General features: G+C 58.5%; 107 protein-coding genes, 2 pseudogenes and 1 riboswitch (1 of these 110 running past the window's edge). Of the genes and pseudogenes, 72 read left to right on the top strand and 37 right to left on the bottom strand.

From position 1 onward, the window contains the following. Positions 1-156 carry the end of a hypothetical protein gene (locus KHO33_RS18525; protein ID WP_200561000.1) on the top strand. The gene continues 360 nt to the left of window position 1, outside the view, so the window shows 156 of its 516 coding nt (coding positions 361-516); the start codon falls outside the window, past its left edge; the stop codon is at positions 154-156. 78 nt (positions 157-234) lie between these two features. Here the strand turns inward: KHO33_RS18525 and KHO33_RS18520 are convergent, their stop codons facing one another. Then, a complete protein-coding gene (locus KHO33_RS18520) occupies positions 235-1,983 on the bottom strand; it encodes a P-loop NTPase fold protein (protein WP_200560998.1) in 1,749 nt (582 codons plus the stop codon). Positions 1,984-2,313: 330 nt separating this feature from the next. Here KHO33_RS18520 and KHO33_RS18515 point away from each other — a divergent pair, with 330 nt between their 5' ends. Beyond that, a complete protein-coding gene (locus tag KHO33_RS18515; protein WP_200560996.1) occupies positions 2,314-2,790 on the top strand; it encodes a DUF2778 domain-containing protein in 477 nt (158 codons plus the stop codon). Further along, entirely contained in the window at positions 2,790-3,068 is a 279-nt protein-coding gene (locus KHO33_RS18510; protein WP_200560994.1) for a hypothetical protein, read from the top strand. Before KHO33_RS18515 ends, KHO33_RS18510 begins: the two co-directional genes overlap by 1 nt. Positions 3,069-3,487: 419 nt before the next feature. Here KHO33_RS18510 and KHO33_RS18505 read toward each other — a convergent pair whose 3' ends face one another. Then, positions 3,488-4,168 carry a hypothetical protein gene (locus KHO33_RS18505; protein WP_200560992.1) on the bottom strand — a complete coding sequence of 227 codons (681 nt, stop codon included), beginning with the start codon at positions 4,166-4,168 and terminating at the stop codon, positions 3,488-3,490. 563 nt (positions 4,169-4,731) lie between these two features. On the opposite strand from KHO33_RS18505, the gene KHO33_RS18500 reads away from it, so the two are divergent. From KHO33_RS18500 to KHO33_RS18465, 8 genes are all read left to right on the top strand, one after another. After that, positions 4,732-5,991 carry a PIN domain-containing protein gene (locus tag KHO33_RS18500; RefSeq protein ID WP_200560990.1) on the top strand — a complete coding sequence of 420 codons (1,260 nt, stop codon included), beginning with the start codon at positions 4,732-4,734 and terminating at the stop codon, positions 5,989-5,991. 135 nt (positions 5,992-6,126) lie between these two features. Beyond that, a complete protein-coding gene (locus KHO33_RS18495) occupies positions 6,127-6,951 on the top strand; it encodes a hypothetical protein (protein WP_200560988.1) in 825 nt (274 codons plus the stop codon). Between the two features lie 660 nt (positions 6,952-7,611). Next, complete coding sequence (locus KHO33_RS18490; RefSeq protein ID WP_200560985.1) at positions 7,612-8,079, top strand: hypothetical protein; 468 nt, start codon at positions 7,612-7,614, stop codon at positions 8,077-8,079. Between the two features lie 365 nt (positions 8,080-8,444). Then, on the top strand, positions 8,445-8,870 hold the full coding sequence (locus KHO33_RS18485) for an organic hydroperoxide resistance protein (RefSeq protein ID WP_054033960.1): 426 nt from the start codon (positions 8,445-8,447) through the stop codon (positions 8,868-8,870). 45 nt (positions 8,871-8,915) lie between these two features. Next, a complete protein-coding gene (locus KHO33_RS18480; protein WP_328822801.1) occupies positions 8,916-9,344 on the top strand; it encodes a potassium channel family protein in 429 nt (142 codons plus the stop codon). A 152-nt stretch (positions 9,345-9,496) separates the two neighbouring features. Beyond that, entirely contained in the window at positions 9,497-11,971 is a 2,475-nt protein-coding gene (locus KHO33_RS18475; RefSeq protein ID WP_200560983.1) for a glucose/quinate/shikimate family membrane-bound PQQ-dependent dehydrogenase, read from the top strand. A gap of 76 nt (positions 11,972-12,047) precedes the next feature. Continuing rightward, positions 12,048-13,082 carry a porin gene (locus KHO33_RS18470; RefSeq protein WP_200560981.1) on the top strand — a complete coding sequence of 345 codons (1,035 nt, stop codon included), beginning with the start codon at positions 12,048-12,050 and terminating at the stop codon, positions 13,080-13,082. A gap of 237 nt (positions 13,083-13,319) precedes the next feature. Then, positions 13,320-16,052: a UPF0182 family membrane protein gene (locus tag KHO33_RS18465; RefSeq protein WP_407946182.1), complete on the top strand. Its 2,733-nt coding sequence runs from the start codon at positions 13,320-13,322 to the stop codon at positions 16,050-16,052. A gap of 72 nt (positions 16,053-16,124) precedes the next feature. Here KHO33_RS18465 and KHO33_RS18460 read toward each other — a convergent pair whose 3' ends face one another. The 3 genes from KHO33_RS18460 to KHO33_RS18450 all read right to left on the bottom strand — a co-directional run bounded on the left by KHO33_RS18460 (position 16,125) and on the right by KHO33_RS18450 (position 18,577). Continuing rightward, positions 16,125-16,973, bottom strand: coding sequence for an SDR family oxidoreductase (locus tag KHO33_RS18460; RefSeq protein ID WP_200560977.1), 849 nt, complete (start codon positions 16,971-16,973; stop codon positions 16,125-16,127). Positions 16,974-17,045: 72 nt separating this feature from the next. Further along, positions 17,046-17,807 carry an SDR family NAD(P)-dependent oxidoreductase gene (locus KHO33_RS18455; RefSeq protein ID WP_200560975.1) on the bottom strand — a complete coding sequence of 254 codons (762 nt, stop codon included), beginning with the start codon at positions 17,805-17,807 and terminating at the stop codon, positions 17,046-17,048. A gap of 29 nt (positions 17,808-17,836) precedes the next feature. After that, a complete protein-coding gene (locus KHO33_RS18450; protein ID WP_200560973.1) occupies positions 17,837-18,577 on the bottom strand; it encodes an SDR family oxidoreductase in 741 nt (246 codons plus the stop codon). Between the two features lie 266 nt (positions 18,578-18,843). Between KHO33_RS18450 and KHO33_RS18445 the strand changes: the two genes are divergently transcribed. The 5 genes from KHO33_RS18445 to KHO33_RS18425 all read left to right on the top strand — a co-directional run bounded on the left by KHO33_RS18445 (position 18,844) and on the right by KHO33_RS18425 (position 23,952). Continuing rightward, positions 18,844-19,785, top strand: a complete 942-nt coding sequence (locus KHO33_RS18445) for an AraC family transcriptional regulator (RefSeq protein WP_236074686.1) — start codon at positions 18,844-18,846, stop codon at positions 19,783-19,785. Between the two features lie 247 nt (positions 19,786-20,032). Beyond that, positions 20,033-20,812: an acetoacetate decarboxylase gene (locus tag KHO33_RS18440; RefSeq protein WP_054033950.1), complete on the top strand. Its 780-nt coding sequence runs from the start codon at positions 20,033-20,035 to the stop codon at positions 20,810-20,812. A gap of 32 nt (positions 20,813-20,844) precedes the next feature. Then, a complete protein-coding gene (locus KHO33_RS18435) occupies positions 20,845-21,627 on the top strand; it encodes a 3-hydroxybutyrate dehydrogenase (RefSeq protein ID WP_200560971.1) in 783 nt (260 codons plus the stop codon). 10 nt (positions 21,628-21,637) lie between these two features. Next, positions 21,638-22,891, top strand: a complete 1,254-nt coding sequence (locus KHO33_RS18430; RefSeq protein WP_200560969.1) for a DUF3734 domain-containing protein — start codon at positions 21,638-21,640, stop codon at positions 22,889-22,891. Between the two features lie 191 nt (positions 22,892-23,082). Further along, positions 23,083-23,952 carry a hypothetical protein gene (locus tag KHO33_RS18425; RefSeq protein WP_200560967.1) on the top strand — a complete coding sequence of 290 codons (870 nt, stop codon included), beginning with the start codon at positions 23,083-23,085 and terminating at the stop codon, positions 23,950-23,952. Between the two features lie 51 nt (positions 23,953-24,003). On the opposite strand, the gene KHO33_RS18420 is transcribed toward KHO33_RS18425, so the two are convergent. The 5 genes from KHO33_RS18420 to KHO33_RS18400 form a co-directional block, all read right to left on the bottom strand. After that, entirely contained in the window at positions 24,004-25,716 is a 1,713-nt protein-coding gene (locus tag KHO33_RS18420) for an ABC transporter permease (protein WP_200560965.1), read from the bottom strand. Next, positions 25,716-26,618, bottom strand: a complete 903-nt coding sequence (locus tag KHO33_RS18415) for an ABC transporter substrate-binding protein (protein WP_236074685.1) — start codon at positions 26,616-26,618, stop codon at positions 25,716-25,718. The genes KHO33_RS18420 and KHO33_RS18415 overlap by 1 nt, the downstream gene beginning before the upstream one ends. A gap of 76 nt (positions 26,619-26,694) precedes the next feature. Further along, on the bottom strand, positions 26,695-27,381 hold the full coding sequence (locus KHO33_RS18410; protein WP_234476602.1) for an ABC transporter ATP-binding protein: 687 nt from the start codon (positions 27,379-27,381) through the stop codon (positions 26,695-26,697). Between the two features lie 2 nt (positions 27,382-27,383). Next, the gene (locus KHO33_RS18405) at positions 27,384-28,532 is read right to left on the bottom strand and encodes a porin (RefSeq protein ID WP_200560961.1); all 1,149 of its coding nucleotides are present in this window, start codon (positions 28,530-28,532) and stop codon (positions 27,384-27,386) included. A gap of 179 nt (positions 28,533-28,711) precedes the next feature. Next, positions 28,712-29,494: an IclR family transcriptional regulator gene (locus KHO33_RS18400; protein ID WP_054033942.1), complete on the bottom strand. Its 783-nt coding sequence runs from the start codon at positions 29,492-29,494 to the stop codon at positions 28,712-28,714. A 228-nt stretch (positions 29,495-29,722) separates the two neighbouring features. Here KHO33_RS18400 and KHO33_RS18395 point away from each other — a divergent pair, with 228 nt between their 5' ends. From KHO33_RS18395 to KHO33_RS18360, 8 genes are all read left to right on the top strand, one after another. Next, a complete protein-coding gene (locus KHO33_RS18395) occupies positions 29,723-31,090 on the top strand; it encodes an MFS transporter (RefSeq protein WP_054033940.1) in 1,368 nt (455 codons plus the stop codon). A gap of 16 nt (positions 31,091-31,106) precedes the next feature. Continuing rightward, entirely contained in the window at positions 31,107-31,556 is a 450-nt protein-coding gene (locus KHO33_RS18390; protein ID WP_200560960.1) for a type II 3-dehydroquinate dehydratase, read from the top strand. A 387-nt stretch (positions 31,557-31,943) separates the two neighbouring features. Further along, positions 31,944-32,131, top strand: a riboswitch (yybP-ykoY riboswitch). Between the two features lie 10 nt (positions 32,132-32,141). After that, on the top strand, positions 32,142-32,732 hold the full coding sequence (locus KHO33_RS18385) for a TMEM165/GDT1 family protein (RefSeq protein ID WP_093634427.1): 591 nt from the start codon (positions 32,142-32,144) through the stop codon (positions 32,730-32,732). Between the two features lie 278 nt (positions 32,733-33,010). Next, positions 33,011-35,470 carry a putative bifunctional diguanylate cyclase/phosphodiesterase gene (locus KHO33_RS18380; protein WP_200560958.1) on the top strand — a complete coding sequence of 820 codons (2,460 nt, stop codon included), beginning with the start codon at positions 33,011-33,013 and terminating at the stop codon, positions 35,468-35,470. Between the two features lie 351 nt (positions 35,471-35,821). Continuing rightward, positions 35,822-36,625: an anti-sigma factor family protein gene (locus KHO33_RS18375; RefSeq protein WP_054033934.1), complete on the top strand. Its 804-nt coding sequence runs from the start codon at positions 35,822-35,824 to the stop codon at positions 36,623-36,625. A 269-nt stretch (positions 36,626-36,894) separates the two neighbouring features. Then, positions 36,895-37,629 carry a DUF1571 domain-containing protein gene (locus KHO33_RS18370; RefSeq protein WP_200560956.1) on the top strand — a complete coding sequence of 245 codons (735 nt, stop codon included), beginning with the start codon at positions 36,895-36,897 and terminating at the stop codon, positions 37,627-37,629. 51 nt (positions 37,630-37,680) lie between these two features. After that, positions 37,681-38,712: an acetoacetate decarboxylase family protein gene (locus KHO33_RS18365; protein WP_234480334.1), complete on the top strand. Its 1,032-nt coding sequence runs from the start codon at positions 37,681-37,683 to the stop codon at positions 38,710-38,712. Between the two features lie 95 nt (positions 38,713-38,807). After that, positions 38,808-39,182: a tautomerase family protein gene (locus tag KHO33_RS18360; protein ID WP_200560954.1), complete on the top strand. Its 375-nt coding sequence runs from the start codon at positions 38,808-38,810 to the stop codon at positions 39,180-39,182. 48 nt (positions 39,183-39,230) lie between these two features. On the opposite strand, the gene KHO33_RS18355 is transcribed toward KHO33_RS18360, so the two are convergent. Next, positions 39,231-39,950: an ABC transporter substrate-binding protein gene (locus tag KHO33_RS18355; RefSeq protein ID WP_234475772.1), complete on the bottom strand. Its 720-nt coding sequence runs from the start codon at positions 39,948-39,950 to the stop codon at positions 39,231-39,233. Positions 39,951-40,219: 269 nt separating this feature from the next. Here KHO33_RS18355 and KHO33_RS18350 point away from each other — a divergent pair, with 269 nt between their 5' ends. After that, the gene (locus KHO33_RS18350; RefSeq protein WP_234475767.1) at positions 40,220-40,837 is read left to right on the top strand and encodes a thioesterase family protein; all 618 of its coding nucleotides are present in this window, start codon (positions 40,220-40,222) and stop codon (positions 40,835-40,837) included. 128 nt (positions 40,838-40,965) lie between these two features. Here the strand turns inward: KHO33_RS18350 and KHO33_RS18345 are convergent, their stop codons facing one another. Then, complete coding sequence (locus KHO33_RS18345) at positions 40,966-41,286, bottom strand: DUF4148 domain-containing protein (RefSeq protein WP_054033923.1); 321 nt, start codon at positions 41,284-41,286, stop codon at positions 40,966-40,968. Positions 41,287-41,792: 506 nt separating this feature from the next. On the opposite strand from KHO33_RS18345, the gene KHO33_RS18340 reads away from it, so the two are divergent. After that, the gene (locus KHO33_RS18340) at positions 41,793-42,977 is read left to right on the top strand and encodes a porin (RefSeq protein ID WP_200560952.1); all 1,185 of its coding nucleotides are present in this window, start codon (positions 41,793-41,795) and stop codon (positions 42,975-42,977) included. Between the two features lie 62 nt (positions 42,978-43,039). Here KHO33_RS18340 and KHO33_RS18335 read toward each other — a convergent pair whose 3' ends face one another. Further along, on the bottom strand, positions 43,040-44,083 hold the full coding sequence (locus KHO33_RS18335) for a LacI family DNA-binding transcriptional regulator (protein ID WP_054033920.1): 1,044 nt from the start codon (positions 44,081-44,083) through the stop codon (positions 43,040-43,042). 93 nt (positions 44,084-44,176) lie between these two features. On the opposite strand from KHO33_RS18335, the gene KHO33_RS18330 reads away from it, so the two are divergent. The 11 genes from KHO33_RS18330 to KHO33_RS18280 all read left to right on the top strand — a co-directional run bounded on the left by KHO33_RS18330 (position 44,177) and on the right by KHO33_RS18280 (position 56,121). Further along, entirely contained in the window at positions 44,177-45,391 is a 1,215-nt protein-coding gene (locus tag KHO33_RS18330; RefSeq protein WP_200560950.1) for a phytanoyl-CoA dioxygenase family protein, read from the top strand. A gap of 136 nt (positions 45,392-45,527) precedes the next feature. Beyond that, entirely contained in the window at positions 45,528-46,442 is a 915-nt protein-coding gene (locus tag KHO33_RS18325) for a LysR family transcriptional regulator (protein WP_054033918.1), read from the top strand. Positions 46,443-46,573: 131 nt separating this feature from the next. Next, the gene (locus KHO33_RS18320) at positions 46,574-47,494 is read left to right on the top strand and encodes an intradiol ring-cleavage dioxygenase (RefSeq protein ID WP_054033915.1); all 921 of its coding nucleotides are present in this window, start codon (positions 46,574-46,576) and stop codon (positions 47,492-47,494) included. Between the two features lie 66 nt (positions 47,495-47,560). Then, the gene (locus KHO33_RS18315) at positions 47,561-48,439 is read left to right on the top strand and encodes a sugar phosphate isomerase/epimerase family protein (protein ID WP_200560948.1); all 879 of its coding nucleotides are present in this window, start codon (positions 47,561-47,563) and stop codon (positions 48,437-48,439) included. 41 nt (positions 48,440-48,480) lie between these two features. After that, complete coding sequence (iolG, locus tag KHO33_RS18310; protein WP_054033914.1) at positions 48,481-49,473, top strand: inositol 2-dehydrogenase; 993 nt, start codon at positions 48,481-48,483, stop codon at positions 49,471-49,473. Between the two features lie 24 nt (positions 49,474-49,497). Beyond that, entirely contained in the window at positions 49,498-50,586 is a 1,089-nt protein-coding gene (locus tag KHO33_RS18305; RefSeq protein WP_093634128.1) for a Gfo/Idh/MocA family protein, read from the top strand. Between the two features lie 96 nt (positions 50,587-50,682). Continuing rightward, positions 50,683-51,753: a multiple monosaccharide ABC transporter substrate-binding protein gene (chvE, locus tag KHO33_RS18300; protein WP_054033912.1), complete on the top strand. Its 1,071-nt coding sequence runs from the start codon at positions 50,683-50,685 to the stop codon at positions 51,751-51,753. A 91-nt stretch (positions 51,754-51,844) separates the two neighbouring features. After that, on the top strand, positions 51,845-53,383 hold the full coding sequence (mmsA, locus tag KHO33_RS18295; protein ID WP_054033910.1) for a multiple monosaccharide ABC transporter ATP-binding protein: 1,539 nt from the start codon (positions 51,845-51,847) through the stop codon (positions 53,381-53,383). Continuing rightward, positions 53,361-54,584, top strand: coding sequence for a multiple monosaccharide ABC transporter permease (mmsB, locus tag KHO33_RS18290; protein WP_172737588.1), 1,224 nt, complete (start codon positions 53,361-53,363; stop codon positions 54,582-54,584). Before mmsA ends, mmsB begins: the two co-directional genes overlap by 23 nt. A 139-nt stretch (positions 54,585-54,723) precedes the next feature. Further along, positions 54,724-55,020 carry a Dabb family protein gene (locus KHO33_RS18285; RefSeq protein ID WP_054033905.1) on the top strand — a complete coding sequence of 99 codons (297 nt, stop codon included), beginning with the start codon at positions 54,724-54,726 and terminating at the stop codon, positions 55,018-55,020. A 39-nt stretch (positions 55,021-55,059) separates the two neighbouring features. After that, positions 55,060-56,121, top strand: coding sequence for a maleylacetate reductase (locus KHO33_RS18280; RefSeq protein ID WP_054033903.1), 1,062 nt, complete (start codon positions 55,060-55,062; stop codon positions 56,119-56,121). A gap of 134 nt (positions 56,122-56,255) precedes the next feature. On the opposite strand, the gene KHO33_RS18275 is transcribed toward KHO33_RS18280, so the two are convergent. Continuing rightward, on the bottom strand, positions 56,256-57,032 hold the full coding sequence (locus KHO33_RS18275; protein ID WP_200560946.1) for an SDR family NAD(P)-dependent oxidoreductase: 777 nt from the start codon (positions 57,030-57,032) through the stop codon (positions 56,256-56,258). Between the two features lie 216 nt (positions 57,033-57,248). On the opposite strand from KHO33_RS18275, the gene KHO33_RS18270 reads away from it, so the two are divergent. Then, the gene (locus KHO33_RS18270) at positions 57,249-57,833 is read left to right on the top strand and encodes a TetR/AcrR family transcriptional regulator (protein WP_054033902.1); all 585 of its coding nucleotides are present in this window, start codon (positions 57,249-57,251) and stop codon (positions 57,831-57,833) included. A 34-nt stretch (positions 57,834-57,867) separates the two neighbouring features. Here the strand turns inward: KHO33_RS18270 and KHO33_RS18265 are convergent, their stop codons facing one another. From KHO33_RS18265 to KHO33_RS18250, 4 genes are all read right to left on the bottom strand, one after another. Beyond that, positions 57,868-58,797 (bottom strand): LysR substrate-binding domain-containing protein, encoded by a 930-nt coding sequence (locus KHO33_RS18265; RefSeq protein WP_128575988.1) that lies wholly within the window; start codon positions 58,795-58,797, stop codon positions 57,868-57,870. 91 nt (positions 58,798-58,888) lie between these two features. Continuing rightward, positions 58,889-59,695, bottom strand: a complete 807-nt coding sequence (locus KHO33_RS18260) for a transporter substrate-binding domain-containing protein (protein WP_054033898.1) — start codon at positions 59,693-59,695, stop codon at positions 58,889-58,891. Positions 59,696-59,839: 144 nt separating this feature from the next. Continuing rightward, on the bottom strand, positions 59,840-61,570 hold the full coding sequence (gene hutH / locus KHO33_RS18255) for a histidine ammonia-lyase (protein WP_234475769.1): 1,731 nt from the start codon (positions 61,568-61,570) through the stop codon (positions 59,840-59,842). 117 nt (positions 61,571-61,687) lie between these two features. Further along, positions 61,688-62,179, bottom strand: coding sequence for a MarR family winged helix-turn-helix transcriptional regulator (locus KHO33_RS18250; RefSeq protein ID WP_128575987.1), 492 nt, complete (start codon positions 62,177-62,179; stop codon positions 61,688-61,690). A 235-nt stretch (positions 62,180-62,414) separates the two neighbouring features. Between KHO33_RS18250 and KHO33_RS18245 the strand changes: the two genes are divergently transcribed. The 6 genes from KHO33_RS18245 to KHO33_RS18220 all read left to right on the top strand — a co-directional run bounded on the left by KHO33_RS18245 (position 62,415) and on the right by KHO33_RS18220 (position 67,230). Beyond that, entirely contained in the window at positions 62,415-63,569 is a 1,155-nt protein-coding gene (locus tag KHO33_RS18245) for a M20 aminoacylase family protein (protein ID WP_054033893.1), read from the top strand. Positions 63,570-63,606: 37 nt separating this feature from the next. Continuing rightward, entirely contained in the window at positions 63,607-64,935 is a 1,329-nt protein-coding gene (locus tag KHO33_RS18240) for an MFS transporter (protein WP_054033892.1), read from the top strand. Between the two features lie 70 nt (positions 64,936-65,005). After that, the gene (locus KHO33_RS18235) at positions 65,006-65,308 is read left to right on the top strand and encodes a lysozyme inhibitor LprI family protein (protein ID WP_054033890.1); all 303 of its coding nucleotides are present in this window, start codon (positions 65,006-65,008) and stop codon (positions 65,306-65,308) included. A gap of 227 nt (positions 65,309-65,535) precedes the next feature. Beyond that, entirely contained in the window at positions 65,536-66,129 is a 594-nt protein-coding gene (locus tag KHO33_RS18230) for a TonB family protein (protein WP_200560944.1), read from the top strand. Positions 66,130-66,311: 182 nt separating this feature from the next. After that, positions 66,312-66,740: a DUF4431 domain-containing protein gene (locus KHO33_RS18225; RefSeq protein ID WP_200560942.1), complete on the top strand. Its 429-nt coding sequence runs from the start codon at positions 66,312-66,314 to the stop codon at positions 66,738-66,740. A 187-nt stretch (positions 66,741-66,927) separates the two neighbouring features. After that, positions 66,928-67,230: a VF_A0006 family four-cysteine protein gene (locus KHO33_RS18220; RefSeq protein WP_054033883.1), complete on the top strand. Its 303-nt coding sequence runs from the start codon at positions 66,928-66,930 to the stop codon at positions 67,228-67,230. A gap of 363 nt (positions 67,231-67,593) precedes the next feature. On the opposite strand, the gene KHO33_RS18215 is transcribed toward KHO33_RS18220, so the two are convergent. Further along, positions 67,594-68,169, bottom strand: coding sequence for a helix-turn-helix domain-containing protein (locus KHO33_RS18215; protein ID WP_200560940.1), 576 nt, complete (start codon positions 68,167-68,169; stop codon positions 67,594-67,596). Positions 68,170-68,970: 801 nt separating this feature from the next. Between KHO33_RS18215 and KHO33_RS18210 the strand changes: the two genes are divergently transcribed. Then, complete coding sequence (locus KHO33_RS18210; protein WP_234475803.1) at positions 68,971-69,858, top strand: LysR family transcriptional regulator; 888 nt, start codon at positions 68,971-68,973, stop codon at positions 69,856-69,858. A 377-nt stretch (positions 69,859-70,235) separates the two neighbouring features. After that, complete coding sequence (locus KHO33_RS18205) at positions 70,236-70,823, top strand: 5' nucleotidase, NT5C type (protein WP_200560938.1); 588 nt, start codon at positions 70,236-70,238, stop codon at positions 70,821-70,823. Between the two features lie 378 nt (positions 70,824-71,201). On the opposite strand, the gene KHO33_RS18200 is transcribed toward KHO33_RS18205, so the two are convergent. The 4 genes and pseudogenes from KHO33_RS18200 to KHO33_RS18190 all read right to left on the bottom strand — a co-directional run bounded on the left by KHO33_RS18200 (position 71,202) and on the right by KHO33_RS18190 (position 74,339). Continuing rightward, positions 71,202-71,879 (bottom strand): methyltransferase family protein, encoded by a 678-nt coding sequence (locus KHO33_RS18200; protein WP_054033875.1) that lies wholly within the window; start codon positions 71,877-71,879, stop codon positions 71,202-71,204. A 409-nt stretch (positions 71,880-72,288) separates the two neighbouring features. Further along, a pseudogene (locus KHO33_RS43110) lies at positions 72,289-72,460 on the bottom strand (phage portal protein); the annotation flags it as partial. Between the two features lie 141 nt (positions 72,461-72,601). After that, a complete protein-coding gene (locus tag KHO33_RS18195) occupies positions 72,602-72,898 on the bottom strand; it encodes a TM2 domain-containing protein (RefSeq protein WP_054033873.1) in 297 nt (98 codons plus the stop codon). A 1,033-nt stretch (positions 72,899-73,931) separates the two neighbouring features. Continuing rightward, positions 73,932-74,339: a lysozyme inhibitor LprI family protein gene (locus KHO33_RS18190; RefSeq protein ID WP_200560936.1), complete on the bottom strand. Its 408-nt coding sequence runs from the start codon at positions 74,337-74,339 to the stop codon at positions 73,932-73,934. A 1,035-nt stretch (positions 74,340-75,374) separates the two neighbouring features. Here KHO33_RS18190 and KHO33_RS18185 point away from each other — a divergent pair. The 4 genes from KHO33_RS18185 (at position 75,375) to lhpH (ending at position 79,300) form a co-directional block, all read left to right on the top strand. Continuing rightward, the gene (locus tag KHO33_RS18185) at positions 75,375-76,376 is read left to right on the top strand and encodes an alpha/beta hydrolase family protein (RefSeq protein ID WP_054033867.1); all 1,002 of its coding nucleotides are present in this window, start codon (positions 75,375-75,377) and stop codon (positions 76,374-76,376) included. Positions 76,377-76,617: 241 nt separating this feature from the next. Continuing rightward, entirely contained in the window at positions 76,618-77,829 is a 1,212-nt protein-coding gene (locus tag KHO33_RS18180; RefSeq protein WP_054033865.1) for an MFS transporter, read from the top strand. Between the two features lie 43 nt (positions 77,830-77,872). Continuing rightward, positions 77,873-78,148 (top strand): DUF2164 domain-containing protein, encoded by a 276-nt coding sequence (locus KHO33_RS18175; protein WP_054033863.1) that lies wholly within the window; start codon positions 77,873-77,875, stop codon positions 78,146-78,148. Between the two features lie 144 nt (positions 78,149-78,292). Next, positions 78,293-79,300, top strand: coding sequence for a trans-3-hydroxy-L-proline dehydratase (gene lhpH, locus KHO33_RS18170; protein ID WP_054033861.1), 1,008 nt, complete (start codon positions 78,293-78,295; stop codon positions 79,298-79,300). A 183-nt stretch (positions 79,301-79,483) separates the two neighbouring features. Here the strand turns inward: lhpH and KHO33_RS18165 are convergent, their stop codons facing one another. Next, positions 79,484-80,089, bottom strand: coding sequence for a TetR/AcrR family transcriptional regulator (locus KHO33_RS18165; RefSeq protein WP_054033859.1), 606 nt, complete (start codon positions 80,087-80,089; stop codon positions 79,484-79,486). Positions 80,090-80,222: 133 nt separating this feature from the next. Between KHO33_RS18165 and KHO33_RS18160 the strand changes: the two genes are divergently transcribed. The 5 genes from KHO33_RS18160 to KHO33_RS18140 all read left to right on the top strand — a co-directional run bounded on the left by KHO33_RS18160 (position 80,223) and on the right by KHO33_RS18140 (position 85,250). Further along, positions 80,223-81,146 carry an NAD-dependent epimerase/dehydratase family protein gene (locus KHO33_RS18160; protein WP_054034248.1) on the top strand — a complete coding sequence of 308 codons (924 nt, stop codon included), beginning with the start codon at positions 80,223-80,225 and terminating at the stop codon, positions 81,144-81,146. Positions 81,147-81,148: 2 nt separating this feature from the next. Continuing rightward, positions 81,149-81,493, top strand: coding sequence for a DoxX family protein (locus tag KHO33_RS18155; protein ID WP_054033857.1), 345 nt, complete (start codon positions 81,149-81,151; stop codon positions 81,491-81,493). A gap of 249 nt (positions 81,494-81,742) precedes the next feature. Beyond that, positions 81,743-82,348, top strand: a complete 606-nt coding sequence (locus KHO33_RS18150; protein WP_234475800.1) for an extensin — start codon at positions 81,743-81,745, stop codon at positions 82,346-82,348. A gap of 219 nt (positions 82,349-82,567) precedes the next feature. Further along, positions 82,568-82,789: a hypothetical protein gene (locus KHO33_RS18145; RefSeq protein ID WP_054033852.1), complete on the top strand. Its 222-nt coding sequence runs from the start codon at positions 82,568-82,570 to the stop codon at positions 82,787-82,789. Between the two features lie 1,981 nt (positions 82,790-84,770). Continuing rightward, positions 84,771-85,250 carry an ASCH domain-containing protein gene (locus KHO33_RS18140; RefSeq protein WP_128575985.1) on the top strand — a complete coding sequence of 160 codons (480 nt, stop codon included), beginning with the start codon at positions 84,771-84,773 and terminating at the stop codon, positions 85,248-85,250. A 269-nt stretch (positions 85,251-85,519) separates the two neighbouring features. Here KHO33_RS18140 and KHO33_RS18135 read toward each other — a convergent pair whose 3' ends face one another. Both KHO33_RS18135 and KHO33_RS18130 read right to left on the bottom strand, forming a co-directional pair. Then, a complete protein-coding gene (locus KHO33_RS18135; RefSeq protein WP_054033848.1) occupies positions 85,520-85,984 on the bottom strand; it encodes a cupin domain-containing protein in 465 nt (154 codons plus the stop codon). A gap of 175 nt (positions 85,985-86,159) precedes the next feature. Beyond that, the gene (locus KHO33_RS18130; protein WP_128575984.1) at positions 86,160-86,435 is read right to left on the bottom strand and encodes a hypothetical protein; all 276 of its coding nucleotides are present in this window, start codon (positions 86,433-86,435) and stop codon (positions 86,160-86,162) included. Between the two features lie 117 nt (positions 86,436-86,552). Here KHO33_RS18130 and KHO33_RS18125 point away from each other — a divergent pair, with 117 nt between their 5' ends. Beyond that, positions 86,553-86,933: an SDR family oxidoreductase gene (locus KHO33_RS18125; RefSeq protein ID WP_128575983.1), complete on the top strand. Its 381-nt coding sequence runs from the start codon at positions 86,553-86,555 to the stop codon at positions 86,931-86,933. Positions 86,934-86,978: 45 nt separating this feature from the next. Beyond that, positions 86,979-87,674: an NADPH-dependent F420 reductase gene (locus KHO33_RS18120; RefSeq protein ID WP_054033844.1), complete on the top strand. Its 696-nt coding sequence runs from the start codon at positions 86,979-86,981 to the stop codon at positions 87,672-87,674. Between the two features lie 128 nt (positions 87,675-87,802). Here the strand turns inward: KHO33_RS18120 and KHO33_RS18115 are convergent, their stop codons facing one another. The 3 genes and pseudogenes from KHO33_RS18115 to KHO33_RS18110 form a co-directional block, all read right to left on the bottom strand. Continuing rightward, a complete protein-coding gene (locus KHO33_RS18115; RefSeq protein ID WP_200560934.1) occupies positions 87,803-88,252 on the bottom strand; it encodes an ester cyclase in 450 nt (149 codons plus the stop codon). Positions 88,253-88,957: 705 nt separating this feature from the next. Then, a pseudogene (locus KHO33_RS42130) lies at positions 88,958-89,041 on the bottom strand (alpha/beta fold hydrolase); the annotation flags it as partial. 166 nt (positions 89,042-89,207) lie between these two features. Then, entirely contained in the window at positions 89,208-90,083 is an 876-nt protein-coding gene (locus tag KHO33_RS18110) for a LysR family transcriptional regulator (protein ID WP_054033842.1), read from the bottom strand. A gap of 650 nt (positions 90,084-90,733) precedes the next feature. On the opposite strand from KHO33_RS18110, the gene KHO33_RS18105 reads away from it, so the two are divergent. Both KHO33_RS18105 and KHO33_RS18100 read left to right on the top strand, forming a co-directional pair. After that, the gene (locus KHO33_RS18105; RefSeq protein WP_200560932.1) at positions 90,734-92,497 is read left to right on the top strand and encodes a serine hydrolase; all 1,764 of its coding nucleotides are present in this window, start codon (positions 90,734-90,736) and stop codon (positions 92,495-92,497) included. Positions 92,498-92,602: 105 nt separating this feature from the next. Further along, entirely contained in the window at positions 92,603-93,013 is a 411-nt protein-coding gene (locus KHO33_RS18100; protein WP_054033840.1) for a S26 family signal peptidase, read from the top strand. A gap of 38 nt (positions 93,014-93,051) precedes the next feature. On the opposite strand, the gene KHO33_RS18095 is transcribed toward KHO33_RS18100, so the two are convergent. Together KHO33_RS18095 and KHO33_RS18090 are read right to left on the bottom strand one after the other, a co-directional pair. Beyond that, positions 93,052-93,729 carry a hypothetical protein gene (locus KHO33_RS18095; RefSeq protein ID WP_200560930.1) on the bottom strand — a complete coding sequence of 226 codons (678 nt, stop codon included), beginning with the start codon at positions 93,727-93,729 and terminating at the stop codon, positions 93,052-93,054. A 162-nt stretch (positions 93,730-93,891) separates the two neighbouring features. Beyond that, the gene (locus KHO33_RS18090; RefSeq protein ID WP_054034245.1) at positions 93,892-94,431 is read right to left on the bottom strand and encodes a hypothetical protein; all 540 of its coding nucleotides are present in this window, start codon (positions 94,429-94,431) and stop codon (positions 93,892-93,894) included. Positions 94,432-94,698: 267 nt separating this feature from the next. On the opposite strand from KHO33_RS18090, the gene KHO33_RS18085 reads away from it, so the two are divergent. Then, positions 94,699-96,639 carry an NHL repeat-containing protein gene (locus KHO33_RS18085; protein ID WP_054033834.1) on the top strand — a complete coding sequence of 647 codons (1,941 nt, stop codon included), beginning with the start codon at positions 94,699-94,701 and terminating at the stop codon, positions 96,637-96,639. Between the two features lie 25 nt (positions 96,640-96,664). Here KHO33_RS18085 and KHO33_RS18080 read toward each other — a convergent pair whose 3' ends face one another. Then, positions 96,665-97,327: a glutathione S-transferase family protein gene (locus KHO33_RS18080; RefSeq protein ID WP_054033832.1), complete on the bottom strand. Its 663-nt coding sequence runs from the start codon at positions 97,325-97,327 to the stop codon at positions 96,665-96,667. Positions 97,328-97,435: 108 nt separating this feature from the next. Here KHO33_RS18080 and KHO33_RS18075 point away from each other — a divergent pair, with 108 nt between their 5' ends. Then, positions 97,436-98,413, top strand: a complete 978-nt coding sequence (locus KHO33_RS18075) for a helix-turn-helix transcriptional regulator (protein WP_054033830.1) — start codon at positions 97,436-97,438, stop codon at positions 98,411-98,413. A 6-nt stretch (positions 98,414-98,419) separates the two neighbouring features. Here KHO33_RS18075 and KHO33_RS18070 read toward each other — a convergent pair whose 3' ends face one another. Next, the gene (locus KHO33_RS18070) at positions 98,420-101,956 is read right to left on the bottom strand and encodes an ABC transporter ATP-binding protein (RefSeq protein WP_200560928.1); all 3,537 of its coding nucleotides are present in this window, start codon (positions 101,954-101,956) and stop codon (positions 98,420-98,422) included. 115 nt (positions 101,957-102,071) lie between these two features. Between KHO33_RS18070 and KHO33_RS18065 the strand changes: the two genes are divergently transcribed. The 4 genes from KHO33_RS18065 to KHO33_RS18050 all read left to right on the top strand — a co-directional run bounded on the left by KHO33_RS18065 (position 102,072) and on the right by KHO33_RS18050 (position 104,627). Beyond that, positions 102,072-102,962 (top strand): LysR family transcriptional regulator, encoded by an 891-nt coding sequence (locus KHO33_RS18065; RefSeq protein WP_200561615.1) that lies wholly within the window; start codon positions 102,072-102,074, stop codon positions 102,960-102,962. A 155-nt stretch (positions 102,963-103,117) separates the two neighbouring features. Continuing rightward, on the top strand, positions 103,118-103,525 hold the full coding sequence (locus tag KHO33_RS18060; protein ID WP_054033826.1) for an ACT domain-containing protein: 408 nt from the start codon (positions 103,118-103,120) through the stop codon (positions 103,523-103,525). Positions 103,526-103,671: 146 nt separating this feature from the next. Further along, entirely contained in the window at positions 103,672-103,923 is a 252-nt protein-coding gene (locus KHO33_RS18055; RefSeq protein WP_054033825.1) for a hypothetical protein, read from the top strand. 194 nt (positions 103,924-104,117) lie between these two features. Continuing rightward, on the top strand, positions 104,118-104,627 hold the full coding sequence (locus KHO33_RS18050) for a hypothetical protein (RefSeq protein ID WP_054033822.1): 510 nt from the start codon (positions 104,118-104,120) through the stop codon (positions 104,625-104,627). Positions 104,628-104,888: 261 nt separating this feature from the next. Here the strand turns inward: KHO33_RS18050 and KHO33_RS18045 are convergent, their stop codons facing one another. Both KHO33_RS18045 and KHO33_RS18040 read right to left on the bottom strand, forming a co-directional pair. Further along, positions 104,889-105,740 (bottom strand): GNAT family N-acetyltransferase, encoded by an 852-nt coding sequence (locus KHO33_RS18045; RefSeq protein WP_054033820.1) that lies wholly within the window; start codon positions 105,738-105,740, stop codon positions 104,889-104,891. Between the two features lie 372 nt (positions 105,741-106,112). Next, the gene (locus tag KHO33_RS18040) at positions 106,113-107,087 is read right to left on the bottom strand and encodes an alpha/beta hydrolase family protein (protein ID WP_054033818.1); all 975 of its coding nucleotides are present in this window, start codon (positions 107,085-107,087) and stop codon (positions 106,113-106,115) included. A gap of 72 nt (positions 107,088-107,159) precedes the next feature. Here KHO33_RS18040 and KHO33_RS42925 point away from each other — a divergent pair, with 72 nt between their 5' ends. Further along, complete coding sequence (locus KHO33_RS42925) at positions 107,160-107,411, top strand: VOC family protein (RefSeq protein ID WP_407946184.1); 252 nt, start codon at positions 107,160-107,162, stop codon at positions 107,409-107,411. A 72-nt stretch (positions 107,412-107,483) separates the two neighbouring features. On the opposite strand, the gene KHO33_RS18035 is transcribed toward KHO33_RS42925, so the two are convergent. Then, a complete protein-coding gene (locus KHO33_RS18035; protein ID WP_093636684.1) occupies positions 107,484-108,191 on the bottom strand; it encodes a hypothetical protein in 708 nt (235 codons plus the stop codon). A 310-nt stretch (positions 108,192-108,501) separates the two neighbouring features. Then, positions 108,502-109,356, bottom strand: coding sequence for a class II glutamine amidotransferase (locus KHO33_RS18030; protein WP_128575980.1), 855 nt, complete (start codon positions 109,354-109,356; stop codon positions 108,502-108,504). Positions 109,357-109,669: 313 nt separating this feature from the next. On the opposite strand from KHO33_RS18030, the gene KHO33_RS18025 reads away from it, so the two are divergent. The 6 genes from KHO33_RS18025 (at position 109,670) to KHO33_RS18000 (ending at position 115,216) form a co-directional block, all read left to right on the top strand. Continuing rightward, on the top strand, positions 109,670-110,770 hold the full coding sequence (locus tag KHO33_RS18025; protein WP_234475210.1) for a porin: 1,101 nt from the start codon (positions 109,670-109,672) through the stop codon (positions 110,768-110,770). A 79-nt stretch (positions 110,771-110,849) separates the two neighbouring features. Beyond that, on the top strand, positions 110,850-112,427 hold the full coding sequence (locus tag KHO33_RS18020) for an ABC transporter substrate-binding protein (protein ID WP_200560927.1): 1,578 nt from the start codon (positions 110,850-110,852) through the stop codon (positions 112,425-112,427). Between the two features lie 341 nt (positions 112,428-112,768). Further along, complete coding sequence (locus tag KHO33_RS18015; protein WP_200560925.1) at positions 112,769-113,518, top strand: nicotinamidase; 750 nt, start codon at positions 112,769-112,771, stop codon at positions 113,516-113,518. A gap of 96 nt (positions 113,519-113,614) precedes the next feature. Then, positions 113,615-114,010 (top strand): nuclear transport factor 2 family protein, encoded by a 396-nt coding sequence (locus KHO33_RS18010; protein WP_054033810.1) that lies wholly within the window; start codon positions 113,615-113,617, stop codon positions 114,008-114,010. A gap of 153 nt (positions 114,011-114,163) precedes the next feature. Beyond that, the gene (locus tag KHO33_RS18005; RefSeq protein ID WP_234475211.1) at positions 114,164-114,574 is read left to right on the top strand and encodes an ASCH domain-containing protein; all 411 of its coding nucleotides are present in this window, start codon (positions 114,164-114,166) and stop codon (positions 114,572-114,574) included. Positions 114,575-114,619: 45 nt separating this feature from the next. Beyond that, positions 114,620-115,216: a GNAT family N-acetyltransferase gene (locus KHO33_RS18000; protein ID WP_200560922.1), complete on the top strand. Its 597-nt coding sequence runs from the start codon at positions 114,620-114,622 to the stop codon at positions 115,214-115,216. Positions 115,217-115,343: the final 127 nt, after the last annotated feature.

The following is a 115,343-nucleotide window of genomic DNA, read 5'->3' as shown; positions in this document are numbered from 1 at the left end:
GTGATGGCGTTTGGGGGCGGAATAATGACCGGGATAATGCTGCGACAGTCGCACCGCCTGACGGTGCGTCGGAAGGCGTTGGCGGAAATACATGCGCTTCTTAGGCAGGCGGATGAAGGGAGCGCGGCGCACGGGGACACTCCGCCGCCGATTTAAACGCTTGCACGCAATTTACTGCAACGCGTAGAACCGCCAATGAAATGGCTTGTACAGGTCGCGCATAGTCGATAAGCCTCAGGCACCGTCCTGACCAGCAGTCGCAGCCGCGACGGCAGGAGGCGTAGTAACCGAGGTTAGAGGTGGTTCGACTTCAGATGCCAGTTTTGCATCTTTGAACAGGCGCTTTATCAGCGCCCCCAGTCGCCCTGAGGAGGGATTCAGCGCTATGTTGCGGCACGCTTCTACGAAGCGGTCCATAGCCGAGCCAAAGTGGCCATCGTATGCTTGCCTGTTAAGCAGCATGTCTAACATATGGCGCATGAAAAAGCGCAAGTCCTGAATGTCTAGACTTCTGATCGTCGACTCGAAATCGGCAGCGGTGGCACCCCTCATCACAAGTTCTTGACGCGTCCCCCAGCCGCTGTGCTCCACAATTGACTTGGAAGTCTCGAATAGCGTTGCTTTCGCCTGAGCCTTCGACTTGATAGCAGCGAACTCTGCATTGATGTCTGGATGAAGTGGTCTACCGAATGGGTTTTCGTCGTTGATGTCATCGCGTTGTTGCGTCCGGAACTCACCGAGCCAACCTTGCACTATCGCTTCGCTTACAACCTGACCATTCGGCAAGGACGATAGGGCCGAATGAAGGTCAGTGGCAACATAAGGATCCAGATGCTTCGAGACCGGGACTAGCTCTTTGGCTTGCTCGACCAAATCGGCCTCGCTGAGCCGGTGGTCCCAAATGAACCGTTCCAAGAACTTTTGCGCCTTTTCCCGAGCCTGCATTACATCTGTCTCAGTCGCATAGCGCTCAACGATTTTTGACACTGCATCTGTGTCGAACTGGCCCGACTCTAGAAAATCGACCACCAGCGTCTCAAACTCGTCACACTCCATGATCCCGAGTTCGCTTAGAAGGAGTCGCCATTTCGCTTTGCGCTTGTCTTCGTCAGTAGCTTCCTCATTGTTATCAGCCAAAAGCACCTCCCAATCGGCCCCCCCCGCCAAGACGAATTGAAAGTCCGGGCCGTTTTCGATGCCCTTGAAATTGATGGCTGCCAACAGCACGATCGACGGAACAACGCGAACGAGCAACGCGTCTTCGAGCTGTCGGTTGTTAAGTATGCGGTTCACTGCGCGGATTATCTTGCGGACGACGCGAATATTGTTCACTCCGCAGGTTTTTGCCGCTTTCCTGATCCAATCTGTGTAGTGGGACGGCGTCAGGCCGACGGCAATACCAAATGCCTCATCGGGAGTAGTGAGAAGGCGGACTTCTTGATCAATCACCTTCTCTCGAAGAGTGTCCCAAACCTCGCGTTTTGCAAGCTGGTCATCGTTAAGAATCAGAACGAATCGCGCACGATGCTGTTGGGTAAACTCGTCAATGAAACCCAACACCTCCTCAATGCTGAGCTTCTCGTGTTTGCGCTCGATGTCGTCGAGGACGATCACCTTGCCGCTCAACAAGCTCGGAACTGCGAGCAACGCCACTTCATCGAGCGCAGCAAAACCTTTATGCACTGCTTCCAGGACCTTCTTTGCGCCTCGGAGTGCTGTCCGAATGTTCTCCATTGCTGCTGAGTTCTCTTCGGCATTTGGAATCGCGCTTTGCACTGCCTTGAGCTTGAGCTGATTCATGTCACTCATGCCGAACAGTGAAACATAGATTGCCTTCTTCACGGCAAGATCTTGAGAATTTTCTTTGACGTCTCGCCACAGATGACTTTTACCCGTTCCCCACTTTCCCGACAACGCGATGACTTTATTGTCGGCATCGCCGAGCAACTGAATCAAATGCAGCTTCGTCTCTTGCAATGACATGGTTCGCCCCTTGGCCTATCGCTCGTCGCGCGCAGACAAAACCCTTTAGTCAATATCGCACTGAGCTTCGTGAGACTGTTACTGATCCCAAGCTTTATCAGACACGCCTCACAGGCAACATTGAAGCATAACGCTGAGCTACGCAACGAATATTGGAGGACTTCCGATACCCGCCTGTCGAGCACTGACGTGCAAAACGAAAGGCCCGCATAACGGTTGATACGGTTTCACCTGTGGCTTTACATTGATCGCGTGGTGCGTCTTTCTGCGGGCGTGGTCAACTGACTTTGGTAGCATGCGCAAATCGCTACGGATAAAACGAGTGCTTTTATGCCTGCTGCATGTACATTCAGTTTGAACTCTCAAAAAACATCGGTCCTATCCTGCCCTGGTGCCGGATTATTCAGCGCATTTTCAGGTACGTCCACCGGGCGCGATAATCCCAAGGCCGTCGCACAGCCAGATATCGGGCCGTTGCCACCAGGCAGGTATTACATCGTTGATCGACAAAGCGGTGGACGTGCTGGATGGATTCGCGATCTGGCGGCGGCGGTGTATGGCGCTGATCGCCGTCACTGGTTCATGCTGTGGCGTGAAGGCACGGGAGACACGACGCTAATCAACGGCATCAAACGCGGTGCTTTCCGTCTGCATCCCATGGGGCCGCGCGGGTTATCAGAGGGATGTATAACGATCGTTAATCCCGACCAGTTCAACGTACTAGCCGACTATCTGCATAAGCAGGGCGCTACCCTGCCGATTCCCGGCAGCACGCTTAAGGCCTATGGTTACGTGGACGTACAGTAATGAAACTCGCCCGCTATATTTCGAACGCCGCGGTCACGCTTTTGCTGGGCGTACTACTCGCCCGATACGTGGCTAACCTGCCGGTTGAATGGCCGTGGCTGACCGGTTCAATACGGTTCGTGCTGCACCTCTTCGGCATTCGCAGTTACGACAACCCTGACGATATGTTCGATCTTGCCGGAGTAGTGATTTTCTTCGCCTGCTTGATCGTCGTCGGACTGGCTGTGTGGCTGATCAACATCGGCGCACGATACTACCGGCGAGCGGCCCACCGTTGAATCACGGCACAATTGGAAGCTAGACATGTGGACTCCGGAAATTGTCGTTGGTGCACTTGCTTTAGCGGCTGCTGGCTCGGGCATACGCGCTGCATGGCTGTTGCTCAATACGGCCGACTCGACGCGGGCGCGATGCCTCACTCGATCATCGTCACGTCCGGACGTTCAGACGGCTGCTCCGCGTTGATAGATGCCCCTCGGACTATGCGAATGGCCGCGGGCTGACATCGGACCAACGTCCGTTCAAACTGGCAAAAGATCAGCGAGCGACCGTGGCCATCGTCTTTCCACTGCTTCTGCCGCAAATACCATTTTCCGGACAGGATTTGCGATAATTAAAGCTCGTAACGGGATAGAATTTTGGGGCGTGATGGTGCTTCTTGTTTTCAACCATGATCTAAATATTCGCCTCAAAAATATTAAGCCCTCAAATCAAAATCGAGCGGTGGGTCGAATGTGGAGCCAGTAATTTGACTAATCCGAATAAACTGGCCTTGACGATTGCCGCCGGTGATAAGCATCCCTACCAGTGCGAACTGAATGCCATCCTCATTTCTATACGATAAGAATACAGGCGAGCCACTAAAACCATTTAGGCCGTCCTGCCAGGTAATGTCCGCCATGGTCATGGTGTGCGGGTAGACTCCAGGTCCGAGCGATCCACATGCTACGGCCGATTGTGTAACAACTTCACCGGGTGCACTAATCTCTGTTTGCGTTCCATTCTGCGGATATCCAACCGTCACCAGCTGAATAATTCCCCCGTTAAGGAATGTCTGTTGAGATATTCTGGTCCGGGCGAATTCGTCCAGCCAATTCCCAGTAGGTGGTAATTTTGCGGCCCTCGATCTCAGGCATTTATCTTGCCACGTCCCGGGTTTAACGGCTATCGTCAGAATAACAAAATCGACAAACGTGCCCGGAATATCGATTGATTGGTGTTCAAACGAGTAAACCGAATCGAATTGTAAAAAATCGCGTTCGGATTTTTTGCCGCCATGAAGAACATAGGGTACGCGCAATCTGCTCGCGGCTTCTAATAGATCGTCGTCGTCCTGGTTATCGCGTGTAAGGCAGTGCCGCGCGGTGATGAAAATCACTGAGCTACCTTTCCTGGCGAAGAAACCCGTACCGTGTACGCCAAGAATGTCAGGATGACCGTCTGCATGAGAAACTATTGGCGAGGCACAATCCGGAAGCCCAGAATGAAGGAGATGGATGCGCCGTTTCGTTTTGCCAGCTATGAATTGACTCACAAATCTCCCCTAACGACGTGCGTTCGGTAGCTGCTCTTCGCGTCATTGATGATACTTCGCATGTGCGACGTTCCATCCTTACTGCTGTCAAGAGACAAAGCCGGTTCGGTGGTCCGTGTCTTTACTGTGGTGGTCTATTCATGGTCAGGCAGGGACCGATGGCAAGTCTCCGTCGTGGTCCGCTCCCGTCCGGGTAGCTTGGCTTTTTTGCAGTACGCGCCCCGCCTGCGACCGTTGCTTGTGTCGCGAGTTTTGACGCACTGCGTCGGCGGCTTCGAAGTGGTCACTGTGGCAGCTTTGCGCTACCTTTTCAATCGTAAAAAATTGATGCATTTTCGCGCGCGAACGCCAGGGCGGATGCTCCGAAGGCACTGGTAGACTACGGCGAGCCCGTTTGCGAGAAAAAGATGAACGTCCCGACTAAGCCAAGCCTGAACATAATGCTCGACACCAATGTGCTCTATGTGGACGGGCGCAGCGATCAGTTTCTTTCCCCCAATATCGTGAAAGTGATCGAAGATCCCTTACACGCCCAGCTAAATATTAGTTGGTCGATCCCGAGCATGGTTAGGCGAGAGCGTGAATACCAGTTGCGGCAGCAGGCAAAGCACATCGTATCTGCGGCAAGGGAAATGCCATCCCTTTTTGCGAGTACCTGGGTCGGCGACTCTGATGCTGTGAACGCCGAAATTTCGCAGCTGGCGCAGCGGGAACTGCACAGGCTAAACATACGAGTCTACGAGTGCGATCCCAACAGAGTTGCGTGGGCTACGCTAATCGAGGCGGCTGGATGGCGCCTTCCACCTTTCGATCCGAATGATAAAAACGAAAAGGGATTTAAGGACGCGATAGTTGCGGAGACGTTCATTCAACTGTGCGGCGAACTCACGGCGCATGGCGTCGACACCGCTATCTTGGTGACAAGCGACGCGATGCTTAGGGAGCATGTCGAAGGCCGCGTCGGGTCGTCTAGGGTCAAGGTACTTAGAAACATTGATGCGTTGACGAGTGAGTTGAACTTCCTTGTCTCCGATATCGATCCAGATACGGCCGCGCAGTTGCAGCCAATGGCAAACGAATTACTAGCGAACGCTGGCGAGTTTTGGGACAACGTGGGCAGAATCGCTATGCCATATTGTTACCCGCCCTACGTCCTACCCACTTTCGCTGTGACCGACATCGAGTTTCAAACACCAAGTTATTCGGTTCCGGTGTTCTTGCGTAAAGAGATGCGCCGGGTTTTCTTTTTCTCTCGATACTCGGTTCCCCGAACTGGAAAACAGTGGTTGCCAGCTGTCTCAGCTTTCCCCCCTCCGGTTGGTTTGCTTACGATGGGGGCCGCGATGGGCGGGGGCGTTTCGCTCCCGTCGGGTGCGGCGTCTGCGCCGCGAGGTCTGGGGATGCCGCCGCCCCCCAATGCTCCTTTCGCCGCTATGCCTACGCCGCCAGGACTTGTACCGTTGCCGCCTAATGATCGTTACTACGGACTGGGAATGGTCACGGACGTGCCATCGCTGGGCCACATTCAGACGATTATATTGCCGTCTATCAATTTTGCTGTCGAGTGGAGTGCGGACTATGACGTTTCAAAGCCTAGGGAGGCGGCCGGCGGGACGCCGATCATCGGCAGGCCTCGAATCGAGTCTTTAAGTCCCGAACCAATGTAGTAGAGCGTATATGCGGTTCAACGGCCTCCGTTACTCGAGGAACGCGGATAATATCCCGCGGCCCAAACGCGCTTTTGTATCTGATAATGTCCTTTATCTGATATAGCAGCGGAGGGCGAAGTGCTGTTCGGGAACATGTCGACCGACGAGATGCGCAACCTCGTTCGCCACCAGCTCGAAACACTGGAGCGCTGGCTAAGGCGTCTGATAGATGACGCGCTGAACGCGCATTACGACGCTTCCCTGTCCAAGCTACCGATCAAGAAAGAGATCCCGAAGGCTGCCACCGAGCGCCGACTCAAGGAACCGGACCGCTATCCGCGTGAGGTCGATGCGCTTCTCTTCGGTGACCTTGTCACTATCCTTTGCCACCCACAGCTCTTTGGCTCCTGCTTCCAGAATGCCTTGAAAGGGGCATTTCCTGAAGGCGTAGCCGAAGCACGCACCTTTCTCGACCGGATCGCCGAAGCACGGAACCCGCTTGCGCACGCTAACGATATTACGAGCCATCAGGCCTTGCGCGTGGCGTGCTATTCAGCTGATGTGATTGGTTCACTGAAGGCCTACTACGCGAGTATCAACATGGCACAGACGTACGACGCACCTTCCTTCATCCGGGTTGTGGATGGGTTTGGGAACAGTGGCGTGATCACTCAAACCGAAGGATGCGAATTTCACTTCCATGGGACGCCGCTACGCCCCGGGGACACGTTGGAGCTCGAAGCTATACCGGACGAAAGCTACCCGGAAGACTCTTACGATGCCGGATGGATTGTTTGCAACGTGTCTCAAGGGGAGCGATGTAAAGGCCGCAAACTCTCGCTTGTAATAAAGAACCACCATGTATCGCAGAATGGCTTGTTGATTCGCGCCGTTTTGACCTCAAAGAAAGACTGGCACAGGCACGGCAACTACGACGCCATGTTCCATGTCACTTATCCAGTGTTGCCTCCGGTGTGATAACAATGACAAACAACGTAGCATTGACCAGCGCTATTTCGGCGTCGACGCTCGTGATTGCCACTGGTGACCGCACCGGCTTGCTCCTCCTGCAGTTCTTCGCGTCGGCGAACCGCCGATTTCCTCGCAGTGGGATGCACGAGCGCGAGCTGTACTTCTTGGGCTTTATAGCAGGGGTCAAACGCGACGGTGCCTGACCTTTAGCGCCAATGGCCGATCGGTATTGCTCGCGACGCAACGTAGTCGGGCGCTGCGATTCGAGCGTAGCTGAGCTTCGGTCTCTCAACGCAGACGGGCGAATGGCGGCCTCCGCGGAAGCCTGTCTACCCTCGTCCTATCTCTCCTTATCCGTTCGGCCAAATCAAACATTTAGCCTGCAAGATTGAAGTCAACGTCGGTCGCCTCCCTTATAATTACAAAGTCGTCGGGAAACACCCGGCGATCAGGTTTGACAGCCTGTAGTCAGAAACCGCACACCCGCTCAGGCGGGTCGTGCGTCTACCTTCGCACGTCTATATTTCAATGGGCGGGCCTTGGTAGGGGAGCCGCAAGGCTCGCCGGCATGTTTCTGACCCGGTCTGTCAACCCTACTTCGTGCCCGCTCACCCACGTTTCCAGCGAGTGTCGGGCGATCCAAGAAGTAACAGGGAGATCGTCACCATGAGCAAGTCCAACAAAAACCAACCCGCATCACGTCCGCCAGTCGACGCAACCCAGTACGAAAAGCTTGCCCTGTCCGCATTCGATTTATGCGACCGGCATCTGGCTCAACTGGATACCTTGATCACACTTGCGTCCTCGATATGTAGGAATCCTTCCATCACGCTAGAGGAAAGACGACGTCGTCAGACGCTTCTTGAATTGCTGGTAGACACGGCTGAGCAATATCAGCAGGAACTCGAATGCGACCGCGAGTTGTACAAGGTGATTGCGCTCGATGCGAAGGGCGTTCCGCAAAGCCGCATCACGGCACGCCACGCAGCGAACCTGCTTGCGGAAGAGGTAGCGCAACGAGCAGGCGAACCGACAGCCACCGCAAACGCTCCACAACACCAAACCCCGGCAGAGAAAACTACCGCAACGTTAAGAGCCGACGCAGCCCAGCAACCAATCGTCGCGCAACACTAGGCGATCAAGAAAGGCCATCGGCTGGCAACGCGGTACAGCCGAAGAATCGTTCGGAAACCGCCCGCACTGAGACGGTCATCGTCCGTCTCAGTGCTGTCACATAACCCAGACCTTCGGCAACCCATGCCACACACACCGCAACCTCACCCGCAGACCAGCGCGCCTACCTGGAATATGTCATATTAATCTGCCATAAGACCGCTTAAAGTAGGCGAAAGCACCTCCGTCCCGGTTGCCGGTCTGAGTTGACCCGACTACTATGCGTGTTAGCTTTGGCATCAACTTCTCGGGACCTCATGTCGCAGAACGTGAACAGAAAGGGCGGCGTAAGGCGTCGATCATCCTGGCACACAAAGGAGTCTTGAATGTCGATTGAACAAGTCTTATATCGTGCACATGCACACGTCACCGGCGGTCGCGATGGACGCGCGACGATTCCCGACAGCCACCTCGATCTCAAGCTGACCACGCCGAAGGAGCTCGGCGGCGGAGGCGGCGACGGAACGAACCCCGAGCAACTCTTCGCGGCGGGATATAGCGCATGCTTCATCGGGGCAATGAAGTTCGTTAGCGCGCGCGACAAGATCGCGCTGCCAAAAGACGTCGCCATTGATGGCAATGTCGGCATCGGACAGATCCCCAATGGCTTCGGCATCGAAGTCGAACTGAAAATCTCGCTGCCGGGCATGGACCGCGCAGAGGCGGAAGCACTGATCGCCAAGGCGCACATCGTCTGTCCTTATTCGAACGCCACACGCAACAACATCGACGTCAAGCTGACGCTGGTCTAAGCCGCGCGTCATCACGCGCTATTTCGAGTGCAAGCAGCGGATGCCGTGTCGCGCAAAGCGGCGCGCATCTCTGAGGTTCATGACATGGACAATGCCGGCGAAAACGCTGCTCGCACCCGAATCCAGCCGCAACGGGCAATTGCCGAGTTTGCCAGGGTTCTCTGGCATCTGCGCGCCATTCTGGCGATGCTGCTGATCCTTTTCTTCATTTTGACGGTCGCCATGTATTACATTGGCGGGGCCGTCGATGTAGCCACACGCACGCCCTCATCGTTAGGCCACACCTTCTATTTTTGCGCGGTCACGGCGCTGACTATCGGCTACGGCGACGTGGTGCCGACCACCACACCGGGTCTCATCATCGCGGTTCTGCTTGGACTGCTCGGCGTGTTGATAACAGGCGTGGTAACGGGTTCGGCCGTTTATGCCATCCAGCTCGCGGCACATCTGATCGGGCGGCACGAAGCACAGTAGCCGGCTCTACAACGAATATGTCATTCCAGATGGTCGATCCGTCTCCTAATATGTGTAGTTAGCGTTCTGATATGCTTTTTACCGTGCGCCGGCATGCGAATTCGATGTCGGTACCACTGGCAGGCGGTATCCACTCAAGAGGGTAGAGATCCATGACCAGTCAATCGAATTCGCGGGGCGTGATCGGCGGCATCACCTTGCTCTTTACGGTGCTGACCGCGCTCTATCTGTTGATCGGTGGCGTATGGCTGCTGGCGGTCGGCGGCTCGGCCTACTACGTCATCACAGGCATCGTGCTGTTGGGCGTGGCCTGGCTGCTTTGGCGAGGCAGTCCCGCCGCGCTCCTGCTTTATGCGCTCGTGCTGATCGGCACGGCGATCTGGGCACTCTTCGAGTCGGGTCCCGACTTTTGGGCACTCGCGCCGCGCTCCGGTGTACTCGTCATCTTCGGCGTGTGGTTGCTGCTTCTTGTGAGCTGGCGGCTGGAGGGGGAGCGAAAGCTGGGTGTCACTTCGCTCGTCGTCGCACTCGTGGCATGGGCGGGCATACTCGTGTACGCCACCTTCAACGATCCGCAACAGGTCAACGGCACACTGAACGCTGCCGCGCCGGCGAGCGTCGCCAGCACCGGGATCGACCCCTCCGACTGGCCCGCCTATGGGCGCACTCAGGAAGGCACGCGCTACTCGCCATTGCAGCAGATCACGCCTGAGAACGTGAAGAATCTCCAGGTGGCCTGGACCTTCCGCACGGGTGACATGAAGGGGCCCAACGATCCTGTCGAGATTACCAACGAAGTCACGCCGATCAAGATCGGCGATCTGCTTTACCTATGCTCGCCGCATCAGATCCTGTTCGCGCTCGACGCGAAGACGGGCACGCTCAAGTGGAAGTTCGATCCGCGGCTGAAGAACGATCCGTCGTTCCAGCACGTGACGTGCCGCGGCGTGTCGTATGTCGATCTGTCGACTAGTGCCACGGCGGCCGCACCCGCTACGGCGCCGGCGAGCGATGCCGCTGCAGCCCCCGCGGACGCCTCGGGCGCTGCCGCCACACCTGCCTCGGGCGTCGCCGTCGCAGACGCCTCAGGGCCCGCTACGGCCGCCTGTACGCGCCGCATCTTCCTGCCGGTCAACGACGGCCACCTCTACGCCCTCGACGCGCTGACGGGCGAACGTTGCGCGGGCTTCGGCAACAACGGCGACCTCGACCTTCAGCACGCCCAACCGGTCACAACGCCGGGGATGTACGAGCCCACCTCACCGTCGATCATCACTAGCAAGGTGATCGTCGTGGCGGGCGCGGTGGAGGACAACTTCTCGAACCGCGAGCCGTCGGGTGTGATCCGCGGCTATGACGTGCGCACGGGCGAATTGCTCTGGGCGTTCGATCCGGGCGCGAAGGACCCGAATCACATTCCGGGCCCGGGCGAACACTACACGTGGAATTCGCCCAACTCGTGGGCACCCGCCGCTTACGACGCGAAGCTCGACATTGTCTATCTGCCGATGGGTGTGAAGACACCGGATATCTGGGGCGGCGACCGCACGCCGGAGCTGGAGAAATACGCCACCGGGCTGCTCGCACTCAATGCCTCGACCGGCAAGCTCGCCTGGTTCTACCAGAGCGTGCACCACGATCTGTGGGACATGGACCAGCCGTCGCAGCCCACCATCGCCGACATCACCGGCAAGGATGGTAAGACCGTGCCGGTCGTGTACGCGCCGGCCAAGACCGGCAACCTGTTCGTGCTCGACCGCCGCACCGGCGTGCCGGTCGTGCCGGCGCCCGAAACGCCCGTGCCGCAGGGCGCGGCGCCCGGCGACCACGTTGAGCCGACACAGCCGTTCTCACAGCTCACGTATCGTCCGTCGAAGAACCTCACCGACGCCGACATGTGGGGCGCAACGATGTTCGACCAGCTTATATGCCGTGTGATGTTCCACCAGCTGCGGTACGAGGGCACGTTCACGCCGCCGTCGCTACAGGGCACGCTCGTGTTCCCGGGCAACCTGGGCGTGTTCGAGTGGGGCGGTCTTGCCATCGACACCGATCGCCAGATTGCCGTCGCGAACCCGATCGGCTTGCCGTTCGTCTCGCGTCTGATTCCGCGCGGACCGGGCAACCCGCTGGAACCGGTGGAGGGCGCCAAAGGCAGCGGCACGGAATCAGGCGTCCAGCCGCAGTACGGTGTGCCGTACGGCGTGACGATCAATCCGTTCCTCTCGCCGCTGGGATTGCCGTGCAAGCAACCGGCATGGGGCTACATCTCGGCGATCGATCTCAAGACCAATGAGATTGTGTGGAAGAAGCGCATAGGCACCGTGCGCGACAGCTCGCCGATTCCTCTGCCGTTCAAGATGGGCATGCCGATGCTGGGCGGTCCGATCGTCACGGCGGGCGGTGTCGCGTTCATCGGCGCGACGGCGGACAACTACATCCGCGCGTTCAACGTGAACAACGGCGAGCAGATCTGGGAGGAACGTCTGCCCGCAGGCGGTCAGGCCACGCCGATGAGCTATTCGATCAACGGCCGTCAGTATGTCGTGATCGCGGCGGGCGGGCATGGCTCGTTCGGCACCAAGCTCGGCGACTATGTGATTGCCTACGCGTTACCGCCGCAGTAAGCGGCACGCGCCGCGCATGCGGTTTTTTCTTGTCCCTTATGCGGCGCATTGAATGCGCCGCTTTTTATATCGTCGAATGAACCATTCACGCTTTGCGTTGCGAGCCTGTGTCGTGCTGGCCTCGATCGCGGTGCACGCCACGCTTGCGCATGCGCAAAGTTCGGTCACGCTCTACGGCGCACTCGATACGAGCATTGAAATCACCAATCCGGGCGCGGGCTATGTTGCTCGTATGGATTCCGGTGCGTATCGGGGATCGCGCGTCGGCTTGCGCGGCGTCGAGGATATCGGCGATGGCATCAAGATTCTGTTCACTTTGGAGAACGGCTTTGGTTCCGCTGACGGCACGTTTGCCGTCGCGAATACGATCTTCAACCGGCAGGCGTGGATCGGATTGGATACGCTTTACGGCACCGTGCGCGTCGGCCGTCAGTACTCGCCTATCTATATCCCGTTCAAGGGCGGCCTCGATGCTTTCGACGCAGGCACGATCGCTTCGGGTCTCGACAACCTCTCCAAGATCACGCCCTACGAGAGCAACGCGATCACCTATCTCTCGCCGGAATTCCATGGATTTTCCACGACCATCATGGCGGCGCTGCGTGACGGCGATGCGAGCAATGATGGCAACGGGCTCGCCGGCCACATCGAAACCTTCGCATGGCGCGAGGGACCGTTCCGCATCTCGTACGCGCATCAACAGACGCACGGCGACGGCGCGCTGCGCGCTAACCTGGGCGGCGTCTCGTACGTTCTTGGCCCCGTCACTGGCTTTCTATCGTTCTTCAACGGCGATGGCGGTACGCCGCGATATCACAACGACGGTGTATCGGTCTCCGCGCGCTATGCCGTGAGTGCGCGCTTTCGTGCGTCACTCGGCTACACCTATCTGCGTGACCGCTCGGGTGGTGACAACAACGCCGATCAGTTCAGCGCGGCGTGCGAGTACGACCTCTCTAAGCGATCTCTGCTTTATGCGAGCGCCGGATGGTTGCGCAATCGCGGGCAGGGTGAGTTCACGTTGCGCGGGGTGAATGTGACGGGGCTCACGCCGTCGTGGCCAGGGGCTTCAGTGCGCGGCGTGCAGTTCGGCATGATTGAGCGCTTCTAGCGCTGCGCCGTAGGAGCTTATCCGTTCTCATCCATGCCCGGACCGGTGAGCGTACGCGCGTTGCCTCGCCGGACTACAATCAGTTATGTGACCCTAATCATTCATCGGCTGCGCGCCAGCTTCAAACCGGTCAACCAGGTTCGCAGCAGAGTAGCGGTTTAAGCAGACCTGATCGCAGTCAGCCACACGTGGCGTCCCGGCAAAGGAGGGGCGATGCATTGGCAACCAAGCTCCGGCATGAACGTCAGACGCATCGCAATTGTGGTTGCGGTTGTGGTAGGCGCCCTGATCGTCGCCGGGCGCCTCACTGGCGTCGTGATCGACTGGCTGTGGTTTGCTTCAATCGGTTACGTCGACGTTTTCTGGACGACGCTCTCCGCCAAGGCGCTCCTCTTTGCCGCCGTGTTCGCAGCGTCGGCGAGCGTGATAGCTGCGTCGGGGTTTCTTGCGCATCGTTACGCGCGGCGCCCCGGTAGCTGGCAAGTAGAAACCGCCCGTCTGTCAGGTACGCCGGAGTTCATCAGTGAACTGGCGGACCAGCTCGCACCGCGCATTCCCTGGCGCGCCAGCATTGCCGGCAGCGCTATTGTCCTGGCGTTGATCATCGCTGGCGGAGAAATCTCCAACTGGGATCTGGTGTTGCGCTTCCTGCATCAGGTGCCCTATGGCGACCGCGATCCTGTTTTCGGTCAGGACATCAGCTTCTATCTGTTCTCGTTGCCCGCTTATCTTGTGTTCAAGAACTGGCTGCTGCAGTTGATCTTCTGCAGTGCGCTCGTTGCAGCCGCGGTGTATGGGGTTCGCGGCGACATCGCGTTCGAGCGGGCACCGCGCGTACTCTCTGCCGCTGCCACCGCTCACGCTTCAGCGCTGCTCGGTGCGTTCTTTCTCCTGAAGGCCTGGTCCTACTCACTCGACCGCTTTCTGCTGCTCTATGGCGATAACGGCGTCGTGGTCGGTGCTGGCTATACCGACATCCACGTTGAGCTGCCGGTCTTGTGGGTGCTCGTCGGTTTTGCTGCCGTTGCAGCCGTTGCGTGCTGGGTCAATATGCGCCGGCAGGACTATCGAATTCCTGTCGCCTCGGTGTTGTTGGTGTTCGGCACCTCGTTCGTGTTCGCCTTGATCTACCCGGCGCTGTTCCAGCGCCTCTATGTCAAGCCGAGCGAACTGCAACTGGAGATGCCTTATATCAAACGCAATATCGCGCTAACGCGAATGGCTTACGGCCTCACACAGATCGCGGTAAAACCGTTTCCGGCCGAGCAGGAATTGAATCTCGCCTCGCTCGAGGCGAATCGCGCGACCATCGACAACATCCGCCTATGGGATGTTCAGCCGCTGATGGATACCTATGCGCAGTTGCAGGAGATCAGGACGTACTACAAATTTTTCTCCGTCGACATCGATCGTTACCGGCTCGACGCTGGATATCGGCAGGTGATGCTGTCGGCCCGCGAACTGGAGCCTTCGATGCTCCCCGCGAACGCCCAGACCTGGGTCAACCTGCACCTCCTGTTCACGCATGGCAACGGCGTGGTGATGTCACCCGTCACCGAAAAATCGACGGAAGGTTTGCCGTCCTTCTATCTGCAAGATATTCCGCCCGTCGCGCACGGCGGCCCTGCCATTCGTGAGCCACGTCTGTATTTCGGTGAAGGCGGTGAGGGCTATGTCATCGTAAAAGGCAGCGTTCCCGAGTTCGACTACCCAAAGGGCAAGGACAACGTCTACACGGCTTACAGCGGGAGCGATGGTATTGGCATCGGCAGCACAGCGCGGCGCAGCCTCTTCGCCTGGCAGTTCAACGATCCGAACATCCTGCTAACCGACTACATCACGAACGGTAGCCGCATTCTGCTGCACCGTAACATTCAGGATCGAGTGCGTACGATCGCCCCGTTCCTCAGGCTCGATCACGATCCCTACCTCGTCACAAGCAACGGGCGCCTTTTCTGGATGCAGGACGCGTATACGACGAGCAGTTGGTTCCCCTATGCGCAGCCGGGCTTCGACGATGGAGCCAACTACATCCGCAATGCAGTCAAGGTTGTGGTCGACGCATATAACGGTACGGTCGATTTCTATGTCAGCGATCCGAACGATCCGATCATGCGGACCTATCAGCGCATTTTCCCGGGTCTGTTCAAACCGCTTGCGACGATGCCGCAAGATTTGCAGCAGCATATCCGCTACCCGGAAGAGCTGTTCCAGATCCAGGCGCAACTTTATCGGGCGTATCACATGGATGCGCCGGAGGTTTTCTACAATCGCGAGGATCTTTGGCAGTTCCCACGGGAATTGATCGGCGTTGATGGCGGGAATAGTCCCGGCACGCCGATGGCGCCTTACTACATGATCATGCGGCTGCCCGGGGAACCGCGCGAAGAGTTCGTCCTGATGCTGCCGATGGTGCCCAGCCAGCGCGACAATATGATCGCGTGGCTCGCCGCGCGTTGCGATCCGCCTAACTACGGCAAGCTTGTCGTCTACTCGTTCCCGAAGGATAAGCTCGTCTATGGGCCGTTCCAGATCGAGGCGCGCATCCAGCAGAACACCGAGATTTCGCAGCAGATTTCGTTGTGGAATCAGATGGGTTCGCGTGTCATTCGCGGCCACCTTCTTGTTGTGCCGATTGAGAACTCGATTCTCTACGTCTCGCCGCTGTACTTGCGTGCGGAGTCGGGGCAGTTACCTGAGTTGAAGCGGGTGATCGCTGCGTATGGGGATCGGGTAGTGATGAGGGAAACGTTGGGTGAAGCGTTGGCGGCGCTGTTCAAGGAAAGTGGTCCGCTCGCGTCGCAGCCTCAGGGGACAGCGGATGCGCGTGCCCGCGAAGCGCTTGCACACTATGACCGTGCGATCGAGCGATTGAAGGCAGGGGACTGGAACGGGTTTGGTGTGGAACTGGATGCGCTGCGGCCACTGCTTGAGGCGCTGGGTGGAGGGCAGTCAGACGGGAAGAAGTGATTCAACCGATCTCCAAGATTGGAATTCTCCCGCCGGGCAGCGTCCATCGCTGGACGCTGCCCGGTCTTGATGTTACTCAACAAAGTCCGTCGCTTCGGATGAGCCCTTCCACGCATCAAGATCACGTTGAACCGCCGCGGCCTTTTGCGCCGCCAGTTCGTTGGCGATCTTGCCGGCGAACAGGTGCAATGGCGGTTCGCCGACATCAACAGTCTGCATGATCAACATGGCCAGCTTGTCCGGATCGCCGGCCTGATGACCGTGCAGCGTGCCCAGGTGCAGATCGAGCGACGCCTTGGCTTCGGTGTATTCATCGATCTGTCGTTTGGCCACCGCCAACGCGCCGCTCGACAAAAACTCCGTGCGCACCGGCCCAGGGTAGACCACGGTCGCCTTGATACCGAACTCGGCCACCTCGGCCGCGAGCGACTCGGTCAGGCCCGCAAGCGCGAACTTGCTCGCCACATAGCTGCCCCAGCCGGCGTAGCCGCCCTGATAGCCGACGATCGAAGCGATGTTGATGACATGCCCGCCGCGCTGCTCGCGCAGATGCGGGAGCGCGTGCCGCAGTACCAACAGCGGTGCGAACAGGTTGACTTCGAAATTTTGCCGAAGCTCTTCGTCCGAAAGGGCTTCGACGGTTCCCTGTTGTGCGTAGCCGGCGTTATTGACGATCACATCGACCTTGCCGAACGTCTTGACGGTTTGCGCGATGGCGGAGTGCACGCTCCGGTCGTTGGTCAGATCCACTTGCAGAGGAAGAAACTGCTCCGAAGCGGGGCCGATCGCTTCCGTCAGCGACGCCACGGTTCGCGAAGTCGCGGCGACGTAATCGCCACGCGCGAGGAGTTGCCGGACGAGCCGTTGGCCGACGCCTTTCGATGCGCCAGTGACGAACCAGATTTTCGCGGACTTGTTCATGATAATTTCCTTAAGAGATATGGAATACGAAATAAAATCTCAGCGATGTTTCAAAAGAATGTGACCAGCGCCTTACTTGAGCGCCACGCTCATTCCACCGTCGGCCATCACAACCGCGCCGACGATATAGCTCGCTTTCTCAGAAGCCAGAAAGGCGATCACTTCAGCAATTTCACGCGGATCGGCAGCCCGTTTGATCGGCGCATTCTTGCCGTGCTCGGCGAGGAAGGCCGGGCCGTCGTCGTGAAGATGGTTCGTGATGTTCGTCACGGCATCGCCGGATCCCACCGCATTGACACGAATACCGTGATCGATCGCCTCGAGCGACATGGCACGCGTCAACTGAGCGAGTGCACCTTTCGAGGCCGCATAGGCGGCGATCAGCGGAAACGCCTGATAGCACGCGTATGAACCCACGTTGACGATTGCGCCGGTCTTCGCGGGCATCATCGCGCGCATGGCTTCACGCGAGAACAGGAATGCGCCGGTGGAGTTGACCGCCTGGATACCGTTCCAGTCGTCGAGCGTCATCTCCACTACCGGCTTGTTAATGATGATCGCGGCGTTGTTGACGAGAATGTCGAGCTTGCCGAAGTGTTCCATCGCAGTGGCCACGGCGCGCACCGCGCTTTCCTCATGCGCGACGTCGGCGATGAGCGGAACGATCCCGGGCCGGGCCAACGCTTCGACGTTGCTGCCGCGTCCAACGGCGATCACGCTCGCGCCTTGAGAGTGCAATAGCTCGGTGGTGGCGAGTCCGATGCCGCTTGCCGCACCGGTGACGATGGCAACCTTGCCGGCGAACGGTTGGTGGGTGGATGCTTGTGAAGTCATGGTGAATTGCTCCAAAGAGATGAGACTCGTTAGAAAGGACTCGCCGTCGGGCGCACAACGATTTCGCTGACATCCACGTCCGCCGGCTGCTCGATTGCGTAGGCGATCGAACGCGCAATAGCGTCCGACGTCAGCGCAACGCGTCGGAAGTCACGCATCGCTGCACGCGCGGTTTCGTCGGAAATCGAATCGGCCAACTCAGACTCCACGACGCCCGGGCAGATCACGGTCACGCGAATCTTGTCGGTTTCCTGGCGCAGACCGTCCGAGATGGCGCGTACAGCGAACTTGGTGGCGCAATACACGGCGGCTGTCGGCGAGACAGAGAGGCCGCCAATCGATGAGATATTGATGACCTGGCCAAACCCCTGGCGCTCCATGGTCGGCAGGACCGCAGCGATGCCGTGCAGCACGCCGCGGATATTCACGTCGATCATGCGATTCCATTCGTCCACCTTTGTCGCGCTCAAGGGCGACAAAGGCATCACGCCGGCGTTGTTGACGATCACGTCGATGCGGCCGAAGGCGTCCAGTGCGGACTGGGCGAATGCGTTGACGTCGTCGGCGGACGTGACGTCGAGTGCCTTGTAACGAACCGAGCCGCCGCTTGCTTGAATTTCTTCGGCCAGCGCCGCAAGTCGTTCCGTGCGCCGCGCGCCGATCACGAGCTGGTGACCTTGGGCGGCGAGCAGCCGGACCGTTGCTTCACCGATACCGCTGCTTGCCCCGGTGATGAGGATGACTTTGGGTTGATGGGTTTGCGTTGTCATGTTGCGTTCTCCGTGCCAATAAGCTGTGCAGGTTTGTCAGAGGGAGAGGCTACGAAGTCTGCGCACGAGGCGGCAAAGCAATCGCGGCGCGGTCTCCCGAGCGCTTCGGCCACACCGTGCAGCCGATGACCCATCTTATGAGCCGAGCTCCTGCACGCGAATACACGTGACAATCGCGGTATTGCCTATTCCTATTGAAGTGGATGCGGGCCACCGATCGGATCAAGTAGAATTTCTTCATCCGATCTGGCGAACGAGGAGTCTTCGTGACAGTTGCCGACAACCCAGTTTCCGCAAGGATGGTGAGCCTGCTTGAGCGTCTGGCGCCGAATGAGGGGTACACCCAGTCCGCGCTGGAGGGCGTGCGGTTCATGCGCTCGAACCGGCCGTTGGGGCGCACGCCAGTGCTGTACGAGCCCAGCATCGTGATCGTGTGTCAGGGGCGCAAGCTGGGCTTTCTGGGCGAGGAGGTGTATGTCTACGACGCCCAGCACTATCTGATCCTGTCTGTGCCGCTGCCGTTCTCGACAGAAACCGAAGCGAGCGAGTCCGAGCCGATGCTGGCTGTGACGTTGCGACTCGATCTGATCGAATTGACCGATCTGATACTGGCGATCGATCGCAGTGGAAGCCATCAGGAAGGCACGCCGCTAGGGATCGTATCGACGCCGCTCGAGGGAGACCTCGCCGAAGCGGCCCTGCGCCTGCTGCAAGCCCTGACGTCACCTCTGGACGCGGAGGTGCTGGGGCCCGCAATCGTGCGGGAAATCTGCTACCGGGTATTGATCGGGGAACGCGGCGCAGCGATGAGGGCTGCACTCGCGCATCAGGGGCGCTTCGGCAGGGTCGCGAAAGCGCTGCGGCGAATTCACACTGACTACGCGCAGCCGTTGGATGTCAGTCGTCTCGCGGAAGAGGCGGGGATGAGCGTTCCCGCGTTTCATGTCAACTTCAAAACCGTCACGCTCACCTCGCCGATCCAATACATCAAGTCGACGCGTTTGCATCAGGCGCGCCTGCTGATGATTCGCGACGGTTTGACCGCAGCTTCAGCCTCGGCACGTGTCGGTTATGAAAGTCCCTCGCAATTCAGTCGCGAGTTCAAGCGTTTCTTCGGACGCTCACCGGTCGATGAGGCGCGAGATATGCGGGCATCGTTCGCGCTATCTCCGGCTGCAACGTTCGACGCGTTCTCCGCTTCTCACTGACATCAATACGAGGTGGGTGCCTGGTGCTATGCATCGGATCGCGCTCGTGCGATCTTTTTTTGGGGCCGGTGTGCTTCGCTCCTTTCAGGCGTGTTTAGACATCCACTGATTCGCATGACGCGCCCAAAGTTCCAGTGGCAGTGTTGCAGTGTGGTTAACGGTCTATTGACGAATGATGGGTCTTATCGCGTGAGGTTTGCCTCTACCATTGCACCGGTGCTGCATGTGCCAGTCATAAAGGAGTCTCATGAACCTCGCTTCGATCCGCAAAGACGCCTTTGCGATGCCCGTTCACAATCCAGCCTACCCCCGGCCGCCGTACCGCTTCATCAATCGGGAATACTTCATCATCTCGTATGAGACCGATTTCGATGCGTTGCGCGCCATCGTGCCGGAGCCGTTGCATCCGGAAAACGACCTCGTGCATTACGAATTCATTCGCATGCCGGATTCTTCGGGCTTCGGTGACTACACCGAAAGCGGCCAGGTCATCTCGGTGCGAGACCAGCAAGGTCGCCTCGGCAACTACACCCATTCGATGTACCTCGATGACGAAGGTCCGATCGCCGGCGGCCGCGAGATCTGGGGCTTTCCGAAGAAGCTGGCTAAGCCGACCTTGAGCGTAGACGGCAACGACACGTTGCTCGGCACACTCGACTACGGCACACAACGTATCGCAACCGGCACGATGGGCTTCAAGCATGTGCCGCTCGACATCGAGGTTGAACGCAAGAAGCTTGCGGACACGCCGAATTACCTGCTGAAAGTGATCCCGCACGTTGACGGTTCGGCGCGCGTGTGCGAGCTCGTGCGTTTCTATCTGCGCGACGTGAGCGTGCTGGGTGCGTGGTCCGGTCCCGCCGCGCTTGAACTGCATCCGCACGCATTGGCGCCCGTCGCCGATCTGCCGGTAAAGCGGGTGGTCGGCGCACGGCATGTGATCGCCAATCTCACACTGGATATTGGCGAGGTTGCGCTCGATTATCTCGCCACAACCGAGAGCGTGAAGCTCGCAGTCAATCAATAACGGTCCGTGAACCGATAAGGAAGGAACGCAACATGTCGTTGAACAATAAAGTCGCGCTTGTGACGGGCGCAGCAAGCGGTATCGGTGAGCAGTGCGCACGCAAACTCGCCAGCCTCGGTGCCGCAGTAGTGATTGCCGACCTGAATCTCGAGAACGCGCAGAAGGTGGCCAACAGCATCGTCGCCGCGGGCGGCAAGGCGCTGGCGGTTGCAATGGATGTGACGAATGAAGAAGCAGTCAATAGCGGCATCGAACGCGCGGTGCAGGAGCTCGGCAGCATCGACGTGCTCGTGTCGAACGCGGGTATCCAGATCGTCGCTCCAATTGAGGAGTACGCGTTTTCCGACTGGAAGAAAATGCTGGCCATCCATCTGGACGGCGCCTTCCTCACCACGAAGGCTGCCATCAAGCACATGTACGCGGGCGGCAAGGGCGGCTCGATCGTCTACATGGGTTCGGTGCATTCGCATGAGGCGTCTAAGCTGAAGTCCGCCTATGTGACAGCCAAGCACGGCTTGCTGGGACTGGCCCGAGTGGTTGCGAAGGAAGGTGGGCCGCGCGGCGTGCGGGCGAATGTGGTGTGCCCGGGCTTTGTGCGTACTCCACTCGTCGACAAGCAGATTCCCGAGCAGGCCAAGGCGCTCGGTATCTCCGAAGCCGAAGTGGTGAAGAACGTGATGCTCAAGGAAACCGTCGACGGTGAATTCACTACCGTCGAGGACGTCGCCAATACGGTTGCGTTCCTTGCAGGTTTCGAATCGTCTGCGCTCACCGGGCAGTCGGTGATCGTTAGCCACGGCTGGTCAATGCAATAAGGGGTCGCGTATGCGCAGCAGCACAAAAAAAATCAACGGGCAGCCGGATGCGTTTGTGCTGCCGCGCTACGACGAGATCGCTCTAGTGCTTCAAGGTGGCGGCGCGCTCGGGTCTTACCAGGCCGGCGTCTACGAAGGCCTGGCCGAGGCCGGTGTGCAACCGAACTGGATCGCCGGTGTGTCGATCGGCGCGCTTAACACCGCCATCATTGCCGGCAATGCGCCGGAAAACCGCGTGGAAGCGTTACGAGGCTTCTGGGATTCGATCTGTCATCCGCTTGACTGGGTTGGTGGTCTGGGTGAATGGATGCTGCCTGGGTTCGGCGCGCACGACCTGTCGCGCAAGTGGGCAAGTTTGTGGGCAGCCAGCCGCGCGTTGACAGAGGGTCAGCCGGGTTTTTTCTCGCCGCGCAGCCCGTTGCCAATGGCAGGTTTCGGAAAGCAAAGCCCCAACGCGGTCAGCTACTACGACACTGCCGCCCTGAGGGAAACGCTGTTGAAGTTCGCCGATTTCGACCGTATCAACGATGGCGACATCCGAGTCTCGGTGGGTGCGGTGAACGTGCGGACCGGCAACCTGGTGTACTTCGACAACACGAGAATGCGTCTGGAGCCGGAGCATTTCATGGCGTCAGGGGCGTTGCCGCCAGGCTTTCCGGCGGTGGAGATCGACGGCGAGTACTACTGGGATGGCGGCCTGGTTTCGAACACACCGCTGACAGAGGTGCTTCGCGATGCGGACCACAAAGATACGCTGGTTTTTCAGGTCGATCTGTGGAGCGCGAGAGGGAATGCGCCGGGAGATTTTCTCGACGTGTCCGAGCGCGCCAAAGACATCCAGTACTCCAGCCGTACGCGGGCGATTACCAGCATGCTGGCGGATCGTCAGAAGCATGCGCGGTTCGTCAAGGAGTTGCTCGCGCATGTTCCATCCGATCTGCGCAAGACCGATCCGCTATTCCGTCTCGCCGAAGAGGCGGCCGACGGCAGCGCGATCAATGTGGTGCATCTGATCTACAAGAACAAGCCGTATGAAGGGCACTACAAGGACTACGAGTTCAGCGTCGACACAATGCACGAGCATTGGGAAAGCGGTCTCGAAGACATTCGCGATTCGTTTGCGCATCGGGAGTGGTTCGATGTGCCGAGCCGCGAACAGGGTTTCGTGACGCATGACGTGCATCGCCGGCCTGGCTCCGTGCCGCAGTCCGATCGTGACATGCCCGAACTGCCTCTCGGAGCGGAACGGAAAGTCGCTGCGTGAACAATAGCTGACCGGTTCTGCGCCGCTGTTTCAAAGGGACGGCCGCCGGTTAGCGGCTTGAATAAGGCGTGATTGCGGGACGAGTCTGTGACGTCGCGCTCACTGCCGCAATTCTTCATAAACTTCACATCAACGTCACTTCGGATAACTAATGTCACGGTTGCAGTACCCCTTCAACCATGAGAACCGAAATGACAAAGATCAAATGGAATCATGCAGCAGCGCTCGCGCTTTTCGCGGCGTCCCAAGTGGCTCACGCTGGCACGCCGAGCGTAGGCAGCCGTGAATACAAAGTGTTGCTCAATCCCGTTGCGTTCGACAGTTCGCCTGTCGATACGGCCAATCGCTTTCTGACCGATCTTCAGGCCAGCCTTGCGGCAAACGGCTTCGATAGCACGGTCAAGAAGACTTTTAGCGCCGACAACGATCGCACTGTGCTGTACTACGACTCGCCGGGAACCTGCGCCGTCAAGCAGGCCGGCTACTCGATGCGTGAACGCGATGACAGCAGCGGTCGCAATATCGAGTTGAAGTTCGGCTCAGCGAACGAAACCACCTCGGCGAATACGGATGTCAGCGGCAGCTCGTCAAAGGCCAGCAGCAAGCTCGAAGACGACATCACGCCGCCCTCGAATCAAACGTACTCGCATTCGACGAACGAGCCGCTCTCCAACTCCAAGAACATCAACCACCTGAGCGACATCAACGACCTCTTCCCCACCACCCATGTATTCGACAGCATCAGCACACAGTCGCTCGTGCCGGTGAGCGGCCTGTCAATTCATGAACTGACCTTCGACGGCCCGACCAGCGATCTCGGTCAGGAAGACGCCGACTTCACGATGACCGTCTGGTACGCAAACGGTTCGGGCACGCCGGCGCTCGCAGAAATCTCCTTCGAAGTCGACGTGAACGACGACGGTGTTTTCACCGACAAGGTCACTTCGCGCTCGCAACTGATCTTCAATACGATCCAGGGCATGACGAACTGGGTGCAATCGCCGAGTTCGACGAAGACCGCGTGGGTCTACAAGTATCAGCCCACCTTTTGTAGCCAGTAACATTCGCAGTTCTGCCGCGCCGACAGACCTCATTCGTCGGCGCGGCGCGATTCAAGGCAGCACATCCAGACGCCGTGTCCAAAGCGACGCCAGCGCAAGCACGGCGCCGCTGATCACCAGCATCAACGTGCCCATCGCCATACCGTCGCCGATCGAACCCTGCTCGAACTGCTGCCAGATGAATACGGATGCGGTTTGCACACCGCTTGGCGAGAGAAGCAGCGAGGTCACGAGTTCGCGCGATGCGACCGCGAACACGATCATCATCGACGCCGCGAGCGGCGGGGCCACCAGCGGCAAGACGATGCGCCACAGCACGCGCGCTTCAGTCGCGCCATGCACGCGCGCCGCGGCCTCGAGGCTGCCGCCGATCTGCCGCAGCGCAGCACTCGCATAACGCACCGGATACGGCAGCAGCAAGCAGCTATACGACAGCAGGAGAATGGCCCACGTGTTGTACGGCGTGATGGGCCAGAACGGCAGGTTCCACGTGAGGATCAAACCGACACCGATCACGATGCCGGGCATCGCATGGGGCAATAGCGTAAGACCGTCGAGCGCCGCGCGTCCAGGCGTGCGCGTTTTGATGATGATCCACGCAGCCAGAAACCCCAATGAGCCCGTCAGGACCGCTGTCGCCGCGGCCAGACCGAGACTTGTAAGCAGGGCGCCGGCGCCTTCACCCACCGAAGCGATTGCTGCGAAATGCGCGAGTGTCAGGTTGGACACGCTCAAACCGCCCGACAGCGTGCGCACGAAAGACGTCGCCACGATCGCGCTGAGCGGCGCGATCGTCGTGCAAAACGCCGCCGCGCCGAACAGCAACAGAACCGGTACGCGCCAGAGACCGAGTTCGAACGGATCGCTAGCGACCGGCTTGCCCGTTTGCGTATCGAAGTCACGGCCGGCGAGCAGACGCCGTTGCGCAATGAAGGCCGCAAGCGCGGTGAGCGCGAGCAACGCCGAGAGCACCGCTGCGCCGGACAGATCGATCGGCCAATCGGAGAAGCGCGCTTCGATCGATGTCACGAGCAAACTGAAGCCGGCACGCGCGCCAAGTGCGGATGGAATGCCGAATTCTTCGATCGCCATCGTGAAGGCGAGCAAGGTGCTCGCGGCAATCGCCGGCGCGGCGAGCGGCAGAGTGATGCGCACGAACGCGCGCCATGGCGTGGCGCCGCATACTCGCGCAACCTGTGCGAGCCGGCCGCCGGTCGACATCAACGCGCGTGAGACCGCGAAATACACGACTGGAAACACGCTCAGCGTCATCGTGAGCGCAATGCCTGCGAACGAAAACAGATACCCGCCGAGATCGAAGCCGGCCAGTTGCTGGAGATAGCCATGCGGCTGCAGCAGCAACATCCAGCCTAGTGCCGCGAGATAGGGCGGAATCAGAAACGGCGCGAGAAACAGCAAATCCCATAGCCGCGCGGCCGGCAATCGCGTCAAGCCGCGCAGTGCGCCGAGCGGCACGCCTAAAGCGATGCTCGCCAGCGCCACGGCGACGCCGAAACGCAACGTGTTGCCGAGCAGCGGCCACGTGTCGGATTGCGTGAGCGTCGAGCGGATCGCCGCAAAGGGATGCGCAAAGGAGCCGTGATTCAACTGCGGAAAGATCGCCTGCAACGCGACGAAGGCGGTGGGCAACGCAACCAGCAGTCCCAATGTGACGAACAGCGTACCAAGCGCGGTGGTGCGCCCGACGCGACCCAACCGCCACCCGCGTCGCGTGAGGCCGCGTTGCGCGATCACGCTGGCCATCAGTGTTCGCCGAACAGCGCGTTAAAGCGTGACAGAACCTCGGCTCGCGACTTCGTATTGCTGCCATCGTCCTGCGGCAGCAGTTTCAGGTCTTTCAGGCGCGGCCGTGGCGAATCGATGTCTTCGCGCGCCGGAATCAGGTAGGCGGCGGCGACCAGTTGCTGGCCCTCGTCGGACAGCACGTAGTCGACGAATGCCCGGGCGTCCGCCTGAGCATGCGACGATTTGAGGATCATCATCGGACGCGGCGCGATTACCGTGCCGCTGCTCGGGAAGATCACCTTGACCGATTCGCCGCTGGCCGCCGCGCCGTACGCGACGTAATCGACCGCGCCGAACACGGCTGCTTTTGCCCCTTGAAGCACCGGATTGATCGCCTGCGCATTCGGCCCGAGCACGAGCATGCCGTTCTTGTGCAGGCTGTCGAATAGTGTCCATGCGGCTTCGCCGAGCCGGTCCTGCAGGCCCAATAGCAGATCGAGCGAGGCACCTGACAGCGCAGGATTCGGCGTGGTCACCTGATTGCGATATTCGGGCGCGGCGAGATCGCGCCAGTCGTGCGGCTCAGGCTTGCCGGCGCGTGTATTCCAGACGATGCCAAGCGCCGAGACACCTTGCGCGACGTAAGACGGCGCCTTGAACATGGGCGGCACGTGTGCCGCGTTCGGGCTCGTGTACGGAGCGAGCCAGCCGCGCCGCTCGAGATCCTGGGCCGTGTCCCATGATGCGGAAATCAGGACGTCTGCGTGCGGATTGCTCGATTCCGCCTCGATGCGCGCCATCACCTTGCCGGTCGTGGCCTGAAACAGGTCGACTTTGACGCCGGTTTTGCGCTCGAACCCTTGCGCGAGTTTTTTGCTGAGGTTGCCGGGACCGGCGGTGTAGACAGTAAGCGCTTGCACGGAAGTAATCGGCCCGAAGGCAAGGAAAAGGGAACAAACGATAGAAGAAAGTAGCTTATACATTGTAGCGATTCCGTTATCGATGGACAGTCTGCGCTACACGTCCTTGCGCAAGCGTGACGATCGTGTGCGCCAGCGCATCGGCTTCACTGCGATCGTGCGTCACGTACACGGCGGTCGTGCCGAGTTGCGCGAGGACGGTGCGAATGTCGTCGCAGAGGGTGGCGCGCAATTGCGTGTCGAGATTCGAGAGCGGTTCGTCGAACAGCAGCACGCGTGGACGCGCGACGATCGCGCGTGCCAGCGCGACGCGCTGCTGCTGGCCACCGGACAGCGCTGAAGGCCGGCGCGCGGCCATCTGTTCGAGACCGACGCGCGCAAGCGCTTGTGCGACCGCAGCAACCCGCTCGTCGCGCGGCACGCCGCGCATTTCCAGTGGAAACGAAACGTTGCCCGCTACCGTCATGTGTGGCCAGAGCGCGTAGTCCTGGAACACCATGCCGAGGTCGCGTGCTTCCGGCGGCACGCAGTGCGACGGATCGGCGACGGTCTCGCCGCCGAACATCACGCAGCCCTCGTCCGGACGCAGCAGCCCGGCCAGCAGCTTGAGCAGCGTGCTCTTGCCGCAGCCGGATGGGCCGAGCAGCGCGAGCGTCGTGCCCGCCGGCACGTCGAGATCGATGCCGTCGAGCACGGTTTGCTCACCGAAACGCTGACGAAGTCCGCGCAAGTGGATCGATACGCTCGCGTCGTTCATCTGCATGCCTAGAACTTGTGGCGGATGCCGGCCATCAGGCCGAACTGGTTCTTGCCGGCCACGACGTCCGTGCCGAAGCCGTTCAGACCCAGGTTCGAGCCGTTGCGGTTCAGTGCGTACGCGAGGTTCAGATACAGGTCGGTGCGCTTGGACAGGAAGTAGTCCGCATCAACCTGGAACGACCAAGGGTCGCGCGACGTGCCATAAAAGTTCTGGTACATCGCCGTGCTGGAGAGCGCGAGGTTGGGCTGCGCGAGCCAGGTCGCGCCGACCCAGTAGAGGCTGGCTGCTTCAACCGGCGATGTGCTCAGCGTGCTCAGGTGCACCGCATGCGAATCGAGGTAGCGGTAACCGGCGTAAGTCGTGACCGTGGAGATTTTGTAGCTTGCTGCGAACGACACGCGGCGGTCCGTATCGCCTTCGTAGCCGCCGACCTTCGAGGTATGCGCGGCCGTCGTGCTCGTGCTGCCGCCATTCTTCTGGTCGTAGACGAGCGTCGCGCTGAACGGGCCGTGCTTATAGCGCAGGCCGCCTTCGATCACCCGGGCAAAACGCGTGTCGCCGGCCGGCTGCGGGCCATACGTGACCGCGTCGTAGCCGAAGCTGTATTGCGCGATCGCAGTCAGTTCGCCGAAGCGTTTTTCATAGCGAGCGGTGTTGTCGAGCCGGTCCGAGAATGCCGGGTCTTGCATCTTGATGGCATAGACCGCGTTCTTCAGCGGGTTGTATTCGCTGACCCAGTCGAGGAACAGACCGCCCTGGCGGCCCAGCGAGAACGAGCCCCAGGTGTCGTTCGCGATGCCTACATAGGCGAGCCGGCCGAACTCGCGGCCGCCTTGCAGCAGGGCGCCGCTATCGACATTGATGCCGCTTTCGAGCAGGAAGAAGGTGCGCGAGCCGCCGCCGAGATCTTCGGTGCCGGTGATGCCCCAGCGCGAGCCGGACATGTCGCCGGAAGTCAGACGGGTGACGCTATGCGTCTCGCCTTTCGACGACGATGCGCTGGTGAGATATTCCAGACCGGTATCGACGATACCGTAGAGCGTGACAGACGAGCCGGAAATGGCGGGTGATTCGTCGGCATGTGCGTAGGCAGACAGGCTGGCGCAGACGGCCAGACAGCAGCCTACCGCCGTAGTGCGGTAGGAGTGGTTCACGGATTGTGTCCTCTTTGGGATTAAATGTGAGCCACGAATGTAAGCGGGCCTTAAGTCATCAGCGTGACAGGAGGGCCGTGATGAAGAATCTTGTTGGGTGCGTTGAGGGGGAGTTGCTTGCGCCAGTCGGATGTCTATTGTTGGGGGGGCTCGTGCGGGCTCAGACCGCGCGCCGGACACTAACGGACTCGACCCAAAAGCGGAGATGCCAGGCTGGCGGCAGCGAGTTCGTTTGCAGCCGCCATAAGCGCAGGCCCGAGTGTCGTCATACGCTTCTCCGTTAATCTAACGGCTGGCCCTGCGATGCTGATGACCCCTATAGCCGGGTAACCCCGTCGTTGGACCGGAGCGGCCATCGCCGTCATCCCAGGCGCGAACACCTCATAAATTGTTGCGTAGCCGCGGCCACGAGCGGCATCCACGAACCCCAGCAGCGCCTTCACGGTGGTCGGTGCGTTGGGGCCGTACTGCTTCGGCTGCCCGAACCCCTGGCGTGTCACCAATTCGAGCGCCCGCTCATCGGTCATTGTCATCATCCACGCATGGCCGGTCGCACTGCACGACAGAATGGTATCCATGCCCATGTCCGGGTCGTACCGCAGGCCCTTCAGCGCGCCCTGCGACTTGGCAACCCACGTCAGCCTGTCTCCGTCGACGATCGCGAGCCGCACGAGTTCTCCGGATGTTTCCGCCAGACGGTCGAGCATGGTTTGCGCAACATCGATGATGCCGGACGTCGCGAGATAACTGAGACCCAGGCCGACCAGCTTCGTGGTTAGCACATAGTCGCCCTGCTCGCGTAACTGACGCACATAGCCGCACTGTTTGAGATCGGCGAGCAGGCGATGGCAGGCGCTACGCGGAATCTCAAGTTGATCCGAGATTAGCGCGAGTGGCGTTCCTTCCATCTGTGTCGCCAGAAATTCGAGCACTGCCAGTGTTCTCTCAGTCACACCCGGCATAGAACCTCCCGTCAACTCAGTAGAGCATTCATGATTGCATAATGTGGAATGGAATTCCACCTTGGAATAGTGTCCCACCAGCGCTGTTAATCTGTGCAGCATGCCGTCTCGTCGAATGCTTCATCGCGCTGATACAAGAGACGCATAACAAAAGACGGGCCACTCACGGTTGACATGACAAGGTTCGCCGGGACGTGACGCCGACACAGGTTTGGAACAGGAGACAACATGGATCAGCAATCGCACCTACCCGCCCAGCAGGCGATGCGCACGCGCGCCGTGACCGCGGCGGCCGTCGGAACCGCACTCGAATGGTTCGATTTCACCTTATATGGCGCACTGGCCGCCACCGTGCTGCCCAAGCTGTTTTTCCCGTCGATGGATTCGACTTCCGCATTGCTGGCATCGCTTGCCACGTTCGGTGTCGGACTCGCGGCGCGACCGCTTGGCGCCATCATTTGCGGTTACCTTGGCGACAAGCTGGGACGGCGCAATCTGATGCTCGGCACCGTCACCGTGATGGGACTCTGTTCGATGTTGATGGGCTTTCTGCCAACCTATGCGAGCATCGGTGTATGGGCGCCGCTACTGCTAGTGGTGCTTCGCATCCTGCAGGGTTTCGCGCTGGGAGGTGAATCGACGGGGGCGCAGTTGATGGCGATCGAGCACGCAAGTCCCGATCGTCGCGGTAAATACTCCGGCCTTCTCGGATTGTGCTCACCGCTCAGCCAGATCATGGCCAACGGCGTATTGCTGGCACTTTCTTCGGCGATGTCGGCGCAGGCATTCGACGCGTATGGCTGGCGCATCCCGTTCGTCCTGAGCTTCATTCTCGTGATCGTCGGTATCTACATCCGGCTGCGAGTCAGTGAGACGCCCGCGTTTGTCGCACTCCGTAAAACCGAAGTAGCCCACGTAGGCAGTCCGCTGCGCGATGCGCTGCGCCTTCACTGGCGAACGGTGTTGCGATGGATGTTGTTCTTCTGCGGCCCTGCAGCGATCTTCTATCTGATCGTTGTGTTCTCGTTAAGTTATGTCACGAAAACGCTGGGTGTGCCGAAACAGACGGGCTTCCTGCTGTTGATGGGCGCGAACGTGTGCGCCATCGTCGGCGCGCTGGCCGGCGGCATGCTGAGTGACCGTATCGGTCGCAAGAAAGCGCTCGCGATCGGCTCCACCGCAACCTTGCTCATGCTGTTCGTGTACTTTCAGATTCTTGATACGAAGAGTTTCGTGCCCATGCTGGCAGCAATGGGTTTCTTTCTTGGCTTCACCCAATTTCAGAGCGGCATCCAGCCGGTTGCATTTGCTGAAGCATTCCCTACTAACGTGCGCTACTCGGGATCGGCGCTTGCCTATACCGGCGCCAATCTGGTCGCGGGCGGTCCGATGCCGGTTCTTGCAGTCTGGCTCTTTGCCCTTTGCAATGGCTCGCCGTGGGGCGTCATCGCAGTGTGCGTCGTGTTCAATGTCATTTCGCTCATCGCGATCCTCACCGCGCCCGAAACGCTTGGGATCGATATGAACCGGGTCGACTCTGCCGAAGAAGTCATTGGTTCACACGGGCACGCGCCCACCCAATCTCATTCTCACTGAAACGCAGGCAATGCAGATGAAACCACTTGTTTATGTCCTGAACGGTTCGAACCTCAACATGCTCGGCAAGCGCGAACCGCACCTGTACGGTACGACGACCCTTGCTCAGGTGAAAGAACGTACTGAAGCCCTCGCGGCCGAGCTCGACCTCGAATGCGATTTCCGCCAGACGAACCACGAAGGCGTGATGGTCGATTGGTTGCAGGAAGCCTTCGAAAAGGATGCGGCCGTCGTCATCAACCCAGCGGGATTTTCGTTTGCGTCGATACCCGTGCTGGATGCAGTCAAGCTGATTCGCCAACCGGTGATCGAGGTGCACATCACCAACATCCATCAGCGGGATGAACAGTATCGACATTCGCTGATCTCGCTAGTGGCACGCGGCGTGATATGCGGCCTCGGCGTCGATGGATACCTGCTTGCCGTACGAGCGGTCGCTGGAGCCATCCAGCGCGTACAAGTGTGAAGAGGGTTCGCAAACGTTGCCTCGACCGGCAATAAGCCGGGCGGATAGTGGTGAACTCTCAGGTAGCCGTTTCCTGGATAGTCGCGATCGATTTTGCGGGTTACGGGCCAGTGTCCACTGCCGGTACCGTGGCAGACGTTTGTTCTCTAGCGGCGTGTGGCCGAGTTGGATCGATTTGCAACGCTCGCCCGTGATGTTATTGCGCCGTTGGCATGTTGGCCGATGATCTTCATGCGGCCACCGTGAATCTCGGCCATCGCATCGCGGTCCAGGTCTATGGACGTGGAAAGAAAGGCATTCGTAATAATCGGCGCGCGCAGCAATGCTCGGTTGCGAAAAACGCTATTGTGGCGACTTGCCTCTGCAACACATCGCGCGATAGAATCGCGCCTGCTCATTGGGGAGTAGCCGCCTCGAACGCCATGTTCGAGGGCGCACGTCAACATACTTGGCGAGTCGAGAGACCCGCTATGGCGTGCGCAGCTAAATGCCTGGCAAGACCGATGACTCGCATTCCGACCTAACCGGGTCGCCGGAATGCGCGTCATCGCGTTTTTTCTGCGCGGCCCGGATACAACAACCCCCATGCAATCCTTCCTCATTTCGACCAGTGTGGTCGGCCTTGCTGAAATCGGCGACAAGACTCAGCTTCTGTCCCTGGTTCTGGCAGCGCGATATCGCAAGCCCATTCCCATCATCCTTGGTGTTTTTGCCGCTACGCTCATCAACCATGGTGCATCCGGCGCACTCGGCGCATGGCTTGCGAGCGTTCTGAGTCCGGGCATTCTGAATTGGGCTGTTGTCGCGTCATTCGCCGTGATGGCAGTGTGGATTCTCGTTCCCGACAAGCTGGACGATGCCGATGCGGTTTTGACGAAGAACTCGATGGGTGTGTTCGGCACAACCGCACTCACGTTCTTTCTCGCCGAGATGGGCGACAAAACCCAAATCGTCACGATTGCCTTGGCGGCGCGCTTTCACGAGTTCTTCGGTGTGGTTGCGGGTACGACACTTGGCATGATGCTGGCCAATGTGCCCGTCATCTACCTGGGACACAAATTCGCCGATCGCCTGCCGACAAAGGCGGTCCACATTCTGGCCGCCATCATCTTCGTTGTCCTCGGTGGCCTCGCGCTCAGGACCGCGTTGTATCCGCAAGCGCATCCGCTGTTCTAGTTCGCGGCTGACGCGCGCACTGCAGTCCACCCACGCGAGACCTTTAGAAAAAACCGGAGCGTGCCGTTAATAAGCGGTGGTCCGACATAACGTGGACCGGGATCGGAGTCGTCCGTCATTTGCTCGGTTCGGAGTCAACGAACGAACCGAGCGATGCTTCGGATTACGACTTCCGGATGCGCACGTCGTCTACGGGCGGACTGACACTTTCAGTTTCCTTCCGCCGACCTGCCCGAACAGGTCACCTCGTCGACGTGCTGTTCCACATCGGAGCAATCGTGACAAGACAGAAGGGCACTCAAAGGCGTCGATACCTGTGGCGGCGCAACACAAGTGCAGACCAAGTCGAGCAGACGTCGTCGAACGTGCCCCCCGCGCGGCGCACGGCAGTATTTGGTCTTGTCCTCGTTCTGTTGAGCGTGCCGCTCCTGGCCTTCTGGGGCGCGTACGAAAGCTTGAGTGCCGGTTTTGCCGCGCAAGCCGCCAACGAGGCGGATAACGCTTTCGAGGAAGCTCGCTATAGCGTTGCGTGGGAGGAATCGGCCGAACGCAAGTACTTCCTGGATCCACGCCCGGAGGTTCTACGCGAGCACCGCGAGGCCGGTGAAGCACTCGACGCAGCTTTGAAGAAGGCAATGGCACTTGAGCCTGACAGCAGCGCGATGCTGCGCGGCCTGCTGGAGAAGCACACGAAGTATCGATCGTTCGTCAAGCCGATGTTCAAGGCCGTCGACGACCACGATATCGCGAGAGCCAATGAGATCGACGAGAATTCGGCCGATCCGCTCTTCGACGATATCGAGCAGAAGGTTCTCGCTATTGCGGCACAGCACCGCGACGATGCGACGAAGCAACTCGAACGGCTCGTTGCCGTACAACGGATCGTCCTGATATCGACCCCTGTAGTGCTAGCGATCGGCGTGGGCCTTGCGCTGCTGTTTCTTCAGATGCTGCGGCGCATTCGCAAGAACGTGGATGCAGCGGCCCAGGACGCGCTGCGCACGAGCGAACAGAGGCTGCAGGCGCTTGTCGCCAACACGTCGGATGCGATACTCGTTTCCGACGTCGACGGGACTGTGATTTACGAGGCGCCGACGCGAAGACCGGACCCGTTGAAGAACATGGGCCAACTCGTCGGCACCAGTCTGCTCGATCCGATTCATCCCATCGACCGCCCCACGTTGCAGGGCCTGTTGGAGACCGTGTCGTCGACCGCTCGATCCACAAAATCCATCGAGATCCGTACTCGGGGCGAAGGCGACGCGTGGCGCTATATTCAGCTTACCTTGACGAATCTGCTCGACGAACCGGCCGTCGGCGCAATCGTCGCGACCGCGAGCGACACCACCGAAAGAAAGAACTTCGAGGAGCAGCTCGCGCGACGGGCGTTCTACGATACGCTCACATCGTTACCGAACCGCGCACTGCTGCTCGATCGTATTAGCCAGGCCGAAGCTCGCGCGCGTGAGCGTAATGCGATGATCGGCGTCGTCTTCATCGACCTGGACAACTTCAAGCGGGTGAACGACAGTCTCGGCCATCACGTAGGGGACCGGCTGCTGATCGCAGCGGCCAAGCGCCTTGAAGGATGTGTTCGCCCGACTGATACCGTCGCGCGATTGGGCGGCGACGAGTTCGTCATCCTGCTGGAACACCTGGGAAGTGAAGCGACGAGCGAAGGGACCCTGGTCGCGGACAACATTCTTGCGCAGTTCAGTCAACCGTTCGATCTCGACAACAAGCAGTACATCGTCAGCGCGAGCGTCGGGCTCGCATTCGCGCACGCGGGCCGCGGCCGCGGCGATGCGGACACGTTGTTGCGGGACGCCGACGTTGCCATGTACCGAGCCAAGAACGGCGGAAAGGGCCGTTATGTGGTTTTCGAAGAGAACATGCACGCTGAAGCAGTCAAGAAGCTGGAGATTGAAACGGACCTGCGTTACGCGATCGAGCATCGCGATCTACGCGTGTATTTCCAGGCCATCATGCAGCTTCAGGAGGCAGGGTTCCGGGAAATGGAAGCGCTCGTGCGGTGGCAGCATCCCACGCGAGGGTTGTTGCCGCCGTCCGAGTTCATTGCGATTGCGGAAGAGAGCGGTCTGATCATTCCGCTCGGACGATACGTACTTGAAGAGGCTTGCTTGCAAGTCGCCCGCTGGCAACGGGAGTTCCCAACCGAACCACCGCTGCAGATTAGCGTCAATCTCTCGCCTCGGCAGTTCGATGATCCCAACCTCGTTGCCGACGTGGCCGCGGCGCTGTCCAACGCTCAGATCGCGGCAGCTTCGCTGAAACTGGAGGTCACGGAGGGTCTGATCATGCGGGATACCGAAAGGAGTATCGAGACGCTCCAGAAGCTGAAGGACTTTGGCGTCACAATCGCAATCGATGACTTTGGTACGGGCTATTCATCGCTCAGTTATCTTCGCAGGCTGCCGCTGGATGTGCTGAAAATCGACCGATCCTTTGTTCAGGGCATTGGCACGAGCGCCGAGGACGATGCGATCGTTCGCGCTGTGATTTCCATGGCGCAATCTCTTGGACTGTCCGTCACGGCCGAGGGGATTGAAACGAGTGAGCAGGCAACGCTCCTGCGGGAATGGTCTTGCCAGACTGGACAGGGTTATCTTTTTTCACGGCCTTTGCCTGCGGAGGAGTTCACCGCGCTGTTTCGCGCGAGTTCATCCGGTTCCAGCCGCAGCCATTCTGCGGGGGACTTCACGGCGGAGCTGCTCTGACCTATGCACGGGCGGTGTCGGTTGAGCGTGTGTCGTGTCGTCTCACATCATGCCGCCCGTGCTTCCCGTGCCGCAGCCAGCGAAAAACGCAACGGATGCAATTAGCAGCCCCGCGCTGACAGAACGGATGACGTGCTGTTGTCGAGTGCTCATCGAAGTCTGCCGGTGGTTCGTATGTCGTCTAAACGATTTTGCAGGGGCATCTATTCCATCTTTCACGCAGTTCCTGATGGAATATAGCGGCCCCGCCGTACGTTTATTTGGGGCGTTGACGCTAGAAATGATGCGTGGCGCCCTGCGCGACATTCCATCATCACGCGGCATCCGCTTGGGGGAGTTTTGAAACGAGCCATGAACGACCATGGAGAGCGAACGAGGCGAGGCCTGGGCGACCCGGATTTGCGGCCGCTGTCGGCGTTTGTTGACGATGAACTGTCCGCCACGGAGTACGAGACGGCGCTCGTTCGGCTGACGACCTACCCTCGGGCTGCCGAGCGCGTGGCGAACTATCGCGCGCAAAAAGCCGCGCTGACAGCGCTGTTTGGAGGCACGCTGGACGATGCGCGTTGTATCGTCGTGCGCCACCGCACGCCATGGTGGCAGCAGGCCGGCGTGGCGGCATCGTGCGTGGCGATGGGCGTGGTGCTCGGCTCGGCACCCAGTTGGATGTCGGCGAATTTCGCGGCCGATCCACCCGTGTTCGCTGAGCGCGCCGACATCGCTTTCGCGGTGTATGCGCCTGAACAACGCCACCCCGTGGAGGTAGCGGCGCCGCAACGCGATCATCTGGTCGACTGGCTGTCACGGCGCCTCGGTCAGCGGTTGTCGGTACCTTCGCTTCGGGAATATGGCTATGCGCTGATTGGCGGCCGCCTGCTGCCCGGCGAGTCGGGCCCTGCCGCGCAGTTCATGTATCAGAACACGGCCGGCGCCCGGCTCACGATGTACGTTGCAGTGGTTCCAAAGGACGCGACGGCATTCCGCCTGTTTCGTGACGGCAATCGCAGCACGTTTTACTGGGAGAGTCAGGGGACGGGATGCGCGCTGACTGGCCTCGTCTCAGAGGCGCAATTGCGAGCCATGGCGATCGACGCATGCAGCATGCTCGGGCGGGCGTTCAGAAGCCGTGAAACCAGCGGCGGTTTGAACCCATGATGCTTTGCGGAGCACGTATTTCCGATCATCCAGCAAGCCGGAGCACGCTGCCTGCCGCAGCTTGGCAGGCAAGCGCGCGGACGTTGCTGTGTGCGCTCGCGTTGACGTGCCTGTTTGTCTCAATGGGCGCTCACGCCCAATCGACCAACCCGATTACGCGCGCTTCATCCGGTCCATCGGCGGGATGCGCCGACGTCACCACGTCGGATACCGTGAGAGTGGACGTCAACCGGTTCCGGTGTCTCACGGCTCGCGACCAGGCGGCTTCGTTGCGAACGTGGATTGAAAGCCGCTCGCTTCTGTCCCTCACCGACGCTCAGATCCTTTCGCTGATGGACGCAATGAATCCGGACGCCTTCGTCGAGTACGCGAGGTTCGACATGGTTCCCGACGACGCCTGCGAATACAGGATGTTCCGCCAGGAGCGGATATCCGGAAGATGGTCCGATCGGCCCGATCACATGGTTGTCCGCTACCAGGATACCCCTCGAAAAGTCTACGCAAAATGGCTACCCGATGGCGCCCATGCGGGACAGGAAATTCTCTACGACGAAACACGGGATCCTGACAGCATCGTCGGTCATCTGGGCGGCGCGCTGCGTATCGTGTCGGGCAAGGTCGCCATCGACGGCGCGTTCGCACACACCCAGTCCCGCCATAGTGTCCGCGATCTCGGCTTGCAGTACATTGCGCGCACCATCGAGCACGATGCCCACAGCTTTCGTGAAGAGGGTCTGACTGAAAAACCGACGCGCATCGAACTCATGAACGTGCACGGCACGCGCTTGCTTGCATGGACATGGACTGCTCCGTCAGGGCCGCCTGCGCACTATGCACAGCGTGTGAGACTGCTATTCGATCTTCAACACCCCTGGCCCAGTGGCGAAGCCGCGTGGAACGAACGCGGCGACCTGGTGGAGATGATCCGTTTCGAAGACGTCGTGCCTCACCGCTGGAGTGAATCGGTTTTCGACCGACGTAACCCTGAATACGGCTTTCACTGAGGACGTCCCCAGCGAAGCGTCCACACCGGTTCGCAAGGATGGTTTGCCGCGATGCAGGGGCGCGATCTGCTGCGTGGTCGTGCGATTTCTAAAGCGGTAGCAGACGGGACACTGCACTATTACCTCTCGCGCGGCGCGCTGGATCGAGCGCTACGGCGGATCGCATTCTGGCCGCGCGTCGTGTCCTCGAACCGTTTGCGTCAACTGATACGCGGCGTCCGCAGGAAACGCATGGATTCCACGTACAGCGACTGCCCGTCGCGCCGATCAAGGAGAAGCGAGATGCCTAAAGCGTTTTCGGTCCCTATCACTCCGCAAGGAAAGTCTGCACTGGCGACGCTGCCGCCGTGGCACTACTCCAGCGATTGTCTCGCCATCGAATACTGGACCGATCAGAAAGCGATCGCGGCGCTCCTCCCGCCGGGCGTTACGGTGGACGAGAAATCCGGCGGCCGGGCCTTCTTCTGGTTTCTGGATTGGCAGTTCACAGGTTCCAATGACGAATTGACGGACCCGGCCCGCTATCAATACCGCGAGGCTTTCGTTCTGGTCGAGGCGGTCTTCGACGGTGTTCCGGTCAACTACTGCCCATACATCTTCGTCGATAACGACGCCGCCATCGCCCGCGGATGGGCGCAGGGCTTTCCAAAGAAGCTCGCCAGCGTCTACCAGACTCGCAGTTTCTCCGCGCCCAGTCTGGCTGCGGCGCCGCTTGCCAAAGGAAGCCGCTTCGGCGCGAGTGTGTCCGCGCACGGAGAGCGGCTGGCGACCGCTCGTATCCAACTCGAGGAACCTGTTGCTGATCCAACGACCGTTTTTAACCGGCCAACGACGATGCGCCGTTACTTTCCTCAACTCGCAGCGGGACTTCAGGAGAAGCCACCGGTCGATGAACTGACCATGTCGCTCACGGACAATCTCGCGATCGTCGACGTCTGGGCAGGGTCGGCGGAACTGAAAATTCCCGAAGTTGCCGGTGAGGACATGAACCTGATTGCGCCCGTGCGCGTCGGGCGGGGTTATCGGCTCGGTATGGCGTACTCCGTGACCGACCTGCGCATTCTGAAGAACTACGTCGAATGATCGTCTGGACGCCCCTATGCGTTAGCAAGGGGCGAGGTTACGAAGGGCGCTTTCGATGCGAGCGCCCGTGAAACATCCGTCCAGGAGTCGCTCTCATGCCGCTCTACACCTTGACTACCCAGCACGGCGCACTCAGCGGTGACGCTAAAACCAAACTCGCGATGGAGCTGACGAACTTGCACTCCGAGTTTGCGGGTGTGCCGAAAAACTGGGTGCATATTGTGTTTCAGGACTATGCGCCGGGCAGCGGGTTCACCGCCGGAGAACCGGCGGCCACTGCCGCGCTCACGCTTTTGATGCGGGCCGGCCGGCCACCTGAATACAAGCGGGAACTGATACAGCGTCTTTGGAAACTGTTTCAGACCGCGACCGGAGCGCCCGATGACCAGATTGTCATCGGCATTCAGGACGTACCGGCCAGTCAGGCGATGGAGATGGGACAGGTCATGCCGGACGTCGCGAACGAATAGGGTGGGGAGTAGTGGTAGCGCACCTCAAAGGTACATACATGTGGTGCGCTACTCGTCGTTGTCTGCGACTGCCGCACCCGCGATGTGATGCCGCGCCAGCGACGCCGCGACGAAGCCCGACGCTTTCATATCTTCAACGAACTTCGACAGATACGCGGCCGCCTCATCACCCTTGGCCTTCGGCACGCCCATTGCCTGACGGATCACCATGAAGCGCTGGTCCAGTAACCGCAATCCGCCCGCTTTGGCGGCGTCTTTTTCGAGCTGTTGCTTGACGCCTGCAGCCACGTCCAGATGCTGATCCAGAAATCCCTGCACAACCGCCGGTGAAGTTGGAATCCGGACGATTGTCGCGTGGTGGAGTTCGCGCGTCAGAAACAGATCGTAGGCGCTACCCTTGCCGACCGCGACCGTCACGCCGGGTTGATCGACACCCTCGTTGGTAGTGATCGGCGAGGTGTCGCGCACAAGATAAAAGCCTTCGATCAGCACGTACGGTTTGGTGAAGGCGATTTCCTGTCCGCGCTTCGGATCGACGGCGAAGAACCCGATGTCTGCCTTGTCCTGATTCACGTTGTCAACCGATTCACCCGCCGACTTGACCGCGATCAGTTGCAGCGGTACGCCAAGTCGTCTGGCGAGCTCGGTAGCGAGATCGACAGACACGCCGACCGGTTTGCCCGTTGCCGGATCAAGATTTGCCAGAATCGGATTGCCGAGATTGATCGACGCGCGCAGCGTGCCGCTCGGCGCGAACACGCTTGCCATTGATGCGCTCGCGTCTTTCGTTTGCGCGACAGCGGGCGTGGGAACGGGTACGGACAAGACCGCACTTGACGCCATCAAGGCCGCCAATGTTTTGACCATGCCGTTACGGCGTTTTGCGATTGAAGGCTTTGTCATCTTGGGGTGCCCTTGATTAGCGTGCCAGAGCGATATTATCCGGGCATTTGGCGAAACGCGTGCGCAGACACCATGTGCCTAGGTCGTGATTCGCCACGGCATGTCGCCTCTTTTCGAGGGAGTGTTCTAGAGATTTGCCCCGCCTGCTGCGTCCCGGATTTTATCTGCGCGACTACCATTCACGTTTCTTTGCCGCGCGCGGCGCGTTCCTATCACCGGGTTTTCGCATGAGTCTACTAATTCGTTTGCTGCTTTTGTTAATCACCAGTCGTGGCCGGAGCCGGCTGCAGGTGCTCGACACGTGTGTCACGCCATTTCGAGTGTGGCTCAATGACCTCGACGTCTTGGTCCATATGAACAACGGCCGCTACTTCACGATCCTCGATCTGGCGCGCGTCGATCTGATGATGCGTAGTGGTCTGTGGCGGCAATTGAAGGCACAAGGCTGGTATCCAGTCGTCACACTGGAAACGATGCGTTTTCATCGGTCGCTCGAACTTGGCGACCGCTATAACGTCCAGACTCGTGTTATCGGTTGGGATGAGAAACACATCTTCATCGAACAAGGGTTCGTGCGTGATGATGTGCAAGTCGCGTTGGCCGTTGTGCGAGCACGGTTCCTCAAGCGAAGTGGCGGTGTTGTGACGACTGCCGAGTTGCTGGAACTGTCGGAGATTACGCAGCCGTCGCCAGAGTTGCCCGGATGGGTTGCGAGGTGGAGTGAGGCCGAAGGAGGGATGGCGCTTACGTAGTCTTCTTTTTGCGGGCAGAGGTGGAGGCCGTCACACGACGGCAGGCTACCCACGATCCTGTTCGATCGCCCGCGCGACTCGAGCCATCATCAGCTTGACCACGCGTGCGATTCAGTACGTGTAAAGCGTCAAGGTGCGACCGCAGGTGCGTTGGTAGGCTTTTGACCATTCGCCTTCTGCTGGGCATTCTGCAGATTCTGCGGATAGTTTGTTTGATCTCCCGCCGGGTTATACCCGTTCTTTTCCAGCTTACTGAGCTCGGCATTTTTCTTCGCGCGGCGTGCCTTGCGGTCGGCCTTCTTTTGCGCCTTCATCTCCTGCTTCGACATCGCACTTTCGGAGGCGCCGGCATCGGTTGTCGCTGCATGAGCTTGCAACGTCGGAAGTGAGAGGAGACTCAAAGCCATACCTGCTGAAACAACAAAAACAGACAGTTGCTTGAACTTCATACGTATCTCCGTATGGGTGCGTTAGGCGGCGTGAGACTGCTCACGGTCCATTTGGGTTGGTTCCTGAGAAGAACGTGTCTCTTCGCATGGGGAACGCTCGAACCGTAATCGATGAGACGTCGACAGGGATACAGGGGTTAACCGCGAGGAGGCGAGGAGGCATAACGCTGGAAGGCTCTTGCGCACTTGCTCTAACGCGGATTTTCCCTGATTTCACGAAAGAGATTCCCCTTTCTGCTCTTTGTTCGAGTGGATGGGGAATATACACTCGGGCAAAAATACAAGCGCAGTTCAGGAGACGTGCCCCACGGAAATTATTGCCCTCCGCATAAGCCTCCCTCCAGTGCTTGTTTTTTCTTCTCATTTCCTTCCCTGCGAGCGTCTCTGAGACTCCACGTCCCTCAGGCGTGTCGCATTTGATCAACGATTGACGGGCGCTGGGAAAGGCGTGAGTACTCTAAAAAGTAGATGAAGTAAGTAGTACAACTATATTAACGGAGATAGCGATGAAGAAACTTCTGTTCGGCATGTTCGCATTGTCTGCGACGGCAACCGCGATGGCTCAGAGCAGCGTCACGTTATACGGCATCGTGGACAACGGTATCGCATACGAGACCAATCAACCGAAGGGGCATGTATTCGGTGCGCAAAGTGGAGGCTGGGCGCAATCGAGATTTGGTCTCAAAGGCAGTGAGGACCTCGGCGGCGGCACCCATGCAATTTTCACGCTCGAGTCCCGACTGAATACCATGACCGGGGCTTTCGCGAACGGAAGTTTCTTTGAGGGGCAGGCGACCGTAGGCCTGCAGAATGACACCTGGGGGCAAATCAAATTCGGCAACATGGGTTCGGCTGAGATAAGTCAATACTCGGGCGACGTCGACCCCCAGCAAACAAAGAAGTATGCGATTGGAACGCTGGTACGCGGCCGCATCTTTTCGCAGGCAGCGAACGGCGCGGAGTACCTGTCGCCGACGATCGGCGGTTTCACCCTGCAAGGCCAGTATGATTTGACGAATTCGTCGACGTGGAACGCCGGAAATCCAGGAAGCGCGCCTGGTCAACTCGGTACTTCGAGCGGACTCGGAAGCTCGCAGGGGCGCTCGGATGGTATCAAACTCTCTTACGCGAACAAGGGCCTTTTCTGGCAGGCGACCTATGACGAGGTTCGCGACGGAAACGGCCAATTCAGTAACGTGTACCTTGCTTCTCGCTCGATTCTCACGGGCTTGACGTATGCATTCGGTCCTGTGACTGGATATATTGGCTACCAGCATCTGAGCGCTCCGAACGCATCGGATGCGGGCTATTTCGGCACGGCGACCCCGTCAGCGTTGCCGGCAGGAACGAGCCTCCCGACAGCCGTTAATCATGAGTGGATTGGCGCGATCTGGCAAACGACGCCTGCGCTAGCTATCACCGGCGCCGTCTATCACGCGAATGCAAACAACGGGAACGGGAACGCAACCCTCTACACGTTGGGGGCAAACTATTCGCTATCCAAACGAACGCTCCTGTACACGGAACTGGCGTATGTGAGAAACAGCTCGTCGTCTAACATCGGCCTCGACAGTGGTCTGTATGGCGCGAATATCAACAACGACCCCGTCAACGGGAGCACCTCGAGCACCAACCCCAACTATGGCAAAAGCCAGTTTGGCGTTATAGCAGGGTTGGCGACGAAGTTCTGATGCTGTCGAGAGGTCCGGGTGGCGATTGATTCCCGGACCTCTCAGGAACACGAGTGGTCGATTCAATCGCGGAAACGACTGGCGATGTGGTCCGGAATGTTTTCTGGCGTCACGACCACGACCGAAGAAGATGACGCGACAGAGGAGGCTGGCAGGAGCTTGTGAAAGTGCATGACGTGATGACACGCGGAGCGCATGTCCTGTCGGAGATCATGATGCAGGATTGCCTGGATTCTTCCAGTGCGTAGAAGCTGCACATTATCCTTGTCCAGATCGTGACCGATGAAGCAGACCGGAGCTTGCTGCTGCGCTTCCAGCGCGCGAAGAATCGCGACATTACCCCCGCCCATGGAGTACACGGCAGCGATACAAGTACCATCGTTGAGAACGCTTCGGACTCGCTCTTCAGTCGGTAGATCAAGGCCATGTCCGCCGCTTGCATCAATCAGCCTGAGTTGGGGGTGGTGCTTGCGCAATGCTCGACGAAAGCTTATCTCGCGCTCCTCCTCGCCCCGAAAATGCTCGTCGCTCATCGTTATCAACACATTAGCCGCCTGGGGGCCCAGCAAAAGGCCCAGAAGGTAGGCCGCCGTGGCCCCAGCGACGCGATTGTCGAGTCCGGCGTAGGCGATGCGTCCCGACAGCGGTATGTCGGTGAAGACGGTGACGACGGGAATGCCGTGATGCTGGAGTTCGCGGACCACCTCGGCAATCTCGGGAACGTCGCGGGCTTTCAGGAAAACACCATGGCTGCCTCTTCGGGCGATAGAACGAAGAGCATCCACGACTTCGGGCGTCGTCATCGTCTCCCGCAACAGGAAGCGCGGACGAACAACCGCCGGGTGCATCAACGCGAGTTCCGCTTCGAGCGCATTCTTTATCTCGTCGCTGAACCGCGCTGGCGCTTCCACTACCACGTCGACCATGAGCTTGCGCCCCGTGGTCGCCAGGTTTAGCTCCTGTTTCTCAAGTTCTTTTATCGCCTGCTCAACCCGATTGCGAGTGTGCTCCCGGACGTTCGCGCGTCCGTTCAGCACCCTATCAACGGTTGCCACTCCAAGCCCTGCCTGAAGGGCAATTTCCTTGATCAAGAAGCGGTGAGCCAATCCGACCCTCCATCGTTGATAGTTTTTTGATGTGTTTCTGATAATTCGATCTGTGCTTTGCGAGCTATCCTACATCGAATATAGGAGGCACGTATGGACGACCGACGCGGAGACTATCTCGCTGAGCGAACTAACTGGTATCGCGAAAGCGACTGCAGCTTGAGCGATTTCGTGAGAGCGCTCAACGCGACAGGGGAGCGCGGGCTACGCTACGCGACAACGTCGGTTCAAGCGATTCCTGTATACGAATGCCGTGACCTGGAAGAAGTGCGCTTGTCTGAGGCAGAAAGGCTTGAGCTACTGTCGGAGTGGGCCGAGGTCCTGCGAGATGGCGCGGGCGTCTTTGTGCTCAAGCACGCTTTTGACGACACCGGGTGCGTGGATGAGGCGACGGCCATCTTCGAATCGATTATTGAAGCCGAGAAGAAATCGGGCTCGAAGGCTGACCATTTCGCGAAAGCAGGGGCGAACGACCGTATCTGGAACGCGCAGGAAAAACTCTGCCTTGCGGCACCTGAGATCTTCGCCAGATACTTTTCGAACCCTTGGCTGCCGGCGGCCGCCGAGGCATGGCTTGGCCCGTGCTTTCAGGTTACGTCGCAGGTCAATGTTGTCAGACCCGGCGGCGAGGCACAGCAAGCCCATCGTGACTACCATCTGGGCTTCCAGACGGCTGAGATGGCGGCGTCTTTTCCAGCGCACGTGCATAGGATGTCGCCTTTTCTCACGCTGCAAGGGGCTGTTGCGCACAGCGACATGCCAGTTGCGAGCGGTCCGACCAAACTCCTGCCTTACTCGCAGCGATACGCTCAAGGCTATGTGGCTTGGCGTAGACCTGATTTCCGGGCGTATTTCGAGAACAACTTCGTTCAGGTGCCGCTTGCCAAGGGCGATGCCATCTTCTTCAATCCGGCGCTATTTCACGCAGCCGGCTCGAATCGAACGAGCCACGTTCAGCGCATGGCAAACCTGCTTCAAATCTCGTCGGCTTATGGTCGGGCGATGGAAGCCGTGGATCGAACGCGCATGTCCGAGACTCTCTACCCAGTCCTTCGGGGCAGATTTAAGACCGGCAAGATAACCGCGCTCGAGGCGCTGTCGGTGATTGCCTCGTGCGCTGAAGGCTATGCGTTCCCGACAAACCTCGACAGGGATCCGCCCGCCGGGGGACTCGCGCCGGAAAGCCAAGGCCAGATGATGCTCCGAGCGCTTCGGGAAGACTGGGAGCCGGCCGAGTTTGCGCGAGCCCTCGCGAAGCATGCCTGGCGTCAAGGGCATGGCGAATCCACTGAACTGATAGATTATTGATGTGTTTTTTCGACTAAAAGATAGAGCTACAGCACTATCATGATGCCGACGTGACACACGAAATGACTCAGCGAAGTCGCGCGTGCTCCCGCATCCGGCTTGGATGTGAGCGAACGAGGCGTAATGGTGCAAGGGCATGGATCAGTTCAAGGAACTACAACTATTCGTCGAGGTGGCCGAGACGGGCAGCATCAGCCGTGCTGCGGAAGCTGTCGAGCTTTCCATCTCGGCAGCAAGTCGGTATTTGATTTCGTTGGAGGCGAGACTTGGCGTCCAACTGGTGCGCAGGACGACTCGCAACCTTTACCTGACTGAGGCTGGCGCTGAGTTTCACCGACGCTGCAAATCCATCCTCGCCGATCTTGGCGAAGCAGAGGCTGTCACCAAGGAAGCAGTCGTGCGTCCAAGCGGTGTCCTTCGCGTCACCGCTTCGTTATCGTTCTGCATGCTTCATATCGCGCCGATGCTTCCTGATTTCACGGCGCGCTACCCCGACATTACAGTGGACGTGGTGGCGGCTAACCGTTACTGCGACATCATCGAGAACGGCATCGACGTCGCGATTCGTACGAAAGTCCTCGAGCCAGATAGCAACATAACCATTAGAAGACTGGCTTCGACACGCCGCATATTGGCCGCATCGCCCGGCTACATCGAGGCGAACGGACGCCCTCGCTTCCCGGCGGAGCTCGCGAAGCACAGACTGCTGAACTATCAACTCGCCGACAATCCACGCGAGCTTTCATTCACACGGGGTGGTGAGAACGTCGTTGTCAGAGTGAAGCCGTTAGTGGAGTCGAATGACGGCCAGATATTGCGTATCGCCGCGCTAGACGGCATGGGCATTCTGGTGCAGCCCAAATACATCATCTACGACGATCTCGAAGCAGGCCGACTTGTCCCTGTGCTCGACGACTGGGACCTTCCCCGCCTGACGATGAACATCGCGTTTCAGACTCGCTCCCACCTACCTGTAAAGGTGCGACTGTTCATTGACGCGCTTGTGGCGCGGTTCCACCAGAACGAATACGAACGTCATTGGACAGCGTGAGCCTGCGCTCACCGCATTTGGGGTTTCTTCCCACTCAGCGCGAAAGACTTTCCCTTTCTAGCTCTGTTTTGCCAGTCACGACGAATATAGACTCGTCTCAAAGCTACAGAAGAGATTGATGGAGACACGCAATGCAAAGCGCAACCTCTGCAGTTCCGTCCGCATCGCCTTATTTCGATGAGGCTCGCTCGGCCGAAGTCGTCAATGCGCGTATGAGCGAAGATGCCGACGCTCGCCTGCGCCAGGTGATGTCCGTTCTGGTCAAGCATCTTCATGCTGCGGTCAAGGAAATTGAGCCTACGCATGAGGAATGGTTCACTGCCATTCGCTTCCTGACCGAGACGGGTCAAATGTGCACGGACTGGCGGCAAGAGTACATCCTGCTCTCCGACGTCCTGGGCGTCTCGATGCTCGTTGATGCAATCAATCATCGTCGTCCGAGCGGTGCTACGCCGAACACGATTCTGGGTCCCTTCTACGTCGCCAACGCACCTGAATATCCGAACGGCGCCAACATCTGCCTGGACGGAAAGGGCGAGCTCATGGTTGTTGAAGGCCGGGTTGCCGATATCAATGGAAACCCGATTCCTGACGCGAAGCTCGAGGTCTGGCAGACGAACGACGACGGCTTCTATGACGTACAGCAGAAAGGCATTCAGCCTGACTCAAATCTTCGCGGCGTTTTTACGTCGGATACTGAAGGCCGCTACTGGTTCAAGTCTGTCAAGCCGCGTCACTATCCGATTCCTTCGGACGGTCCGGTCGGTAAGCTCCTCGCCGCAATAGGCCGACACCCTAACCGAGCGGCTCATCTGCACTTCATCGTGACCGCGCCTGGCTTTGACCCGGTCATCACTCACATTTTCACACCTGACTGCCCCTATCTTCCTGAAGACGCGGTATTTGGCGTCAAGCGTGAGCTCATCGCTGAATTCAACAAGATTGACGACCCGGAAGCGGGTGAGCGCGTCGGGGTCTTATCACCGTTTTGGTCTGTTTCGTGGGACTTCACCCTCGCGACGTCCTCGAAGCCCACGCGGGCAATCCCGTAATCGTTTGGTGCGCGGGAGCGTGCCGCCGAAAAACTGATGACATTGAGAGATACAGGAGTACTACATATGAGCGCGAAGAAAGAACTGCTGGCGGCGTACTGGACACTCGCTGGCGACGTCTATCCGTGTGCACCGAACGAAATCAGCCCGTTTCCGCTGCGCGATCGCTGTGAAGCAGCTTCGCGTGCCGGCTGGAGCGGTATCGGCCTCATTCTCGATGACCTCGAGTACAGCATCGGGAAGTACGGCGTGTCCGGCGTCAAGAAGATTCTGGACGACACGGGCATGAAGTACTTCGAGCTCGAGATCCTCATGGACTGGTACTTCGAGGGCGAGGCGCGTGTCAAGTCGGACGATTGCCGTCGCCGTTTCATCGAACTGGGCGGCGAACTGGGCATGCGCAATCTGAAAATCGGCGCGAGTCCCTTCGACAAGAATCCGGCGGACTTTCCCCGCATGACCGACGAATTCGGGAAGCTTTGCCTGGACGTGGCGACGGTTGACGCCACGGTTGCAATCGAGTTCATGCCTTTCTCTCCCATTCGAAATATCGCAGAAGCGCTGCAGGTTGCTCAAGGCGCCAACCAACCCAATGGTGGCCTGATGGTTGACCACTGGCACGTCGCACGCGGTGGCAGTCCCTATAGCGAAGTCGCCCAGATCCCGGCGCGATTCATCAAGGGCGTGGAGATGGATGACGTCGGCGCGCAGGTCAAGGGATCGCTGTTCGACGACTCGACCTTTAACCGCCAGCTTTGTGGCGAAGGTGCAGGTGACTGCCCGGCCTTCGTCGACGCCCTTGAGCAAGCAGGTTGCACGCTGCCGTACTACGGCGTGGAGCTCATCTCTGAGGTGCACCGGAAATTTCCGCTCGATGAGATGGCAAAGCGCGCTTACGACACCACCATCGCGCAGTTCTCGGCAAAAACCGCGACTTCCGCCTGAAGCTTTCGACCTTAACCGACAACGTATTTCTGGAGACTCACATGATTCGAATCGCCGTACTCGGCGCCGGCCGCATTGGTCGCATTCACGCCGGCAACGTCGCCGCGAGCCCGAACGCAAAACTGGTGGTGGTGGCGGACCCCGTTGAAAGTGCGGCTAAGTCGCTGGCTAGCCGTCTGGGCTGTGAGGCCTCGACGGACGCTGCAGCAGTCCTCGAGCGCAATGACATTGACGCGGTGGTCATCGGTACGCCGACGGATACGCACATCACGTTCATGCTCGAAGCCGTCAAGCGTGGCAAGGCTGTTCTGTGCGAGAAGCCTATCGATCTCGACATGGAGAAGTCGCTAGCCGCGGCAAACGAAGTCGAGCGACTGGACGGTCGCGTCATGCTCGCGTTCAATCGACGTTTCGACCCGACATCGCAAGCCTTCCGTAAAGCGATCGACGCAGGCGACGTCGGCGAAGTGCGCCAGGTCATTATTTCGAGCCGTGACCCGGGCATGCCTCCGCGTGACTATGTCGAGCACTCGGGCGGCATCTTCCGCGACATGGTGATCCACGATCTGGACATGGCTCGCTGGTTGCTCGGCGAAGAGCCGGTCGAGGTAATGGCCATGGCTAGCCGTCTCGTCGACGAGTCGCTTGAGAAGCTCACTGACTTCGATACGGTGATGGTGCAGTTGCGGACAGCTTCGGGCAAGCAATGCCACATCAACTGCTGTCGCGAAGCGGTGTACGGCTACGACCAGCGCATGGAAGTGTCGGGTTCGAAGGGAATGCTCCTGCAAGAAAATCTGCGTCCTTCGACGATTCGACGCTGGTCCAAGGAAGCGACTGATGTCCGCGAGCCGCTGCTCAACTTCTTCCTCGAGCGCTACGAGGCTGCATACAAGGCCGAACTTGAAGCCTTTGTCGACGCACTAAACGCCAATTCGACTTTGCCGACCTCCGTTCAGGATGGGCTGAAGGCGCTGCGTCTGGCGGACTGCGCGCTCGAGTCTGCTTTGTCGGGCAAAGCCGTCAAGGTGTAACGGGAAATCTGGAGGAGATAAGTCATGACGCGAAAGATCGGTCCCAACGAAACGCTCGGCGTAGCATGTCTTGGCATCACTCACCCCCATACGTCGGGGCGGGTCAAGGCAATCCAGCGTCGCACCGACGCAAAGATGCTCGGTGCGTGGGACAAAAGTCCGCTGCTCACACCGTTCGTCGACGCGCTCGGTCTCGAGGCGCGGTCGAAGGAAGACATCCTGGCGGACGAGAATGTTCATGTCGTGCTCGTCCACTCCAAGAGCGAGAAGATGGCCGATCTGACCATTGAAGCGCTCGAGGCGGGCAAGGCAGTGTTGTGCGAGAAACCTGCCGGCCGCAGTTCCGTCGACGCCAAGCGCATCGTCGAGGCTGTGGAGCGTACGGGCGGACTCGTGCAAGTCGGCTATTGCTGGCGCTTCGCACCATCGGTCGATGCCATGCAGGCGGCACTCAAGAGCGGACGCCTCGGCAAAGTCGTTCAGGTGCGCGCCCACGGCGGCTGCTCGCACGACGAGGCCGGAACGCCGCACATGACCCAGCCAGGCGATATTGGCGGCGCGGTATTCGTCATCGGATGTCATCTGGTGGACCGCATCCTTCTGCACTTCGGCTTGCCCCGCTCGGTCAACGCGCGTATCACGAAGTTTCCGAACTTCCATGGTGACGAATCGCGTGAAGACGCAGCAGGCGCGGTGCTGAACTATGAAGACAAGATTGTCACGGTTGACTTCATGTCGTGGGACGTCCTGCCGTGGACCGAGAGCTGGGATATCACCGCCTACGGAACGGAAGGCATCATGTCTTCGCGTTCATTGCCCGCGAGTTACAAGATTTATGACGCGGGCAAGGGCGACCATCCGGAGGGCTGGACCGAGTGGCAGGAGACCAGCTTCCCGGAAATCTGGGCAACAAAAAAGACGGAGTATTCGCCCGATATCGCCGAAATCGGCAACCCGGTGTACTTCGACCGGGAGTCGAACGCGTTCTTCGACGCGTTGCGCAACGGCACGCAGTCGGTTGTGCCGGCTACGCAGGCGTACAACATTAGCCGTGTCATCGAGGCCATGTTCGCTTCTTCCAAAGAGGCGGGCGCAGAGGTCTTTATCGGTTAAGCGTTTGAATGGCTGACGCCTTCCGGCGTCGGCCTGGGATTCTGTACTTCATAAACCGGCAGCACAAATACGCATTCCTAAATAGGAGACGAAGTCATGAAAATTCTGAAGAGTGTCGCGGTCATCCTGGCTGCTTCGGCAGCTTTCTCGACCATGTCTGGCGCTGTTTTCGCCCAGGATAAGGGTGTTATTGGCATTTCGCTGCCCGACAAGACGGAATCCCGCTGGATTACCGATGGTAAAAGCATGGTCGATGCACTGAAGGCGAAAGGCTATTCGGCCGACCTGCAGTACGCAAACTACGACGTTCCGACGCAGGTGAACCAGGTCGAGAACATGCTTGCGAAGGGTGTCAAAGCACTGGTCATCGCACCGATCGACGGCAAGACATTTTCTGACGCTCTGGCGCTCGCGCAGAAGAAAGGCATCAAGGTCATTTCATACGACCGTCTGATTAGCCAGACCAAGGATGTCGACTACTACGCAACCTTCGACAACTATGGCGTGGGCGTTCTTCAAGGGCAGAGCATCGTCAGCGCTTGGCAGAAGGCCGGCAGCAAAACCCCGTTCAACATCGAAGTGTTCGGTGGTTCATCGGACGATAACAACGCCCATATGGTCTACGCGGGCGGTATGTCAGTTATCAAACCGTACATTGACAGCGGCAAATTCGTGGTTCGGAGCAAGCAGATTGCCTTCGATAAAGTCGCGACGCGCAATTGGGATGGCGCGACGGCTCAGGCCCGGATGGACAACCTGCTGAGCGCTTTCTACGGCAAGGACCACCTCGACGCGGTCTGGACGCCCAATGACGCAATCGCAGTTGGCGTTATCTCGTCGCTTAAGGGCATCGGATACGGTTCGGCCCAGCAAACCATGCCCGTTGTCACTGGCCAGGACGCAGACATCCAGAACGTCAAGAACATTGTTCGCGGCGACCAGACCTCGACCGTGTTCAAGGACACTCGCAAGCTTGCGGGCGTGACCGCCGAAATGGTCGACAACGCGCTGAGCGGCAAGCAGGTGCCTGTCAACGACACGAAGAGCTACAACAACGGAACGAAGATCGTTCCGACTTATCTCGTGAAGCCAATCCTGGTCGACAAGGCCAATTACCAGTCGGAGTTGGTGACCAGCGGTTACTACACGCAGGCCCAGATCAAGTAAGGCATCTGAACGTCCGCGTGACGGGGCGCCCACCAGCGCCTCGCTTCACGCAGGCACGCTCGCGAGCGTGACCAATCAGAGGAATTTGACCATGGATACCATTCTGGAGATGCGCGGAATTCAGAAGAGCTTTGGCGCTGTCAAAGCCCTGAATAACGTCAATCTGAAGGTCCGTCAGGGCGAGATTCACGCCATTTGCGGAGAAAACGGCGCGGGAAAGTCGACGCTGATGAAGATCCTCAGTGGGGTCTATCCGCACGGCTCTTATTCTGGCGACGTCCTTTACGACGGTCAGGAGCGGGCATTCGCTGACATTTCCGATAGCGAGGCAGTCGGAATCATCATCATCCACCAGGAGCTGGCCCTCGTACCGATGCTCTCGATTACCGAGAACATCTATCTGGGTAACGAGCAGTCGAAGCGGGGTGTCATCGATTGGCAGGTGTCGCGCGCGAAGGCGAAGGCGCTGCTGGCGAAGGTCGGCCTCACGGACTCGCCAGATTCGCCGGTCGGCACGCTCGGGATTGGCAAGCAGCAACTCATTGAAATTGCAAAGGCATTATCGAAAGAGGTTCGCCTGCTGATTCTCGACGAGCCTACCGCAAGCCTGAATGAAAAAGACAGCGACACACTGCTTAGTCTTCTGCTCGAGCTCAAGTCGCGCGGTGTGACGTCAATCATCATTTCGCACAAGCTGAATGAGATTTCGCGTGTCGCGGATGGAATCACGGTTATCCGTGATGGCTCGACGGTCGACGCCCTCGACTGCAAAGCCGAGAGCGTGAGCGAAGACCGCATCATCAAGGCGATGGTCGGCCGTGAGATGTCCGACCGGTACCCGCCACGTACGCCGAACATCGGCGAAGTCATTTTTGAAGTGAAGGATTGGCGTGTCCAGCATCCCACGCAGAGGGGCCGTGCCGTCATCAAAGGCGTCAATCTGGAAGCGCGCAAGGGCGAAATCGTTGGCATCGCAGGGCTGATGGGTTCCGGGCGTACGGAGCTCGCCATGAGCGTCTTCGGCGGCACGTATGGTCAGGACATCACGGGCCAGGTGCTGATGCACGGAAAGCAGGTCGACGTTTCGTCGGTACAGAAGGCCATCAAGGCGGGCATCGCCTACGTGACAGAAGACCGGAAGGGCAACGGTCTGCTCCTTGACGACAACATCAAGCGAAACATCACGCTGGCGAACCTGATTGGGGTGTCGAGATTTGGTGTCGTCGATGAGCACGAGGAGATAAAGGTTGCGACCGATTTTCTAAAGAAGCTCCGGATCCGTGCTCAAGGCGTTACCCACGTCGTTGGCAACCTGTCGGGTGGCAACCAGCAGAAGGTGGTGCTGAGCAAGTGGCTGTTCTCTGAACCCGAGGTACTGATTCTCGACGAGCCCACGCGAGGCATCGATGTGGGAGCGAAGTACGAGATTTACAACATCATCAATCAGGCGGTTGCAGCAGGTAAGTGTGTGGTCATGATTTCCTCGGAAATGCCCGAACTGCTTGGTATGTGCGACCGCGTGTACGTCATGAACGAAGGCCGGTTTGTCGGCGAATTCACCGCAGAAGAAGTCTCGCAGGAAAAGATTATGCGGGCGATTATGCGAAATGGAGGCATCGAAAATGCGTAAGGCACTCTCTCCAGTGGTCGCCGAAGGCGCCGAGGTTAAGAAAAGCGAAGTTTTGGGTGTGGTGAAGCGTATTGGCAGCGAGTATGGACTGCTCATTTCGCTCGTCATCATCATGGTCTTTTTTCAGGTCTCGACGAGCGGTGTATTGATGCAACCGCTCAATCTGACCAATCTGGTGCTTCAGAACAGCTACATCGTCATCATGGCCCTTGGCATGCTGATGGTGATCGTTTCAGGCCACATCGACCTGTCCGTCGGTTCAACGGCCGGTTTGGTGGGCGCGTTGGCGGCAGTATTGATGGTGCAGTTCGAGGTCAACTACGTCTGGGCAACTATCATCTGTATCGCGGCCGGCGCGCTGATCGGCGCCGTGCAAGGCTACTGGATTGCGTTTTGGCGGATGCCTTCGTTTATCGTGACGCTGGCCGGTATGCTGGTTTTCCGTGGCATGACAAACCTCGTTCTGCAAGGCCAGTCCATCGGCCCGTTCCCTGATGCATTCGGCGCCGTGAGCTCCGGTTTTATCCCTGACCTTTTTCACGGACAGACGCTTCACATCACTTCGATTGTCCTCGGCGCGTTTGTCGGTGCGCTTTTCTTCGCGATTGAGCTTCGGCATCGCGCCGGCGCGGCGAAACATGGTGTCGAGAGTGGCTCGTTCTCGATGTTCGTGGCGAAGAATCTCGTCCTGACGGCACTGATTGTGTTCTTCTGCTACCTGCTTGCATCCTATCGTGGCCTGCCTACCGTGCTCGTCATCATGGCTGTGCTGATTGGTGTGTACACGTTCATCATGAATCGCACCACGATCGGTCGACGTATCTACGCGGTTGGCGGCAATGCAAAGGCAGCGAGATTGTCGGGTGTCAGCGTTCCGGCAGTGAGCTTCCTGACCTTTGTGAACATGGGTGTCCTTGCTGCGCTGGCAGGTCTGATTTTCGCCGCACGTCTGAATAGTGGAACGCCGAAGGCTGGCACGGGATTCGAGCTCGACGTCATCGCAGCGTGTTTCATCGGCGGCGCTTCCGCCTCAGGTGGTGTCGGAAAGGTGGTCGGAGCGGTTGTGGGCGCCTTCATCATGGGCGTGATGAACAACGGCATGTCCATTATGGGCATCGGCGTGGATTATCAGCAGGTTATCAAAGGCATCGTTCTGCTCGCGGCCGTTTTCGTCGACGTGTACAACAAGAACAAAGCGTAGCTACTTTTCTATGGCAGACCGGATTTAGAACTCAGCGGGGCCTGGTGCGTGGCGAGGCCCGACTGACATGCATACTTGAGTCATGAGATTGCATCTCGAACATTTGGCCTGGTAATAAGCAACACTAATGGAATCGAATATGGTCAAGCATATCGTGATGTGGAACGTTCGCGGTGAGACTCCCGAGCAAAAGAAGGAATCCGCTGTGCTCGTAAAGACTGCGTTCGAGAGTCTGAGTGGAAAGATTCCCGGACTTACCAGGCTGGAGGTCGGGCTGGATGTAAGCGCCGTGGATTATGCCTGCGATGTGGTCTTGTACACGGAGTTTGAAAGCCAGGAGTCGCTCGACGCGTATGCGTCGCACCCTGAGCATCTGCGAGTGAAGCAGATCGTGGGTGACGTTCGTATCGCTCGCCACCAGGTCGACTACATCTAAGCGAGCTGTACCGTTTGACGACACAGGGAGCTAATTCTCATGTATGAGTTCACCTATACCACACAGGCGTCGAGAGTCGTATTCGGTGCTGGAAGCATGAAGCTGATTCAACAGGAAGTGGAGACGTTGGGTGCCCGCCGGGCGCTGGTTCTTTGTACGCCCGAGCAAAAGGCTCAGGCCGAAGTGGTTTCGTCGCTTCTTGGACCTGCGAGCGCAGGCGTCTTCGACGGCGCCCAGATGCATGTTCCTATCGAGAACGCTCGCCGCGCGCGCGAACACGCGAAGTCGGTGGACGCAGACTGTGCTGTGGCTATTGGTGGCGGTTCGACGATTGGGCTCGGCAAAGCGATTGCGCTCGAATCGTCGTTGCCGATTATCGCAATACCTACGACATATGCTGGGTCGGAGATGACTCCCATCTATGGCATAACTGAAAACGGCCTGAAGAAAACCGGTCGCGATGTCAAGGTCATCCCCAAGACGGTCCTGTACGACCCGGAGTTGACCATCGGGCTCCCGGTTCGCCTCTCGATCGTCAGCGGCCTCAACGCTATCGCTCATGCTGCCGAGGGGCTGTACGCACAGGACGGAAACCCCGTCATGTCGCTCATGGCGGAGGAGGGTATTCGCTCACTTGCCAACGGCCTGCGTGGCGTGAAGAAGAACAGCAAGGACAAAGCGGCGCGCAGCGAGTGCCTCTATGGTGCGTGGCTGTGCGGAATGGTGCTCGGCAATGTTGGCATGGCGCTTCATCACAAGCTGTGCCACACCTTGGGTGGCACATTTAACCTCCCTCATGCTGAGACACACGCAATCGTTCTGCCTCATTCTCTCGCTTATAACAGTACCGTTGCGGATGAGGCGATGGGCCGAATCGCCAGGGCGTTGAACGTAGACTCAGCGCCAGACGGCCTTTACCAACTCAACGAAGAACTTGGTGTTCCGCGAGGGCTTCGCGAGATTGGGTTGGGCGAAGCCGACCTTGATCACGCATGCAAGGTGGCATTGTCGAATCCATACTGGAATCCGCGGCCGATTGAGGAGGAGCCGCTTAGAGCACTGCTACAGCGTGCCTGGGAGGGCGCTCGTCCGTCCGTGTAGCCTTTGGAAAGGGGCGCCCAAAGGAGGTCCGCCGGAACGAGCCTTCGATCTGGCGGTAGCGAACTTGCCGGCAGCTTAGGACTGCGCGTTGCGGCCCTAAGCTGGTCGACCCGCTACCGGAAACTCGAGTGCCTTCACCCCTTGCGGAATATCGGCGCTCCCCACGGCGCACCGATCGTGCCGCCGTCAACGACGATTTCCGCCGCCGTGATTCCCGATGCATCGTCGGACGCGAGGAACAGCACGGCCTTGGCAACTTCTTCAGGTTCCGCGAGGCGAGCCATCGGAATGCCCGGTGCCAACGCGTCTTCGGTCGCGTCGAGTGTTGCGCCGGCCCGTGCGCCGCGCGTCCAGATCGGTGTACGCGTGCCGCCGGGAATCACAGTGTTGACGCGAATGCCACGCCGCACGAGTTCGGACGCAAACACCTTCGCCATGCCGGTGACGCCCGCCTTCGTTGCGGAATAAGCGGCCGAGCCGGGCGAGCCCAATTCGCGCATCACGGAGCCGTTCAATACGATCGAGCCTCCGGCGCTCATCAACGGCAGGGCCGCTTGAACCGTGAGAAAGACACCGGTGAGATTGGTACGAAGAATCGCTTCAAATGCAGCAGCGGTCGTGCCGCCGAGCGGCGTCGGACCGGAGATTCCCGCGTTGGCGAACACGATGTCGAGCGACCCGAAGGCTGCCTGGATCTGCTTGAAGGTCGACTCGATCGCGCTTTCATCGTCGAGATTGGCCTGAATGCCAAGCGCGTTTTCGCCCAGCTCGGATACTGCCTGATCCAGTTTTGCGCGATCGCGGCCGGTGATGGCAACACGGGCGCCTTCGGCGATCAAAAGCTTCGCTGTCGTAAAGCCAATGCCGCTGTTGCCGCCAGTGACGAGCGCTGTCTTTCCAGTAAAACGCATTTCCTTCTCCTATGTATTGCGCCGCGAGATCACGTCCCAAGTCGCACGTGCTGGCGGAGCAAAAACTTCGCAAAATCTCTGTTAAGCAGCGCAGGATTGCCGCTGCATCCAAGCTGGCATGAATATCCTCAACATCTCATTCTGTATGTTGATCATCATGCAGAAATTCAGTATTATGCTCATCATGCAGTTTGTCAAGCGTGATGAGGCGGAAAAATGGGTTATTCGCAGGCACAAAAGGCTGAGAGCAGGCAGCGGGTTCTGGAGAACGCGTCACGGCAGATTCGCGAAAACGGCATCGAGGCGCTTGGCGTCGCCGAGTGCATGCGCAGCGCGGGGCTGACGCACGGCGCGTTTTACGGCCATTTTTCGTCGCGTGATGCGTTGATCCTGGAGGCGCTCGAGCACGCGGTGAGTCAGAGCGAGAAGCGCATGGCTTCTATCGCAAGCGGCGCGGCAAAGCGTGGGGAAACGCCTCTGCAGGCTATTGCCGAAGCGTTCCTCAATGAGCGTCACGTGAAGAATCCCGGCAATGGATGTGCGCTGTGTGCGCTCGCCGGGGAGGCGCGGCATGCAAATCCGGATGTCAGGGAACAGCTCACGGATTACGTGCGCAAACTGGCGTCACGAATAGCGCACGCTATATCTAGTGATAGCAAAGAGGCTGGCTTGGGTATCGTCGCGACCATCGTGGGAGCCATTACACTTGCGCGCGCCGTTGACGACGACAAACTGGTGAAATCGATTCTCTCCGAGTCGCTCGCGCTGGTTATGAGTCGCGATTCTTCGCCGGTTAGCTGAGTGGTGCTGGCGTTGCTTGGTGAGGACCGACGCCTCACTCACCAAACATGGCTTTAATGTCGCGTCCCGTCTGCTCGGCTTCCTCGATTAGCCAGTCGAGAAATTGCCTCGTTGCAGGGGAGTCTGCCGCAGTTCGCTTCCAGCAAATGAAGTAGGGGAACGGCATGGGCAGGGCGACCTTGAACGGCGCGATGAGTTCGTGTCGCTTGATGCTGTCGATGGCAAAAAATCCCTGTCCCAACGAAATGCCTCTGCCCCGAATGGCCGCGTCGATTGCCATGCCGGAAACGGAGTAAGTGAGCGGCGCCAGGCCCTCGGGCAGAGGCACGCCAACCGCATGCAACCAGTGTCCCCAAGTTGGCGGTGACAAGTTTGCCCATCCCCATTCGACGTGAATCAGCGGGTAGCGCAAGATATCCGCCGGTTGCACGATCGGTTTTTCCGCCTGCAACAGCGAGGGTGCAAAGACGGGCGCAACCTTGTCCGTAAAGACGACGTGATAGGGCGTTCCGTCACTCGGTAGTGCCCCATACGTTAGGCGGACGTCGGCACTTCGCGCGGCGATACTGGTTTCGTGATCGACGACTTCGACATGGACCTGCACGTGAGGGCAGATGGTGTGCCACTTGTCCAATCTGGACGCGAGCCAATGGGTCGCGACCGACGGGAATGTCATCAGGGTGAGCCGGGGGCCCGTCTGCGCCTTGAGCGCCGCCTGAGCGCTATGAAAGCACTCGAACCCCCGGGAGATGTGCGAGTGGTACAACTCGCAAAGCGGAGTCGGTCGCAGGCCCGTGTTCTCCCGCTCGAAAAGCGTGACCCCGAGAAACTCCTCAAGGACGCGAATCTGCTGACTAATCGCACCGGGCGTTACGTAAAGCGCCTCGGCAGCGGCTACGACGCCCCCGTAACGAATGACGGCGTCGAATATCTGCAAGGCTCGAAGAGGAGGAAGGCGGTTCATGTCGTTGACCTAGCAAATGCCATCGTGAAGCCAGTCTAGCAAAGACTGATCTCCGCCTCGACGCGCAATGGCGTCATGCAATGCCGCACGCTTACGGCTTCACGTCGGTCTTGAACCACTTTTCCGACAAGCGCGTCACGGTACCGTCTGCGAGTGCTGCCGTGATAGCCGCGTCAAATTTTGCTTTCAGATCCGCATCCTGTTTGCGAAACCCAAGACCTTCTCCCGGCCCCCAAACTGAGCCACCGATGGTTGGTCCGGCGACGCGGATTCGGGCGGTGTCTTTGTTGTCGGCGATTCCAGCGTAGTAGGTGACGTCGTCGAAGGCTATGTCGACGCGTCCGTTGACCAGGTCGAGGTCACGTTCGGCCGAGGTCTTGTAGAGGCGTACGGACGTGATGTCCTTGAAGTTGTCGTTGATGAACTTGGTGTACACCGTGCCGGATTGAATCCCGATCGATTTCCCTTTCAGTTGATCGCGCAGCGGGGCGATCAAGGGGCTGTCGGTTTTGGGGTCGCCGGTCAACTTGAGCGAAGAGGTTTTTCCTGTCGTGTTCGCCAATCCATGCCCATCTAGCGTCGCGAATGCGGCTGGCGTTGCTGCGTAGGGTTTGGAGAAGGCAATGACCTGTTGACGTTCGGGCGTGATTGCAAGGGCATCCATCACAGCATCGAATTTGCCGGCCTGCAGGCCGGTAATGAGGCCGTCAAAGTCCTGGGCAACTGGCTCGCATTGCAGGTTGACCCGTTTGCACAGATTGTCGAGTAATTCCGGTTCGAATCCCGAGATTTTTCCGCTCGGCAAGGTCAGATTCCATGGAGCGTAACTGCCTTCCAGGGCGACCTTTACGGTCTTCCATTCCTTTGCTTGCGCGCCGTTTCCTGCCAGTGCCAGCATGCCGAGAAAAGTGACGAGAGAAGTCTTCAGGACTCTTGTGGAAATCGCATTCACATTACACCTCTATAGTGTCGAATCAAGGTTGTACTTCGATTGGAAATACTCGGATCGCCACAGTTCGCGACATTGCCGGCGCTACCGGCTTCAGTTGTGCAAGGTGCCGGCGATGTTTTCCACGATGCTCAGCAAGTCGCCCTGTTCGACGAGCCGGTGGACGCCCATCATGTCCGGATAGAAGAACCGATCGCCTTCTGCAGTCGGGGCAACCTGTCGAATTCGCGCATACACCGCCGCGGTTGCGGGTGAGGCGTCGGCGGGATCGAAGAAGTCCAGTGCCTGGGCGGCGGTGAGCAGCTCGATTGCCAGCACGTGCTGCAACTTCTGCGAAGTTGTGTAGGCTTTGCGTGCCGCGTGATAGGCGAAGCTCACGGGGTCTTCCTGGTTGCCGCTCGTCGGCACGCTATCGACGCTTGCGGGTTGAGCAAGGGTGCGCATCTCGCCCAGCAACCCGGCCGCCGTGTATTGAATGATCATGTAACCGCTGTTCAGCCCCGGATCCTTCGCGAGGAATGCCGGGAGTTCGCTGAGGTACGGGTTGACGAGGCGGTCCGTCCTGCGTTCTGAGATCTTCGCGAGCGTGGTCATGGCGATGCAGAGGAGATCGCACCCGATGCCGACGAACGTACCGTCGAAGTTGGCACCGGATATCGCGATGCCGTCCTCGCCTTCGGGATGGATGATGGGGTTGTCTCCGGACGATCCCACTTCATCGAGAATCGAGTCGTAGGCGTTCTTGATCGCCCGCTTGGACGCTCCATGCACCTGAGCAATGCCGCGAAGGCTGTAAGCGTCCTGCAGTCTGTAATCGACAAAGCGCTCGCATAGCGCACTGCCGGCCAGCAGTCGCCGGAGGTTATCGGCAGTGTTCTTCTGATCGACGTGTTTCTTGACGGAGTGATACCGCGCATCCAGCGAGCGCGTGGTGGCCTTGAGCGGCTGCAAGGACATCGATGCGGCAATGTCGGCAACCTTCGAAAGCTCGAGCGCGTTGTAAAGCGCCAGCATGCCGATCGCGGTCACCGAGGTGGTGCCGTTGGTGAGCGAAAGCCCTTCCTTGCAGCGCAGTGAGTGCGGCTTCAGCCCCGCGCGCTCCAATGCCTCGGCGCCGCGCATGCGTTCGCCCTGGTAGAACGCTTCTCCCTCGCCGATCAGCACGAGCGCCATATGTGCCTCGGGCGCGAGATAACCGACCGAGCCATCGCCCGGCGCGAACGGCGTGATGTCGTTGTTCAGTAGCCCGGCGATTTGCTGCAGCAATTCGAGGCTGACGCCGGAATAACCTTTGCCGAGGCTGATCAGCATCATCAGCAGCGTGGCTCGAACTACTTCACGAGGCAGCGGTTCGCCGACGGAGACGGCATGGGAGCGCACGATATTTCGCTGAAGCTGCTCGGCGTCGTCCGGGCTGATGACGCGTGTCGAATTTGCGCCAAAGCCAGACGTCACGCCATAGACAAGCCGGTTCTGGCTCAGAAAAAGATCGACCAGGCGGCGCGAATTCAACACGCGCTCGCGATAAGCGGAGGAAAACTTTATCTGTGCGCCATGTCGGGCTACGGCAATGAATTGCTCGATTGAAATATCGGATTCTCCGAGCTGAACTTCGGATACCTTGCTGGGTCGAGATTCGATGTGCGCCAAACTCATTCGGAATTTCCTCTGTCGGATGCATGAAATGAAGTGGGTGGCAAAATCAGCTTCAAAGCGTGATGTTTGCCGGAGATCATTGCTGGACAGAGTAGCGGCGGGGGTGTTGGCGCACAAACGATTTGATTTGAGTTCCGGGTTTAGTTTTACTAAAGTCGGATTATTCAAGTCACGTCTAACTTGAATTAATAAATGATTAATTATGTTTTTAATCCGAGAAAATAATTTTTCTCGGATTTTGGGAGGCAGAAAATCTCGTTTTTGATCTACGAGAGATCCGTGGACTTACCCCTTCGCTGAGCTGCGAAATACCTCCACGAGCTTGTCCACAATACGGTTAAGTTCCTCACGCTCGCCTGAAGAGAGCATTGACAGCATTTCCGTTTCCATTGACTGGCCCAATTCGTCGCTGGCCGCGCGCGCCCGCTTGCCGGCCGCCGTGGGCCAGAGTTCGAAGTGACGCGCGTCGTCCGGGTGGATGGTTCGCCGCACCAGCTTTCGCTCGATCAGTTCCGTCACAAGCTTGGACAACAGCGTCTTCTCGATGAGCGTCTGCTCCTTCAAGGTGGTCGCGGTTACGCCAGGCGCGTCGCAGATTATCCGCAGCACCCGCAGCGAACGCACATCCAGGCCCAATGCTGGCCGGTAGACCGCGTTGGCCCGACTGATCATTTCGCTCTTGATCAGATCCAGCTTGAATGTGAGGAAATAGGCGAACTCGCTCTCCGTAGAGGCGGCTTTGGCCTTTCGTGAGGCCGATGGCGTACCTGCGCTCATTTCTCTACGTCCTGTCTGAAGAATTTGCTTACCCGGAAGTCGGATTGTCCAGAACGGCCTTGTCGTACCGGCTATCCGGCCACTCCGGATGATAGCCCAGCCGATCGTTCATGTTGGATTGTCAGGGAAAAGCATTAGTTGCAATTTGCAACTAATGAATTATTCTTCGTTCGGAAGCGCTCGCCTTGCCAGAGCAAAGGCGGGCTACAGACTCACCAACGCAAGAGGTGGCGGTATGCAGAACGACGCTGAATTGAACGCGCTCGGGGAACAGATGCGATCGTGGCGCAGAGACATTCATCAACACCCTGAGCTTGGCTTTCAGGAGCATCGCACCGCTGGGCTTGTCGCGAAGTTGCTGACCGATTGGGCTATCGACGTGCACACCGGCATTGGGGGCACAGGCGTGGTCGGCACGATTCGAGGCACAGGCGGGCCCGGACCTTCTCTCGGGCTGCGCGCCGATATGGACGCGCTGCCGATGACGGAAAAAGGTTCGGTGGAGCACCGTTCGACGCACGATAATATTTTTCACGGCTGCGGCCACGATGGCCATACCGCCATCCTGCTGGGCGTAGCGAAGCACCTGGCGTCCCATCGTACGTTTTGCGGCACCGTTCACCTGATCTTTCAGCCAGCCGAAGAAACACTACGTGGCGGATCGGAAATGATCCGTGACGGGTTATTCGAACGGTTTCCCTGCGACGAGATCTACGCCCTGCACAACAACAACGCGTTGCCGGCCGGCAAGATCGGTGTTCGCGCCGGTGCGATCCTTTCGGCATGCGACCTGTTCCGGATCAGTATCAAAGGCATCGGCAGTCACGCAGCGATGCCGCACAAATCCATCGATCCTCTCATCGTGGGGACCACCGTCGTACAGTCGATCCAGAGCATCGTCAGCCGTAATATCGATCCGCTGGATACTGCTGTCGTCAGCGTATGCAAGTTCATCGCCGGTACTGCGATCAACGTGATTGCCGATACGGCGGTCCTGGAAGGAACCGTACGCACCCTTTCGGTCGCCGCGCAGGAGTTGACGCTGGCTCGTCTGCGGGATATCTGCGAAGGTGCGGCAAAAATGTATGGGTGCGAGGTGAGATTCGAACACCTGCAAAGCTCGCCGCCAACCGTCAATACAGTCGACGAGACCGAATTCGTGCGTCGCGCCGCGGTGCGAGTGCTGGGTGCGGAAAACGTAATCGTCGATGTAGCGCCGTTAATGGCATCGGAAGACTTCGCCTTCATGCTGCAGCAACGCCCGGGTTCGTACTTCTTCCTGGGCCATGGCGGACTCACCTGCCATCACCCCGAGTTCGACTTTGACGACGACACTTTGCCGACTGGTGCCGCTGTCTTCATCGAGATCGTGCGACAGCGGCTCGGCTAAATCCGGAATCGAACGTATTGACCAAAGGAGAACTGGGATGAACGGAAAACCCATGCCCACACGGGCCATGGTTCGAAGGGTGGTGATTGCCTCGGTGCTGGGCAACGCCTTCGAATGGTTTGACTTTGCTATCTACGGCCTGTTTGCCGTCATCATCGCCAACCTGTACTTTCCTGCTGGCAACGAGTTCGCCTCCCTGATGCTGACGCTGGCCACCTTCGGAGTGGGTTTTGCTGTGCGGCCCCTGGGCGGCGTGCTGCTCGGACTCTATGGCGACCGTGTGGGCCGCAAGAAAGCACTCTCGCTGACGATTGTCCTGATGTCGGTGGGTACGGGCATGATTGGTCTGTTGCCCACTCACGCCGCGATCGGCATCGCAGCGCCAATCCTGATGGTGCTTGCCAGGCTGATCCAGGGGTTCTCGGTGGGCGGGGAATTCAGCGGCGCGACCACGATGCTGGTGGAATTCGCACCAGCCAATCGCCGCGGCTTCTATGGCAGCTTTCAGATGTGCTCTCAGGCGCTGGCTTTTTCACTAGGCGCGCTGGTGGCCTACCTGTTGACAGCGAATCTGGCACCGCACGATCTCGAAGCCTGGGGCTGGCGTCTGCCGTTTCTGCTCGGCATTCTGATCGGCCCGGTTGGCTGGCTGATCCGCTCGCGTGTCGATGAGTCGCCTGAGTTCCTTGCGTATGCCGATGAGGTCAAGCGCGGCAAGATACAACCGGTGAAAACGCCACTGAAAACTATCTTTCGCGACTATCCGGGAGCGGTATTGAGCACCCTCGGTATGTCGGTAGTCGGCACTGTTTCGGCCTACGTATTCGTGTTCTTCCTGCCGATCTTTGCAAAGAAGCAACTGGGCCTGTCCGCCGCAGACGTCAACCTGAGCACCTTTCTCAGCACCGCTGTCATCCTGCTCCTTTGCCCGCTGGCAGGCTATCTGTCAGACCGCTATGGCCGCAAGGTCGTGCTCCTGCCCGCCATCATCGCCTACGGTCTGGCGGCCTATCCGCTGTTCCACCAGTTGGTTAGTGCGCCGTCGTTCGGGTCTTTGCTGGCGGTCCAGGTCGGTGTGTCGTGCTTCATGAGCTTTTTCTGGGGACCAACACCGGTTGTGCTCACCGAAGTCTTTCCCGTGAGCGTTCGCTCAACTGGAGCCGCAGTCACGTACAACCTCGCAGTTCTGATTTTTGGCGGTTTGGCGCCATTCGTGAATACGTGGCTGGTACATGTGACGGGTAATAATCTGGCGCCGATCTATTACGTGGAATTTAGCGTCCTGATTGGCATTGCGGGTGTGCTGCTGCTCCCGGCAACGTCGCACGTTAGATCCGTCGAGCTGAAACTTGATCGAAGTGCGTAGTTTTTCCGCTGCCGGTGGTGGACGGTAATGAGACGCAGAGGGGGCGGTTTCTCCGAGCGGGGTGCAAGGTATGCTTGCGAACTGCGACGCGAACCAGATGAGCCTGAACTTCTGTGCGTGGCGCGATAGAGTGGTTGCCGAGCAGAAGCTGCAGGACGTCGTCGACGATAAGTCCGCAAAATTCCCGAACTGCAAAGTGCGCCTGGAAAAGAAAATCGCCGCGTGGAAGAAGCGACGCGATGCGAGTTGCAAGAAGTCCGCCGAGGCAAAGAACGGAGGTGGTTCTATCGTTCCGATGGAAATTACCGCCTGCCAGGCCGCGGAAACCGATCGTATGACGAAGGTTATTGCGTCGATTCGTCGATGCAATTGATTGGCAAGTCGGTGCATGCCGGCAACGTTGGTGACAAGGGAAAGAACTTGGGCGACGCCGCAGCCTTTCTGTCTCAGATCAGGTGCTCAGATTTCGGCTGATTCTGAAGCGAAGTTAGGTCGGAGTCGGTCGAGCTGAGATGGTTGCCATTCGTGTCAGTGCGGCCAGGAGCTGACATTCGAACGACAACTCCAGAGCGTTGACAATGCGGCGTTTGAATTGCTGTAATGCGTCTCGGTGCTCTGGTCAGCCTTTCCTTCGGAGTCGTTGTGCGAGAAACAACACTTGCTCTTGCTCTGATTCCGCTCGTGCTGTCCTTACTGACCGCGTGCACGGCCGACGTCCCAAGAAATAGCAACGAACCTCTGATGCCGTCGGCTGACAACGTAGCGAAACGTTGCCTGGCTCAGGCAGCAGGTAGCGGCGCGCCACTTCTGACAGTAGGCGAAATGAACGCGTTGCAATGGCGTCACTACGTCAGTTGCGCGTTGAGCAGCAACATGTTCGTGGATGCAAATGGCGGTCTTGGCAATCCGGAAGCGATCGTATCTCTCCGGCTTAATATTGACGGTTCGGTAGGCTCTGTCATGTTGCTACACACGAGCGGCAACGAGGCGTGGGACGCCGCCGTACGACGTGCGATTGCCGTCGCTTCGCCGTTACCGCCAGCGCCGCCCAATCAAAACGTGTCGAGCATCGAACTCCATTTCCGGCCACGGCATCGCGCGCTCGGAATTGGCGGCAGCACAGGAATCACGGGAGAAAGCCATTGGTCAGTCAAGCATTGCATAACCGTGGGAAGTGCCCGCACGTGCGAATAGAGCTTCCGCGCCCATGGCGTGGAGGTTCAGGGCGGCCTACGGAATGCTCGGCTTGACAATCAGGGGGCGTCGGCCAGACATAGCCAGAACGATCACAATTCGCATGTTCTCGGTGAGAGTGACGTTTGAGCGCTTGTTAGCATTGAAGGCAGACGTCGAATAATCGACCTTATCTGGTGCTTATGAAACCCACCCGTTTAGCCGTTACTCTCGCTTTGTTCTGCATGATAGTTGCCGGCAAGGCAGCCGAACCCTCACCCTCGATCACGCTCGAAGGAACCCTGGAGGTCGGGGAGTTTTATGGACCGCCCGATTACGGTGAAAACCCAAGCGGCGACGACATCGAGCATTCGCTGTTTCTGCAATTGCCCGCCACGCCAACGACGCAGCTTTCCGATTCCAAGGCACTAACCACGTTTGGCCCCGACGCTGGGCGGACGTATTTTGTTCAGGTCATTGTTCAAGATTCAGAGCGGTCCGCGGCCGAAAAGGCAATCGGTCACAGGGTGCAAGTCATAGGCGTTCCGTTTGCACCTTTGGCCGGTCACCATCGAACGCCCTTGTTAATAGACGTAAAATCGCTCAGACCAATCGGCGAGTGGAGTTGGTAGATCTTTCCGTTGTCCTGGCATACCCATTTGGCGAGCGGGCGTTCCTAGACGCGCGCGACGTGTCCTTTGTGCGTCGTAGGATACCGATTGCATGAAGCAGTGACCGGCCAGATTGAGACGTTCGACGTCGGAGCCAGAATCGTCGACAATCGATGCCGCCAATTCTCTTTTAGTCTAGCCCGGACTCATGTACAAAATCACCTATCTGCTTCTCTCGATCACGCTTAGCTCACCGCTCTCGGCTCTGGCGTTCGGAACCAACAATTCAGACTACGATCAATGCATCCTGCTCTCACTAAGAAATAGTGAAAGCCGCATGGCGGCAGGTGCGATCAAAGATTCGTGCGATGCGCTTTACAGAAACGGTGCGCTGCTCTTACCTCGCGAAAAATCGTATCACGTGTGTGTCCTGCAGAATGTGCAGGGCGTGAGAGACGCGTTTGCGGTTAATGAGATTCTGCACGCATGTCGACGCCAGAATCAGATGTGAATGTCCGCTGATGGGTGCCTCCACTGTCCCTTGCGGGTCGACTGCCGCCGATCGCCGACAGTCAAAGTCGGCGGGCTAAATATGCGCATTGCATGAGGCTGGACCCGACCAATTACGGACGTTCAACGCTGGCCCCTAGATTGTCGACAATTGTCGCTCCGCAACCTTGCTGAAAAACACGCAAGTTGCCTATTGGACGCGGACCACGAATGCACCTTGGTCATTAGGTGCGCTGAGTGCAGCCTGGCGAACGGCGATTATTCTTCGATCGGGTTGCGCAGCGTTGCGATTCAAAGTCGCGGAATCGTTGGCTCCCAGGCGATCGCACTAAATTGGTGGCTTGCGATTACTCTGTTTCAACATTTAAAGTAGATTCGGCGTCCCGACCCAGATCGCAAGCGCCTCAGTGGATTGATTATTCAACCATCTCTGGGGCAGCGTCGATTGGTAATGCGCACTGTCCCCTGTTTTGAGCACAAATGTCTTGTCCTCAAGAGTCAACGAAATTTCACCCGAAGTGACGTAAAGAAACTCTTCTTCTGCGCTGGTTGGCATATCGGTAGGTCCGCTCTGATAGGGCGGGAATCTCACAAGGACGGCCTCAAGCCGCCTGCCTCCGGGCTTATGCGTAAGTCGGGCGAACGAGTTTGCGGTATCCGCGAACTCGAAGAAACTCACTTCCTCGCCACGACACACAAATTTCTGTTCGCTTGGAGCGTCAACAAAGTATTGCACGGCAACACCAAGCGCGTCGGCAATGCCTTTCAACGAGGCAATCGAAGGCATGGCCAAGCCGCGCTCTATCTGTGACAGGAAAGGTTTCGAAATCCCTGCAGCCCTTGCCGTACAGTCAAGAGTGAGCTTTAGCCGCTGTCTCAGCGCGCGGATCTTGCCGCCGAATTGCGCGGATGGCATATTTTTTTTCATTTCGGTGAACATAGAAAATGAAGTGGACTTCGAGGCGCATGGAATCAATGTATTCACATAATCGGATGTGAGGCTGCGGAGTGTGGCGAGTCCACTCGTGAAGCAGGGCTTTGTCCACAGCCATTAGCCGAATCCTCCCTGGGCTCCGGTGATGCTTGCAGGCGCGACACCTTTGAAGCCAGTAGCACATTCTTTTCGGGCGTAGAGGCTGAGGTTCTCGGCGCGACGGCAATAGATCGCGACCACCCCTGCTTTTCAGCGAGGCACGTCAGGAAGAACCAGGCCGCAACACCGGTGACGAAACACAGCACGGCCACCCTCCGCAAACCGTCCCCGGCAGCCAGCCCCGACCAACGCAGCTCGCAAGGTCGGGGCGAAGATGCAGGGCGCGGCGCGATGCGCAGTGTCTCGGAATAAGCGTCTACCACGCGCAGCAGCCCGGGTTGTAGTGTGGAGGCGCCGGTTTCGCTTGCGTTCTCGTAGACCGCCCAAATGTCATCGATGCTCGCTACGCAGCCGATAGTCCCTAGCGGCCGCCAGCCAAGCGAGATTGCGAAGAACATGTCGATTAACGTCCCTCGATATGTTCCTTCCGTCGCGCCAAAGCTTTCAAGCGGCGGCTCCAGATGTTTCGTCGCGATCCTTCCGTTTCCCGACGCACGCGTAGCTTGCTCGCCTGGCCAGTTGCCTTGTTGACGCATCGTTCCTCCTCGCACGGGGCAAGGCCGAAGAATATGTCCACACCGGGCAGTCAACTAGATGGATAATCACGGATGAATCATTAAGTGAAACAGGATAATGCGAAAGAATGGATTGACTGATCTCGAAGCCATATTGACGGTCGCCCGTTATCGTAGCTTTCGGTCATCTGCGGCCGAACTTGAGATTTCGACATCTGCGTTAAGCCAGATGATCGCCGCGTCGGAGTCGCGCATCGGAGTGCAACTGTTCCATCGCACTACCCGAAGCGTGTCGCTCACAGATGCTGGACGGGAGTTCGTGGAAACTATCGCACCTGCGGTCGCAGTGATTCGTGACGCGACCGAGCGCGCGGGAGCGCAAAAGGATTCGCCTTCCGGGCGGATCCGCGTGAGTACAAGCACGGGCTTCGCGCGACAGACCATGCCGATGTTTCTGTCGTTTATGGAGCGTTATCCCGACATCGAACTAGAGCTAAAGGCTGAGGACCGTATCGTTGACATTGTCTCGGAGGGTTTTGATCTAGGCATCCGTTTCCCGATGGACGTTCCCAAGGACATGATCGCGGTCCCGTTCGGGCGTCCTCAGCGTAGTGCCGTGGTGGCAACGCCCGAATATTTTCTGCGACACCCCGTCCCGAAAACACCTCATGAGCTGCATCATCACGAATGTGTTCGGTTCCGGCTAACTGACGGAACGATCAATACATGGGACTTCGAGTTCCGGAGCAAAAAAATCCGGATAGAACCGAAGGGTCACTTAACAGTCAATTCGGGAAATCTGACACGCGATGCCGTCCTTAGCGGAGTTGGCATTGCCTTCGTCAACGAGTGGCATGTCATGGAGGACATCGCCACGCAAAGACTGCAACGTGTGCTTGAAAAATGGGTACCCGTCCACGACAGACCTAGCCTGTACTTTGCCAACCGTCGACATAAATCGAGCAGTTTGCGGGCGCTCATCGCGTTCGCGAGAAGCTGGACTCTAGATTCGAACACATGACTCAACGTGCCTGTATTTAACATTTCAAGTTCAGACGGTCCGGTTATCGTCTATGCTCGGCTCGCATGGTGAGCGCCAACGCAAAGGGCCGTCCGATCCTCATCAATTTGCTGCCAGTTTGGCGCAGCGCTATCGGCTCGAATGTCCGCTAGCGAGAAACCTGACTGTTGCCTCCGGCTCGCGTGTTTTAAGATGCTCATGCCGCTTGCATGAGGCAGCGCCCGGCCAGGAAGAGCCATTGGACACCCCGGTCCGGATTAACCCGTACGCTATCGTGGCACCTATCTTGGTGTGGGGTGTCAAATTCTAGTTTCAATGGAATTCAGTCGCGCCAGCGTTGGCGCCCAATGCTTCTACACGAAAGAGGTGTATTTAACGTGAGTAATCTCCTCAAGCCCCGTTTGGCAATCGACATGGACGAAGTGTTGGCCGACGCGCACCGAGCACTCGTCGTGTTCCAGCGGGATACATATGGGTATGAGCTTCTTGATGAGGAACTCGATGGCAGGAAGATTCAATCGCTCATTAGCGCTGAGCATGCCAAGAAAATGGAGGAATTGCTGCATCGGGGGGGCGTCTTTCGTGATTTTGAAGTAATTGCCGGAAGTCAAGCGGCGGTACTTCGACTGATGGATCGCTTCGACGTTTTCGTTACGACGGCCGCGATGGAGTACCCAGCTTCGTGCGCAGCAAAGTTAGCCTGGCTGTATCAGCATTTTCCGTTTATTCCGAGATTGAACATCGTATTGTGCGGTGACAAGAGCATCCTGGCAGCCGATTTACTCGTCGACGACAACCAACATCATTTCGAGCGCTTTGGTGGTCAGGGCGTCCTCTTTTCTGCTCCGCACAACCGTAGATCTACTTGGCCTGTTCGTGTAGAAGGATGGGACGATGCGGTTGAGTATCTGGAGGCTTGGCATGCGGTTTGGGAGAAAACCCAGCACGGGAGAATCCAGTCTTAACTGCACTGAAGCAGGTCTCGCGCCGAACTGCTCCGGGACACGTGTGCTCTTGCTTGCTGTAACAAGGCCAATGTAGGTGCTTGGCGCTCGTGTACAGGGCACCACGAGAGCGGGCGAATGGTCCGGATGACTGCAAGCTGAAGCCTCAAGGGGCTTCTTGCGCCCGCGGATGTTTGATTAGCGCAAGCGAGACGCATCTAACTTTATCGACCGACCGGCAACCTCGCCCTCAGAGCCAAAACTGAGTTTCCACACAGGCTCGGCCAGTTTCCGTCGTTCGACCTATCGATTTGCTTGGCCACAAAGCGGACATTGCCAATAGACCTCGTGGTCTACACTCCCGGGGAACACTGATTCCTTGTAATGGGTGGCCCATTCCTACCAGACATGCGGGATGAGACGATAGCGCACACGGCTTGCGTAGTCGTTGTAGCCGTAAAGGTCGCGGCGCAAGATCTTTTCTTCATCAAGAAGCCGCCAGAAAAGCACCGGCAGGATTAGCGGGACGAGACAGATCGTGAGCCAGGAGCCGAGTGCAAGCGGCATGCCGATGAAAAGCCAGAGCGCGCCAGCGTACATCGGATGACGAACATACGCGTAGGGGCCCGTGTCGATCACTTTGTGATCATCCGCAACGCTAACGTTGGCGGCTGCATAACTGTTGACCTTCAGTACCCAGAAAATAAAGAGGAACGACAATACGATCACCATTTCGCCTACAAAGGACAGGTAAGCAGGTACAGGTGAAAGTCCGACGCGATAGTCGAGTGGAGGTAAGGTGAGGAAGACAAAAAAGGCTAGGATGATGAGCGACACGATGATCTTCTGCGACCATTCTTTCTCATGCTGTGGTCCGGCATTCATGCGGCGCTCGAGAAGCGGCCTGTCGTAGAGGGCGAGATAGACGGTGAAGCCAATGGTCGAGACGGAAAAGATTGCGATAAAGAGCCATCCTTGCCAGTAGCGCCACGTTCCCGCAGGCAGGAAAATGAAGGCGACGAATACGGCCATTCCCGCTACTCCTTGGGCGATGGCTTTCTTGTAGAGCGGATCCATGAGATGAATCGTATCCCCTCCGCTTCACCCCTGCAATGCGCAGCCGCACGATCCGAACTCGGAGCGAACCTCGTTCGGTTCGGGCAACCACGCGGGTTGCGCGGACAAATCTTTTCCCGCATGACTTCTTGAACGGCGCCCGAGGCGGCCTTGATCTCTTTTGCCTCGCGGAAGATGGCCCGGCGCGAGTCCCTGAACGGCCGCTTCCTTGATTACCGACGACTGCTCTGGAGGGCGATGGCCGACAGTTCAGGGTCGATCAGAGCCGTTCGAAAGCACCTATCGAGGAGCATTCGGCAAACGCAATCGGTAGTCTCGACGCACCCGCATCGAACGCACCCCCCTGCGCCTAAGCGACCCGCGGCATCCTGATCGAATACGGGTTGAACCGTACAATCTCCTCGCCGATCTAGTCATTGCGGTGCGCGAATCGACGTTGGTTCGATTTCATTTCGCCCGAATACCGCGGCAGCCGTGTTGGTCGCACCAAACCCGCCCGTATTGCTTGGCACTATCCCCATGAGCTGCGGCGGGATGCGATGCGCCGCGAGCAAGTTGTCGCGCGTAAGCGATGCCATGTCATCCTACTGCTTCGAGCCGGAGAACTTTGAATTCTTCGCTCGAGCTAGCGTGGGACCTTCTGCCCCCAGCGCCCTAGCTGTCCATCTTTAGTATCCAAGCCAAAGCACCATGGCTTACCTGATTACTTATTCCACACCGCTTCACTCTGAAAGCCGTTGCGCCAACATCGTGTTATGTTCTCGCACGCCTCCGGAGATGCAGAACACGTCGATAAAGAGCCACCCGTATAGCGCCAGCAACAGGAACACGCCGATGTAGGCGAACGCCGTCGTCCAACCGAAGATGAACAGCAGCAATTGAAGGACAGCAGTGCCGGTGAAGCCGAGATAAAACCGGTGCGCGCCAAGGCTACCGAGAAAGAGCCAAAGCAGAAAGGCCACCACGCCACTCTTTTTCTGAGCTTCGTACATCATCATGCTGCGTGTCGAGTCGTTCATTTCCAGGATTTCCGAAAGGTTTTGAGGAGGCGAGGAGGCAATGACCACGGAGTGCGACGCGGGCAGTGTTCTACAGCCGGCCAGACGAGGACCAACTGCGTTGAGCTGTCAACGATCGAAGCGCAATCGCCAGGGGGCAGTAGTCCCAGCACCACCCATGTCGATTTCATAGATTTCCCCGTTTTTTTGTGCTTGCCTTGGATAGGCCGTCCCTTCGCTGTCAAGGAGGAGCGATTTGTTACGCTGCTATTGGTTGGCCTTTGATTCCGTCTTCGCTGAGTTGCCGTGCTGAGCACACATGCACTAAACATGCCATCACCTTCAAGCCGCTGTCGCCATTGGCCGACAGGCTGGATAGGTTTTGGGGAGTGCAGATGCCGTGCCGAAGTGATTCAGGTTTGAACGGCGATCCTTGATAACGAAACGATTTCCTCGTTCGTCTCGCCCGCGCAGTCTTTCCTTGTTGTCCCGTCCTTGCAGAACGTAACAGCGCTGTGGTGCCGCTTATGTGGAGTCCCCGCTGCGCGTCGAAGGATTTGTGGGGTGTCGTCGGACGAGTACTTGCGCCAATTCAGCCAATACAGGCTTTCTTATCGGTCCGGTTTGTCGCAAAACTGAATACTATCTCCCCACGGCCGGAAGCTGTGGTGCGCCCATGCGCGAAGTCAGGACGCGCCGGTCTGCTGGCCCAGTTGATGTAGTACGCCGTCAACTCCATATGATCTGCCATATCGAGTGGGAGCTTCGCCTCGCCTTGTCGGTTCGGTCGCCCACGCCTTAGGCGCGAATTACCTGCTCGCGCAATCCTGCAAACAGGCGGCGAAAAAGATGCCGCCGCACGTTACATGCAGCGGCATTCACAAGCCTCAAGTAACGGGAATCACCGTCCCTTACTACATCGATAACGGCAGCGGCGGCGAAAGCCTGAACCCGCCTGAACCCTGCAAAGACAATCTGTTTGCGAAGAAGTCGTTTGCTTCTCGGTAAATGTCAGCTTCGGGCCATCAATCGGGCCGAGCCCAATCCGCGTGCATCAAGGAGCGTAGTAGTTCAATTCATCGATCCGCGCACGGATCGCGTCCACATTGAGTGCCTCGATGTCGGCGCTCGCCATCGCCCCCCGGTCGGCTCGCCATGGACCGTTATCGGCTTGACGCTGCGCGTCGCGATAGGCCAGCCATTGACGTTGAGCGTTGCGGATCAGCATACGCGATTGAGGATCGGCGTTGCGCATGATCCGTTGATACACGTCGTTCATGCGTCTGTCATACGCAAGGTAGGCCTTGTGTGAACAGTCGGTCATGCCCGCCGTCGTCTGCCCCGCCGGCGTGCCGAGACATGCCTCGACCTGGGCCTCGATCGGATCGACCTTCTTTTGCGCCGATGCGATGGGCGCAGCAAGGACCATCAGGATCAAAAAACTAGCCGTTCGTGTCATCATCCGCCCTCATCCGTTGATAGCTGCAAATGCGCAACTACGCATGTTGCCAGTGGTCGGGCATAAGGTGCCGTTCGAATTTCGTAGGATCTTCCGGATGGTGGGCTCCCCAATGTGCATATCCGGCGGCACGTTTTGCGGCGCGCCGTGGTCGAGGGGCGATGCCGATCTCGAACCAGACCGGCGTACCTGCGGTCTCTCAGGCGCTCGTTGCCTAACGAAGCGCCTGCAGAAAGAGCTGGGAGACCCGGATCGCATTGCGGCGTGGCGCTTCCTCTAGACGTATCAGTCGAGTGCGAGTGCGAGGTCGAGGTCGAGCTCGAAATCGACGACGGAGTGCGCAGCCTCGTGTGAAACCCGAGCGGCCGCTCTACCGTGGCAGAGAGATGCGACGCTTGGGGCAGCGACCGGCCACAACCGGCCGGTCGACTGCGGGCCGTGAATCGGTGACAATCTGCGTCCGAATGTTCAAGGCAATGTAAGCGAAATGTCGACTTTCAGTGACCCGTCAAACGTGGCCGTGATAGCAAGCCGGAGAGTCGTGTTTGCTGGCGATTGGATCTCATACGTCTCGCATGATGCCGAGGACGGAGCATGGCAATTTCACGGATCCGGATCGGAACCCACTCAAGAAAGCGATGCAGTCGTAGTGAGTTTGCAAAACATACTGGAGCTCGACAGCACGATTCTTGAATTGGCTGACCTTTCCATCGGATGGCATGCCTCGCGAACTGCAAAGGCCGCGCCGTGGCGCAGGGCGAAAATAGAGAAATAGTCCACTCACGACGCTTTCTTGGACAGCGAAATCGCGTTCGACCGACCTAACGTACAGTCGTCATCGGATCGCATTCGCCCAGCCATTGGCGTTTGCCCCGTTCCGGCCACAAGCGGCTGATCATGCATTGGGCGCTCGATGTCTCTTTTTGAGCGACAGGCAGACTTCCAACACCGGTCCATAGACAGCGCCAGTCAGAGCTCGTGGTACCCAGTCCCTATTTGATATGCTGCAGGATCGAAATAGTTTGTCTCGGGGGGATAATGCGTCGAGTAATTGCCGTGGTAATACTCGCGTTGTTTGCAGTCTCCGCGTTTGCTGAATCGCCACAATTTAATGCTGGCGTGGCACGCCTTACGGTGCCGGACGAAACGTCTCCGATCGATACCGTGGTGTTCTATCCAACAAACGCGCCCGAAGTCGCGTGGCAGGCAGGTCCATTTATTGTCAATGCGAGTCGAAATGCGGCGCCGGTTGCCGATCAGCGATTTCCAGTTGTATTGCTGTCGCATGGACGCCGCGGGGGGCCGCTGAGCCATAGAGATCTGGCCGTTGCGCTCGCTCGAGCAGGTTTCATCGTAGTCGCGCCCACTCACGTTGGCGACGCTTCGGGCTTTCCCTTGGCCAAAACACAAGCGCAGGTCCTGATCGATCGGCCGCGGCAAGCAGAAGAGGCACTTGATGCCGTGCTTTCGTCGCCAGGGTTCTCGCCCACCGTGGACGCCTCCCGGATTGGTATGATCGGCTACTCCGCTGGCGGCTATACTGCCTTGATTCTCGCAGGTGCAAAGCCCGACTTTGCCCATGCAAGTGCCGTTTGCGCGCATCGCGATGACCCTGGTTCATGTCCGCGCGGGAACGCTCCAGGTTCGGCAAGCGATGCTACTTCTGTGTCACCGGAACTTGTCGCTTGGCGTCCACCCGTGGACAGTCGGCTCAAGGCGCTCGTGCTGATGGATCCGCTTGCGGTTATGTTCGACTCGTCGAGTTTCTCCTCGATCCATGTCCCGGCGCTACTCTACCGTCCTCAAAGCGATGCGTATCTCAACGCAACCCAGAATGTGCTCGCAGTGGCATCGGGATTGCCGGTGACTCCGAAACTGAACGTGGTCCCCGGAAGTCATTTTGTATTTATTGATCCATGTCCGGCGCAGATTGCGGCCACCGAAACGCTGATTTGCCAAGACGGGGCAGGAGTCGATCGAACGTCGATTCATCGTCAAATCGAGACCCAGGTAATTGCTTTCTTGCGGGCGAACCTATGAACTTCGGTCGCGCAATATCAAGCCGCAATAACGGCGCCCGTTCGTGACTGGCCGCTTTGGCGCGAGAAGCGGTCATCCTTCGCTAAGAACTGGTTGACGCTTATGGGTTGTTTGCAGCCGATCGCCGACAGCCAGGAGCCATTCGACACAACTTTCTGGAGCGTCGACAATGCGTGTCGAGCGTGCTCAAACCCGGTAGGCCAAAAGCCGGGCCACAGCCCCTTTAATGACGGACAAGTCGATGCGCATATCCTTATCTGACAGAAAGGTCGCGATCCCACTTTTTGTGTTGTCTGTAACGCAGATAATCGGCTGGGGAACCGTGGGTTTGCCATCGATCGTCGGAAGGCAGATGGCCGACGATCTGAAGATGGACATCTCTTACATCTTCGCCGCCAACTCGGTGCTGTATGTTGTCATGGGGCTCTGGGCTCCGCTTCTGGCCAAAGTTTTTGCCCGGTTCGGAGCGAAGCGCGTCATGATCGCCGGCACGATTTTGTCTGCTCTCGGTTTCCTCTTGCTGGCGGTGTGTCGCGGGCCCCTGTTGTATTTCTCCGGATGGGTGACGCTTGGAACAGCGGGCAGCGCGACGCTCTCGACGGCCGCCTATATCATGCTCAACGAACTCACCGGGCCGAATGCGAAACGTGCGATCGGCGGCCTTATGTTGATCACGGGGCTGGCGAGCAGTATTTTCTGGCCGATAGCGTCACTTCTGGCGAAGACGGTTGGATGGCAGGCGACCTGCATTGTTTACGCCGGAATGCTGATGTTCATATCCCTCCCGCTTTACGTATTTGGGCTACCGGCAACGACGGCGCCCATCAATCAAAATCTGCACTGCGTTGCCGACAAAACAGCCGGTGCTCCTGCACGGAAAGGCACGTTTTATCTGATTGCGGCAGCGATCACGTTAAACGCATTCGTAACCTTTGGGTACAGCGCGATATTCTTCGAACTACTCAAAGCTGTGGGATTGCCGGCAATGCAAGCCGTAGCCTTTGGTTCTGCACTCGGAGTAATTCAGGTGGGGGCGAGGGCGGTGGATTTTCTGGGTGGCGCCAGGTGGGACGGGATTTCGACAGGCATCTTTGCGGGAATTGTTCTTCCGTTGTCGATGGCATTGCTCATGCTGAACCGCGGTTCGCATACTGCTGTCGCGATTTTTGTCGTTCTTTATGGTCTGGGCAGCGGAGCACTCGCGGTTGCACGCGCAACGATCCCGCTGGTGTTTTATGACAAGGTGGATTACGTGTCGGCCGCGTCGCGCATCGCGCTCCCTCTCAACGTGATTTCTGCCGCCGCACCACCGCTTTTCATTGCACTACTCACCCGGTTGGGAAGCACCGTCTTGCTAGAAGTGACGATCCTGTGTTCCGGAACTGCATTGATTCTGCTGTTGGTTCTTACGCGCCGAAGACCGGCACTGGATAGCGCCGCACCGGTTGCGTAACCTTGGAAGCCCTTTTACAGAAATTTTGCCGGACATAGCCTCCATGACAATTGAATTGACTAAGGAAGTTCGAGCCGATGCGATTGCATCCATTCAGCGATACTTCGAGAAGAATATGGAGGAGCCTATCGGCAATATCGCTGCGGGCGCGCTCCTCGGCTTCTTCCTGGAAGAAATTGGCCCCAGTATCTACAACAAGGCCGTGGCTGACGCGCAAGAGCAGCTCCTGCAGCGCGTCTCGGAGCTGGATTTCGAGGTGCACGAAGAGGAGTTTCAATACTGGAAAAAGTATGAGGGGAGCGCGAAACCGCGCAAGTAAGCGTGACGGGATCGAACGAGCATTTGCAAAAGCCAGTTGAATGATTTGCGACGCCTGCGCAAACCATTCGAACCCGTGGCAGCATAACGTGCGCTGCATGGCGTCCGTAGTGGCGCGCAGACATCACGTGGAGGATATAAGGATATGCAGGTCAGTCGCACAATCAGTACCGTCGAAGTCCATACCGGCGGAGAGCCGTTCCGGATCGTCACCTCGGGTCTTCCCCGCCTGCAGGGCAACTCGATCGTGGAGCGCCGTGCCTGGGTACGCGAACATGCGGACAATATTCGCCAGGCCCTGATGTTCGAACCCCGCGGACATGCGGACATGTACGGTGGCTATCTGACGCCGCCCGTTTCACCCACGGCCGATTTCGGTGTCATCTTCCTGCATAACGAAGGCTATAGCGACCACTGCGGACACGGCGTGATCGCACTGGCAACGGCTGCGGTGGAGCTCGGCTGGGTGCAGCGCGAATCGCCCGAGACGCGTGTCGGCATCGACGCACCGTGTGGGTTTATCGAAGCATTCGTCAAGTGGGACGGCATGCACGCCAACGGTGTGCGATTCATTAACGTGCCGTCGTTCATTTACAGGCGCGACGTGAGCGTTGAGACGCCGACCTACGGGACGGTGACGGGCGATATCGCGTTCGGTGGGGCGTTCTATTTCTACACGGACGGCGCACCGCACGGCCTCGCGATTCGTGAGTCGTCAGTCGAGGTGCTCAAGCAATTCGGCGCGGAAGTGAAGATCGCTGCCAATCGCGCATTTCCCCTCGTGCATCCGCAGATTCCGGAAATCAATCATATCTACGGCACGATCATTCACGGCGCGCCAAGATTTCCCGAGTCCACTCAGGCGAACTGCTGCATTTTCGCGGACCGGGAAGTGGACCGTTCTCCGACAGGTTCGGGCACCGCAGGCCGCGTTGCACAACTGTATCTGCGTGGCGAGATCGGGCGAGACGACGTACTCGTGAATGAATCGATCATCGGTACGGTGTTTCGCGCGCGTGTTGTCGGTGAAACCCTACTTGGCGAATTCCCCGCGGTGATCCCCGAGATCGAAGGCTCAGCCCACGTTTGTGGATTTGCCAACTGGATCATCGACGAACGGGATCCGCTCAAGTATGGATTCCTGGTACGTTGAGCGGTACTCGCTCACGATTACAGGTGCCTGTGCGGTCTGCGGATTGATGTTCCCTAGGGTAGGGAGTTTGCGGAATGCGTGTCGAACAGTGATTGCTCGGAAGCGGACGTGCGGTGTCTTGCTTCCTGCGCTATACGCTGTCGCGTTCCGCATGCAGCGGCTCGACATCTTATGCGGTGCCCCTTAGCGAAGTGCAGCCGCTACCGCCTCGTCAATCTGCAGCGCAAAGCGTGCTTCAACATCGGGCACCGTGTAGCCAAGTGTCAGTTCCAGATGCGCGTCGCCTAGCACCAACTGAACGAATGTCGCTGCCCGCAATGCAGCAGTCGATTCGTCAAATCGCCTTCGCAGAATTTTTGCGGCGAAGGCCCGCACGACCTTTGCGCCATTTTCGTAAAACACCTGGCCGAGTTCCGGAAAACGCGCGGCCTCGGCAACGATGGCCCGGTAAAGCCCCAGACTATCCGGCGTAATTAGGCTTCGTGCCAGCACCCATCCCAACTCGCGCAACTCGACTTCGGGTTCGCCATCGGATTGCTCGCCCTGAGCGCTCGCAAGCACCGCGCCCACCTGAGCGCACATTGCGCTCACCAGACCAACGAAGAGCGCCTCCTTCGACTTGAAGTGGCGGTAGACCGTCTGTTTGCCGACGCCGGCGGCCGAGGCGACATCGTCCATCGTTGCCATACCGAAACTCCCGCGCAAGAAAACGGTTTTCGCGCCGTCGAGGATTGCAGACCGTTTGCGGCATTGCAGCGGGCTCAGGCCGGGGAGAGAAGAAGTGTCCATCCCAGATAAATAACAGATCGTTGAGTGGTTGACAAGACTGGGTAGTCTCGTTTAGATTCGTTAAAACGAGACTGATGAGTCTCGTTTTATGACTTTTCGCTTTCAACTTCGCAACTGATTATTGGAGAACGCTTTGAAACTGTTCATTACAGGTGGTACCGGCTTCATCGGGCAAGCGGTCGCGCGCAAGGCAATCACCCTCGGTCATCAGGTGACGGCGCTGGTGCGCCGGGACAGCTCGGCGGCCGCCAGCGCGCTGGCACGTCTCGGTGTGACACTGTATTCCGGCGACCTGCGCGAGCCACAGTCTTTCGCTGCGGCTGCCGGTGCCGCTGATGGCGTGGTGCACGCCGCGTCGACCAACGATGCTTCCGCTGCTGCAGTTGATGAGGCCGCGGCTGTAGCGATGCTTTCGCATTCGCATCCGGGCGCGGCGTTTGTCTATACGTCGGGCATCTGGGTCTACGGCAATACGGAGGGGGAGCCTGCGACTGAAGCATCGGCGCTGAACCCGACGCCACTCATCGCCTGGCGGCCCGCAGTGGAGCAACAGGTGCTGGCGCTAGCAGCACGCCGCTCGATTGCTGCGGTGGTCCTCAGGCCGGCGATGGTGCACGGCTACGGCGGCGGCGTCTTCGGCATGCTTGCTGGCATGGTCCGTCAGACGGGCAGTGTGAGGATCGTCGGCGATGGTCGCAACCACTGGCCTGCCGTTCACGTAGATGATCTCGCCACGGCCTATCTGAGCGCGGTGGAGCGGGCGGCAAGTGGGGACGGTCGAGTCGCGGGACAGATCTTCAACGTGGTCGCGGAAGATGCCATTGCGGTTGCCGAAATGGGTGAAGCGATTCGGGCCTCGGTCGGCGCCGATCGCGTCGAACCCTGGCCGCTCGACGATGCTCGCAAATCGCTTGGACCGTTCGCTGACGCACTGGCGCTCGATCAGACAGTAAGCGGCCAGCATGCCCAGCAAATTCTTGCGTGGACGCCCCATGGCCCCGGCCTGATTGCGGACCTCTCTGAACAAAAGCACTTTCGGCAAATCAACGGAGCATGACCATGGCGTGGAACAGTGCATCTTTCGGGTCGATTCTCGCGATGATCGTAGCGGTTCTGTTCGCGGTTGCTGGGGCGGTCAATCTTGCAGGACCCGGCGCGGTGAAGCGCGACTTCGCACGCTGGGGTTACCCGGCATGGTTTCGTTTGCTCTGTGGCGCACTCGAGCTGTTGTCCGCGGCACTTCTTTTTGGACAACAAACCAGAGTTTTGGGCCTAACGCTGGCCGGTGCGATCATGGTCGCCGCGCTCTTCACGTTGCTACGAAACCGTGAGCCGTTTGGGCATCTCGCTCCGGCGTTGATCTTCTCGACTCTCGTTGTGGTTACTGCGGTGCTCCGCGGGTGAGGCTTGCTCGCCACGAGGCGAGTGAGCCTGGGACGCTAACAAGCCGTGCGGGCTTGTCAGGTCGGTCACTACTGTCATTCATCTGATGAAAGCCGCGATCAGTGGTTTACCATGACTGGCTCATGTCGTTTGCAGGAGCTGTCAGTAAGTATGATGAATACCCGAAAAATTTTGATGATTGTTGGAGGGCTCCTGCTCGTAGCAGTAGGGACCACATACCTGATGCTCCTTCAGGCGGACCGCCGCTCAATGGCAGAAGTCACGGCCGCCATGCATGAGTCCGCACACTCTCCCGTAGTCGATTCGCGCGCTGGCGATCACGTGACGGAAGGCAGCATCGACCAATCGAAGCCGTCCGGCGCGATCACGAAAAGCACTGCCATCGCGCAGGAGCCGGTGGTTCCTGCTCATGCTCCTGCGGCTGCTCTGGCAGTCGCACCTGCTGCCGTGACGGCCGCGCCCGTATCCAGTCCGGCCGCCGCACAAGTCACCGGACAATCGAAACCTGAGGCACAACCGAAGCAGGCGCCGTCGACGGCAGTCGCGTCGGTGAACGTGCAGGACTCGGGTACGCCGAAGGTGGTTTCGGCGCAGCGCGCCCTGCGTGGACGAGACGGTTCGGACCATCACGCGATAACGACGGGAGGCGCGACACCGGAAACGGACGAACTGGTCAGGGAATCGGCGAAGCTCGATCCATCGTTGCCTCCGCCGGATATGTCGTCTGCTCGCGCCACCACGGACCAACGTAGCTCCAAACCAGGCACCGGCTCGAATCCGGTCGCAGCCGCGATGACGGATCAGCTCGTCAAGGAATCGGCGAAGCTCGATCCTTCGCTGCCGCCGCCCAAGTAACTGACGTGGAAAGCGTCCCGATCTTGACGGGCGCGAACCATTTGCATCTAGTTCATGGATGTCTGTCCGTTTAATCGCAAGACTCCGAAAGACCTCGATCATTATTTAGCTGGTTGATGACGTCTTTTTGGCCACATACGCTACCGTAAAATCTTGCCAAGGCGGAACTCGCGGGCTGCGGCAATCAGCAAGTGTCGGTGCGGGACGGGGAGTATAGCGATGAAAATGTCTCACAGATTAGGAAGCCCCGATACGGCGGGGCCGGTGTGGGGGCTTGTCTTTGGCATGTTCATGACGGCAATCGGAATGGGCCTCTGGTTTTATGCGACGTCGTCGGCCCCCGACGGACGACAAGATGAATCGCTGGCCGTAGCGGCCGTCATCGTCGGCCTGTTTTCTGCCGTCTACGCGGGGCGCGAACTCTGTCACAAACGTCGGTAGATCGCCAGTCTTAATCGACATACGACCTGGAGATTCCCCGACGTTAGTCACCGGGCCCCGCTGGCGATAGCGGCGGCAAGACCGTCTCGCTGCGACTGCAGACGTGACCAGGCAGTTATAAGCGCGTCGAGAGACGCTAGCTCCTTGTCACGAGATCCCAAACGCTGAAGCAGCGAAATGTACTCCCTTCGCACTGCAATCACGCCTTCAAGCGCCACCAGGGCTTGCTCAACTTCGCGGAGTTGCCGTCGCAGCTCATCAGTCATTTCAATCCTCCCGACGGACGAACGCATCCTGTTCGTACTGGACACGCTCCACCGGCTCCAGTGCGCTTGGCTCTCGTTGCTGATGCCGAAGGCTGCGGATAATCCGGCGAGCTTCCCTGATTCCCAATAGCACTCTCTCAAGGGCGTAGTGGATTGACGCGGACTCGCTTGGCGCAACGTGATCGTACGGGCGCGGTTTTGCTTGTGGCGCTCTCCCGCGTCCATAGTGGACTCCGCCAAAGCACTGTGTAAACGTACAGTATCGCGAGTTGCACGTAAAGACCTAGACTTATTATTCCGACACAAACTCGGAGCGTGCCATGGTCAGCAAGACTATCCGCCGGACATTTTCCGGTCTGACTTCGACGTTTTCGCCAGCGCCGAAAGGCAAGCAAGGGGTTGCATATACCGTGAAATCGGCCCAGCAACGCGCCGACGAAGCCTGGAGACGCGCGACGCACGGCGTCCACAGTTCCCTACTCCTTAAAGATCCGAAAGCGTGATTTTCGGAAACCAGAAGCAAGACCGAGCCTGCCGTCCGAATTAGCTGTGATCGAAGCCGGAGACGAACTATGACTGCGCCGCAAAAACTTTACGGTGTGACACTGAAGCCCCAAGCCAAGGCTCCGCGCAAGCTGATCGAAGTCCCCGACCCCGAGGCGCGTCCCGACTTTTTGGAAGCCGTTCGCCGAGTCGTGACGGAGAATCGGGAAGCTGGGGAGCGACGGCCCCGAGAATAATTCGATCTAGTATGGCTGCCGTGGCACATGCGACTTGAGCTACGAAACATAGTCGCTCGGGTTGGAAAATATCGAATCGGGTGGCCGACGGGTACGACGTCGCGTCCCTCGACCTCAATCGGTCAACGGCTAAGTTGGGACGACTACCGCCGATTACCTGCTTCAAGAGCGAACCTTCAGATTCAAATGATCCCCGGGGCGTGCTCGCAGTATTTCAGGCAACTGGCTGATGAGTCGAGATAACTTCCATGCTCCCGCCAGGACTCAGCCCTCTTTGAGAAAGCCAGCGGGATAGTCCGAATATTCCCTCGGAGAACATCATTACGGCAACTTTCGACTGCTCAAGCTGATTGGAGCGGTGACCGATATAGCGATCATTCATGTGGCTGATTGCAGCTAATGGAGGGTCAACGTGGCATCGTTCAGATTCGATGAAATCGAGAGACTTGTTAAGCATAACGACGTGGTAATCGTGCGATCAGACGAACAGAAGATGAAGATTTCTCCTTATCGTGGCAAGCAGCAGCGCGATGCAATTCTTACTTTCTTAAGGTTGTCCGGGGCACACTCACGAGCGATCGTGTTCAGTCACCACTCACCGGCCGGTCCGATAGGCGTCGACGTTCAATCAGGAGAGTCCTTCACGTGGCAAGGACTCTGATTCAAGCAGCACCGGATCTGAATGGTGTTGCACGTCTACCGCGACCCAGAAGGACGATGCATCGGCAAGCTGCGACTCGCCGCAGGCTCAATGCAGTGAACGAGCACCTGAGTTCATATGTCGGCTCATCAAGCCACCGCGCTCGCATGGCGAGATTCGGCCTGACACAGAATGAGATTGATCCTGCTCTCGTCCGTCGCGCATAAGACGGCCATCGGCCATTTTGAGACCTTCGACAACACCCCATCAATCGTCGACAATCACCGCGCGAGATTCCGATACCGATAGTTGCAATCGAAAGGATGCCGAAATAGATGGGAAAAAGTGTAGACGAGCTAGTCACCGACTTGGCCGAACAAGACATACATCTACCTAAAGGGTACGTTCGAGTTGGTGGATTTGGGGATTCGGAAGCACTTTCGGAGTCGCTGATCACACTCATTCGTGCTGGCGTAAAACGTGGTACCTGCAGTCTGGCTTGGTCGTGGGACTTCGACGGTGAGTCAATTCCTGAGGCTGGAGACATTGAAATAGTGCTTGACTGGCATGGTCGACCGGCGCTCGTTCTACGAGTCACTGAAGTGCATATCGTGCCTTTCGATTGCGTCGGTGCTGAATTCGCGGCTAGCGAAGGAGAAGGCGATCTTTCACTAACGCATTGGCGGACGGAGCACTGGCGCTTCTTCACAGATGAGTGCAGCCGAATTGGTCGGGTGGCTGACAGTTCGATGCCTCTCATATGCGAGAGCTTCGAGGTCCTTTACACGCTTACGCCCATTCAGCGACGCGAATGACTGCTCACGGAGATACTGAACGTCCCTTCCGCGTCGGGTCCCGCCTCACTCTTTTCTCGTAAGCGGCCGTTCTCTGAGCGTAGCAACATCAAGGCATGATCGTGCGAATGACAGGTTGCCGTGTATCGACAGCTTGGCCTCGCCGAGGCGTGCGCGGGCCGGCGGCAGCGCGCGCTCGATTATTTCGAGCGCGTCCGTGAACACGATCCTGACGGTCGCGCGAGTGTCTGTCTTGCGTCGATCAGGGAGCGCCGGATATCGACGACACGTCAGGGAACCATCTGCATGTCGCCCGGAGCTTGCGGCGGCAGCTTGATAGAAACGACCTTGAATTCGCCGCTGGTCGGCTCGGACCCCGCATGCACCGTTCCCTTCGGGATGATGATCAAGTCGCCGGCGTGAATCTGACGCTGTTCGTTACCTAGCCAGAACGTGCCGCTTCCCGAAATCACATACTGGATTTCGTCAGAATCTCTATGCGTATGCTTGGGTACGTTACCGGTCTGCACTGCGACGGTCCCGCTCGGCGTGACGACCAGGCCCTTCGAACGCAAGGTGCCCATGTTCGGGATCTGTGGACCAAGATCGGCATCGGTTAAGGCTGCCAGGTCAACGATCTGCGCCGTTAGCGGTACGTCTGACGCCTGAGCCCGCGCCAGTGTGCCCAGATGAGATGCAAACATGCCGGCAACGAAGGTGACAGGCAATGCCGCGAGATAGATGTATCGACGCATGTTCTTATCCTTTCAGATTGAACGGACCATCGGTGTGCAGTGTTGAGGAGTGGCTTGTCCTTATTCGATTGTCGCACCATCGAGAAGGCAGCTCAAAACCAGGGCAACACCTGAGCACCCTCCCGGCGTCGCTCGTTGCCTGAAGTCAAATCGTCAACAATCGAGCTATAACCAACTAGTCAAAGAAAGGCACGATGCCGGGCGCACTCACCGGATTACCCACTGCGAGCGCAAGTAAACCGTTCGAGATATTGAAAGGGTCCGCTTTCACCGTCGGATCGAAATTTCCATTGTTCGACAGCACGATTACGTCCGCCGTCCAGTTTTCATCAATCACGCGCGACGCGGCCGCAAGGAACCCGTTTATGCCGCCCCCGTGAAACCGGACTAGCGGCTTGCCCTGTTTCACCATTATCCCGAACCCCTTACCATCACCGTGATCGGCGAACATGACTCTGCGAGAGTTGGGATGCAACAAGGGGCCTTCATGTAAAGCGCAATGCCAGCGCGCAAGGTCATCAACTGTCGAAAAAAGACCGCCAGCGGCGAAAGGTAAGCTCATAGCGATATGAGGAGCACGCAGCCAGCGGGCGGCGACGCGACCTCGCTCGTCGTCGATGTGACGAAAGAGGACGACATTGCCGCGATGGTGAGGCTTGCGGTCGATACTTATGGCAAGCTTGACATTGCGTTCAACAACGCAGGCACGGAAGGCATTTTTGCGCCGCTCGTCGAACAGAACAAGGAACGCTTTGACATGGTGTTCGAACCGAACGTACGCGGTGTGTTCAACAGCATGAAATACGAAGCGGAAGTCATGCTGAAACAGGGTTTTGGAAGCATTACTAACAATGCGTCGATGGGGGGCGTGATCGGCTTCGAAAACGCGTCACTCTATATTGGCACGAAGCATGCGCTGCTCGCAGACGCCGGCTATTCCGTCGCCTGAAGGTTTCACCGCGGCGCGCGGCTCGTTCACTTTCAAGAGGTCATCATGAATATCAGCATCATCGGAGCGGGAAACATCGGTAAGGTACTCGCGCGCCGTTTCGTCGAAAATGGGCATGCCGTGCGTATCGCGAACTCGCGCGGAGCGGCATCGTTGGGGGACATTGCGAAGGAAACGGGCGCGACGGCAAGCGATGTGCAGGATATCGTCGCCGACGCGGACGTGATCGTCGTGACGATTCCGCAAGCCAAGGTGACGAATTTGCCGAAGGGTCTGTTCGACAACGCAAAGCCGTCAGCTGTCGTCGTGGATACGGGTAACTATTACCCTCGTCAACGCGACGGGCGTATCGACGGCATCGAGACCGGCGCGCCCGAAAGCCGCTGGGTCGAGGAGCAGATCAGCCACGCCGTCGTCAAGGCGTTCAACAACATCTATGCCGCGCACCTCGAAGGGATGGGCAAGCCCGCTGGCACGTCGGGACGCATCGCGCTGCCTGTGGCAGGCGACAACCCGAAAGCGAAGGAAGTCGTATTCAAACTCGTCGATCAGATCGGCTTCGACCCAGTAGACGCCGGCACGATCGCTGATTCATGGAGGCAGCAGCCCGGCTCGCCTGTCTATACGGGCGATTTCGATGTACAAGGCGTCAAAGATGCGCTGGCGCGCGCGACGACGGAGCGCACCGAAAGCTGGAAGGCGACGCACGCAAGTCCTGGCACGTTTGATCGCCCGGCCTGACGTGATGTCCGGTTGAGCCGAACCGGCGCGACCAGCAGTCAGTGTCCCGAAGGCCGACTAGCACCAACGCATTCGGCGTTAGATACGCACAGCATTACCGAAAAACTGCGGAAATGCTGTGCCTTCGATCACGCTGCCTTGAGGAGTCCAAGTTGTTGCAGCGCTGTCACGCCGTCGTCCAGCCCGATTTCTTCGACGATCTTGCCACCATTGAGCCGTAGCACGGTCGTGCCAGTGAAGCGCATTTTCCGTCCGGTCGCGGCCGGCAACGATCCAATGAGGAAATCGCTGAATGCCGGGCCGGTATGTGTGCCTCCGCCCTCCCAACGGCCGACTACATAGTCCCCCTCGGCGATGAGATCAGCGGCGCCCCAGAAGTTGAGATCCGGGAATGCTTCGCGGAAATCGGTCATGAATGCCTTGATGTCGTCGCGGCCACGACGCGGCTCGTGCAGCGAGTATTGAAGCAGCATGTCAGGAGCAGCAAGTTCGTCGACGATGTCGAGGTTGCATGTCTTGCCCCAGAAATCGGTGAACCAGCGGCCCACGACGGCCTTGTTGTCATCTTCCCTCGACATGGTGAATTCCTCATTGACTGTGGTTGAAAGAGGGAAACGCAATCGCCTCCCTCTGCCTGAACAATATTGGCGCCAGCAGTCAGCCGCCCCCCGTTTCTTGCTGCAATACTCGATAAACCGACACGCGTCTTGTGGTGGCGATGGTCACTACGCGCGTCGTTCGTAAGTGACGGCGCCATGAGGCGTAGCGACGTGAAATAGGCAGCAAGAATCGGAGTGCCTGTGCCGACCTGCTGCCATAACCTGTCCATGCGATCGCACAGTAACCGAGGCCGGCGGACGAAGGGCGGTGCGCTTGAACCTCATGCATCTCGCGGGCGCTCGGAGCGCCAATGCCGTCATCGGCGTAGCACTCGCCTGTCCCTCATTGAAAGGAGTTTAACCATGTTGCCATTTCTATCGTTTCACGCGCTCGCAGCCCAACGCGGCGATGGACTGCGCCCTGAACTTCTAGCCTTATTTGAACGCCATGCGCGATCAGAGACTGGTCTCGCTACCATCATCGAACCTGTCGAAACAGAGTCTCTCTCCCAGGTCGCAGGCGCCGCCTCCAATAGTCCTGTGAAGGAGTGACGGGCCGATGAGGCGTCGACGAACGTCTCATGCTCCCGCTGGGGCGGACAGTAGGTCACGAGTTCTGAGCGACTCGAACGGGGCGCGTGCTGCGGATCGCCGTCAGCCAGTGCGGCAAGCCTCCGCTCAGTCTTATCGACAGAACTGCAGAATGGCATCGACAACGTCCCGCGGCGCTTCGCGCTGCGGGAAGTGTCCCACTCCATCGAGCATCTTTCATTCGCTCTCTCGTCCTATATTCCCCTTAACGCGGGTCAGCAACCGTTCGTCGCGCAACACTAGGCGATCAAGAAGGGCAGGCGAGTAGTAGTGTGGTACGTCCGAATCATTGGGACGCGAACTACGACTCGCCTCTCAGGTATGTTGTCGCAGGAAACAAGAATCAGCCGCCTTTCAGCGCGGCGCGCACAAACGAGACAAACCGTGACGTAACCGGATTCTTCTGCGCATCCGCCCACACAAGCCCAACACGCCACTTCGCGTGCCTCCCGCGAAGCGGCAGGACGGTAGCGTCCCGAAGAAGATGTTGCGCACGCGAGGGAACGAACGCGACGCCGACTCCAGCAGCGACAGATGCCAGGACAGACTGCACATCATCAGCCTGTTGCGTCACGTTTGGTACGAAGCCCTGTTCGCGACACCAGCTTTCGACTTGCGCAGCGAGGCCGGGTCCACGCGCACGCCGCAAGGCCAGGAAGCCTATTTCATTCAGCTTGCCAAAATCGGAGGGAAGACGCACGTGCTCAAGGCGTGGGGGTAACGCCAGAGCAAGTGTCTCTTCCATCACACGAAGCGACGAGAGACCGTCGACCGAAGGCGCCCGCATAAAGCCCACATCCAGCTTCCCCGCCAGAAGGCGGCGCGTCTGCTCAGCGGAAGACAGGTCACTCAACGCGACGGCTATGCCCGGATACTGCTGACGGAAGTCGGCAATGATCTGCGGCGCGATCGTCAGCACGGACAGACAAATGCCGATCCGCAAATGCCCACGCCTGCCGCTGCCAGCCTCTCGCGCACGCGCGAGAATCTCGTCGGCGTCGTGGACGAGCGCTTGCGCATCGGGCAGGAAAATTTCCCCGAACCGCGTCAGCTCCGCGCCATGGCGGCCCCGCTCGAACAGCTTCGCGCCCAGGCTCGCCTCCAGCGCGCCGACCTGTTTGCTCAACGCCGGCTGACTCATGTGCAGAGCGTCTGCCGCGCGCCCGAAATGACGCAGCTCGACGACCGACAAAAACGTTCTCAGCAGTTTGAGTTCCATTCCAGCTCGTTATCGTATCGATAAAATCATTCATTTTACTAATCGATGGACGAGTTGTTCAATACGGGTATGTCCTTTCACACGAGATTACCCATGGCCTCAACGAGCCCCAAGTGTCATTCACACCAGCCGGGCCGCAAAGAGGTCTCGGTTGACGATCGCGCCAGCGATCCTGAACCTGCGCAGGATCCTTTGATTGGTAGGAAGCGCGGCCCGCGTCGCCCTCGCTTCGCCGGGGTATCTTCGGCAGATGATCCCCAAGTTCAGACGGGCGCGATCGCCGTGAGCTTCGCCATCGTCTCTCGCAAACGGTGGGCGCGCTGAAAGAAATCAACCGCTCAGACTTCATCAGCTCACAGGATGTGAAAGGGCTTGACGAAACCACTTGCCGAGCGGCATCGGGTTTATGCCGAACGCATCCAAAGCGCCAAAAGACTGTGAAATGAACGGCGCGTCATCCTCCGAACGACGGACCAGTTCAACAATTTGAGTGACTGCCCGCCTGCTTTGACATATGAAAGTCATGTGTCAGGCAACTCTGCTTTACTTCCCCTTTCTGCTTTACGATCTCCATCGGTTTCATCCCGAATGCCTTAGAAAGCGCAATAAACGTTTTCCGACGATCAACTTGCCGTTAAAGGACAAATTCGATGCTGAGAGAACTGGGTGATTTTGACGGTTTCATGGAGAAGTTGATCAGCGACTGGAACGTGCCGGGCATCGGCGTAAGCATCGCCAAGGACGACGAGATTGTGCTCTCGAAGGGCTACGGGTATCGCGACCACGCCAGCAAGTTGCCGTACACCGCGGCAACGTGGTTCCCAATTGCATCGAATACGAAGTTGTTTACGGCTGTGGCGGCGGGCCTCCTCGTCGATCGCGGCCTGCTCAGTTTTGACCGGCCGATCCGCGAATTCGTCCCCAGCCTGCGCTTTTATGACAAGGCGCTCGATGAGGCCGTCACGCTGCGCGATATGCTGAGTCATCGGACGGGCGTACCGCGGCACGACATGATCTGGTACGAGGCACGCCTCTCGCTGGCAGAATTGTTCGAGCGAATTCGTTTCATGAAGCCGACTGCGCCGCTGCGCTCGAAATTCATCTACAACAACATGATGTATGACGCGGTTGGCCACATCATAGAATTGTTGAGCGGGAAGCGCTGGGACCACTTCGTGCGGGACGAGATACTTACGCCGCTTGGCATGACTGACACGGCATTCACCATAGCCGACATGCTCACGCGAGCAGAACCTGCAGTGCCATTTCTGGAGAAGCGCGACAGCGATGAACTGTGGCAGCCGCCGTACATGGACGCCGACGAATCGAGCCCCGCCGGCAGCATTGTCGCCACAATGAATGACATGTCCCGCTGGTTGCTGATGCTGATGAATAAAGGCCGGGTGGCCGGCAAGCAGGTGATTCCCGAGCGTATTCTCAAGGCAACGCTGGCACCAGGCGTTGCAGTTCCTGACGCGATGAATGAAGTTCTGGGATTCACGCCGGAACTGAATGGCATCTATGGCATGGGTCGACAAACGGCGTCGTACAGAGGACACCTGTTAGCAAGTCACGGTGGAGATCTTCGCGCATTCCATTCGCAAGTTTCGTATTTGCCGAACGAGAAGATCGGCGTAAACGTCTTTGTTATCGGCGACCATTGCGCGATCCTGCGCAATGCCGTGGGCTATGAAATCTATGACCGTCTGCTGGGTCTGCCGCCAACGGACTGGATTCAGCGGCTTTTCGATTTCACCAGGCGGGCGAGGAACAGCCTTAGGGAAGCTCGCCAAAGAGTTGTGCCGAACCCCGTACCGAATACCTGCCCGTCGCATGGTCTGGCCGGCTATGCCGGTCGATACGAACACCCTGCGTATGGTCCATTGACGATCTCGCTCGAGAATAATCAGTTGCAGTTGGCATTCCGCCATATCTGTCTTCCTCTGAACCATTTCCATTACGACCGTTTCGACACCCCCGATGACGAAGTCGACGGCGCATGGTCCGTCCTGTTCCAGACGAGTTCGCTGGGTGACATCGACCGGGCGGTGCTGTGGCTCGATCAGGCCGAGGCGATATTCAAGCGGACACCCGATACGGTGCCCCAGTCCGTCATCGACAAAATCACGGGCGCCTACGTAACGGCGATTGGGATCAAAGCCGTGGTGCGGCTGAACCGTGAACAGAAGCTCACTCTGCGCTTTCCAAACGGGCCTACTGAAGTTCTGGTGCCGTTCAAAGACCTGCAGTTCCGCAGTTACCTGAGCCCGGAGACGACGTTCGAGTTTGTAATGGACGGTGATCGCGTCAAGGCGTTGCGGCACTGGGATGCGATTGCTGAGTTTGTCCTGACGCGTTCCGAGGATGACGACACGATCGACACAATGGAGGAAGACGAGGCGGCCGATGACTAGCGGCGCGCCCAGTGCTGAGACGTCATGCTTCAGCCAGACGCGGACACCGCGCTATTCGGCAATCGATTTCCGGTCTAAGGGACTCACGACATAACGGATATCAGCATGAACAAACTGTTGCCACCGACGATTGCCACGCTTGCCGGGTGCATGATCAGTTTCGGAACCGCCCACGGCGCCGACAGCAAGGATGCACAGCCATGCAGCGCGGAAAATGCTGCGCTACATGGCCCTTTTGTCCCGCATTTTTTCTTTCCGGACCAGCAAGGGAATCCTGTGAAGCCGACTACGACAGTCCGCAGTTTTACAAGTCAAGGTTGCGCCGGCGCAGTTTTACAGGGCGAACAGGGCACCGCGCGGGTCGGCGGCGACACGATTGAACTGAAGGGCGGGACCGTCTACGTGAACGGCGTTTCCTATGGTGCCGTTACACCAGCGCAAACGGTCGAATACGACGTCACACCAGACAAACGCACATTAGTGGTGGCCGGCAAGGTCCGTTCACCCGCGCGCTGACGCTCCAATTTCGATGGCCGATACAGCCGAACGACGCGCTACTGTCTCACCGCGTAACGCACCAACTCAGTTGAGGTCGTCGCAGGTACGCCCTTTCCGGCCATGCGGCTTTGAAACTCCTCACGGACAATACGCTTGGCGGTTGGGGCATACCACAGTGTCTCCTCCATCGGTCCACCCCCAAAGCCAGATTGCGGCGTCCAGACTCCCGTCATCCTGATCTTGATCGCGGAGAACGAGCCGGCCCTTGTCTTGATCTCTTCCACACCTTGCACTTCGCATTGGGCGCGCCGCAGCACAGTCGTGCTCGCTTCGCCGGCGGCCTGGCAGTCCGCTTCGTAGCGCGTTCCGGCCCGCAGCGGAAAATGAAGCGCGATACCGCAGGCGTGTTGGGCGGCTGCATTGGGAATCACGTTTGCTTCAGAGGTCAGCTCTACATGCCCGCTTCCGGACCCTATCTGAAGAGATGCACTCCCATCCGCATTGACGGACGTCACGGTTTGCGTGATGGTCCTACTCTTTCCGGACAGCAGGTCGGACCACACATAGGTCCAGTTGTCTCCGGTCCTGTAGTGCGGCGCATCCTGAGGCAGAAGGATGGAATCGGCCGCGCTGGCCGCCGAACTGGTTGAAGCGGCAAACCCCGCCGCCAGCAGGCACGCGGCCGCCCGCGAGCCAATATGCATGGAAGAGCGCTTGCTTTCGATTGCTTTCATGTCTACCCCTCATGTTGACGGATTCGGGTTGAACAGGCGCGAATCGAATTCGACCATTTGCAAAATCAACCGATCCGAGACGAATGAAACGCGTCACATATCGGTAGAAATTTCGCCGTCCAAAAAGACAGCGTCTCGCGGTTACTGTCACTGCCCGATGGGTTACTCCGAGAAGACGTACTTCCCATTCAATTTTTTAGGTGACATGAAATTGAAATCAGGAAAGATCCGGGTTCTGACGTACCAGATGTAGGCGAACAACCCCACCCCGATCAGACAACCAATCAAGGTTGACATGGGATGTTCCGCAAAGTCCGTGAACTGCCTTGGCAATTGTGTAATCGCCAAAATCAGATAGGCGTTGTAGGCGCCGACATTGTTCTTCGTAAAACCCCAGACGAACAACAGGGAAATCGCCACAGCCACCGCCGCGACGATCAACCCCGCCACGGCAGATATCTCGCTGCCAACAGCGTATCCCGCCAACAAGCCAACAATGACCTGCAACCACGCGATGACCCGAACGGCAATCAGATGGCCGCGGTTTGCACGGCATCGTTCAGGATCTGCGTGCGCTGCGATGAAATAGGCAAGCAGACGATCCTTGACGCCTTGTCCCGTCAACCTGGTGAACACTTCGGATTTCGCAACGCCGTTCGATAGAAGCTGCACGACCTGCGCTTTGATTTCTTTTCGATTCATCGACTCCACCCCTATGTTTTTTGGTAACGGTCAAAACGCCCTGATTCATTCGCTATGCATAGCGATACGCCGGGACAAGGCGAAATATTACCTGTTGCGCGAGAAGGAGAGGGGAGATCAATTCACATCGGCATGCAAAGTCGTAGTGCGGCTTGTAAAGGCGCAATGCGTTGCGTATGGTCATACGTGGGTCACCGATCACGAATTTGAAATCTGACTGGCCGACTATTCACGTGAATGATCACTACGTTCTGGAGAGCATCAGTCATGATTGAGAAAAAACGAATTCATGCTGTGCTACTCGCCGCGGCGATCGCCACCATCGCAACGATTGCGCCGGCGTGTCAGGCGGAAAACACCACCGACTGGCTGGCGAACACTTATGGCACCCTCGCTGCCCACGTGGGTAACACTGCGCGTTCCATGTGGGTCGCGCCGGAAGGCGTCATCTATACGGCCTCCATGTGGGACGAGTACGAGGGTGGCGTCGCTATCTACCAGGCTGGCAAGAGCCTCGGCTCGATGGGCGCGCACGGCGAGTTTCAGGGCAGCGCGATCACGGGCAACGCGACGTCGATCTTCGTGGCGCTGCAGCCCGGTGGGACGTACGGAAGCGGCGCGGTGGGACGATACAACCGCACCACCAAGGCTCGTGATCTATTGATTCAGATCAGCGCGTCGAACAATCAGCCTCGGGTCGACGTCGTCACTGGACTCGCCACGGCGGGCTCGCTCCTCTATGCGAGCGACTTCTATGGCAACCGCGTCCGGATCTTCACTACCGGCGGTGTCTGGCAGCGGGACATCAACATCACGGGCCCGGGTGCTCTCGCACTGGATGGCGCAGGCAATGTTTGGGTTGCGCAGAAAAGTGAGGGCTCGATTGTCGGGTTCAGTCCAACCGGCGCCCTGTTGAACACCATCCGTATGCCAAGTGGGTCGCTGCCATCGGCGCTCTATTTCGATGCGTCGTCGGGGCAGCTCATGGTCGGCGACGAAGGTCCCGATATGAATATCAAGCGCTACAAAGTTTCGGGCACACCGGCGCTGGCCGGCACGTTCGGCATTCAGGGCGGTTATCTCGACACCACGACGGGAATCAAAGGGCAGGTTGGTGACAAGCGCTTCACACGCGTCGTTGGCATCGGCAAGGACACCGCAGGCAACCTCTATGTGCTCAACAACCCGTGGGGCGGAAGCTGGGACCTCGGCCGCGACGGCGGCACCGACATTCACTCTTACAACAGTTCGGGTCGCCTGCAATGGAAGCTTCAGTCTCTCAACTTCGAGGGGATCGCCGCTGCGGACCCAGGTACCGACGGCGTCTACTTCTATGGCGGCACCAACATCTACACCGGCACCGCTGGGGGAACCTTCGTAGCGAACACGGTCGATCCGATCGCCTATCCGTCCGATCCACGCATCAACATCAACGATCGCTCGCGGGATGAGCACTTCGGTCAACTTGCCGCCGTCGGTGCCAACAGGATCCTCGTGGCGTCTGGCCAGAATCCCGATATCTACTACTTCTTCCACTTCAATGCTGCGAATGGCTACATCGCAATACCGGACGCCACACTTCCCGGTCCGGCGTTCAAGACGACAGCATCGGTCAGGGACGGATTCTGCATCGACAGCAAAGGGGGCGTGTGGGCAGGCTTGGACAAGACCGGCTACATCTATCACTACCCGTTGATCGGCTTCGACGCTAGCGGCAAGCCAACATGGGGACCCGGTGTCCCTATTCGCATTCCCGATAGCATCAAGCCGTTGACGCGCATCGTCTACCTCGCGGACAGCGACACCATGATTCTCGGACAGGGCGTTGTTGGGAGTACGGACTGGACGGGGATAGGCACGCGGATCGAGGTGTATCACGGCTGGAGCGCGGGCAACACCACGACGCCTAATCCGGTGATCAAGCTCCCCCATGTCGGCGCCAAGTCGATTGACGCGGCCGGCAGCTATCTCTTCGTCGGCTATTGGTTCGGTACCGGGCAAGCTTTGCCGAACATCGATGCGTTCAATCTTGCTACGGGTAACCTCGACACTACGTTGGTCAACACCAATACCGCTGAAGTCGACGCCAGCAGCGCTATCGATTCGATGTACGGCGTCAGGGCATACCTTCGATCGACGGGTGAGTACGTGGTGACGAAGAACAACGTTAAGGGGTCCAGTATTACTGTTTATCGCTGGACGCCCTGAATAGCACGAGGTTTTCAACAGGCTGCTAGTTAAGTCCTTGAAGGAAATCGGGGACCGCGTTTCCAATCGAGGCAAGATATCCCGCCATAGCACCGGCAACTTTTCGCACGGCAGGACGTGCGGTCATCCGTTCACGCCAAGCCAGCAGGTTGGGCGTTTCTCCTGTTATCGGCGCGCCCTTGCGCACGCCGAACAACTGCGCCATGTAAAACGCAATGTCGGCATAGGAATAGGTCTCGGCCAGAAATTCTCGATTCGCAAGAACTCGTTCCATGCGTCGATAGTATTGCAACGCTTCTTTGCGCGCGGTCTGCGCCGCAGGATCATCCGGCGCATCTTCAAGACCCATCAGTCGGACAATGTGGGGGAAATAGATTTCATCGCTGCAGTGTTCGAACTGACGCGCGACGGCGCGCGCCTTTGGATGCGCCGGCCATAAGGCGGGATTGGGCTTCAGGTCCTCAAGATACTCAAATATTTGCGTGGAATCGAAAATCTCCAGGTTGCCGTCTATCAGTACCGGCACTTGACGCTTCGGATTGACGCGCAATACATCTGGATGTTTGGGTTCGTAGCCGCGTTGCTGGTCAAACGGCGCCATCACCAGTTCGAAGTCGATGCCCTTCTCGTGCGCCGCGATCTCGACCTTGGCGCCGAACATGCTCAGGGGTCCGGAAATTATTTTCATTTGTCTCTCCTCAATTGATTTGATGATCGAGCAGATTAGGGGTGTGGCAGATAATAAGTCCGTTAACATGACACCTTATGTCATGTATTTTCAGGTAGGGTGTCGTTTATGAAAGCCAGCCGCCTTTTGTCGATCATGATGATGCTGCAAGCGCGCGGGCGTATGACCGCACCGGCTTTGGCTGAAGCACTGGAGGTTTCCGAGCGCACGATCTTGCGCGATATCGATCAGCTCTCCACTGCTGGCGTGCCCATTTGGGGGGATCGAGGTCGCAATGGAGGATTTCAATTGCGCGAGGGTTGGAGTACCGATCTCACAGGGCTCACGGAGCACGAAGCGCACGCGCTGTTTCTGGCAGGTTTGCCCGGGCCTGCGACAGAACTGGGCTTGGACGGCATGGCAACCTCGGCGCGGCTAAAGATGATTGCCAGCCTGTCTCCGGACTCGCGCGAGCGGGCTGATCGTGTCGCCAGCCGACTTCACATTGACACTGTGGATTGGTACCGTGCGCAAGAAACGCCGTTATTTCTGCGTGAAGTCGCCAATGCCGTTTGGGGCTCGTACCGTATCGAAGTGAAGTACGAGAGTTGGCAAGGTTTATCCAGCCGCGAACTTGAACCGCTTGGTTTGGTGCTCAAGGGAGGTACCTGGTACCTGATTGCCAAGATGGTGGGCAAGCCCGGCGCACTGACCTTTCGGCTAGCGAATATTAATGAACTCAAGACCTCCCGCCGTCGTTTCAAGCGTCCTGCGCGATTTGATCTGGCGAAGCACTGGCGTGACGCCATGAACCGGTGCGAGACTGATCTTTATCGGCTGACGGCACATATCGCCGTGTCGCCGCGCGGCGAGAACTGGTTGGCCAACGCGCGTATTAAAACCGCTCCAGTTTTGCAGGGTGCAGGTAGTGCGGAGGTGCCATCAGGATGGAAAGAGTTTTTGATGCCCATCGAATCCATCGAGCACGGCGCGCGGAAGCTGCTGGAATACGGTTCAAATTTGAAAATCGTAGGGCCGCAGGAACTTAAGAATAAATTTATGGAAGAGTTGTCGCAGTTGAAAGCCCTCTATAAGAAGGGAGCATGAGATCCGCTACGCGGCAACCACGCCGGACTGATGTGCAACGAGGCGCGCATAGACTCCTCCGGCACTCAACAACTCGTCATGCGAGCCCGCCTCGATGACACGCCCGGCATCCATGACCAGAATCGTGTCGGCATTCTGAATCGTTGACAGACGGTGCGCGATGATGATCGAGGTGCGCTCCGTCATCAATTCGTCGAGCGCGGCGCGGATCTGTTGCTCGCTGATCGTGTCGAGATGCGAGGTCGCTTCATCCATGATCAGGATCGGCGCATCCTTGAGGAAGGCGCGTGCAATCGCCACCCGCTGACGCTGCCCGCCTGACAACTGCACGCCACGCTCGCCCACCCGAGTGGCGAGGCCGTCCGGCAAACGGTCGACGAACTCGCTCAGCGCCGCCCGGTCCAGGGCGCGGCGGACATCCGCGTCGGACACGTCGCGACCGGCGAGACGGATGTTTGCCTCCAGCGTGTCGTTGAATAGGTAGGTATCCTGTGCGACCAGCGCGATATGGTTGCGCAGGTCGGCGAGGCGCAGTTGGCGCAAATCGATGCCACCCAGCTTGATCGCGCCTTGCTGCGGATCCCAGAAGCGCAGCAGAAGATTGGCGACCGTCGACTTGCCCGCGCCCGAGGCGCCGACCAGCGCCACAGTGCTGCCGGGACGCACGGCAAAGCTCACCCGGTCCAACGCCTGGGCGCTGCGGCCCGGGTAGGCGAAGCTCACCGAATGGATCTGCACTTGCGGATTCGCGGGCACCGGCAGGTCGCCATCGGTCACTGGCTCGGCCTCCGCTTCGACGACATGCAACCGGCGCGTGGAGGCGATCGTATCGGCCAACTGGCGGGCCACCTGGCCAATCTCCGCAACGGGCATGAAGGCGGCGACGGCGACCAGCACCAGCAACGGCAGCCATTCGTGAGCAAACCAGCCGCGCGAGGCGAGCACCGCGCCCAGTAAGGCGACCGCAAGCCCCCCCAGGCCGGTCGCCACCTCGAGGGCGGCGCTCTGCCGCGACAGGTCGTCCAGCAGCGCCGAGCGCTGCTTCTGGTAAGCCGCTATATCGGCGAGGAATACGGCGCGGCGTCGCCCCGTTGCCTGGAAGGCGGCGAGTTCGGCGAGGCCCTGGATCGTCTCCGTGAGATGCGCGCCAAGCTGCCCCAATGCAGCGCGTGCGAGGCCGCCGAGACGGTCGATCTTGCTGCGTGCGAACACCGGCGTCAGACCGGCCCAGGCGAGGAAGGGCAGCAGCACCAGCGCGAGCGGCCAGGCCGCCCATGCCAGCAGCGCCAGCACGCTGGCGGGAATCAGCACCGCGACGAAAGCCGGGGCCACGGTATGCGCGTAGAAATACTCGACCGTCTCCACGTCCTGGGTGGCCAGCGCCACCAGGTCGCCGGAACGGCGGCGCAGCAGATAGGCAGGCGCGAGACGCTCGAGCTTGGCGAACAGGGCGATGCGCATTTCCGCCAGCAGGCGGTAAGCCATGTCATGGGCGAGCCAGGATTCCAGCCAGTGCAGCGTTGCCGCGACCGGGGCCGCGCACAACAGCCCGACGATCAACCCCAGGACCGGCCGTCCCGAGGCGACGCCGGCAACGATGAGCGCGCCCAGCACGCCGACTCCGATGAAGCTCAGCACCCGGCCGATGCCGCACAGCACGGTCAGCGTCAGCTTCATTGGCCATGGCCTGACGAAGCGCAACAAGGTGCGCAATGTATCGCCCCAGCCGATCGCGGCGGCGTCTTCGGAGAGCGGCCGCACTTGCGGCCCCGACGACACCGCCGCGGCGCGCGCCGGTTCGATTACCGCCGGGCGTTCGCCTGCCGCGGCGACCTGCGGTCCCATCAGGCGGCGATACGCGCCCGCACGGACGATCAATTCGGCATGCGTGCCGCTCTCGACCACGCGCCCCTGTTCCAGCACGAGGATCCGGTCGGCGCCGATTACGCTCGACAGGCGGTGTGCCAGGATCAAGGTGGTGCGGCCTCGCATCAACCGGTCCAGCGCTTGCTGGATGACCGCTTCGTTCTCGGCATCGACGGCAGAGAGCGCTTCGTCCAGCACGAGGATTGGCGCGTCGCGCAGCAGTGCGCGGGCAATCGCGATGCGCTGACGCTGGCCGCCGGAGAGCGTGGCGCCCCGCTCGCCGATACGCGTCGCGTAACCATCGGGCAGCGCGCTAATGAAGTCGTGGATGTTGGCCGCGCCGGCCGCGGCGACCATGTCGGCGTCGCTGGCGTCGTGCCGGCCGAGCCGCAGATTGTCGGCGATCGTGCCGTCGAACAGCGTGGTGTCCTGCGCGACGATCGCGATCATGCCGCGCACCTGATCGGGGTCGAGCGTGCGGATATCGTGACCGCCAATGTTGATCGAACCGGCCTGCGCATCGTGCTGCCGCAACAGCAGGCGCAGGATGGTCGATTTCCCTGCGCCGCTCGGCCCGACGATCCCCACCGTCTCACCGGCGGCAATCTCAAAGCTCAACCCGGCATGGGCGTCCGCGCGGCGGCCCGGATAGGCAAAACCTACGCTATCGAATGCGATACTCGGCGTCAGATCCGGCACGTGCGCCGCGCCTCCGGCCGGGGCGTCGCTGCGGGCTTCCAGCAGTGTATGGATGGCATTCGCCGCCGACTGGCCGATCATGCCCTGATGCAGCACCGAGCGCAGATCGCGCAACGGCCGAAAGATCTCGGTGCCGGCCATCAGGATGATCAACAAGGCCTCCAGGCTCATTTCGCCGTGCTGCACCCGCCAGGCGCCCACCGCAATCGCGGCCGCGGCTCCGAGCCCTGTGCCGAGGTCGGTGAAGAAGCGCGTTAGCAGACCCAGCGCGAGGACCCAGAAGGTGCTGCCGGACAAGGCTCTCGCACGTTCGGCAAGCTTGCGCGCGAAGGCGTCGCTCTGGCCGAAGGCCTTGAGCGTCGGCAGACCCTGCACCGCGTCGAGGAACTCTTCGCCGAACGCCTTGAACGCGGCCGCGCGGGCGATCGCCGCGTGCTTGTCGGCGTTGTGGACCAGCATCGGCAGCGCGAGCGTCGCGAGCGCGGCGACCAACAGCACCCCGGCGGTCGGCACGTCCCACCATGCCAGCACGGCGAAGATCACCACCGGCGCGCAGGCGGCGATGATGAGCTGTGGCACGTAGGCGCCGAAGAAGGTCTGCAACTGCTCCACGCCGTCGATGACGGCGAGCATCACGCCGCCGGTCCGCTCGGCGCCGAACCAGGCGGGGCCAAGTTCGGCGATGCGGTCGAACAGGCGCGCGCGCAACACCGACTGAACGCGCCCGGCCGTGCCCTGCGCGAGGACGACCCGGCGATGGTCGAGTGCGGCCCGCAGCAGCATGCAAGCGACCGTGCCGGCTGCGGCAAGCGCAATCTGCTGCGGCGGCGCGCCTTCGAACGCCAGCGCGAGAACCCGACCGAGGAACACGAAGCGCAGAACGCCGAAGCCCATGGCGATCAGGCCCAGGGCTACTGCGCCGGCAACGCGCAGCCGCAGCCCCGCCATCATCACCCATAGCCTGCTGTCGAAATACATTCCTGCCTCCGGTCGGATTAGTGCCATATCGGCGTTATGCGACGTTACCTCGCGCGACAGGGACAAGCAAAAGATGGTTTTTCAAGGGGTGTTGAATATCCTACAATACCTCCCTATGTCCGATATCCCTCCACTCACAGCGTTGCGCGCCTTCGAGGCGGCGGTGCGGCTCGGCGGCTTCGCCCGCGCGGCGGCCGAGTTGAATGTCTCAACCAGCGCAGTGAGCCATCAGATCCGCGGGCTGGAAGAGTCGCTGGGCGCGCGCCTGCTGGAGCGCAGCACGGGCCTCGGCGGCATTCGCCTGACACCGGCGGGGGCCAGCCTGTTGCCGGCGGCGAGCGGCGCGCTGTCGCTGCTGGAAGAGGCCTGTGCGCAGATCAAAGGCGTCGCCAGACGGCTGACCGTGTCGGCAAATGTGCCGTTCTCGACGATGTGGCTCGCTCGCCGTCTTGCCGAGTTTTCCGCCAGCCATCCGGACACACCATTGAACGCCATCATTCAGGATGGCGAACCAGATTTCGCTGGACACGCCATCGACCTCGCCGTCGTGCACGTACCTGAACGCGCGCTGCGTCCGGATGACGTCGTCCTTTTGCGGGAGGATGTGTTTCCGGTGTGCAGTCCTGAGCTGCATCCATTCGCATCCAAGGCGGTTTGTCGTTGTCGCCTGCTTCAGGAGGTGCACGAGAATGCCCCTGAAATCGATTGGCGCAGCTGGTCGGGGGAGTTCGGTCTGCCGGACGATTTTGAAACGAAGATCGTCCGCTATAGCAGCTTCAGCCAGGTGATTGGTGCGGCAGTCGGAGGCGCTGGACTTGCGCTCGGACGCTCGCCGCTGATTGACCCGGAGCTGCGCAGTGGGCGTCTGGTACGCCTCTTTCCTGTTCTGTCCCGACCGGCTTCCTGGCGCTTCGTGTTGCGTCGCGGGCCAACGCGCAGGCATCGAATGCTTGATACCTTGATCGAGTTTCTTCGCGCGGAGGCGACAGCGCACGGCGATGTTTAATCGGTACGCGCAGGTGGTGCGCTGCCCGAGACACCGCGTTGCGTGATGTCCTGACACAATCAATCGCCTGAATCTTTGTCCGGCTCGGTTTAAACGACGCTCCCTAAGCTAAACGAAGCCCGAATGGCCCAGAACAATGCCGCACAGGAGATTACATGAACCCAGTTTCCGATCTTTCTGTTTTACTGAAAACCTTGGAGCCGGCGCTTAACCCGGGCGTGTTTGTGTTTGCTTCAGTCAAGAACGGTCATGCCATTGACCCAGCCGTCATCGTGGCGTCAATCCGGGAGCCGGAGGGCTTGTCGGTCATTATGAGTGAGACAGACGCGGCGATCAGCGGCTTGAATCCGTTGTTCAAGTGTGCCTGGATTACGTTGACCGTGAATTCAGCCTTGGAGGCGGTCGGATTGACCGCAGCATTCGCCACTGCATTGGGGCGTTCCGGCATCAGTTGTAACGTGGTAGCGGGCGCATACCACGATCATATTTTTGTTCCTCTCGAATCGGCACAGACGGCGATGCGTGTACTTCAGCAATTGCAGAAGGATGGCGGCATCGCGTAACAGCTAGCACATGGTGTTCAGTTTGTTCGAATAGAGAATCAAGAAGGTCACCGATAGACGCAAAGCGGTCAGGAAGGGATACTCGACCTAAACACATGGATCGTTGACGATTGATATCGTGTTAGAACGAAGCAACGGAGCGTGTGATGAACAACTCGAAGAAGTTCGCTCTCATTGCCGTGGTATTCACGGCATTCGGTCTGTATAAACTGTTTGTGGTCTTTCAAGACATGCAAACTGGTTGCATCCAGTTCCAAACTCATCAGACATGCAGCTACGAAAATGCGGAGAATTTTCAAGGCTTGCTCGATCTCGAACTGATGTTCGCATGCGGTTGGGCTGCGGGTGCGGTGGTCTGTTGGATGGTCGCTGCACAGGCGAAAAAGAAGGAGCGTTAACTGCCTTTAGCAGCTTGGCTGCCGGCAATACAGGAGGAAGGGCCTATGTCATAAGCCCCTTGTCTACGTTTGGCCCATCCGTTGGATATCGTGCCTTGAGGGCGCCCCATAGACTGGTCTCGTCCCGGGTGGTCCGGGGTGCATTGGGCCGCATGTTGCCCAATGCTTCACGTATGTCGATTGGGGCTCATATCATGTCAGAAATCCAACTCTTCGCATCGCGCAACGACTACTACAGTTCGCAAACCGAGGCCGGCGACCGCAGAATTCTTCGCCGTTATGGCTGGTGTGCGGCGGCCAGCGTGCTGTGGACGAAGAACGCGCTCGATCCTGCTGTCGCACCTAAGGACTCCAATCCGGACAAGTTGCGCACAGGCATCTTGCAAGTGAAGTACCGCTGGAACGTGGGAACCGAACGAGAGGCGACGCTCGACCTCCTGCAGCAGGCAGATCTGCAGGGTGCTCAGGTGGGCGATCAGGTGTCGCTCACGGCATTGTTCGGAATCGTCTTGGCCACACCAGGGGTGTACCTGATCACCAACGATACCCACGTGATGGCGGTGGACACGCGCGTCGGGCGGCTGGACTTCTACGACATCGAGGAGGGTCTGTTCCAATATGGCAGCACGGCTGAATTGGAACAGGGCATAAGGGCACGTTATCAGGATCCGCGTTGGGACGTTTACAGCGTCGCGCATCACTGAGTCGCCGGGAAACTCAAGCGGCCGTCACTTTTGTGTCGGCCTCTGCGCTTGCCTCAAATTTCTGTGGCTTATGTGCGCACCGGGAGCGCTCGGCCACAAGCTGCTGATCGATTGTCTCGTTCAATCGAAACCGCGGCAACCATGCAGAGGACCCGTCGTCGCGTCTTCCTGTGGCACTACCCGGCGGAGCTTACTATCGCCTCCTGCTGTTGGAGTCTCACCGACAATTGGGCCAGACGCTCAACGGCTGATGCAAAAGAATCATTGAAATACAGCCGGGGAGAACCGCTTAACAAGCGTTACTTTTGTATAAGCAAGGCTAAACCCGGCCCGTTCAGTATTGCGAGCGCTAGTGTTGTAAGGTCGAGCGGTAATGCTCGCCATTGCGCAGCCCGCTTGCTGTGCTGCGGCCAGTCTCGCCCGGATTAGTGCGAGTTGAATTCCGCGACCACGATGGGCAGGATGCGTGCTGGCAATGTAGAGATGCGCGATTTTTCCCACGGGAGTTTCAATGACGCTCATGCCTCCGGTGCCCGCGAGAGAGCCGTTTAGCTTTGCTGCAAACAACGTAGTATCTGTTCTCGCAACGGCGATCTTCGCAAGTGCTTCAAGCAGGATTGGCGATCGACGTACCGCCTGTATTTCAAACCCTGCAATCGAATGTGCCACAAAGACGTCCTCGACGACGGCGCGATCGGTCACGATCTCGATCCCGTCAGGCGGCCGTGCTGTGAGATCCTCATCCAGAAGCATCCGGACGTAGGTGTTACTGAATGCATTGGCCGCGTATCCACGCGCTGTCAGCACGGCGAGCGCAGTGTCATCTGCATGCGGGCAGAGATCGATCTCTACATCGAGCGCCCGCCCGCTATAAGCAGTTTCAAGCCGCTCAACAGCGTCCGCGCTGACCGGCGTACCCATACCAAGTCCCGTGACGTGATTCAGCTTTCTCCCGAAGACATTTTCAGTCAGCGCTGCAATACCTCCGCAAACCTCGAGCGTACGGATGTCCTTACGCTTCGTGAGTCCACGGTAAGTTTCGACTTGCAGCGCCAAATGCCGGGCCTCGGCATTCTCTAGTGCAAAGGCAACTTCAGGGCCGGTCAGAATCATGGAAATCACATTGGGACGTTTCGAAACCCAGAAATTTATCACCAATGCCGCACCAGCTTGACGGTCTTTTCTGACTGGATGATCTTCTGCGCAATCTCTCAAGATACCTTGCCGAGCGCCGTAGAGGATGATTAGACGCGCTTGCGTGTTCGAGCGCGGTTACGTGATTTTGGTCTGCACATATCCCTAATCAATAACCATGAAATATTGGCGAAGACGGAATGTTTCATTCATGCGCTGGACAACCGTATCGTTTGGCATGGTGCCGATGCAAATCCAGAGCCGTCAGCCAACCGCTGACGCGAATCTCGAAGGGCGACGGTCGATGACCTCATGACTCGCGGTGTCGGCACACGAAAGACGAGAAGTTTTCTATCGCAGCCTTGCCTGGAAAAACTGCACCACATCGGTGTTGAATTGTTCATGGAACGCCGCGCGGTCGAAGCCCGGCAGGCTGTCGCAGACTTCTGGCTTCTTCCGGGACAGACTCGCGTCACAGGGCGGCAGGAAGTCGTAATGGCCTGCGTTGGCGACCACGTGATACTCGGGCGTTCGGGGCAGGTCGGCGCGTACGGCCTCATCGTAGTACGGGTGCGGCTGATGACGATCCTCGGCGGCGCGCCAGAGCTGGATCGGAGCGCGCACGCTGCTTAGCCCAGCGCGGCCGAACGCGAAGCCGAACGCGGGCGCGGCGATGACCACAGCCTTGATGCGCGAGTCATGGACCCAGGCGCTTGCGGGAACATCCGCGCCGACATGCGGATCGACGCCGGCATGCTTCAGAGCAGCGCACAGATCATGATCAGCGTGTGCCTCGCAATATGGGGCGATCTCCGACAGGTCCGGGACCCCGCCTGCGGCCACGAGCACGGTGAAGCCGCCGTTGGAAAAGCCGAACGCGCCAATGCGGGCCGCGTCCAGCCGCCCGCGCCAACGCCACTCGTCGAGCATGTAGTCAACCAGCCGGCGAAGCTGGGCGGGACGGCGCCACAACTGCAAGACGCCGCTCTGGTCATCGAAAGTGTCGCCAGTGTGACTGACCGCCGCCACCACGAAGCCCGCGTGAGCCAAGGCGAGAGCCGTGTCGTAATGGCCGCCGTACCATCCTGCGCCGCCATGCGACATCACCACCAGCGGCAGTTGTTGGCCGATGATCGGAGCATCCGGCGCCACAGTCTGGGTGAAGTTGCCCAAGGCGTGCGGTGTCGCCGGCGCGTTAGTCGGGTACCAGATTCCGGCAGTTAGCGGCGGCTCGGCACCATTGGTTATCTTGACCTCCTCGAAGCCGACATCGGCGGCGAGGGCAGGCGCGGCAACAAGGGCCAAAAGGATGGCGATCATGGCCATCAATCTCACAGTCGTCTCCTTTGTTGTCGTCGCTCAGGCCGAATCCAGATGCAGATCGAGCTACGATAACTCATTCTGAAGAAGGACAAAGCTGAACTGCATCTGTCGCAGAACAAGAACCATAAAGCATCGCTAAATAACGTAGCCCACCTCATGGTCGAAGACGCAACTGTCCTTTATGAGCACTGCACGACCCACAACGTTCGGATCATCAAGGCCTTGCGCGATGCTGAGTTCGAGCTCAGGTGTTTCGTACTGGCAGATCCTGATGGGAATCGCATCGATATTGGCCAGGTTCTCCCAAACCCCGGGGGCACGGCCTGATCGCTGCGGATGAACGCATGACTGGTGGAAAAGCGGTGGATGCGCGATTGACGTGACGACGTCGATCGCGCATTACGCCTGCACGTCGATCAACACACCGAGCGGCCGCCATTGAACCCCCTTCGTCTCGTCTGACAATCCGTCGAGCACCGCAACTAGCGAGACTTTCGCGTTCGCATCCTGCGCGAGCGTCGTGACGTGATCCCGTAACGCCTGATTCAATTGTCCGATTGCGGCTGTCATCGGGTCGCCTGACTCTGTGACGGCGCTCGGTGTGTTTTCGAAATCGTCGATATCGAAATCCCATTCGTCCGTATCGTTATCGTCGTCGCTTACTACCGTGCGGGACGTCTTCGCCAGATCGGCAATCTGAGCGCCGAGATCGCGATAGCCGCTTACGGCCGAACTGGATGGCTGGATATCTGTTGCGGGGGAAAGCGCGTCTTTCGTTTCCTTACCCGACGTGCTCAGGCCGTTAGCCACGGCAATTGACCGCTGCAGCTCGAGCGCCTGATAGAGCGCCGCGACCAGTGACGTGCTCGAGGCACTCACACGCCTGTGCAACAAGGCGTCGGAGTCGTCGTTGGTGCTGTCGCTGATGGCTAAGCCCGTTGATGCATCGATGCCGAGCCGCGTCAACGTCTGCTTGAGTGCTGTTATCAGTGCATCGTTGCTGCGGTCGGACGTGCTGGCTGTCGACGATGCATCCTTTGATGGAGGAGGCTCGGGTGGTGGCGGTGTGGTGACTGACGTGTTCGTGTTGATCGGATCAGGCGACATGGGCTGACGCTTCCTTTGTCCCGCGCTTGGCGAGACGGTCGAAAATCGAATGCACGGTAGCGACGTGCAATCGAGTTATCGGGACCATCGCGCGAGACTTGATGTTTTGTAAGTGCGCGAAAGGAAGCCAGCCGTGCTTGTCCAGAGCAATAGAGTGATAGAAGAGCTTATACCCAAAAATAAGGCGCCTGTCCCAGCCAATGTCACCTTCGTGTTCCTGGCGTCTCGATCAAGAATCCCTTGCGTTAGTCGAAGGTGGTCGGCGCGACGCTGAAGTGCTGGTCGACAGCTTCCAGGGCGCAACGCCAAATCATCCCATCGAGACAACCGGTGTGCCCGATGTCTCGGAAGGTGCATATCGCGCGGTAGCAAGTACCTGAGGCGGCACAGGGACGTGTGCGCGTCTGACCAGGGATCCTGCGCGAAACATGAGCAGATCGCCCGGCTGGCACGTGGTCCATGCTTCATCGGTGAGTGGTGTCGTCGCGATCACTGCCGTGTAGTCTTCCGAGGTCGCATAAGCGGAGAAGTCGACCGACATATCGGCATCGACGAGTCTCGCGCTTGAGAACGGCCAGCGACGCATCACGTAGGCCAGTCGCGTGGAGCAGTAGGCAAACTGCGATTGTCCGTTCGACAGCAGGAAGTTGAAAATTCCATACTGATTCAGGTTGCGAGTGATGTCCTCTATTACGTCGAACAGTTCGTCTGGCGTGGTATCCCGATCGACGCCACGCTTGTGGATCACATTCATGATCGTGCAAAAGGCCGTTTCGCTATCGGTTGTTCCCACCGGCGCGTAGGGACCGGACACCCACCAGTTTCGCTCCCGCAGGTCACCGTTATGTGCGAACACCCATTGCTGTCCGTTATGTTCGCGCATGAAGGGATGACAATTCTCGGCACTGGCGCCACCTTGCGTCGCTTTCCGGATGTGCGCGATGACATTGCGCGATTTGATCGGATAACGCTTCACAAATTCGGCCATGGGCGAACGGCAGGCAGGTTTGTCGTCGATGAATAAGCGGCATGCCCGCTCCTCATAAAACGCGATTCCCCATCCATCCACATGGTGATCGGTCAGGCCGCCTCGCGCCGCAAATCCCGTGAATGAAAAGGTCACATCGGTCGGCTCAGCACAACTGAGAGCAAGGAGTTGGCACATGGGTAAAGTTATGTAATCGGCGGTAAGAATTAACTATTGCATTCGAAACGATAAACGAATGCTACCTTTCCTAATTAGTCTTCAAAATAGAACGTTATTTCAAATTGATCTATTTGAACGAAGGGTTTTAGTTTTTTCTTCTCCCGGCCCCGCGATACAGTGATTCCCGTTCCCCGATGGACGGGAATGCAGCTCCGAACCCGGTGTGCAGCGCATTGCGGCATCACGCGGGTTCCGGTCTGGCTTCTATGGGATCCACACAAAAATATCGCACATGAAATCAAGATTCTTTTTCGGGTTTGGAGTTTTAGGGATGACTGCGATGCTGGCAACATCGGCGGCGCGAGCGGACAACAGCGTGACGCTCTATGGGCGGATGGACAACGGGGTGAGCTATATAACGGACACGGGTGGGCAACACCAATACAAGATGGACAGCGGTGTTGTGTACAGCAACTACTGGGGGTTGCGCGGTACGGAAGACCTTGGTGGCGGCACACAGGCCGTATTCGACCTTCGCTCTGGCTTTCGTGTGACTGATGGTAGTTCGAAGCCCAGCAGCGGCTATATGTTCGGCAAAACTGCACTGGTGGGATTGAGCAACTGGCTCGGCACGCTGACGCTCGGCAGGCAATACGACTTCATCAACGACTACACGTCTCGCTATAACATCAGTCAGGACGGCGACGGCTATGCGATTCACCTCGGCGACCTCGACCGCATGAGCGGCGACACAATGATCAACTCGGTCAAGTTCGCAAGCAAGAGTTTCAACGGTCTGAGCGCGGGCGCGATGTATTCGTTCAGCAATACGGCCGGCAGTTTCCATACAGGTTCAGCGTGGAGTGCCGGCGTGCTTTACACCGCCGGCGCGTTCAGTGCGGCAGCGGCATACTCGCAGCTGAACAGCACGACAATCGATCCGTACAACGCGCTCGGCCTGTCGTCATTCCTGGGCACCACGACCGCCAGGGTCAGCAGTTCGACCGGTCAGCTCACGTCGCTGTATTCGAGCACCGGACTGACTGTGAGCCACCTCGATACGGGCGGGATCGGCGCAAGCTACAGCTTCGACAAGCTCACGATCAAGGCCAACACGACCCTGACCAAGATCACGTCGGCCGATGGCAATGTGTCGTCTTTCATGCACGTGTACGAAGCTGGCGGCGCGTATCAGCTCTCGCCTGCGTTGGCGCTCCGCTCGGGCTACCAGTACACGACCTTCGAGCATCACCACTGGAACGAACTGTCGGTCGGTCTCTACGAGAGTCTGTCGAAGAGTACGCGAATCTACACGTCGGCGGGCTACCTCCGCGCATCGAGCGGCGTGAATGCGGTGATCGGCTATGCATTCACCCCGTCGAGCACGCAGACACAAGCCAACGTGCGCGTTGGTATCGCCCACAACTTCTGAACTTCTGAGTGACCCTGTGCTGGACACCGGCCGTGGCACGCGTGCCGCGGCCGGGATCAAGTCAAACGAGAAACATCCAATGAAACTGCGATTCGCCGCTATTGCGTTACTCATGGTTTTACCGCTTGCGAGTGCCTTTGCGAAGCCGTTGGTCGTCTGCACCGAAGCCAGTCCGGAAGGATTCGACCCGGTGCGTTACAGCACGCTGACCATCACGAATGCGTCTGCCGACGTTATTTTCAACGGGCTCGTCACGTACGACGATGCCACCGGCACCGTGCAGCCAGCGCTCGCGCAGAGTTGGGACGTCAGTCAGTCCGGCGCGGTCTATACGTTCCATTTGCGTCCCAACGTCCATTTCCAGACGACCGATTACTTCAAACCGACCCGGACGTTCGATGCCGACGACGTAATCGCCACGTTCGACCGCATGCTGAATCCGGACAACGCATGGCGCAAGGCGTTGCCGACCGTGGTGATGCCGAACGTACAGTCGATGCAGATCACGAAGCTGATCAAGTCGGTCGACAAGGTCGACCCGCTGACGGTCCGCATCGGTCTCAATCATCCGGACGCCACCTTGCTGCCGATCCTGACGATGAGTTTCGCCTCGATCTATTCGAGCGAATATCTTGCGCAACTGCTAAAGACTAACGCGATCGCAGACCTGAACGCCAAGCCGGTATCGACGGGTCCGTTCGTTCTCAAGAGCTATCGTCCGGACGCGACGATCCGCTACACGGTGAACCCAGACTACTGGGGGCCGAAGCCCAAGGTCGATGGACTGATCTACGCGATTACGCCCGATCCGACCGTGCGAGCTCAACGGGTCAAGGCCGGCGAATGCGATATCGCTCTCGCGCCGAAGCCGGACGACATTGCATCGGCGCGCCGGGACCCGTCGTTGAAAGTACTCGACGTGCCCGGTTTCATGACGGCGTTCGTCGCGCTCAATACGCAGCGTCACGGTCTCGATAGTCAGGTGGTGCGCCGCGCGATCAATCTGGCCTTCGATCGCGATACGTACGTGAAGACGTTGTTCGGCACCAGCGCAGTTCCCGCGACGGATCCGTATCCCAGCAGCACGGAGGCGAAGACCGGCTATGCGTACGATCCAGCGCTCGCGAAAAAGCTGCTGGCCCAGGCGGGCATGGCGAATGGATTGAGCCTGACGATCTGGACCCGCTCGACCGGCAGCACGCTCAATCCGAATCCGAAGGTGGGCGCCGAACTGCTTCAGGCTGACCTCACCAAGGTAGGCATCGACGCACGGATCAAGACCCTGGAGTGGGGCGAGTTGCTTCATGAAATCAAGCAGGGGCAATATGACCTGCTGTTCATGGGATGGGCCGGCGACAACGGCGATCCGGATAACTTCCTGTCGCCGCTATTCTCATGTGACGCTGTGAAGGGCGGTACCAACTTCCAGCGTTACTGCGATGCGTCGCTAGATGCGTCGATCGCGAGCGGGAAAGCTACCAGCACCGCGTCGGTTCGCGCGCAGGACTACGACCGTGCCGTGAAGATCGCGCACGATCAGGCGCTCTGGATTCCGCTTGCGCATCCGCTGGTGGCCGCGATCACGCGTCCGAACATCGATGGCTATCACGTCAGTGCGTTCGGCCGTGTGAACTTCGGAGCCGTGTCGATTCGGTAACAGCGTCCGGAAAACCTTCCCATATCGCTCTTTCACCGGATGACGGTCGTGCAGTTGCACGACCGTTACTGGAGACTTGCGCGCGTTTTCTCTGCGCCACGCCATCCGTATGCGCAAACCTTGATGGCCGCCGCGCCCAGGCTCGATTTTTCTGCCTCGCAGGAGCCGCGGCATCGAGATTGCCGGAATAGTCGGCAAATTCCCCGGACATCAAACCATTTAGCGAATTTTTGTGCGATTATTTATGCGGTGGCTTTCAGCAAGACAGGTGCCTCGAGACACAGTATGAAATAAATTTGGCGCCTCTATGATTGTGGCTTCAATCGAAAAGGGGATTTGCCGTGGGAGAAAACCGTCGTAGGGCACTCATCAAGTCGACCGCCGCGCTCGGTCTGGTTCATCTTTGTGGCCTTGGAAGCCTGAGCGCTTTGGCAGCGTCGGCTGCATCAGGCAAACACATCACGCCCGGCAGCAAATCCGCATTGATCGTCGTGGACGTGCAAAATTGTTTCATCGATGGCGGAACGCTGCCGGTGAAAGGCGGCGCCGAAGTCTTGCCACTTATCAACGAGTTGGCTGGCAAGTTCGAGAACATTGTCATTACGCAGGACTGGCACACGCCGGGACACGCGTCGTTCGCCAGTTCCCATCCTGGTAAGAAGCCGTTCGAGACGGCCCAGTTGTCGTACGGTACACAGGTCTTGTGGCCGGATCATTGCGTGCAAGGCACCGACGACGCCGCGCTCGACAAGGACCTTAAGCTGCCAACTGCGCAAGTCATCATACGCAAGGGCTTTCACAAGGACATGGACAGCTATTCCGCGTTTGAGGAAGCCGATCACAAGACAGAAACCGGCCTCTCGGGTTATCTGAAGCAGCGGCATATCGACACCGTGTTTGTGACCGGACTGGCGACTGACTTCTGCGTTGCATGGACAGCTATGGACGCCCGCAAGGCAGGGTTCAAAGCTTATGTCATCGAAGACGCAACGCGTCCGATTGACCTCAACGGCTCACTTGCGGCTGCGCGAAAAAACATGGATCGCGTGGGCGTAAAGCGGATTCAGTCAAAGGATATCTTGTCGACGTGAGTGGGCGGCTCGGATCACTGCCGTGGATATCGACTGGCCGAGCCGTTGAAGATCAACCTCCGAAATTCTTTTACTTTGGGCCAACACGGAAGATCTATGACAGCAGTTGTTGCTGATATCACGGCGCTGGTCCATGAATTTTGGACACTGATGGGTTCAAACGACTTTGAGTCAGTACAGTCAGTGCTAGGTGAGCAGTTCATCCTGGAGTGGCCACAGTCGAACGAGCGCATCAGGGGCGCGACCCGCTTTGCACAAATGAACTCGGAGTATCCGGCGCAAGGACCGTGGCGCTTCACGGTGAACAGAATCGTCGCCAACACTACACAGGAAGCGGTATCCGATGTGACCATTACCGATGGTGCCTTGACGGCGCGAGCCATATCATTCTTCCTGGTCGAGTCTGGAAAGATTACTAAAATTGTCGAATATTGGCCCGAGCCATATGCTGCGCCGGCCAATAGAGCGCATCTTGTTGAGCCTATCGACTAAGAAGCAGGATTTTCGGCTAGATCACCGGCGCCATGGGAGATTCCACCGTTCGCCCCGCGCATCTCGACATGCCGATTCGAACAGGTACCTGGAGACCTATCAGGAACTCCTCCCGTTATTTCGTGCGCAGCTTCAACTGTGATGTGATGCGTGATGAACAGAAGAAAGAGACTGACCTTTTGGGGGGCTGACGAAAACGACGATAGTCTTCCGCGCGCCGTCATGGACGGGCGCAAGACGGTCACTGCCGACACGGTCGCAGATTATTACAAACCATACGGAGAATATGGCGACGGCAGCTACGCGCCGGGCGACATTATCGAAGTCTACGATTTGAAGAAGCGGCTTCGCTGCATCATTAGGGCAACAAAGGTATATACGATCGAATTCCGGAACATCCCGGAAGAAGTCTGGCGTGGCGAAACATTCTCCAGTGCGGAAGAATTCCGGGAGTGCCATATCAGGTGCATGCCACACGTAGACCTGCATGACCATTTCGAACTGGTGACGCTGCATTTCGAATTGGTCGAGGTCGCCGCTCGTGAAGTCATATCGACTTCTTGAAGTATTCTGGTGGATCAAACTCTATAACCGGTACTGAGGATAGCGATGCTTTCTGGAATGGAGCCAATACTGTTCGAAGTGGAAGGCTATCGTGCCATCGAACTTGTTGATGACGACATCCCGATTATTCAAACATTTTTGGAGAACAATCCGGAATACTTCCTGTCGGCAGAAGGTTGTCCACCGACAGATAGTCAAGCCAAGGAGGAGTTCGAAAGTGAACTGCCGGAGGAATGGGCATTCACTAGCAAGCATGCGATTGGGTTTGTCGACGCGAGTGAAGAGGTGACCGGGTTTGCCACGATCGTTTCGGACCTCTTCACCGGCGGTGTGTGGCATATAGGATTGTTGATCGTGTCAACTGACAAACACGGCCAAGTTGTAGCCCGTGACTTGTACGAAGGCCTTGAGCATTGGCTGAAGGCGTCAGGAGCGAAGTGGTTGCGCCTTGGCGTCATTGCCGGCAATACGCGCGTGGAACGCTTTTGGGAGCGGAATGGCTACCTTGAAACGCGCCGCCGGTATGGCGTCGTGATGAGAGATGCCATCCAGACCGTCCGGGTCATGGTCAAGCCGCTGGGCGAAGCCGGACTAGGCGAATATCTGAATCTTGTTAGTCGGGATCACCCCGACGCCTCGTAGTAAACGGTCGATGCCCCTTGCGATTACCCACAATTTTTGGCGAGCTCGAAGCCGAGCTGGATATCGGTGAGTCTTCGAAGGCCTCGCCAGATCACGGTGTTGCCGGGAGGAGGATCATTGGCTCGCG

This window comes from Paraburkholderia nemoris, assembly GCF_905221015.1.
Classification (GTDB): Bacteria; Pseudomonadota; Gammaproteobacteria; order Burkholderiales; family Burkholderiaceae; genus Paraburkholderia; species Paraburkholderia nemoris.
This window is presented reverse-complemented; position numbering and strand designations above follow the sequence as displayed.

Excerpts from the sequence above, each read along its gene's own strand:
- KHO33_RS18195 (WP_054033873.1), bottom strand. The coding sequence starts at position 72,898 with ATGAACGACTCGACACGCAGCATGATGATGTACGAAGCTCAGAAAAAG.
- KHO33_RS18190 (WP_200560936.1), bottom strand. The coding sequence starts at position 74,339 with ATGATGACACGAACGGCTAGTTTTTTGATCCTGATGGTCCTTGCTGCG.
- KHO33_RS18080 (WP_054033832.1), bottom strand. The coding sequence starts at position 97,327 with ATGAAAATAATTTCCGGACCCCTGAGCATGTTCGGCGCCAAGGTCGAG.
- KHO33_RS18030 (WP_128575980.1), bottom strand. The coding sequence starts at position 109,356 with ATGTGCCAACTCCTTGCTCTCAGTTGTGCTGAGCCGACCGATGTGACC.
- KHO33_RS18270 (WP_054033902.1), top strand. The coding sequence starts at position 57,249 with ATGGGTTATTCGCAGGCACAAAAGGCTGAGAGCAGGCAGCGGGTTCTG.
- KHO33_RS18070 (WP_200560928.1), bottom strand. The coding sequence starts at position 101,956 with ATGTATTTCGACAGCAGGCTATGGGTGATGATGGCGGGGCTGCGGCTG.
- KHO33_RS18050 (WP_054033822.1), top strand. The coding sequence starts at position 104,118 with ATGTCAGAAATCCAACTCTTCGCATCGCGCAACGACTACTACAGTTCG.
- KHO33_RS18500 (WP_200560990.1), top strand. The coding sequence starts at position 4,732 with ATGAACGTCCCGACTAAGCCAAGCCTGAACATAATGCTCGACACCAAT.
- KHO33_RS18470 (WP_200560981.1), top strand. The coding sequence starts at position 12,048 with ATGAACCATTCACGCTTTGCGTTGCGAGCCTGTGTCGTGCTGGCCTCG.
- KHO33_RS18430 (WP_200560969.1), top strand. The coding sequence starts at position 21,638 with ATGCGCAGCAGCACAAAAAAAATCAACGGGCAGCCGGATGCGTTTGTG.
- iolG (WP_054033914.1), top strand. The coding sequence starts at position 48,481 with ATGATTCGAATCGCCGTACTCGGCGCCGGCCGCATTGGTCGCATTCAC.
- lhpH (WP_054033861.1), top strand. The coding sequence starts at position 78,293 with ATGCAGGTCAGTCGCACAATCAGTACCGTCGAAGTCCATACCGGCGGA.
- KHO33_RS18395 (WP_054033940.1), top strand. The coding sequence starts at position 29,723 with ATGGATCAGCAATCGCACCTACCCGCCCAGCAGGCGATGCGCACGCGC.
- KHO33_RS18180 (WP_054033865.1), top strand. The coding sequence starts at position 76,618 with ATGCGCATATCCTTATCTGACAGAAAGGTCGCGATCCCACTTTTTGTG.
- KHO33_RS18285 (WP_054033905.1), top strand. The coding sequence starts at position 54,724 with ATGGTCAAGCATATCGTGATGTGGAACGTTCGCGGTGAGACTCCCGAG.
- mmsB (WP_172737588.1), top strand. The coding sequence starts at position 53,361 with ATGGAGGCATCGAAAATGCGTAAGGCACTCTCTCCAGTGGTCGCCGAA.
- KHO33_RS18125 (WP_128575983.1), top strand. The coding sequence starts at position 86,553 with ATGAGGAGCACGCAGCCAGCGGGCGGCGACGCGACCTCGCTCGTCGTC.
- KHO33_RS18460 (WP_200560977.1), bottom strand. The coding sequence starts at position 16,973 with ATGAACAAGTCCGCGAAAATCTGGTTCGTCACTGGCGCATCGAAAGGC.
- KHO33_RS18145 (WP_054033852.1), top strand. The coding sequence starts at position 82,568 with ATGAAAATGTCTCACAGATTAGGAAGCCCCGATACGGCGGGGCCGGTG.
- KHO33_RS18440 (WP_054033950.1), top strand. The coding sequence starts at position 20,033 with ATGAACCTCGCTTCGATCCGCAAAGACGCCTTTGCGATGCCCGTTCAC.
- KHO33_RS18060 (WP_054033826.1), top strand. The coding sequence starts at position 103,118 with ATGAACCCAGTTTCCGATCTTTCTGTTTTACTGAAAACCTTGGAGCCG.
- KHO33_RS18120 (WP_054033844.1), top strand. The coding sequence starts at position 86,979 with ATGAATATCAGCATCATCGGAGCGGGAAACATCGGTAAGGTACTCGCG.
- KHO33_RS18360 (WP_200560954.1), top strand. The coding sequence starts at position 38,808 with ATGCCGCTCTACACCTTGACTACCCAGCACGGCGCACTCAGCGGTGAC.
- KHO33_RS18065 (WP_200561615.1), top strand. The coding sequence starts at position 102,072 with ATGTCCGATATCCCTCCACTCACAGCGTTGCGCGCCTTCGAGGCGGCG.
- KHO33_RS18115 (WP_200560934.1), bottom strand. The coding sequence starts at position 88,252 with ATGTCGAGGGAAGATGACAACAAGGCCGTCGTGGGCCGCTGGTTCACC.
- KHO33_RS18315 (WP_200560948.1), top strand. The coding sequence starts at position 47,561 with ATGAGCGCGAAGAAAGAACTGCTGGCGGCGTACTGGACACTCGCTGGC.
- KHO33_RS18450 (WP_200560973.1), bottom strand. The coding sequence starts at position 18,577 with ATGACAACGCAAACCCATCAACCCAAAGTCATCCTCATCACCGGGGCA.
- KHO33_RS18390 (WP_200560960.1), top strand. The coding sequence starts at position 31,107 with ATGAAACCACTTGTTTATGTCCTGAACGGTTCGAACCTCAACATGCTC.
- KHO33_RS18265 (WP_128575988.1), bottom strand. The coding sequence starts at position 58,797 with ATGAACCGCCTTCCTCCTCTTCGAGCCTTGCAGATATTCGACGCCGTC.
- KHO33_RS18465 (WP_407946182.1), top strand. The coding sequence starts at position 13,320 with ATGAACGTCAGACGCATCGCAATTGTGGTTGCGGTTGTGGTAGGCGCC.
- KHO33_RS18055 (WP_054033825.1), top strand. The coding sequence starts at position 103,672 with ATGAACAACTCGAAGAAGTTCGCTCTCATTGCCGTGGTATTCACGGCA.
- KHO33_RS18085 (WP_054033834.1), top strand. The coding sequence starts at position 94,699 with ATGATTGAGAAAAAACGAATTCATGCTGTGCTACTCGCCGCGGCGATC.
- KHO33_RS18140 (WP_128575985.1), top strand. The coding sequence starts at position 84,771 with ATGGGAAAAAGTGTAGACGAGCTAGTCACCGACTTGGCCGAACAAGAC.
- KHO33_RS18185 (WP_054033867.1), top strand. The coding sequence starts at position 75,375 with ATGCGTCGAGTAATTGCCGTGGTAATACTCGCGTTGTTTGCAGTCTCC.
- KHO33_RS18510 (WP_200560994.1), top strand. The coding sequence starts at position 2,790 with ATGAAACTCGCCCGCTATATTTCGAACGCCGCGGTCACGCTTTTGCTG.
- KHO33_RS18075 (WP_054033830.1), top strand. The coding sequence starts at position 97,436 with ATGAAAGCCAGCCGCCTTTTGTCGATCATGATGATGCTGCAAGCGCGC.
- KHO33_RS18325 (WP_054033918.1), top strand. The coding sequence starts at position 45,528 with ATGGATCAGTTCAAGGAACTACAACTATTCGTCGAGGTGGCCGAGACG.
- KHO33_RS18340 (WP_200560952.1), top strand. The coding sequence starts at position 41,793 with ATGAAGAAACTTCTGTTCGGCATGTTCGCATTGTCTGCGACGGCAACC.
- KHO33_RS18345 (WP_054033923.1), bottom strand. The coding sequence starts at position 41,286 with ATGAAGTTCAAGCAACTGTCTGTTTTTGTTGTTTCAGCAGGTATGGCT.
- KHO33_RS18400 (WP_054033942.1), bottom strand. The coding sequence starts at position 29,494 with ATGCCGGGTGTGACTGAGAGAACACTGGCAGTGCTCGAATTTCTGGCG.
- KHO33_RS18245 (WP_054033893.1), top strand. The coding sequence starts at position 62,415 with ATGCAGAACGACGCTGAATTGAACGCGCTCGGGGAACAGATGCGATCG.
- KHO33_RS18455 (WP_200560975.1), bottom strand. The coding sequence starts at position 17,807 with ATGACTTCACAAGCATCCACCCACCAACCGTTCGCCGGCAAGGTTGCC.
- KHO33_RS18135 (WP_054033848.1), bottom strand. The coding sequence starts at position 85,984 with ATGCGTCGATACATCTATCTCGCGGCATTGCCTGTCACCTTCGTTGCC.
- KHO33_RS18240 (WP_054033892.1), top strand. The coding sequence starts at position 63,607 with ATGAACGGAAAACCCATGCCCACACGGGCCATGGTTCGAAGGGTGGTG.
- KHO33_RS18520 (WP_200560998.1), bottom strand. The coding sequence starts at position 1,983 with ATGTCATTGCAAGAGACGAAGCTGCATTTGATTCAGTTGCTCGGCGAT.
- KHO33_RS18435 (WP_200560971.1), top strand. The coding sequence starts at position 20,845 with ATGTCGTTGAACAATAAAGTCGCGCTTGTGACGGGCGCAGCAAGCGGT.
- KHO33_RS18355 (WP_234475772.1), bottom strand. The coding sequence starts at position 39,950 with ATGGCAAGCGTGTTCGCGCCGAGCGGCACGCTGCGCGCGTCGATCAAT.
- KHO33_RS18130 (WP_128575984.1), bottom strand. The coding sequence starts at position 86,435 with ATGTTCGCCGATCACGGTGATGGTAAGGGGTTCGGGATAATGGTGAAA.
- KHO33_RS18385 (WP_093634427.1), top strand. The coding sequence starts at position 32,142 with ATGCAATCCTTCCTCATTTCGACCAGTGTGGTCGGCCTTGCTGAAATC.
- KHO33_RS18475 (WP_200560983.1), top strand. The coding sequence starts at position 9,497 with ATGACCAGTCAATCGAATTCGCGGGGCGTGATCGGCGGCATCACCTTG.
- KHO33_RS18275 (WP_200560946.1), bottom strand. The coding sequence starts at position 57,032 with ATGCGTTTTACTGGAAAGACAGCGCTCGTCACTGGCGGCAACAGCGGC.
- KHO33_RS18425 (WP_200560967.1), top strand. The coding sequence starts at position 23,083 with ATGACAAAGATCAAATGGAATCATGCAGCAGCGCTCGCGCTTTTCGCG.
- KHO33_RS18330 (WP_200560950.1), top strand. The coding sequence starts at position 44,177 with ATGGACGACCGACGCGGAGACTATCTCGCTGAGCGAACTAACTGGTAT.
- KHO33_RS18020 (WP_200560927.1), top strand. The coding sequence starts at position 110,850 with ATGAAACTGCGATTCGCCGCTATTGCGTTACTCATGGTTTTACCGCTT.
- KHO33_RS18010 (WP_054033810.1), top strand. The coding sequence starts at position 113,615 with ATGACAGCAGTTGTTGCTGATATCACGGCGCTGGTCCATGAATTTTGG.
- KHO33_RS18000 (WP_200560922.1), top strand. The coding sequence starts at position 114,620 with ATGCTTTCTGGAATGGAGCCAATACTGTTCGAAGTGGAAGGCTATCGT.
- chvE (WP_054033912.1), top strand. The coding sequence starts at position 50,683 with ATGAAAATTCTGAAGAGTGTCGCGGTCATCCTGGCTGCTTCGGCAGCT.
- KHO33_RS18260 (WP_054033898.1), bottom strand. The coding sequence starts at position 59,695 with ATGCTGGCACTGGCAGGAAACGGCGCGCAAGCAAAGGAATGGAAGACC.
- KHO33_RS18495 (WP_200560988.1), top strand. The coding sequence starts at position 6,127 with ATGTCGACCGACGAGATGCGCAACCTCGTTCGCCACCAGCTCGAAACA.
- KHO33_RS18025 (WP_234475210.1), top strand. The coding sequence starts at position 109,670 with ATGACTGCGATGCTGGCAACATCGGCGGCGCGAGCGGACAACAGCGTG.
- KHO33_RS18250 (WP_128575987.1), bottom strand. The coding sequence starts at position 62,179 with ATGAGCGCAGGTACGCCATCGGCCTCACGAAAGGCCAAAGCCGCCTCT.
- KHO33_RS18320 (WP_054033915.1), top strand. The coding sequence starts at position 46,574 with ATGCAAAGCGCAACCTCTGCAGTTCCGTCCGCATCGCCTTATTTCGAT.
- KHO33_RS18155 (WP_054033857.1), top strand. The coding sequence starts at position 81,149 with ATGGCGTGGAACAGTGCATCTTTCGGGTCGATTCTCGCGATGATCGTA.
- KHO33_RS18410 (WP_234476602.1), bottom strand. The coding sequence starts at position 27,381 with ATGCAGATGAACGACGCGAGCGTATCGATCCACTTGCGCGGACTTCGT.
- mmsA (WP_054033910.1), top strand. The coding sequence starts at position 51,845 with ATGGATACCATTCTGGAGATGCGCGGAATTCAGAAGAGCTTTGGCGCT.
- KHO33_RS18095 (WP_200560930.1), bottom strand. The coding sequence starts at position 93,729 with ATGAAAGCAATCGAAAGCAAGCGCTCTTCCATGCATATTGGCTCGCGG.
- KHO33_RS18165 (WP_054033859.1), bottom strand. The coding sequence starts at position 80,089 with ATGGACACTTCTTCTCTCCCCGGCCTGAGCCCGCTGCAATGCCGCAAA.
- KHO33_RS18200 (WP_054033875.1), bottom strand. The coding sequence starts at position 71,879 with ATGGATCCGCTCTACAAGAAAGCCATCGCCCAAGGAGTAGCGGGAATG.
- KHO33_RS18220 (WP_054033883.1), top strand. The coding sequence starts at position 66,928 with ATGTACAAAATCACCTATCTGCTTCTCTCGATCACGCTTAGCTCACCG.
- KHO33_RS18105 (WP_200560932.1), top strand. The coding sequence starts at position 90,734 with ATGCTGAGAGAACTGGGTGATTTTGACGGTTTCATGGAGAAGTTGATC.
- KHO33_RS18150 (WP_234475800.1), top strand. The coding sequence starts at position 81,743 with ATGGCAGAAGTCACGGCCGCCATGCATGAGTCCGCACACTCTCCCGTA.
- KHO33_RS18100 (WP_054033840.1), top strand. The coding sequence starts at position 92,603 with ATGAACAAACTGTTGCCACCGACGATTGCCACGCTTGCCGGGTGCATG.
- KHO33_RS18280 (WP_054033903.1), top strand. The coding sequence starts at position 55,060 with ATGTATGAGTTCACCTATACCACACAGGCGTCGAGAGTCGTATTCGGT.
- KHO33_RS18045 (WP_054033820.1), bottom strand. The coding sequence starts at position 105,740 with ATGATTCTGACCGGCCCTGAAGTTGCCTTTGCACTAGAGAATGCCGAG.
- KHO33_RS18110 (WP_054033842.1), bottom strand. The coding sequence starts at position 90,083 with ATGGAACTCAAACTGCTGAGAACGTTTTTGTCGGTCGTCGAGCTGCGT.
- KHO33_RS18230 (WP_200560944.1), top strand. The coding sequence starts at position 65,536 with ATGCGTCTCGGTGCTCTGGTCAGCCTTTCCTTCGGAGTCGTTGTGCGA.
- KHO33_RS18035 (WP_093636684.1), bottom strand. The coding sequence starts at position 108,191 with ATGTCGCCTGATCCGATCAACACGAACACGTCAGTCACCACACCGCCA.
- KHO33_RS18305 (WP_093634128.1), top strand. The coding sequence starts at position 49,498 with ATGACGCGAAAGATCGGTCCCAACGAAACGCTCGGCGTAGCATGTCTT.
- KHO33_RS18225 (WP_200560942.1), top strand. The coding sequence starts at position 66,312 with ATGAAACCCACCCGTTTAGCCGTTACTCTCGCTTTGTTCTGCATGATA.
- KHO33_RS18490 (WP_200560985.1), top strand. The coding sequence starts at position 7,612 with ATGAGCAAGTCCAACAAAAACCAACCCGCATCACGTCCGCCAGTCGAC.
- KHO33_RS18515 (WP_200560996.1), top strand. The coding sequence starts at position 2,314 with ATGCCTGCTGCATGTACATTCAGTTTGAACTCTCAAAAAACATCGGTC.
- KHO33_RS18420 (WP_200560965.1), bottom strand. The coding sequence starts at position 25,716 with ATGGCCAGCGTGATCGCGCAACGCGGCCTCACGCGACGCGGGTGGCGG.
- KHO33_RS18485 (WP_054033960.1), top strand. The coding sequence starts at position 8,445 with ATGTCGATTGAACAAGTCTTATATCGTGCACATGCACACGTCACCGGC.
- KHO33_RS18375 (WP_054033934.1), top strand. The coding sequence starts at position 35,822 with ATGAACGACCATGGAGAGCGAACGAGGCGAGGCCTGGGCGACCCGGAT.
- KHO33_RS18365 (WP_234480334.1), top strand. The coding sequence starts at position 37,681 with ATGCAGGGGCGCGATCTGCTGCGTGGTCGTGCGATTTCTAAAGCGGTA.
- KHO33_RS18215 (WP_200560940.1), bottom strand. The coding sequence starts at position 68,169 with ATGTTCACCGAAATGAAAAAAAATATGCCATCCGCGCAATTCGGCGGC.
- KHO33_RS18175 (WP_054033863.1), top strand. The coding sequence starts at position 77,873 with ATGACAATTGAATTGACTAAGGAAGTTCGAGCCGATGCGATTGCATCC.
- KHO33_RS18005 (WP_234475211.1), top strand. The coding sequence starts at position 114,164 with ATGAACAGAAGAAAGAGACTGACCTTTTGGGGGGCTGACGAAAACGAC.
- KHO33_RS18090 (WP_054034245.1), bottom strand. The coding sequence starts at position 94,431 with ATGAATCGAAAAGAAATCAAAGCGCAGGTCGTGCAGCTTCTATCGAAC.
- KHO33_RS18235 (WP_054033890.1), top strand. The coding sequence starts at position 65,006 with ATGCTTGCGAACTGCGACGCGAACCAGATGAGCCTGAACTTCTGTGCG.
- KHO33_RS18040 (WP_054033818.1), bottom strand. The coding sequence starts at position 107,087 with ATGGCCATGATCGCCATCCTTTTGGCCCTTGTTGCCGCGCCTGCCCTC.